The 112,506-nt window shown below is 63.2% G+C and carries 110 protein-coding genes (1 of these 110 only partly in view); 46 read left to right on the top strand and 64 right to left on the bottom strand.

Annotated elements, in window-relative coordinates:
• The 4 genes in view from QHC67_RS06220 to QHC67_RS06205 are tightly spaced (each overlapping or abutting the next) and all read right to left on the bottom strand, a layout consistent with a single transcriptional unit that may run on beyond the window.
• Positions 1–594, bottom strand: the start of a protein-coding gene (locus QHC67_RS06220) for an ABC transporter permease (RefSeq protein WP_319292524.1). Its footprint begins 615 nt before the window's first position; 594 of the gene's 1,209 nt are visible here — the first part of the coding sequence; the start codon lies at positions 592–594; its stop codon lies off the left edge, out of view.
• Positions 594–1,295, bottom strand: a complete 702-nt coding sequence (locus QHC67_RS06215) for an ABC transporter ATP-binding protein (RefSeq protein WP_319292463.1) — start codon at positions 1,293–1,295, stop codon at positions 594–596. Before QHC67_RS06215 ends, QHC67_RS06220 begins: the two co-directional genes overlap by 1 nt.
• The gene (locus tag QHC67_RS06210; protein WP_319292461.1) at positions 1,285–2,949 is read right to left on the bottom strand and encodes an efflux RND transporter periplasmic adaptor subunit; all 1,665 of its coding nucleotides are present in this window, start codon (positions 2,947–2,949) and stop codon (positions 1,285–1,287) included. The genes QHC67_RS06215 and QHC67_RS06210 overlap by 11 nt, the downstream gene beginning before the upstream one ends.
• On the bottom strand, positions 2,946–4,394 hold the full coding sequence (locus QHC67_RS06205; protein WP_319292459.1) for an efflux transporter outer membrane subunit: 1,449 nt from the start codon (positions 4,392–4,394) through the stop codon (positions 2,946–2,948). The genes QHC67_RS06210 and QHC67_RS06205 overlap by 4 nt, the downstream gene beginning before the upstream one ends.
• Positions 4,395–4,571: 177 nt before the next feature.
• Here QHC67_RS06205 and fabD point away from each other — a divergent pair, with 177 nt between their 5' ends.
• From fabD to mltG, 5 genes are all read left to right on the top strand, one after another.
• Positions 4,572–5,507, top strand: coding sequence for an ACP S-malonyltransferase (gene fabD, locus QHC67_RS06200; protein ID WP_319292457.1), 936 nt, complete (start codon positions 4,572–4,574; stop codon positions 5,505–5,507).
• Between the two features lie 20 nt (positions 5,508–5,527).
• Positions 5,528–6,268 (top strand): 3-oxoacyl-[acyl-carrier-protein] reductase, encoded by a 741-nt coding sequence (gene fabG / locus QHC67_RS06195; protein ID WP_319292455.1) that lies wholly within the window; start codon positions 5,528–5,530, stop codon positions 6,266–6,268.
• 141 nt (positions 6,269–6,409) lie between these two features.
• A complete protein-coding gene (locus tag QHC67_RS06190; protein WP_006950224.1) occupies positions 6,410–6,643 on the top strand; it encodes an acyl carrier protein in 234 nt (77 codons plus the stop codon).
• Positions 6,644–6,824: 181 nt separating this feature from the next.
• Positions 6,825–8,084: a beta-ketoacyl-ACP synthase II gene (fabF, locus tag QHC67_RS06185; protein WP_319292441.1), complete on the top strand. Its 1,260-nt coding sequence runs from the start codon at positions 6,825–6,827 to the stop codon at positions 8,082–8,084.
• Between the two features lie 9 nt (positions 8,085–8,093).
• Entirely contained in the window at positions 8,094–9,065 is a 972-nt protein-coding gene (gene mltG / locus QHC67_RS06180; protein WP_319292439.1) for an endolytic transglycosylase MltG, read from the top strand.
• Between the two features lie 469 nt (positions 9,066–9,534).
• Here mltG and QHC67_RS06175 read toward each other — a convergent pair whose 3' ends face one another.
• Positions 9,535–9,927 carry a YkvA family protein gene (locus QHC67_RS06175; RefSeq protein ID WP_413818497.1) on the bottom strand — a complete coding sequence of 131 codons (393 nt, stop codon included), beginning with the start codon at positions 9,925–9,927 and terminating at the stop codon, positions 9,535–9,537.
• Between the two features lie 205 nt (positions 9,928–10,132).
• Here QHC67_RS06175 and QHC67_RS06170 point away from each other — a divergent pair, with 205 nt between their 5' ends.
• Positions 10,133–10,681: a glutathione peroxidase gene (locus tag QHC67_RS06170; RefSeq protein ID WP_319292437.1), complete on the top strand. Its 549-nt coding sequence runs from the start codon at positions 10,133–10,135 to the stop codon at positions 10,679–10,681.
• A gap of 70 nt (positions 10,682–10,751) precedes the next feature.
• Positions 10,752–11,315, top strand: coding sequence for an ATP-dependent Clp protease proteolytic subunit (locus QHC67_RS06165; protein ID WP_319292435.1), 564 nt, complete (start codon positions 10,752–10,754; stop codon positions 11,313–11,315).
• Positions 11,316–11,329: 14 nt separating this feature from the next.
• Here the strand turns inward: QHC67_RS06165 and QHC67_RS06160 are convergent, their stop codons facing one another.
• Positions 11,330–12,199, bottom strand: coding sequence for a neutral zinc metallopeptidase (locus tag QHC67_RS06160; RefSeq protein WP_319292433.1), 870 nt, complete (start codon positions 12,197–12,199; stop codon positions 11,330–11,332).
• Between the two features lie 149 nt (positions 12,200–12,348).
• On the opposite strand from QHC67_RS06160, the gene QHC67_RS06155 reads away from it, so the two are divergent.
• Positions 12,349–13,539, top strand: coding sequence for a patatin-like phospholipase family protein (locus QHC67_RS06155; RefSeq protein WP_319292431.1), 1,191 nt, complete (start codon positions 12,349–12,351; stop codon positions 13,537–13,539).
• Positions 13,536–14,321 carry a 3-hydroxybutyrate dehydrogenase gene (locus tag QHC67_RS06150; protein ID WP_319292430.1) on the top strand — a complete coding sequence of 262 codons (786 nt, stop codon included), beginning with the start codon at positions 13,536–13,538 and terminating at the stop codon, positions 14,319–14,321. The genes QHC67_RS06155 and QHC67_RS06150 overlap by 4 nt, the downstream gene beginning before the upstream one ends.
• Positions 14,322–14,340: 19 nt before the next feature.
• Here QHC67_RS06150 and QHC67_RS06145 read toward each other — a convergent pair whose 3' ends face one another.
• Together QHC67_RS06145 and folE are read right to left on the bottom strand one after the other, a co-directional pair.
• Complete coding sequence (locus tag QHC67_RS06145; RefSeq protein ID WP_319292429.1) at positions 14,341–15,207, bottom strand: SDR family oxidoreductase; 867 nt, start codon at positions 15,205–15,207, stop codon at positions 14,341–14,343.
• Positions 15,204–15,791, bottom strand: a complete 588-nt coding sequence (folE, locus tag QHC67_RS06140) for a GTP cyclohydrolase I FolE (protein ID WP_319292522.1) — start codon at positions 15,789–15,791, stop codon at positions 15,204–15,206. The genes QHC67_RS06145 and folE overlap by 4 nt, the downstream gene beginning before the upstream one ends.
• A 149-nt stretch (positions 15,792–15,940) precedes the next feature.
• On the opposite strand from folE, the gene QHC67_RS06135 reads away from it, so the two are divergent.
• Positions 15,941–16,879, top strand: a complete 939-nt coding sequence (locus QHC67_RS06135) for an XdhC family protein (RefSeq protein WP_319292426.1) — start codon at positions 15,941–15,943, stop codon at positions 16,877–16,879.
• 4 nt (positions 16,880–16,883) lie between these two features.
• Positions 16,884–17,459, top strand: a complete 576-nt coding sequence (locus QHC67_RS06130) for a nucleotidyltransferase family protein (RefSeq protein WP_319292424.1) — start codon at positions 16,884–16,886, stop codon at positions 17,457–17,459.
• Here QHC67_RS06130 and QHC67_RS06125 read toward each other — a convergent pair.
• On the bottom strand, positions 17,456–18,691 hold the full coding sequence (locus QHC67_RS06125) for a cytochrome b/b6 domain-containing protein (RefSeq protein WP_319292422.1): 1,236 nt from the start codon (positions 18,689–18,691) through the stop codon (positions 17,456–17,458). The two genes, QHC67_RS06130 and QHC67_RS06125, sit on opposite strands and share 4 nt — an antisense overlap.
• A 265-nt stretch (positions 18,692–18,956) precedes the next feature.
• On the opposite strand from QHC67_RS06125, the gene QHC67_RS06120 reads away from it, so the two are divergent.
• The 3 genes from QHC67_RS06120 (at position 18,957) to galE (ending at position 23,446) form a co-directional block, all read left to right on the top strand.
• Positions 18,957–20,165 (top strand): acetyl-CoA C-acetyltransferase, encoded by a 1,209-nt coding sequence (locus QHC67_RS06120; RefSeq protein ID WP_319292420.1) that lies wholly within the window; start codon positions 18,957–18,959, stop codon positions 20,163–20,165.
• Positions 20,166–20,185: 20 nt separating this feature from the next.
• Positions 20,186–22,360 carry a 3-hydroxyacyl-CoA dehydrogenase NAD-binding domain-containing protein gene (locus tag QHC67_RS06115; RefSeq protein WP_319292418.1) on the top strand — a complete coding sequence of 725 codons (2,175 nt, stop codon included), beginning with the start codon at positions 20,186–20,188 and terminating at the stop codon, positions 22,358–22,360.
• Positions 22,361–22,441: 81 nt separating this feature from the next.
• Positions 22,442–23,446, top strand: coding sequence for a UDP-glucose 4-epimerase GalE (gene galE, locus QHC67_RS06110; protein WP_319292416.1), 1,005 nt, complete (start codon positions 22,442–22,444; stop codon positions 23,444–23,446).
• A gap of 16 nt (positions 23,447–23,462) precedes the next feature.
• Here the strand turns inward: galE and QHC67_RS06105 are convergent, their stop codons facing one another.
• The 7 genes from QHC67_RS06105 to petA all read right to left on the bottom strand — a co-directional run bounded on the left by QHC67_RS06105 (position 23,463) and on the right by petA (position 32,801).
• Positions 23,463–24,896 (bottom strand): efflux transporter outer membrane subunit, encoded by a 1,434-nt coding sequence (locus QHC67_RS06105; RefSeq protein ID WP_319292415.1) that lies wholly within the window; start codon positions 24,894–24,896, stop codon positions 23,463–23,465.
• A complete protein-coding gene (locus tag QHC67_RS06100) occupies positions 24,893–28,081 on the bottom strand; it encodes a multidrug efflux RND transporter permease subunit (RefSeq protein ID WP_319292413.1) in 3,189 nt (1,062 codons plus the stop codon). Before QHC67_RS06100 ends, QHC67_RS06105 begins: the two co-directional genes overlap by 4 nt.
• On the bottom strand, positions 28,081–29,307 hold the full coding sequence (locus tag QHC67_RS06095) for an efflux RND transporter periplasmic adaptor subunit (RefSeq protein ID WP_319292411.1): 1,227 nt from the start codon (positions 29,305–29,307) through the stop codon (positions 28,081–28,083). Before QHC67_RS06095 ends, QHC67_RS06100 begins: the two co-directional genes overlap by 1 nt.
• A gap of 104 nt (positions 29,308–29,411) precedes the next feature.
• Positions 29,412–29,948, bottom strand: coding sequence for an adenine phosphoribosyltransferase (locus tag QHC67_RS06090; protein ID WP_319292408.1), 537 nt, complete (start codon positions 29,946–29,948; stop codon positions 29,412–29,414).
• 100 nt (positions 29,949–30,048) lie between these two features.
• Entirely contained in the window at positions 30,049–30,891 is an 843-nt protein-coding gene (locus tag QHC67_RS06085; RefSeq protein WP_319292406.1) for a cytochrome c1, read from the bottom strand.
• Between the two features lie 15 nt (positions 30,892–30,906).
• A complete protein-coding gene (locus QHC67_RS06080; RefSeq protein WP_319292404.1) occupies positions 30,907–32,223 on the bottom strand; it encodes a cytochrome b/b6 in 1,317 nt (438 codons plus the stop codon).
• 11 nt (positions 32,224–32,234) lie between these two features.
• The gene (gene petA, locus QHC67_RS06075; protein WP_319292403.1) at positions 32,235–32,801 is read right to left on the bottom strand and encodes a ubiquinol-cytochrome c reductase iron-sulfur subunit; all 567 of its coding nucleotides are present in this window, start codon (positions 32,799–32,801) and stop codon (positions 32,235–32,237) included.
• A gap of 201 nt (positions 32,802–33,002) precedes the next feature.
• Here petA and QHC67_RS06070 point away from each other — a divergent pair, with 201 nt between their 5' ends.
• The 3 genes from QHC67_RS06070 to QHC67_RS06060 are packed head-to-tail and all read left to right on the top strand — an operon-like array spanning position 33,003 to position 34,907.
• Positions 33,003–33,461, top strand: a complete 459-nt coding sequence (locus QHC67_RS06070) for a tRNA (cytidine(34)-2'-O)-methyltransferase (protein WP_319292401.1) — start codon at positions 33,003–33,005, stop codon at positions 33,459–33,461.
• On the top strand, positions 33,458–34,321 hold the full coding sequence (hemF, locus tag QHC67_RS06065; RefSeq protein ID WP_319292398.1) for an oxygen-dependent coproporphyrinogen oxidase: 864 nt from the start codon (positions 33,458–33,460) through the stop codon (positions 34,319–34,321). Before QHC67_RS06070 ends, hemF begins: the two co-directional genes overlap by 4 nt.
• A 1-nt stretch (position 34,322) precedes the next feature.
• Positions 34,323–34,907 carry a GNAT family N-acetyltransferase gene (locus QHC67_RS06060; protein WP_319292397.1) on the top strand — a complete coding sequence of 195 codons (585 nt, stop codon included), beginning with the start codon at positions 34,323–34,325 and terminating at the stop codon, positions 34,905–34,907.
• Here QHC67_RS06060 and QHC67_RS06055 read toward each other — a convergent pair.
• Positions 34,904–35,707, bottom strand: coding sequence for a hypothetical protein (locus QHC67_RS06055; RefSeq protein WP_319292395.1), 804 nt, complete (start codon positions 35,705–35,707; stop codon positions 34,904–34,906). The genes QHC67_RS06060 and QHC67_RS06055 overlap by 4 nt on opposite strands.
• Before the next feature lie 91 nt (positions 35,708–35,798).
• Between QHC67_RS06055 and lipB the strand changes: the two genes are divergently transcribed.
• The 3 genes from lipB to QHC67_RS06040 all read left to right on the top strand — a co-directional run bounded on the left by lipB (position 35,799) and on the right by QHC67_RS06040 (position 37,629).
• Complete coding sequence (gene lipB, locus QHC67_RS06050; RefSeq protein ID WP_319292393.1) at positions 35,799–36,452, top strand: lipoyl(octanoyl) transferase LipB; 654 nt, start codon at positions 35,799–35,801, stop codon at positions 36,450–36,452.
• Positions 36,453–36,532: 80 nt separating this feature from the next.
• Positions 36,533–36,829 (top strand): hypothetical protein, encoded by a 297-nt coding sequence (locus tag QHC67_RS06045; RefSeq protein ID WP_319292391.1) that lies wholly within the window; start codon positions 36,533–36,535, stop codon positions 36,827–36,829.
• Positions 36,830–36,936: 107 nt separating this feature from the next.
• The gene (locus QHC67_RS06040; protein ID WP_319292520.1) at positions 36,937–37,629 is read left to right on the top strand and encodes a hypothetical protein; all 693 of its coding nucleotides are present in this window, start codon (positions 36,937–36,939) and stop codon (positions 37,627–37,629) included.
• 18 nt (positions 37,630–37,647) lie between these two features.
• Here QHC67_RS06040 and queE read toward each other — a convergent pair whose 3' ends face one another.
• From queE to QHC67_RS05915, 25 genes are all read right to left on the bottom strand, one after another.
• The gene (gene queE, locus QHC67_RS06035) at positions 37,648–38,280 is read right to left on the bottom strand and encodes a 7-carboxy-7-deazaguanine synthase (protein WP_319292390.1); all 633 of its coding nucleotides are present in this window, start codon (positions 38,278–38,280) and stop codon (positions 37,648–37,650) included.
• Positions 38,281–38,284: 4 nt separating this feature from the next.
• Complete coding sequence (gene queC, locus QHC67_RS06030) at positions 38,285–38,977, bottom strand: 7-cyano-7-deazaguanine synthase QueC (protein WP_319292388.1); 693 nt, start codon at positions 38,975–38,977, stop codon at positions 38,285–38,287.
• 57 nt (positions 38,978–39,034) lie between these two features.
• Positions 39,035–39,523 carry a hypothetical protein gene (locus QHC67_RS06025; protein WP_319292386.1) on the bottom strand — a complete coding sequence of 163 codons (489 nt, stop codon included), beginning with the start codon at positions 39,521–39,523 and terminating at the stop codon, positions 39,035–39,037.
• 57 nt (positions 39,524–39,580) lie between these two features.
• Positions 39,581–40,507: an Hsp33 family molecular chaperone HslO gene (locus tag QHC67_RS06020; protein WP_319292384.1), complete on the bottom strand. Its 927-nt coding sequence runs from the start codon at positions 40,505–40,507 to the stop codon at positions 39,581–39,583.
• Positions 40,508–40,576: 69 nt separating this feature from the next.
• Complete coding sequence (gene argF / locus QHC67_RS06015) at positions 40,577–41,503, bottom strand: ornithine carbamoyltransferase (protein WP_319292382.1); 927 nt, start codon at positions 41,501–41,503, stop codon at positions 40,577–40,579.
• Between the two features lie 145 nt (positions 41,504–41,648).
• Positions 41,649–42,845 (bottom strand): aspartate aminotransferase family protein, encoded by a 1,197-nt coding sequence (locus tag QHC67_RS06010; protein ID WP_319292380.1) that lies wholly within the window; start codon positions 42,843–42,845, stop codon positions 41,649–41,651.
• A gap of 204 nt (positions 42,846–43,049) precedes the next feature.
• Complete coding sequence (gene fliS / locus QHC67_RS06005) at positions 43,050–43,466, bottom strand: flagellar protein FliS (protein WP_319292378.1); 417 nt, start codon at positions 43,464–43,466, stop codon at positions 43,050–43,052.
• Between the two features lie 44 nt (positions 43,467–43,510).
• The gene (fliD, locus tag QHC67_RS06000; RefSeq protein ID WP_319292376.1) at positions 43,511–44,908 is read right to left on the bottom strand and encodes a flagellar filament capping protein FliD; all 1,398 of its coding nucleotides are present in this window, start codon (positions 44,906–44,908) and stop codon (positions 43,511–43,513) included.
• Between the two features lie 85 nt (positions 44,909–44,993).
• Entirely contained in the window at positions 44,994–45,464 is a 471-nt protein-coding gene (locus tag QHC67_RS05995; RefSeq protein ID WP_319292374.1) for a hypothetical protein, read from the bottom strand.
• A 61-nt stretch (positions 45,465–45,525) separates the two neighbouring features.
• A complete protein-coding gene (locus tag QHC67_RS05990) occupies positions 45,526–46,680 on the bottom strand; it encodes a flagellar type III secretion system protein FlhB (RefSeq protein WP_319292372.1) in 1,155 nt (384 codons plus the stop codon).
• A gap of 4 nt (positions 46,681–46,684) precedes the next feature.
• A complete protein-coding gene (gene fliR / locus QHC67_RS05985; RefSeq protein WP_319292370.1) occupies positions 46,685–47,467 on the bottom strand; it encodes a flagellar biosynthetic protein FliR in 783 nt (260 codons plus the stop codon).
• On the bottom strand, positions 47,464–47,736 hold the full coding sequence (gene fliQ, locus QHC67_RS05980) for a flagellar biosynthesis protein FliQ (protein ID WP_319292368.1): 273 nt from the start codon (positions 47,734–47,736) through the stop codon (positions 47,464–47,466). The genes fliR and fliQ overlap by 4 nt, the downstream gene beginning before the upstream one ends.
• 6 nt (positions 47,737–47,742) lie before the next feature.
• A complete protein-coding gene (gene fliP, locus QHC67_RS05975; RefSeq protein ID WP_413818502.1) occupies positions 47,743–48,519 on the bottom strand; it encodes a flagellar type III secretion system pore protein FliP in 777 nt (258 codons plus the stop codon).
• Between the two features lie 175 nt (positions 48,520–48,694).
• Positions 48,695–49,000: a flagellar biosynthetic protein FliO gene (locus QHC67_RS05970; protein ID WP_319292366.1), complete on the bottom strand. Its 306-nt coding sequence runs from the start codon at positions 48,998–49,000 to the stop codon at positions 48,695–48,697.
• A 37-nt stretch (positions 49,001–49,037) separates the two neighbouring features.
• Positions 49,038–49,376, bottom strand: coding sequence for a flagellar motor switch protein FliN (gene fliN, locus QHC67_RS05965; RefSeq protein ID WP_319292364.1), 339 nt, complete (start codon positions 49,374–49,376; stop codon positions 49,038–49,040).
• A 10-nt stretch (positions 49,377–49,386) separates the two neighbouring features.
• The gene (locus tag QHC67_RS05960) at positions 49,387–50,256 is read right to left on the bottom strand and encodes a flagellar motor switch protein FliM (protein WP_319292363.1); all 870 of its coding nucleotides are present in this window, start codon (positions 50,254–50,256) and stop codon (positions 49,387–49,389) included.
• 53 nt (positions 50,257–50,309) lie between these two features.
• Positions 50,310–50,972, bottom strand: coding sequence for a flagellar basal body-associated protein FliL (fliL, locus tag QHC67_RS05955; RefSeq protein ID WP_319292361.1), 663 nt, complete (start codon positions 50,970–50,972; stop codon positions 50,310–50,312).
• Positions 50,973–51,038: 66 nt separating this feature from the next.
• On the bottom strand, positions 51,039–52,682 hold the full coding sequence (locus QHC67_RS05950) for a flagellar hook-length control protein FliK (protein WP_319292359.1): 1,644 nt from the start codon (positions 52,680–52,682) through the stop codon (positions 51,039–51,041).
• Positions 52,679–53,101: a hypothetical protein gene (locus QHC67_RS05945; protein ID WP_319292357.1), complete on the bottom strand. Its 423-nt coding sequence runs from the start codon at positions 53,099–53,101 to the stop codon at positions 52,679–52,681. Before QHC67_RS05945 ends, QHC67_RS05950 begins: the two co-directional genes overlap by 4 nt.
• Positions 53,098–54,429, bottom strand: a complete 1,332-nt coding sequence (locus tag QHC67_RS05940; protein ID WP_319292355.1) for a FliI/YscN family ATPase — start codon at positions 54,427–54,429, stop codon at positions 53,098–53,100. The genes QHC67_RS05945 and QHC67_RS05940 overlap by 4 nt, the downstream gene beginning before the upstream one ends.
• Positions 54,426–55,082, bottom strand: a complete 657-nt coding sequence (locus tag QHC67_RS05935; RefSeq protein WP_319292353.1) for a FliH/SctL family protein — start codon at positions 55,080–55,082, stop codon at positions 54,426–54,428. The genes QHC67_RS05940 and QHC67_RS05935 overlap by 4 nt, the downstream gene beginning before the upstream one ends.
• The gene (gene fliG, locus QHC67_RS05930) at positions 55,075–56,088 is read right to left on the bottom strand and encodes a flagellar motor switch protein FliG (protein WP_319292351.1); all 1,014 of its coding nucleotides are present in this window, start codon (positions 56,086–56,088) and stop codon (positions 55,075–55,077) included. The genes QHC67_RS05935 and fliG overlap by 8 nt, the downstream gene beginning before the upstream one ends.
• Complete coding sequence (gene fliF, locus QHC67_RS05925; RefSeq protein ID WP_319292349.1) at positions 56,081–57,808, bottom strand: flagellar basal-body MS-ring/collar protein FliF; 1,728 nt, start codon at positions 57,806–57,808, stop codon at positions 56,081–56,083. Before fliF ends, fliG begins: the two co-directional genes overlap by 8 nt.
• A gap of 3 nt (positions 57,809–57,811) precedes the next feature.
• Positions 57,812–58,165, bottom strand: a complete 354-nt coding sequence (gene fliE / locus QHC67_RS05920; protein ID WP_319292347.1) for a flagellar hook-basal body complex protein FliE — start codon at positions 58,163–58,165, stop codon at positions 57,812–57,814.
• Positions 58,166–58,179: 14 nt separating this feature from the next.
• Positions 58,180–59,451 (bottom strand): sigma-54 dependent transcriptional regulator, encoded by a 1,272-nt coding sequence (locus QHC67_RS05915; protein ID WP_319292345.1) that lies wholly within the window; start codon positions 59,449–59,451, stop codon positions 58,180–58,182.
• A gap of 372 nt (positions 59,452–59,823) precedes the next feature.
• On the opposite strand from QHC67_RS05915, the gene QHC67_RS05910 reads away from it, so the two are divergent.
• The 4 genes from QHC67_RS05910 (at position 59,824) to mdoH (ending at position 65,635) form a co-directional block, all read left to right on the top strand.
• Positions 59,824–60,672: a flagellin gene (locus QHC67_RS05910; RefSeq protein ID WP_319292343.1), complete on the top strand. Its 849-nt coding sequence runs from the start codon at positions 59,824–59,826 to the stop codon at positions 60,670–60,672.
• Between the two features lie 325 nt (positions 60,673–60,997).
• A complete protein-coding gene (locus QHC67_RS05905) occupies positions 60,998–61,885 on the top strand; it encodes a flagellin (protein WP_319292341.1) in 888 nt (295 codons plus the stop codon).
• A gap of 226 nt (positions 61,886–62,111) precedes the next feature.
• Positions 62,112–63,605, top strand: a complete 1,494-nt coding sequence (locus tag QHC67_RS05900) for a glucan biosynthesis protein (protein WP_319292340.1) — start codon at positions 62,112–62,114, stop codon at positions 63,603–63,605.
• A gap of 119 nt (positions 63,606–63,724) precedes the next feature.
• Positions 63,725–65,635 carry a glucans biosynthesis glucosyltransferase MdoH gene (gene mdoH / locus QHC67_RS05895; protein WP_319292339.1) on the top strand — a complete coding sequence of 637 codons (1,911 nt, stop codon included), beginning with the start codon at positions 63,725–63,727 and terminating at the stop codon, positions 65,633–65,635.
• Positions 65,636–65,644: 9 nt separating this feature from the next.
• Here mdoH and QHC67_RS05890 read toward each other — a convergent pair whose 3' ends face one another.
• The 8 genes from QHC67_RS05890 to QHC67_RS05855 form a co-directional block, all read right to left on the bottom strand.
• Positions 65,645–66,379, bottom strand: coding sequence for a FliA/WhiG family RNA polymerase sigma factor (locus QHC67_RS05890; protein WP_319292337.1), 735 nt, complete (start codon positions 66,377–66,379; stop codon positions 65,645–65,647).
• A gap of 14 nt (positions 66,380–66,393) precedes the next feature.
• Positions 66,394–68,529 (bottom strand): flagellar biosynthesis protein FlhA, encoded by a 2,136-nt coding sequence (flhA, locus tag QHC67_RS05885; RefSeq protein WP_319292336.1) that lies wholly within the window; start codon positions 68,527–68,529, stop codon positions 66,394–66,396.
• Between the two features lie 9 nt (positions 68,530–68,538).
• Complete coding sequence (locus QHC67_RS05880; RefSeq protein WP_319292334.1) at positions 68,539–69,384, bottom strand: lytic transglycosylase domain-containing protein; 846 nt, start codon at positions 69,382–69,384, stop codon at positions 68,539–68,541.
• Positions 69,385–69,481: 97 nt separating this feature from the next.
• On the bottom strand, positions 69,482–69,784 hold the full coding sequence (locus QHC67_RS05875; protein WP_319292333.1) for a hypothetical protein: 303 nt from the start codon (positions 69,782–69,784) through the stop codon (positions 69,482–69,484).
• A gap of 7 nt (positions 69,785–69,791) precedes the next feature.
• Positions 69,792–70,067, bottom strand: coding sequence for a flagellar biosynthesis anti-sigma factor FlgM (gene flgM, locus QHC67_RS05870; RefSeq protein ID WP_319292331.1), 276 nt, complete (start codon positions 70,065–70,067; stop codon positions 69,792–69,794).
• A 72-nt stretch (positions 70,068–70,139) separates the two neighbouring features.
• Positions 70,140–70,706 (bottom strand): flagella basal body P-ring formation protein FlgA, encoded by a 567-nt coding sequence (locus QHC67_RS05865; RefSeq protein WP_413818501.1) that lies wholly within the window; start codon positions 70,704–70,706, stop codon positions 70,140–70,142.
• Between the two features lie 36 nt (positions 70,707–70,742).
• Positions 70,743–71,222 carry a flagellar motor protein MotB gene (locus QHC67_RS05860; protein WP_319292329.1) on the bottom strand — a complete coding sequence of 160 codons (480 nt, stop codon included), beginning with the start codon at positions 71,220–71,222 and terminating at the stop codon, positions 70,743–70,745.
• Positions 71,219–71,899, bottom strand: coding sequence for a motility protein A (locus QHC67_RS05855; RefSeq protein ID WP_319292328.1), 681 nt, complete (start codon positions 71,897–71,899; stop codon positions 71,219–71,221). Before QHC67_RS05855 ends, QHC67_RS05860 begins: the two co-directional genes overlap by 4 nt.
• A 263-nt stretch (positions 71,900–72,162) precedes the next feature.
• Here QHC67_RS05855 and flgB point away from each other — a divergent pair, with 263 nt between their 5' ends.
• From flgB to QHC67_RS05790, 13 genes are all read left to right on the top strand, one after another.
• Entirely contained in the window at positions 72,163–72,519 is a 357-nt protein-coding gene (gene flgB, locus QHC67_RS05850; RefSeq protein ID WP_319292327.1) for a flagellar basal body rod protein FlgB, read from the top strand.
• Positions 72,516–72,929 (top strand): flagellar basal body rod protein FlgC, encoded by a 414-nt coding sequence (gene flgC, locus QHC67_RS05845; RefSeq protein WP_413818496.1) that lies wholly within the window; start codon positions 72,516–72,518, stop codon positions 72,927–72,929. Before flgB ends, flgC begins: the two co-directional genes overlap by 4 nt.
• Positions 72,926–73,579: a flagellar hook assembly protein FlgD gene (locus QHC67_RS05840; protein WP_319292323.1), complete on the top strand. Its 654-nt coding sequence runs from the start codon at positions 72,926–72,928 to the stop codon at positions 73,577–73,579. The genes flgC and QHC67_RS05840 overlap by 4 nt, the downstream gene beginning before the upstream one ends.
• Positions 73,580–73,604: 25 nt before the next feature.
• Entirely contained in the window at positions 73,605–74,429 is an 825-nt protein-coding gene (locus tag QHC67_RS05835; protein WP_319292321.1) for a flagellar hook-basal body complex protein, read from the top strand.
• Positions 74,430–74,455: 26 nt separating this feature from the next.
• Positions 74,456–75,202: a flagellar basal body rod protein FlgF gene (locus QHC67_RS05830; RefSeq protein WP_319292320.1), complete on the top strand. Its 747-nt coding sequence runs from the start codon at positions 74,456–74,458 to the stop codon at positions 75,200–75,202.
• Positions 75,203–75,224: 22 nt separating this feature from the next.
• On the top strand, positions 75,225–76,013 hold the full coding sequence (gene flgG, locus QHC67_RS05825; protein WP_319292319.1) for a flagellar basal-body rod protein FlgG: 789 nt from the start codon (positions 75,225–75,227) through the stop codon (positions 76,011–76,013).
• A gap of 8 nt (positions 76,014–76,021) precedes the next feature.
• Positions 76,022–76,759 carry a flagellar basal body L-ring protein FlgH gene (locus tag QHC67_RS05820; protein ID WP_319292317.1) on the top strand — a complete coding sequence of 246 codons (738 nt, stop codon included), beginning with the start codon at positions 76,022–76,024 and terminating at the stop codon, positions 76,757–76,759.
• A gap of 16 nt (positions 76,760–76,775) precedes the next feature.
• Entirely contained in the window at positions 76,776–77,906 is a 1,131-nt protein-coding gene (locus QHC67_RS05815; RefSeq protein WP_319292315.1) for a flagellar basal body P-ring protein FlgI, read from the top strand.
• Between the two features lie 2 nt (positions 77,907–77,908).
• Positions 77,909–78,223 (top strand): rod-binding protein, encoded by a 315-nt coding sequence (locus tag QHC67_RS05810; RefSeq protein WP_413818500.1) that lies wholly within the window; start codon positions 77,909–77,911, stop codon positions 78,221–78,223.
• Positions 78,220–79,551 (top strand): flagellar hook-associated protein FlgK, encoded by a 1,332-nt coding sequence (gene flgK / locus QHC67_RS05805; RefSeq protein WP_319292311.1) that lies wholly within the window; start codon positions 78,220–78,222, stop codon positions 79,549–79,551. Before QHC67_RS05810 ends, flgK begins: the two co-directional genes overlap by 4 nt.
• A 16-nt stretch (positions 79,552–79,567) precedes the next feature.
• Positions 79,568–80,413 (top strand): flagellin, encoded by an 846-nt coding sequence (locus QHC67_RS05800; protein WP_319292307.1) that lies wholly within the window; start codon positions 79,568–79,570, stop codon positions 80,411–80,413.
• Between the two features lie 157 nt (positions 80,414–80,570).
• Positions 80,571–81,434 carry a flagellar motor stator protein MotA gene (motA, locus tag QHC67_RS05795; RefSeq protein ID WP_319292304.1) on the top strand — a complete coding sequence of 288 codons (864 nt, stop codon included), beginning with the start codon at positions 80,571–80,573 and terminating at the stop codon, positions 81,432–81,434.
• A 3-nt stretch (positions 81,435–81,437) separates the two neighbouring features.
• On the top strand, positions 81,438–82,499 hold the full coding sequence (locus QHC67_RS05790) for a flagellar motor protein MotB (protein ID WP_319292301.1): 1,062 nt from the start codon (positions 81,438–81,440) through the stop codon (positions 82,497–82,499).
• A 29-nt stretch (positions 82,500–82,528) separates the two neighbouring features.
• Here QHC67_RS05790 and QHC67_RS05785 read toward each other — a convergent pair whose 3' ends face one another.
• The 6 genes from QHC67_RS05785 to QHC67_RS05760 form a co-directional block, all read right to left on the bottom strand.
• Entirely contained in the window at positions 82,529–83,878 is a 1,350-nt protein-coding gene (locus QHC67_RS05785; RefSeq protein ID WP_319292297.1) for an ATP-binding protein, read from the bottom strand.
• Entirely contained in the window at positions 83,875–84,594 is a 720-nt protein-coding gene (locus QHC67_RS05780) for a response regulator (RefSeq protein WP_319292294.1), read from the bottom strand. Before QHC67_RS05780 ends, QHC67_RS05785 begins: the two co-directional genes overlap by 4 nt.
• A gap of 109 nt (positions 84,595–84,703) precedes the next feature.
• Positions 84,704–85,318, bottom strand: a complete 615-nt coding sequence (locus QHC67_RS05775) for an EF-hand domain-containing protein (protein ID WP_319292291.1) — start codon at positions 85,316–85,318, stop codon at positions 84,704–84,706.
• Positions 85,319–85,457: 139 nt separating this feature from the next.
• Entirely contained in the window at positions 85,458–86,291 is an 834-nt protein-coding gene (locus tag QHC67_RS05770) for a sulfite exporter TauE/SafE family protein (RefSeq protein WP_319292288.1), read from the bottom strand.
• 129 nt (positions 86,292–86,420) lie between these two features.
• Positions 86,421–86,939 (bottom strand): GNAT family N-acetyltransferase, encoded by a 519-nt coding sequence (locus tag QHC67_RS05765; RefSeq protein WP_319292286.1) that lies wholly within the window; start codon positions 86,937–86,939, stop codon positions 86,421–86,423.
• A gap of 134 nt (positions 86,940–87,073) precedes the next feature.
• Positions 87,074–89,746 carry a TonB-dependent receptor plug domain-containing protein gene (locus QHC67_RS05760; RefSeq protein ID WP_319292283.1) on the bottom strand — a complete coding sequence of 891 codons (2,673 nt, stop codon included), beginning with the start codon at positions 89,744–89,746 and terminating at the stop codon, positions 87,074–87,076.
• Between the two features lie 319 nt (positions 89,747–90,065).
• On the opposite strand from QHC67_RS05760, the gene QHC67_RS05755 reads away from it, so the two are divergent.
• Positions 90,066–90,410, top strand: coding sequence for a UrcA family protein (locus QHC67_RS05755; RefSeq protein WP_319292280.1), 345 nt, complete (start codon positions 90,066–90,068; stop codon positions 90,408–90,410).
• An 83-nt stretch (positions 90,411–90,493) separates the two neighbouring features.
• Here the strand turns inward: QHC67_RS05755 and QHC67_RS05750 are convergent, their stop codons facing one another.
• Positions 90,494–91,255 carry a competence/damage-inducible protein A gene (locus tag QHC67_RS05750; RefSeq protein ID WP_319292278.1) on the bottom strand — a complete coding sequence of 254 codons (762 nt, stop codon included), beginning with the start codon at positions 91,253–91,255 and terminating at the stop codon, positions 90,494–90,496.
• Between the two features lie 78 nt (positions 91,256–91,333).
• Between QHC67_RS05750 and map the strand changes: the two genes are divergently transcribed.
• From map to QHC67_RS05725, 5 genes are all read left to right on the top strand, one after another.
• On the top strand, positions 91,334–92,164 hold the full coding sequence (map, locus tag QHC67_RS05745) for a type I methionyl aminopeptidase (protein ID WP_319292275.1): 831 nt from the start codon (positions 91,334–91,336) through the stop codon (positions 92,162–92,164).
• Between the two features lie 252 nt (positions 92,165–92,416).
• Positions 92,417–92,755 carry a P-II family nitrogen regulator gene (locus QHC67_RS05740; protein WP_319292272.1) on the top strand — a complete coding sequence of 113 codons (339 nt, stop codon included), beginning with the start codon at positions 92,417–92,419 and terminating at the stop codon, positions 92,753–92,755.
• A 105-nt stretch (positions 92,756–92,860) separates the two neighbouring features.
• Positions 92,861–94,273, top strand: coding sequence for a type I glutamate--ammonia ligase (glnA, locus tag QHC67_RS05735; protein ID WP_319292270.1), 1,413 nt, complete (start codon positions 92,861–92,863; stop codon positions 94,271–94,273).
• Between the two features lie 767 nt (positions 94,274–95,040).
• Entirely contained in the window at positions 95,041–95,727 is a 687-nt protein-coding gene (locus tag QHC67_RS05730) for an HPP family protein (protein ID WP_319292267.1), read from the top strand.
• A gap of 119 nt (positions 95,728–95,846) precedes the next feature.
• Complete coding sequence (locus QHC67_RS05725; protein ID WP_319292264.1) at positions 95,847–96,317, top strand: hypothetical protein; 471 nt, start codon at positions 95,847–95,849, stop codon at positions 96,315–96,317.
• 205 nt (positions 96,318–96,522) lie between these two features.
• On the opposite strand, the gene QHC67_RS05720 is transcribed toward QHC67_RS05725, so the two are convergent.
• Both QHC67_RS05720 and QHC67_RS05715 read right to left on the bottom strand, forming a co-directional pair.
• Positions 96,523–98,400 (bottom strand): ABC-F family ATP-binding cassette domain-containing protein, encoded by a 1,878-nt coding sequence (locus QHC67_RS05720; RefSeq protein ID WP_319292261.1) that lies wholly within the window; start codon positions 98,398–98,400, stop codon positions 96,523–96,525.
• 49 nt (positions 98,401–98,449) lie between these two features.
• Positions 98,450–99,958 carry a phospholipase D-like domain-containing protein gene (locus QHC67_RS05715; RefSeq protein ID WP_319292257.1) on the bottom strand — a complete coding sequence of 503 codons (1,509 nt, stop codon included), beginning with the start codon at positions 99,956–99,958 and terminating at the stop codon, positions 98,450–98,452.
• A gap of 173 nt (positions 99,959–100,131) precedes the next feature.
• Between QHC67_RS05715 and QHC67_RS05710 the strand changes: the two genes are divergently transcribed.
• From QHC67_RS05710 to QHC67_RS05700, 3 genes are all read left to right on the top strand, one after another.
• Positions 100,132–102,618, top strand: a complete 2,487-nt coding sequence (locus tag QHC67_RS05710) for a zinc-dependent metalloprotease (protein WP_319292254.1) — start codon at positions 100,132–100,134, stop codon at positions 102,616–102,618.
• An 81-nt stretch (positions 102,619–102,699) separates the two neighbouring features.
• On the top strand, positions 102,700–105,039 hold the full coding sequence (locus QHC67_RS05705) for a hypothetical protein (protein ID WP_319292251.1): 2,340 nt from the start codon (positions 102,700–102,702) through the stop codon (positions 105,037–105,039).
• 3 nt (positions 105,040–105,042) lie between these two features.
• Positions 105,043–106,443, top strand: a complete 1,401-nt coding sequence (locus QHC67_RS05700; RefSeq protein ID WP_319292247.1) for an O-antigen ligase family protein — start codon at positions 105,043–105,045, stop codon at positions 106,441–106,443.
• Between the two features lie 3 nt (positions 106,444–106,446).
• On the opposite strand, the gene QHC67_RS05695 is transcribed toward QHC67_RS05700, so the two are convergent.
• From QHC67_RS05695 to QHC67_RS05675, 5 genes are all read right to left on the bottom strand, one after another.
• The gene (locus tag QHC67_RS05695) at positions 106,447–107,169 is read right to left on the bottom strand and encodes a hypothetical protein (RefSeq protein ID WP_319292244.1); all 723 of its coding nucleotides are present in this window, start codon (positions 107,167–107,169) and stop codon (positions 106,447–106,449) included.
• Between the two features lie 43 nt (positions 107,170–107,212).
• The gene (locus QHC67_RS05690) at positions 107,213–109,342 is read right to left on the bottom strand and encodes a GumC family protein (RefSeq protein WP_319292241.1); all 2,130 of its coding nucleotides are present in this window, start codon (positions 109,340–109,342) and stop codon (positions 107,213–107,215) included.
• A gap of 61 nt (positions 109,343–109,403) precedes the next feature.
• Positions 109,404–110,705 carry an outer membrane beta-barrel protein gene (locus tag QHC67_RS05685; protein WP_319292238.1) on the bottom strand — a complete coding sequence of 434 codons (1,302 nt, stop codon included), beginning with the start codon at positions 110,703–110,705 and terminating at the stop codon, positions 109,404–109,406.
• Positions 110,706–110,778: 73 nt separating this feature from the next.
• Entirely contained in the window at positions 110,779–111,297 is a 519-nt protein-coding gene (locus QHC67_RS05680) for a hypothetical protein (RefSeq protein WP_319292235.1), read from the bottom strand.
• Positions 111,298–111,335: 38 nt separating this feature from the next.
• A complete protein-coding gene (locus tag QHC67_RS05675; protein ID WP_319292231.1) occupies positions 111,336–111,920 on the bottom strand; it encodes a polysaccharide biosynthesis/export family protein in 585 nt (194 codons plus the stop codon).
• Positions 111,921–112,506 lie beyond the last annotated feature (586 nt).

Here is a 112,506-nt window from a genome sequence, read left to right as displayed (position 1 = left end):
CTGATCGTTGCCGAAGCCACCCTGCCCGCGTGTCGAAAGCAGGCCGATTATCTGGCAACTCACGCCCTTGATGCGGAAGCGCTTGCCGATCGGGTCTGCCTGCCGGAACAGGTTGGTGCGCAAGGTCGAGCCGATGATGCAGACGGGCTTTCCGGCCTCCTCCTCCTCCGGCATGAACAACCGGCCGCTCTCCAGCTTCCACTGCTGCGCCTCGAAATAGGCGGCGGTGGTGCCATTGACCGTGGTGTTCCAGTTCGACCCTTCGTAGATGGCGATGCCGCTGGTCGATGCCTGCGGAGCGACGGCGCGAACGCCGGTAAGCTGGTTGGCGATGGCGGTCACATCGTCCGGGTCGAAGTCGGGCGGACGGGGACCGCCGCCGCCGCGCCCGAACCCCTGTCCGGGACGTAGCTGGAGGATGTTCGCGCCAAGACTGCTGATCTGTTGCCGTACCGCCGCGGTCGCGCCATTGCCGAGCGTCGTCATCGTCACGACCGCTCCGACGCCGATGATGATGCCGAGCGTCGTCAGGAAGGAGCGCAGCTTGTGCCGCATGATTGCCCGGAAAGCGAGCGTGACTGTGGTGCCGACGATCATGCCGCCTTCCCCTTCTCGACGCGCTCCACCAATCCATCCTTGAAATGGACGATGGTGCGGGCGAATGCGGCCATGTCCGGCTCGTGCGTGACCATCAGGACGGTGATCCCGCTGTTGCGGTTGAGGTCCGTCAGCAGTTCCATGATTTCCACCGAGCGTTCCGAATCGAGGTTGCCCGTTGGCTCGTCCGCCAGCAGCACGTCCGGCGACGTGACGATGGCGCGGGCGATGGCGACGCGCTGCTGCTGGCCGCCGGACAATTCGGCGGGCGTGTGATCCCACCAGGGCTTGAGGCCCACCTTGTCTAGTGCGGCCATGCCGAGGTCGTAGCGCGTCTTCTTGTCCTCACCGCGGTAGAGCAGCGGCAGTTCGACATTTTCCAATGCCGTGGTGCGTGACAGCAGGTTGAACCCCTGAAACACGAAGCCGAGATAGCGGCGGCGCAACAGTGCGCGCTGGTCGCGGTCGAGTTGCTCAACATGATGGTTATGGAACAGAAATGTCCCCGCACTGGGCACATCCAGACATCCCAGAATGTTCATCGTCGTGGACTTGCCCGAACCCGATGGCCCCATCACCGCGACGAAATCGCCGCGCTCGATGTCGAGATCTATGCCCTTGAGCGCCTGGAACATGGTCGCGCCGCTGCCATAGGTCTTGGTGACGCCGAGCAGGCGGATGATTGGGTCACTCGCCATCGCTCTGTCCGGCTTCGCGCGCGGCGCGGCGCGCTTCGCGTCGGGCACGCATTTCCTCGCGCTGCTCGGGCGTCAGGCTTTCCATGAAGGCGCGGCGTTGTTCCGGCCTCATGTCCCGCATCCGCTGTCCTTCGGGACGCAAGCCAGGGGCAGCTGGCGCATCGCCCTCCGTGCGACGCTGAGGCGCAACCGGAGCCGCTGCGGCAGGCGCACTGCTGTTACCGGACGGCGAAGTGGATGCTGCCGGCGGTACGGCAGGCTGGCCGCCTTCGCGCTTGCGGCGCTGTCCGCTGCCATCGGCCATGTCGCGTTCGGGCGGCTGTTCCTGGCCGGCGGCGAGCTGGCCGGTGATGACGCGTGCGCCTTCCTTCAGGTCGCCGCTGCGGATGACGGTGCGCGTCCCGTCGCTTTCGCCGATCACCACGTTTATCGCCTGCGGCTTGCCGTCTTCGCCGACGACATAGGCGGTCTGGCTGCTCCCGACACCGAAGTTCACCTGCTGCGTCGCGCGATTGCCGCGACGGGGCCGGGCGACCAGCTGGCTGGTGATGCCGCCGCCGCTCTTGCCGCCCTGATCGGGCTTGAAGCGGAGCGCGGCGTTAGGGACAAGCAAGGCGTCCTGAAGCTGCTTGGTCACGATGTCGGCCGTGGCCGTCATGCCGGGGCGCAATGTCTCGTCATCGTTGTTGACGGACAGCACCGCAGTGTAGGCCACTACCGTGTTCGTGGCGGTCGTCGTCGTGGATGACGAGGACGACGTGCTGCTGGCATTGGAGCCGACATTCACGCGATTGACGCGGGCGGGGAAGCTGCGTCCAGGAAAAGCGTCGACGTTGAACGTGGCGGCCTGACCGTTGGCCACCTGCCCCACATCGGCTTCATCGACGGCAACTTCGACTTCCATTTGTTTGAGGTCTTCGGCGATCGTGAACAGGACGGGCGCGTTCAGCGATGCGGCGACAGTCTGTCCCGGCTCGATCGAGCGGGAGAGCACGACGCCGGTGACGGGCGAGACGATCTGCGCGATGTCGAGGTTCGTCTGGGCGCTGGACAATTGCGCGCGCGCTACCGACACTTGCGCCTGTGCCGAGCGGACCTGCGCCAATGCCTGCGAATAGTTGGCCCGGGCCGTGTCGAGTTCCGTCTTCGCGGGCACGCGGCCGCCTGAAAGCTGGAACACGTTCAACTGCCGGTCGAGCGTCGCCTTGGCCAGCGCAGCGGCGGCATTAGCCTGCGCCACGCCTGCGTCGGCGGCGGCGACCTGAGAGCGGTTCTGCGTCACGGCATCGTTCAGGCGGCGCGTATCGAGTTCTGCGAGACGCTGGCCCTTCGTCACGCGGTCGTTCACGTCCACGAAGACCTGCGTGATCTTGCCCGACTGTTCGGACCCGACATCGACCTGATTTATAGGCTTCAGGTTTCCCGTGGCGGAGACAGTGACGGTCAAGTCGCCTTTGCGCACCGCGCGCGTCGAGTAATTGGGCTGATCGGCATTCCCGTAGCAACGCGACAGCAGCAGGAGCAGCAGCAACAGCGCGGCGCCCAGGACACCCCACTTGATCCACTTCCGCCACGGCTTCTCCGGCTGAACGCCAAGGAAGTCGTCCAGATCGTCCGGCTTGGCTGTGGAGGGAGGAGTCACGTCTTGGGTCATTCGGGTCGTCCGTTCATGGTTTGCCATCCGCCGCCAAGGGCGCTGTAAAGCTGGGCCACGGCCTGCACCTGATCCGCGCGGGCGCTCGCCAGACCGTCGCGCGCGGAGAGCAGCGACTGTTCGGAGTTGAGCAGCGTCTGGAAATCGGTGAGGCCAGCCTGATACTGGCTGCGCGCGAGGATCGCGCTGTTGCTCGCGGCGTCGACGGCGATGGCAAGTTGCGTCACGCGCAGCCGGGCATTGCCATCGGCGACCAATGCGTTCTCCACATCTTCCAGCGCGATCAGCACCGTGGATTTGTAGGCGGAAAATGCACCCCGCGCGGCGGCTTCCTGTGCGCGGACGCGTGACGCCGTTGCGCCGCCGTCGAAGATCAATTGCGCGAGGCTGCCGAACAGGCTGCCGGTGATTACGTCGCCGAGGCGGCCCAGCGACAGCGCCGTCGTGCCCACATTGCCGGAGATGCTGAGTTGGGGATACAGCGCGGACTCTGCGACCCCGATCCGCGCGGTTGCGGCGGCAAGTGCCCGCTCTGCCTGCCGCACATCGGGCCGCTGGCGCAGCGTATCGGCGGGAATGCCCGTCGCTATGTCCGTAGGCGCAGTGGGTAGCGGTGCGACGGCCTCCAGCGCGCGTGTCGCCTCGCCCGGCGCCTGCCCCGTCAACACGGCAATGCGATTGAAGGCGTTAGCGAGGCTCGTCTCGATCTGCGGGATCGCGGCAGTCTGTTGCGCGAGTTGCGCACGCGCCTGTTCCTGGTCGAGGGAGGAGACAAGACCCGCTTCCACGCGCCAGCGGGCAATGTCGAAATTGTCCTGCGCAGTCGCGAGTTGCTCGCGGGCGATGCGCAACCGCTCCTGCGCCAGCCTGGCGGTGATGTAGTTGCTGACCGTCTCCGCGATGATCGCCGTGCGCACGTTGGCTAGGCTGTAGCCCGAAGCTTGCAAGTCCGCGCGGGTCGCCTCCACCGTGCGGCCGATGCGTCCGAACAGGTCGATCTCCCAGCTCGCGCGAAGGCTGCCGGAGAATTGATTGGAACTGCCCCCGCCCGACGATCCGCCGATGATGTTGCCATTGGCATCGACGATGGAGCCTGTCGTGCCCTCCCGGAAATTGCGTCCGCCGCTCCCCGATGCACTGACGGAAGGGAGGTAGCTTGCCCCGGCCTGGCGAAGCGCCTCGCGCGCCTGATCCAGCCGGGCGACGCCCTGCGCGATGTCGAGATTATTGGCCACCGCCTGCTCGATCAGGCCATCGAGCACCGGATCGTTGAAGCTGCGCCACCAGTCCGCCAGCGCCTCGTCGCTGAGCGGCGCACCCTGAGCCGCCGTATAGGCGGCAGGCACCCCCAGCGATGCCGATGCAGGCGCTTTATAATCGGGACCGGCGGCGCAGGCCGAAAGCGACAGCGCCGTGCCAGTCAGGATAACCAAAGTATAACGCACGGGTTTCCTTCGTGAAGGCCGGGAAAATGGCAACGCCGCCAGCCAATGCTTGCGCCGGGATGATTGCGTATCTAGTTCCTGCCGAATTCGGCACGGAGCCTCAATGGCTTTTGTGTCACAAAGTGTATCATGCGCGAAATGGCTCCGAGCAGCCGGGCGCAGTGTGTGGAGGATCGGGTGCGGGCATTTATCTTTCCGGGACAGGGCAGCCAGTCGGTCGGCATGGGCAAGGCTCTGTCCGACGCCAGCCCTGCGGCGCGCGAGTTGTTTCAGGAAGTGGACGATGCGCTGTCGCAGCGCCTGTTCCGCATCATGTGCGAGGGGCCGGAGAGCGACCTCACCCTGACCGAGAATGCACAACCCGCGATCATGGCGAATGCGCTCGCGACCCTTCGGGTGATGGAGAAGGAAGGCGGGCTGCGGCTGGCGGAGAAGGCAGATTTCGTCGCGGGCCACAGCCTTGGCGAATATACGGCCCTGTGTGCGGCGGGCGCGTTCGACGTGGCGACGACGGCGCGGCTGCTGAAGCTGCGCGGACAGGCGATGCAGGCGGCGGTGCCGGTGGGCGAAGGCGCTATGGCGGCTCTGCTGGGCGCGGATATCGAGAAGGCGCAGGCGCTGGCGGACGCCGCCGCGGAGGGTGAAGTCTGCACCGTCGCCAATGACAATGATCCTTCGCAGGTCGTGATCTCCGGCCATCGCGGCGCGATCGAGCGGGCGATAGCGCTGGTGAAGGAGCATGGCATCAAGCGCGGCGTGCTTCTGCCGGTGTCCGCGCCATTCCATTGCCCGCTGATGCAGCCCGCCGCAGATGCGATGGAAGCCGCGCTTGCGGACGCGGCGCTGCGGGCGCCGGTCGTGCCGGTATATGCCAATGTGCTGGCCGCGCCGATCGCAGCGCCCGACGACATTCGTGCGCGGTTGGTCGAACAGGTGACGGGCCGCGTTCGCTGGCGCGAATCCGTCAGCGCGATGTGGGACGCGGGCGTTACCGACTTCGTGGAATTGGGCGGCAAGGTGCTCGGGCCGATGGTCAAGCGCATAGCGCCCGACGCCACCGTCACCAGCATCGTGACTATGGACGACATCGAGAAGGCGCTGACGGCGCTCTGAAGTTCAAGGGAGTTTAGACTATGTTCGACCTCAGAGGCATGACGGCGCTCGTTACCGGCGCATCGGGTGGCATCGGCTCGGCTATCGCGAAGGCGCTGGTGGCTCAGGGTGCGCGCGTAGCATTCTCGGGCTCCAACGCGGCAAAGCTGACCGACTTTGCAGGACAGTTTGCGGGCGATCACGTCGCCCTGCCCTGCAACCTGTCGGATAGCGCCGCCGTCGATGCGCTGGTGCCGCAAGCCGTGGAAGCGTTGGGCGGAAAACTCGACATATTGGTGAACAATGCAGGCGTAACGCGCGACAACCTCGCCATGCGGATGAAGGATGAGGAGTGGGATCAGGTGATCCGCGTCAATCTGGAAGCGGCATTCCGACTCTGCCGCGCCGCTGCGAAGCCGATGATGAAGGCGCGTTTCGGCCGGATCGTCTCCATCACCTCGGTCGTAGGCGTGACGGGCAACCCGGGACAAGCGAACTATGCCGCGTCCAAGGCGGGCCTGATCGGCATGTCCAAGGCCTTGGGGCAGGAACTGGCAACGCGCGGCATCACCGTGAACTGCGTCGCGCCGGGCTTCATTCGCTCGGCCATGACGGATGCGCTGAATGACACGCAGAAGGATGCCATCACCGGCAAGATCCCGGCGGGGAAGCTGGGCGAAGGCGAGGACATCGGTGCGGCGGTCGTCTATCTCGCCAGCCGCGAAGCCGGTTATGTCACGGGGCAGACGCTGCATGTGAATGGCGGGATGGCTATGATCTGAAACCCCGAACGGATAATCCGGCCTTACGCAAAGCACGCGTGGCGGCGCATTCGTTGCCTCTTGCCTAGCGCTTCCCTTGCCACTAGGGCGGGCTGAACAGATATTCATGTCCCACGCACTACCCAGAAAGAAGGACCACTCATGAGTGAGACCGCGGATCGCGTTAAGAAAATCGTCGTCGAGCATCTGGGCGTCGAAGCCGAGAAGGTGACCGAAGACGCAAGCTTCATCGACGATCTTGGCGCAGACAGCCTCGACATCGTTGAGCTGGTCATGGCATTCGAAGAAGAATTCGGCGTCGAAATCCCTGATGATGCCGCCGAAAAGATCGGCACCGTCAAGGATGCCATCGATTATATCGACAGCAAGCAGTAAGGACGGAAGTCGGTCGCAGCGGCGCGGAAACGCCTCGCTGCGGCACGAGCCGACCCAAGGTTGAGCGGCTCTCCGTCCCGGGTATCCCGTGGAAGGAGGGCCGTTTCCTTTTACTTTCCTATTTACGCCGGCCGGTATTTGCCAGACTGGCGACAAGAGTGAATTTGACGGAGCGGATGGTATGCGTCGTGTTGTCGTAACGGGTCTGGGCATGGTCACGCCGCTGGGCGCTGAGGTCGAGAAGGTCTGGAAGAACATTCTCGCGTCCAAGTCCGGCGCAGCGCGGATCGAGCGTTTCGATCCCACCGACTATGCGTGCCGTATCGCCTGCGAAGTAAAGCCGGCCGACCATGAGTTCGGCTTCGATCCCGGCCTTCGCGTCGACCACAAGGTTCAGCGGCAGGTCGATCCGTTCATCGTCTATGGCATCGATGCCGCCGGGCAGGCGCTGGAAGACGCCGGCCTGACCGATGCGTCCGAGGAAGAGCGCTATCGCATGGGCGTCTCCATCGGGTCGGGCATTGGCGGATTGCCCGGCATCGAGAGCGAATCGCTGGTGCTGCACGAGAAAGGCCCGCGCCGCGTGTCGCCGCATTTCGTGCATGGGCGGTTGATCAACCTGATTTCCGGGCAGGTGTCGATCAAGTACGGGCTGATGGGTCCGAATCACGCCGTCGTCACGGCCTGCTCGACGGGCGCGCATTCTATCGGCGACGCAGCGCGGATGATCGCGATGGACGATGCCGACGTGATGCTGGCGGGCGGCGCGGAGAGCGCGATCTGCCCGATCGGCATCGCCGGTTTCGCGCAGGCGCGCGCGCTGTCGACCAACTTCAACGACACGCCGGAAAAGGCGTCGCGGCCCTATGACAAGGACCGGGACGGCTTCGTCATGGGCGAAGGCGCGGGCGTCGTGTGCCTCGAAGAATATGAACATGCTAAGGCGCGCGGCGCGAAGATCTATGCCGAGGTGATCGGCTATGGCCTGTCGGGCGACGCCTATCATGTGACCGCGCCGCATCCCGAAGGGTCGGGCGCGTTCCGGTCGATGGAGATGGCGCTGCGCAAGTCGGGACTCGCGCTGTCGGACATCGACTATATCAACGCGCATGGCACCTCGACGCCCATGGGTGACGAGCTGGAGCTGGGCGCGGTGCGGCGGTTGTTCGGCGATGACATGGCCACGCTGTCGATGTCGTCCACCAAGTCCGCCATCGGCCATCTGCTGGGCGGCGCGGGCGCGGTGGAGAGCATCTTCTGCATCCTGGCGATGCGCGACCAGATCGTGCCGCCGACGCTGAACCTCGACAATCCCTCGGACAGCTGCATGGGCGTGGACCTGGTGCCGCATGTCGCCAAGGAGCGGAAGGTGAAGGCCGTGCTGAACAACAGCTTCGGCTTTGGCGGCACCAATGCCAGCCTCATCATGAAAGCGATCTAGGCTTTCCGCATGCGCCGCATCGGTTATGTGATCCTTGCGGTCTGCATTGCGGCGCTGGTGTTCGTGGCGTTCCAGTTCGTGCACGGCTGGAAGGCGGAGGGGCCATCGAAGGCCGATCGCACTATCGTCATTGCCGAGGGCGCGACGCTGACCAGCGCGGCGGTTCAGCTGAAGCGCGAGGGGCTGATCCGCTCCGCCGACGCTTTCCTGACGCGGGCGAAGGTGTTCGGCGCGGGCAAGCCGATCAAGGCGGGCGAATATGAGATCTCCAAGGGCGCCAGCAACCGGGAGATCCTGCGCATCCTTCAAGGCGGCATCGCGGTAGCGCGGCTGGTGACGATCCCCGAAGGCATGCCCTCGATCCTGGTCCATGAGCGGCTGATGGCGCAGGAGGAACTGACCGGCGACATCCCCGTGCCGCCGGAGGGCAGCGTCCTGCCCGACACTTATGCCTTCGAGAAGGGCGAGCCACGCCGGGCGGTGCTGACGCGCATGCAGGCCGCGATGACCAAGGCGCTCGCCGAGCTGTGGGCGGACCGCAGCAAGGACACGGTGGTCAAGTCGCCCCGCGAAGCCATCATCCTCGCCAGCATCGTCGAGAAGGAGACGGCGGTGGCGGCGGAGCGGCCGATGGTCGCGGGCGTCTACGGCAACCGCCTGCGCACCGGCATGATGCTGCAGGCGGACCCGACGATCATCTACCCGATCACCAAGGGAAAGCCGCTGGGCCGCCGCATCCGCAAGTCGGAAATCGCGGCGGTGAACGACTACAACACCTATGCGATGACGGGAATGCCCAAGGGTCCGATCGCCAATCCGGGGCGGCTGTCGATCGTCGCGGTGCTGAACCCCGCCCCGACCAAGGCGCTGTATTTCGTCGCCGATGGCAAGGGCGGGCACATCTTCGCCGACACCCTGCAGCAGCATAACGAGAATGTGCGGCGCTGGTTCGAGATACGGCGGGCACGCGGCGAGCTATAGCGTCTTTGGGGCTGGCTAGGCGCGGGATTTGAGCGCCGTGTTGGGCCGGAAGGTGACAAAGGTGACACTACGTCACCCCCCACTTGGCCCCCTCTCCGCTGTTTGGGCGAGCTTGGCCGAGGGGCTGAAGGTCGCCCGTCGCAGCGGATGAAGTGCGCTTTTCGTTGCGTCCGGCATTGTTCGCTTACCTTTCTTCCGTTCGATCCGTGACAGCCGCGTGATCTCGGCAGCTGAAGGCTCCCCGCCCGAACTGTTGCGCGCAGCAACCCGGCGCGGCGAACCGCCAGGCCCACGGCGCGTTCGCCCGGACACAGGCGCAAGGCGATCTACCCTCCGGCTGTCCCACCCCGCTGCCTTTAGGGGCGCGGCGGAGTGGATGCGGCATGGTCTTGCATGCAGGGCGGTCAGCTTGAGGCACGCGGTCGGCGTAGCGTGGATGGGGGCGTGTAGGACAGGGAATTTGGGGGGCTTACGGTCGTGGGAGACGAGGCCAGAGTAAGTGAACAGCAAGCAAAGTCACTGCCAGCCAAATCATCGCAACGATAATAACCCCCGCCTTGGAAGTAGGCTTGCGTTGTGCGACTGCCTTTATGCGAAGGTCAGCCATGATATTCCCAGGAATAAGCTTGACCGCAGCCATGATCCCCAGCGGCACAATCAGCACGTCATCCAGATAGCCGAGGATCGGGATAAAGTCGGGTATCAGGTCGATCGGGGACAGCGCGTAGGCAGCTACGACCGCCGCAAGGACCTTGGCATACCACGGCACTCGCTGATCTTGCGCAGCCAGCCAGAGGGCGATCACATCGCGTTTGATGCCCAGTGCCCATTCCTTGAGCCGTTCTGTCCATGTCTTATCCATCGGCGCAACATGGGCGGATGCGGCGATCTCCGCTAGTGGTCGCTTCCCGTCATTCCTCAGCAGGCAGGGACAGCGGGAGGGGTGACGCTGTCATGGGATTGCTTCGTTGGTGGGTAGCCAAGGTCCGCACCGAAAGTGCGGTCTCCCCGCTTGCGCCCCTGCTCTCGCCTCTCTAGCGTCCGGGCGAAACAACAGGAGTCTCCCCATGGCCACCGCAATTCAGGAAATCCCGCTCAAGACCATCCGCAATGACGATGCCAGCCTTGCCGATTATGCGGGGAACGTCGTGCTGGTGGTCAATGTCGCGTCGAAATGCGGGCTGACGCCGCAATATGAGGGGCTGGAAAAGCTCTATGCGACCTACAAGGACAGGGGACTGGTCGTCACCGGCTTCCCGGCCAACGATTTCGGCGCGCAGGAGCCGGGCACGAACGAGGAAATCGCGACTTTCTGCACCACCAACTTCGCCGTCGATTTCCCGATGTTCGCGAAGCTTTCGACCGTTGGCCCTGACAAGCATCCGCTCTATGCCGCTCTGACTTCGGCAGCGCCCACGGCGCAGGGCGATGCGGAAGCTTTTCGCGAGAAGCTGCGCGGTTATGGCATGACGCCCAATCCGGAACCGGAAGTGCTGTGGAATTTCGAGAAGTTCCTGATCGGCCGCGACGGCAATGTGGTGGCGCGCTTTGCGCCGACGACTGCGCCGGACGATCCGGCCCTGATCGCCGCGATCGAAGCGGAACTCGCCAAGTAGCGATACAGCAATCGCGCTTGCATTTGTTGCAGGCGTGGAACGCCCTGCACTGTGAGCCGTTACGCGGCGCATGGCAAATCCCAGACTATACCCGCTGCTGGCGAGCCCGAATATCGGACTCGCCGGCCCCGTCGATTACAACATGTATGGCTTCTTCCGACAGGCGCTGATCAACGCGCCCAAGGAAGGGCCGATCGTGATCTCGCTCACCACCATGGGGGGCGATCCGGAAGTGGCGCGCGCGATGGGCGACGATGTGCGCATCCTGCAGGAGCTTGAGGGGCGCGAATTGCTGTTCCTGGGACAGGCCGCAGTCTATTCGGCGGGCGCGACGTTCATGAGCTATTTCGCGCGGGACAAGCGGTTCCTCACGCGTGGCACCCGCCTCATGATCCACGAGCGGCAGATCACCAAGACGATCAACCTGTCAGGCCCGCTGCGGATGTGCGTAGCGACTCTGAAAGCGACGCTCAACGAGATCGAGCACAGCATCAATATCGAGGAGGAAGGCTTTCGCGCACTGATCGAGGGAAGCAGCATCAGCTTCGATGAAGTGCATCACAAGGCGCCGGAGAACTGGTATATCGACGCCGAGGATGCCCGCGACATGGGGCTGGTGCTGGACGTGATCTGAGAAGGCGCGCGCCCTCACACGCCCTTGAACGTATCGCATTGCGCCGGATCGCCGGTGCTGAGGCCCTTGCGCAGCCATTCCATCCGTTGCGCCGCGGTGCCGTGCGTGAAGCTCTCCGGCACCGGGCGGCGGCCTGCGGCTTTCTGCAGCGTGTCGTCGCCGATGGCCTGAGCGGCGCGGAGGCCCTCTTCCATGTCGCCCGCTTCCATCAGGTTCTTGTCGCGGTTGGCCCATACGCCCGCATAGCAGTCCGCCTGCAGCTCCATCGCGACTTGAAGGGCATTGCCCTGTGCTTCGGATGCGGACTTCTGGCCGGCGCGGACCTTGTCGGAAATGCCGGTGACGGTCTGGATGTGATGGCCGACTTCATGGGCGATGATGTAGCCGATCGGGAAATCGCCCGGCGCATTGAAGCGCGTTTCCATTTCGTTGAAGAAATCGGTGTCGAGGTAGATCTTCCGGTCGCTCGGGCAATAGAAGGGCCCCATCGCCGATTGCGCCGCGCCGCAGCCGGACATGCCGTTCTGGCTGTAGAAGACGAGCGTGGGGGGCGCATATTGCTGACCATTGGCGGCGAAGATCTCGCTCCAGCGGCGCTCGGTCGAGCCAAGCACCTGCAGCGAGGTACGTTGCACCGGGGTCAATTCCTGGACGTTGGGCTGTTCGGTCTGCACCTGTCCGCCGCCACCCCCGCCGCCCAGCAGGCTCAGCGGATTGACGCCCATGATCAGCGCGCCGACGACGAGGATCGCGATACCGAAGATGCCGAAGCGGCTGCCCAGCAACATGCCGATTAGCCCCAAGCCACCGCCGCCAAAGCCGCCGCCCCCGCCGCCCCGTTGGACTTCGAAGTTGCTGCTTTCTCTCTCGTCGTCCAGCCGCATGGCCTACCCCTTTGATGTGGTGCACGCCTTGCTACGGCAAAACGGTCTTGAGCGAAACGACCTAGTGACCGCAGGGGTCCATCGTGACGAAATCTTTGTCGTGATCGACCGATGTAATTTACGACGAACTTCATATATTGCGTTGCAACATGAAACAGATTCCCTCGACTCACGCCCGCCGGTCGGCTCCGCCGCTGCCGCTCCCCGATCATGTGGCGCTGCTGCTGCAAGGCGGCGGAGCGCTTGGATCATTCCAGGCAGGCGTGTACGAAAAGCTGGATGACCTGGCGATCGAAGTGGACTGGGTCGCGGGCATTTCCATCGGTGCAGTCAATGCCGCCATCATCGCGGGCAATCCGCCGGCGCGCCGGATGGAAAGGCTGCGCGCTTTCTGGTATCAGGTAAGTGGCGGCATGCCCAATTTCTGGCTCCCGGAAAACGACCATATCCGTGAGGCGGCGCATCTGGCGGCGGCGGGAGCCGTGGCCATGTTCGGCGTGCCGGGCTTCTTCCGGCCGCACCTGATCCCCTCCGCCTTCCTGCCCAAGGGCACGGCCGGGGCGATCAGCTATTATGATACCACGCCGCTGGTGGCGACCCTGGACGGCCTGATCGACTGGGATCTGCTGAACGATGGGCCGGTTCGCATCTCAGTGGGTGCGGTGGATGTCGAGAGCGGGAACTTCGCCTATTGGGACAATCGCGGGTCGGACGGCTTGAGCCGGTCCAATACGCGGATAGATGCGCGGCATGTGATGGCGTCGGGCGCGCTGCCGCCGGGGCTTCCCCCCGTCGAGATCGACGGGCGATTCTACTGGGACGGCGGTCTGGTTTCAAATACGCCCCTCAGCCATGTTCTGGATCAGCAATGTGGCAATATGCTGGTGTTTCAGGTCGACTTGTTCCCCGCCGAGGGACCCATGCCGCAGCAAATGACCGACGTCTGGTCGCGGCAGAAAGACATTCAGTATTCCAGCCGCACCCGGCAGGTGACGGACCAGTATCTGCGCCTGCGCCGTGAGCACAAGGCGATCCGCGCCGTGCTCAATCACCTGCCCGCGGACATGTGCGGCGATCCCGAAGTGCAGCGCGTCCGCGCCTTGCTGGATGACGGGTCGGTCAACATCGTCCACCTGATCTATCGAAGCCGCGCCTGGGAAAGCGGCGCGCGCGATTTCGAGTTCTCACGCGCCACCATGGTCGATCACTGGCAGCAGGGCCGCGAGGCCGTGGAAAGCGCGATGCACCAGGGCGACCTCATCGCCCGCAACATCCTCGACGGCTCCAGCGCCGCTTTCGATCTCGATAAACCGGATCATCTCAAGGAGAAATCGGCATGACTCTCAAAGGCAAGACAGCGCTCATCACTGGCTCCACGTCCGGCATCGGCCTTGCCTATGCCAAGGTGCTGGCGGCCGAGGGGGCGAACGTCGTCATCAACGGTTTCGGTGACAAGGACGCCATCGAGAAGGAACGCCTCGCCCTCGAGGCGGCAAGCGGAGCCAAGGCGCTCTACAGCAGTCACGACCTCACGAAAGTCGATCAGATCGAGGCGATGATGGCGGAGGCCGCGCAGGCTTTCGGCGGCGTCGACATATTGATCAACAATGCAGGCGTGCAGCATGTCGCGCCGGTGGAGGAATTCCCGCTGGACAAGTGGGACCTGATCATCGCGCTGAACCTGAATGCGGCGTTCCACACCACACGCCTCGCCCTTCCCTATATGAAGGGCAAGAAGTGGGGGCGCATCATCCAGACCGCATCGGCGCATTCGCTGACTGCCTCTCCGTTCAAATCCGCCTATGTGACGGCAAAGCATGGACTGGCGGGCTTTACCAAGACGGTGGCGCTCGAAGTCGCGACCCTTGGCGTGACGGCGAATTGCATCAGTCCGGGCTATGTCTGGACGCCCTTGGCCGAGAACCAGATCCCGGACACGATGAAGGCGCGGAACCTGACGCGCGAGCAGGTCATCAACGACGTGCTGCTGGCGGGTCAGCCCACCAAGCAATTCGTGACTGCCGAGCAGGTCGCGGCGATGGCGCTGTTCCTGTGCAGCGATGCTGCGAGCCAGATCACTGGCGCGAACCTTTCCGTGGATGGCGGCTGGACGGCGCAATAGAGCCTAGTGCGGACCCCCGCTACAGGTGCATGAAGTCCCGGCGGTAGCCCTGCATATGGGCGCCCGCATCGACATACAGCACCTGTCCGGTGGTGGCCGTGGCGCCCGCCAGATACATGACGGCTTCGGCGATCTGGCTGGGCTGTGAAAGCCGCTCCAGAGGCATGACGCCGCTCAACTTGTCCATCTGATCGTCGCTGTAGTCCGCGGTCGCTATCGTCAGGCCCGGCGCTACGGCATTCACGCGCACGCGGGGCGCGAGTTCGCGCGCGGTCAGTTGCGTGAAGCCCGCCAGCGCCATCTTCGAAAGCGTGTAGGCAAGCTGATCGCCATGCGGATGGTCGATCCGCTGATCCAGAATGTTGACGATGCAGCGGTCGGTGACGCCCGCCGGAACCATCGCGAACGCCTTGCTGAGTAGGACCGGCGCAGCGCAATTGACGGCATAGTGGCGCATCAGGTCGCTGGAGGTGACGTTGTCCAGCCGGTCCTGTCCGAAGATGGCGGCGCTGTTCACCAGCAGATCGGGCGGACGACCGAACTTGACTGCCACGTCGGCAACCAGTTCCTCTGCCGCCTCCGGGTCCGTGAAGTCGGCGACGAAGCCTTCCCATTCGGTGCCGCTCGATTCGAGAGTCAGGGCCAGTGCGGAGTCGAGCCGCACGTCATGGCTGCCGTGGATGGCGAGCGCGTAGCCCGCCCGCGCCAACGCTCCGCTGATTTCTGCGCCCAGCCTGCGATGCCCGCCCGTCACCAGCGCGAGGCGCTTGGCCGAGAGCGGCAACGGGCCGCTCGCATCGCGAACTGTGGCATCGTCGGCAGGGCGGGACAGCGTGCGAAAGCCGACAGCTTCCGGGCCGTTGGCATCCTCGGTCGTTTCGCTCATACGCCCATCAGGTTGAGAACTTCCTTGCGGCTTTTCTCGTCGTCGCGGAACACACCCATCATGCGGCTGGTCGTCATCGAGACGCCGTGCGTGCGAACGCCGCGACCGGACATGCACCCATGCGTACCCTCGATCACCACGGCGACGCCAAGCGGCTTCAGATTTTCCCAGATGCAGTCGGCGATCTCCGCAGTCATTCGCTCCTGAACCTGCAAGCGGCGTGAGAACGCATTGAGAACGCGGGCAAGTTTGGAGATGCCGACCACCCATTGATCCGGGAGATACGCGATATGCGCCTTGCCGACGATGGGAGCCATATGGTGTTCGCAGTGCGACTGGAACGGGATATCCTTCAACAACACGATCTCGTCATAGCCGCCGACTTCGTGGAAGATGCGGCTCAGATGATAGGCGGGATCGTCGTGATAGCCTTCGCAATATTCGCGCCAGGCGCGCGCAACGCGCTGCGGCGTCTCGATAAGTCCTTCCCGCTCCGGATCGTCGCCGGACCAGCGGATCAGCGTGCGGATGGCATCCTGAACGTCCTGGGGCACGTCCATCTTCTTCGGACGCACCCGTTCCATGCCCGTGTCGTCATGATCCGTACTCACGCAAGTCCCCCTTGATTCACTATGATGGTGAATATGGCTATCGCGACGAAAATTGCCAGTGCCTGCGCAGAGCGCGGGTGGGCGGGTAGACAGTCCTGCCCGGCAGTGGCAGTGGGGATTGCGTGGACGATATTAGCAACCTGATAACCAAGGCGCAGAGCTGGGCGCCCGCGCGCATGGCGATCGCGACAGTCGTGCAGACGTGGGGATCGGCGCCGCGACCGCGCGGATCGCACATGCTGGTGAACGAGGACGGCCGGTTCGAGGGATCGGTCTCCGGCGGCTGCGTGGAAAACGCCATATTGGCAAGCGCGGAGAGCGTGATTGCCTCGGGCGAGTCCGTGCTGCATCGCTTTGGCGTCAGCGACGGCGATGCCTGGGAAGCGGGGCTTCCCTGCGGCGGCGAAATCGCGGTGCTGGTGCAGCCGGTGACCGACGCAGGCTTCGCGCCCGCCCTGCTGGATCAGGTGCGCGAAGCGCGGGCGCGTGGCGAGACGCTGGCGGTCTCCACCGACGTCGAGAGCGGGCTGAGCGTTGCCGGCGAGCGGCCCGGCCAGTTCGTCAATCGCTATCGCCCGCCTCGTCGACTGATCATCACCGGCGCGGTGCAGATCGCGCAGGGCCTTGCCGGGCTGGCGCGGGAACTGGGGATCGCAACGACCATCGTCGATCCGCGCGGGCGGTTCCTGACGCGCGAACGCTTTCCGGACGCGATGCTGGACGACCGCTGGCCCGACGAAGCCGTGGTTGCGCTCCGCCCGAATCTTGCGACGGCCGTGGTCACGCTGAGCCATGATCCCAAGATCGACGATCCCGCGCTGATCGAGGCGCTGCGCGCGCCAACCGGCTATGTCGCGGCGCTAGGATCGCGCAAGAGCCACGCGGCGCGGCGCGAGCGGCTGGCGGCTGCCGGGATTTCGCCTGCCGATCTGGACCGCATCGACGGGCCTGCGGGAATCGACATCGGTGCCCTCGGTCCCGGCGAGATCGCGCTGTCGATCGCCGCGGGGATGATCCAGGCGTTCAACCGAGTGGACGCGCGCATGACGGAAGCTGCCTGACCCTATGCGTCCAGAACAGGTTGCCGCCGTATTGCTCGCCGCCGGAAATTCCACGCGCTTTGGCGAAGAAGACAAGCTGATGGCCGATCATGGGGGCAAGCCGCTGATCGTCCATGCGCTGGAGGCGATCGCGTCGCTGCCGTTCAAATATCTGATCGCGGTGGTGCGGCCGCACGATCTGGCGCCGATCATCCATCGCAAGCTGGACCGGCGCGGCTATACGCTGATCGTCAACGACAATCCCGAAGGCGGCCTGTCGAGCAGCATCGTGATGGCGGCGCAGCATGTGTCGGAACTTCGCTGCAACGGGCTGCTGATGTGCCTGGCCGACATGCCCAACGTGCCGCAGAGCCATTATATGCGCCTGTGCCTGGCGGCGGAGGATATCCGGTCCGTGGTGGCGAGCACCGATGGCTTCACCCCCTGCCCGCCTGCCTTCTTCGGACGGCGACATTTCGATGAGCTGCAGGCGCTGAAGGGCGATCAGGGCGCGCGGGCGCTGATCAGCCAGGGCTTGTTGCTGGAAACCAGCGGCGCTGTGCTGCACGACATCGATACGCCGGACGACTTGCGCCGTTAGGGCTGCTTGCCGACTGCATCGAAGGTGAACGTTACCGCGACACTGGAATCAATGCCGGTGCTGCTCTCGCCATTGCCGACACCGAAGGTCTTCCGGGCAATGGCGGCGGTGCCGGTGACGTTGCGCTTCAGCCCCGAGCCTTTCAGCGTGAAGCGGATGCTCTGCGGGGCGGTGACGCCCTTGAGCGTCAGCCTGCCGCGCGCGGTGTAGCTGTTCGGCCCGGTCGCTTTCGGGCTTTTTGCCGTAAAGATCGCGCGGGGGTGCGCGGCGACGCCGAAGAACTCGTCGCCCGGCAGCATCTCGTTCTGCGTCGGATCGCTGACGCTGGCGCTGGAAACGTCGATTTCCACGCGAATGTCGGCAGTTTCGGGATGATCGGGGTCCATGACGATGTTTGCCGTCCAGCGCGAAAAGCCGCCTGTGACCGCATAGCCGCCGTTATCCACGGAGAAGCCGATCCTGCCGCCCGGCTGCACCGTCCAGACGGGGGGCGGGCCGACCGGTTCCACGACTTCGACGACATTTTCGACAGCCGTGGCGTTCTCGGCTGCCGGGACCACTGCATTGGCGACCGCGACATTCTCGGGCGGAGCCGGTTCGGCAGCCTCGGGAGTCTTGGCAGGCGCGGCGGAGCTCATTGCCTGCCGCGCGAGCAGGCCGCCCGCCACGAACCCGGTCGGCACCAGCACGATCAGCGCGATCATCACCGCCCTGGAGCGACCGGGGACCATGCGCCACACGAGGCCGTCCCGCAGCAGCAGATGATGCCTCACCGCGCCCGCCACGTGCAGCACGAACAGAGCTAGGCCGATCCAGGCGAGCAGCCCGTGGCTGCCATCGAAGAACGCGTTGGCCCCCTGCGGCAGCGGCAGATGCGGCAGCGGTATGGCCCCGAACAGCAACGTCGGGATCTTGATCTTGTCGGTCGACACCATGGCCCAGCCGGTCAGCGGCGCGAGCAGCATGAAGCCGTAGAGCCCGGCATGCACAGCCTTGGCCAGAGCCCCTTCCCAACCGCCCTCCGACGCCAGCGGGCGCGGCTTGTAGATCCGCGTGAGGACCCGAAGCAACGTCAGGGTCAGGATCAGGATGCCGACCGATTTATGCAACTGGTAAAGCGCGAAGCCTTTCGCGCCCAGGCTTTCGAGCGACCAGCCGACCGCAAGCTGAAAAGCCAGTGCAATCGCAATCGTCCAATGCAGGAACATGGCGGTACGGCTGTAGGTCTGCATGGGCGGCTCCGGCTGTGCATCTGTCTAGGCGGCAAAGGATATCTGCACCATTTCCAAGAGTGAAACGATCCGTTGCGCAAATGACATAGAAAATTTTCCAGAGGCCCGGTCGGTCCTTGACCCTACGGCACGCGGTTCCCGTGACAAGGTAGCGGCCGTACCTGCTTTACGCGAACGTAAACTTCTCTTGCACTTATCCGCGGCATCGTCACATTAAATGGCAAGTCGCCTGTGCCAAGGGCGAGTCCATGAGAGAGGACCTATTATGGAAGCCTATATTTACGACGCCGTTCGCACCCCGCGCGGGCGCGGCAAGGCGGACGGATCGCTGCACGAGATCACGCCGATCCAGCTTGCCACGCAGACGCTGCAGGCGGTGCGCGACCGTACGGGGATCGACACGCGGGATGTCGATGACGTCATCCTCGGCTGCGTCACGCCCGTCGGGGAGCAAGGTGCGGACATTGCGCGCGTCGCGGTCCTGAACGCCGACTATGCGCAGACGACGGCCGGGGTCCAGATCAACCGCTTCTGCGCGTCCGGCCTGGAAGCCGTGAACATGGCCGCTGCCAAGGTCGCGACCGGCGAAGCCGACTTCGCCATCGGTGGTGGCGTCGAGCATATGAGCCGCGTGCCGATGAGTTCAGATGGCGGCGCATGGGCCTTCGACCCGGCGGTCGCCTGGCACACCTATTTCGCGCCGCAGGGCATCGGGGCGGACCTCATCGCGACGAAGTTCGGGTTCTCGCGCACGGACGTCGATGCCTATGCAGTGGAGAGCCAGAAGCGCGCCGCCAACGCTTGGGCAGAGGGCCGCTTCGCGAGGAGCATCGTGCCGGTTCGCGACGTGATCGGGGAAGTCGTTCTCGACCATGACGAGCATATGCGGCCGCAGGCTGACATGCAGTCGCTGGGATCGCTCAAACCCAGTTTTCAGGGTCTGGGCGAGGAAATGCCGGGGTTCGATGCCGTGGCCCTGCTCAAATATCCGGAACTGGAGAAGATCGACCATGTCCACCATGCCGGCAACAGCTCCGGCATTTGCGACGGCGCGGCGGCGGTGCTGATCGGCAGCAAGGCGATAGGCGAGAAATACGGCCTGAAGCCGCGAGCGCGGATCAGGACGGCTGCCTCCATTGGCTCCGAGCCTACGATCATGCTCACAGGCCCGGAATATATCGCGGACAAGCTGCTGAAAAAAGCGGGAATGTCCAAGGACGACATTGACCTGTGGGAACTGAATGAGGCCTTCGCCAGCGTCGTGCTGCGATACATGCAGGCACTCGATCTCGACCATGCCAAGGTGAACCCGAATGGGGGCGCGATCGCCTTCGGGCACCCGCTCGGCGCGACTGGTGCGATGGTGCTGGGGATCGCCCTCGACGAGCTGGAACGCACCGGCAAGGGCACTGCGCTCGTCAACCTGTGCATCGGCGCAGGCATGGGCACCGGCACGATCATCGAGCGCCTGTAAGAGCGCGGGAGGACATCGACATGACGACAATCACATTCGACATCGACGCCGACGGCATCGCGACTCTCACCATCGACGTTCCGGGACAGTCGATGAACGTCATCGGCCCTGACTTCATCACCGACCTTTCCGCCGCCATCGACCGCATCAGGGATGAGGAGGCCGTGAAGGGCGCAGTTATCTGTTCCGGCAAGGCCAGCGGCTTCATGGGCGGCATGGACCTCAAAAACATGGAGTCGATGCTGGCTGCTGCGGACGGCGATTCACAGAACATGGCAGAGTTGTTCGACAAGGTATTCGTGCTGAACGCTTTGTTCCGCCGGCTGGAGACCTGTGGAAAGCCAGTCGTCTGCGCCATCGAGGGGACCTGCGTCGGCGGCGGCTTCGAACTGGCGCTAGCCTGCCATCGCCGGATCGTGGCGGACGATCCCAAGGTGCAGCTCGGCCTGCCCGAGATCCTCGTCGGCCTGTTCCCCGGTGGCGGCGGCAGCCAACGCCTGCCCCGCATCACGGGTGTGCAGACTGCGCTGATGTACATGCTCCAGGGCAAATTATTCCGCCCGCAGGAGGCGCTTGGTCTCAAGGTAGTGGACGAACTCGTTCCCTCTGGTAATACGGTTGCGGCCGCCAGAAACTGGTTGAAGGCCAATCCCGCCGCCAGCGTTCAGCCATGGGATCAGAAAGGTTACCGTTTTCCCGGGGGCGCTGGCGGCTTCAATCCCAATTTCGTGCAGACCTTCATCGGCGCTACGGCGATGACGATGAAGCAGACGCAGCGCAATCTGAACGGGCCGATCGCCTTGCTGTCGGCGGTGTATGAGGGCTCCACGCTGCCGATGGATCGCGCGATCCGCATCGAGAGCAAATATTTCGCCAAGGTGATCGCCTACCCGCAGGCGCGCAACATGGTTCGTACCCTGTTCGTGAACAAGCAGGCGGCGGAGCGCGGTGCGCGGCGGCCCAAGGATGTTGCCAAAGCGCCGACCAGGAAGCTGGCGATGCTGGGTGCGGGGATGATGGGCGCGGGCGTGGCCACGGTTTCCGCTCAGGCGGGCATCGACGTGGTGCTGCTGGATCGCGATCAGGCCTATGCGGAGAAGGGCAAGGAGCATGCCCGCGCGGTGCTGACCAAGCGGCTGGGCAAGGGCATGACGCCTGAGAAGCTGGAAGCGACTCTCGCCCGCATCACGCCGACGACGGACTTCGCGCAACTGGAAGGCTGCGATTTCGTGATCGAGGCGGTGTTCGAGGATACCGCGATCAAGGCGGAGGTGACGAAGAAGGTGGAGGCGGTGCTGGGCGCGGACACGATCTTCGGGTCGAACACGTCGACATTGCCGATCACCGGGCTGGCGAAAGCGTGGAGCAAGCCGGAGAACTTCATCGGCGTCCATTTCTTCTCGCCTGTCGAGAAGATGCCGCTGGTGGAGATCATCGTCGGTGAGAAGACTGGCCCTGAAGCCATTGCAAAGGCGCTGGATTATGTCGCGCAGATCAAGAAGACGCCGATCGTCGTCAATGATTCGCGCGGCTTCTATACGTCGCGCTGCTTTGGCACCTATGTACAGGAAGGCGCGGAGTTGCTTGCCGAGGGCGTCGGCGCGCCGCTGATCGAGAATGTCGGCAAGCAATTGGGCATGCCGGTAGGACCGCTGGCAGTATCGGACGAAGTGTCCATCGAACTGGGTTACAAGGTGCTGTCGGTCGCGAAGAAGGAACTGGGCGACGCCTATGTCCATAATGCGGCGGACGACGTCATGACGAAGATGGTCGAGATGGACCGGCTGGGCCGGAAGAACGGCAAGGGCTATTATGACTATCCCGAAGGCGGCAAGAAGGCGTTGTGGCCGGGCCTGGCGGAGACTTTCCCGCTTGCCGCCGTGCAGCCTGCACCCGAGGATGTGCGTACGCGATTGCTGTATCGGCAACTGATCGAATGCGCGCGCTGTTTCGAGGAAGGCGTGCTGGAAACGCCCGAGGATGGCGATATCGGCGCGATCTTCGGCTGGGGCTTTGCGCCGTATACCGGCGGGCCGTTCAGTCATATGGACACGGTCGGCATCGCCCGGATCGTCGAGACGCTGGACGCGCTGACGGCGGCGCACGGGCCCCGCTTTGCGCCCACTGCGCAGTTGCGCGAAATGGCGGCGAGCGGCGCGACCTTCTACGGCAAGGCCGCTCAAAAAGCCGCGTAACTAACTTGCGTAACTAAAGCATGAGACTTGCCATGCCATGTCCTGCTGCCATAGGCGACGGACATGGCATGGAGAGTGTGAATGACGGATAGACCCACGGTTCTGGTTACTGGCGGCGCGGGATATATCGGCAGTCATGCGGTGCTGGCGCTGCGCGATGCGGGTTGGCCGGTCGCGGTCATCGACAATCTCGTGACCGGGTTCCGCTGGGCCGTGCCCGAGGACGTGCATTTCACGCAGGGCGATATAGAGGATCAGCCGCTGGTCGAGGCGCTGCTCCGAGAGCAGAATATCGGGGCGATCATGCATTTTGCCGGTTCGGTGGTGGTGCCGGAATCCGTCTCCAACCCTCTGAAATACTATCACAACAACACGGTGAAAAGCCGCGCCCTGATCGAAAGCGCCGTACGCGCGGGCGTGCCGCACTTCATCTTCTCCTCCACTGCGGCGACCTATGGCACGCCGGAGGAGAGCCCGGTGCGAGAAGATGCGCCGCAGCGGCCGATCAATCCCTATGGCATGTCGAAGCTGATGACCGAAGCGATGCTGGCGGACGTGGCTGCCGCGCATCCGATGAATTATTGCGCGCTACGCTACTTCAACGTCGCAGGAGCCGATCCACGTGCGCGGACGGGCCAATCGACCGAAGGCGCGACCCATCTGATCAAGGTTGCGGTCGAGGCAGCACTCGGCAAGCGCGCCCATGTCGGCGTGTTCGGCACGGACTTCGATACCCCGGACGGAACCGGCGTGCGCGACTATATCCATGTGTCGGACCTTGCCGCGGCCCATGTGCTGGCGCTGGAGGCGTTGCTTGCCGACCCCCAGACCAGCCACCGCCTCAATTGCGGCTATGGTCGCGGCTTCTCCGTTCTGGAGGTGCTCGACGCCGTCGATCGCGTGACGAACCTGAAGATCGATCGCAAGCTGGAAGGCCGCCGTCCAGGCGATCCGGCGGCGCTGATCTCCGACAATCGTGCGATCATGAGCCGCTTTCCGTGGACGCCGCAATATGCCGATCTCGACCAGATCGTCACGCACGCACTCGCCTGGGAACGCAAGCTGACCGAGAGGCAGGGCAGCTAAACGCCGCCCTGCTCCGTTACTGCGTCGGTTCCGCTAAGCGCACTGGCTCTGGAGCCCCTTCCCAGCCGCCACCCAGCGCCTTGAACAAGGCGACTTGCGCACTTGCCCGGTCGCTCTGCGCCGAAGCCAGAGCAGCCCGCGTCGCTGCGCGATCACGTTGCGCGTCGAGCAACTGGAGGAAGCTGTCCGCCCCTGCGGCGAAGCGCCTTTCGGCAATGGAGGCGGCGCTGTTGCTTGCGGCAAGGCCCCGCGTGAGCGCAGCCTCCCGATCCAGCGCGCCTTTCAGCCGGGCAAGCGCCTGCTCGGTCTCTTGCAACGCGGTTAGCACAGCCTGATCGAAGCGCGCGAGCGATCCTTCGGCGATGGCCCTGTTCTCCCGCACCCGAGCGCGCGCGGCGCCCAGGAACGGGAAGTTCCAGCTAATCAACGGGCCCACGGAGAAGCCGAAGGAGCGGCTGGTGCCCAGGTCTCCCGGCCGGATGGCGCTGGATGTCGCGCTGCCCAGCAGGCTGATGGAGGGATAGAGCGCCGCCGTGGCCACCCCGATGCGCGCCGTATCCGCCGCCAGCTGGCGCTCGGCCTGGCGGACGTCGGGACGGCGGGCCAGCAGAGTCTGCCCATCGCCGACAGGAATCGACTGAGCCACAGTAGGCAGCGTCGTGCAGGCGAACAGCGACTGGTCGGCATTGGCGGGCGGCTGCCCGGTCAGCACGGCCAGAGCGTAGACCGCCGCCCGCTGTTCGGCCTCTGCCGTCGCGAGCTGCGCCCGTGCCTGCTCGACCAGCAGGATAGCCTGATCGACGTCCCGCTGCGTATTGCCTCCGCCCGAGAGCAGGCGCTGCGTGAGGTCGAGCGTGCGGCTTTGCAGCGTAACGGTCTCCCGCGCCGCCGCCGCCTGCGCACCGAAGCCGCAGACATCGGCATAAGTGCGCGCCGTTTCCGCCGCGATCGACACGCGGGCTACATCCAGCCCCGCCTGTGCGGCCGCCGCGTCGGCATTGCCCGCTTCTATCGAACGCGACACGCGCCCGAACAGGTCGATCTCGTAAGACGCATCATATCCCAGGCGATAGAATTCCCCCTCGAAAGCCTGGGGCACGGCGCCGACGGGAGCGGTTCGCTGTTTGACGGCCTGTGCGCTCGCTGTGCCGGTCGGCAGGCGATCGGCACGCGCCTGGCTCAGCAGCGCCCGCGCCCGACGCAGGTTGGAGGAAGCGACGCGCACGTCGGTATTGTGCGCCAGCGCCTGCTCGACGAGTCCGTCGAGACGAGGATCGTTGAACAGCCTCCACCACTTTTCCGGCAAGGCTTCAGCAGGCAGAACGGCGCTGCCGCTTGCCTCCCGCAGCGCAGTTTGGGCCGGCGGCAGCGGTGCCGGCGTACGATAGTTGGGCCCTACCGCACAGGCCGTGAGCGCCATCAGGCTCACAAGGGAGAGCGCGCGCTTCATGCCGGTGTCTCCCCAGTCTGCGCCTGTCTCAAATGCGATCTCTGACGCCGCTGGGCTGTCCAGCTAGACACCTTGTCACCAAGCATGCGGCTGATCACGTAGAAGGCCGGCGTGAAGATCAGGCCGAAGATCGTTACGCCGATCATTCCGAAGAACACCGCGATGCCCAGTGCCTGACGCATTTCGAACCCAGGGCCAGTGGAGATGACGAGCGGCAGAACGCCCAGGATGAACGCAATCGAGGTCATCAGAATGGGACGCAGGCGCTGATGCCCTGCCCGCTCAGCCGCAGCCCGCGGGTCCAGCCCTTCATCTTCCCCCTGCCGTGCGAATTCCACGATCAGGATGGCGTTCTTCGCTGCAAGGCCGATCAGCACGACCAATCCGATCTGAGTGAGGATATTATTGTCCCCGCCCATGAGGTTGACGCCAAGGATCGCGGCAAGCAGGCACAGCGGCACGATCAGAATAACGGCGAGCGGAAGCACGACGCTTTCATATTGGGCGGCCAGCAACAGGAAGACGAATACAACCGCCAGGCCGAAGATCAGGATGCCAGTATTCCCTGCCTGCTTCTGCTCGAAGGCTATTTCGGTCCATTCGAACGCAAATCCGGCAGGCAGTACCTTCGCGGCCAGTTCCTCCATGCTGGCCAGTGACTGACCGGAGGAAAAGCCGCGGACGGTGGCGCCCTGCAATTCGGCTGCGGGATAGAGGTTGTACCGGACCACCCGATAAGGGCCGCTGTCGTTCTGAAGCGTCATCACCGCCGCAAGCGGCACCATTGCACCATTGGCCGAACGGGTTTTCAGCCGTCCTACGTCCTCCGCATCATCGCGATAGGGTGCATCGGCCTGCGCGGTCACGCGGAACGTGCGCCCCAGATAGTTGAAGTCGTTGATATAGGACGAACCGAGATAGGTGCCGAGCGTGGCAAAGATATTCTCCACGGGGACGCCCATCTGCTCGGCCCTCGGGCGATCGATGTCTGCATAGAGGCGCGGCGTTCGGGTATTGAACGTCGTGAACACCGACGTGAGGCCCTCGGTCTGGTTTGCGCCGCCCATCATCGCGAACGCCGCACCCTCCAGAGCCTTGTAACCGGCGCCTAAGCGGTCCTCGATCATCATCTTGAAGCCGCCGCCGGTGCCAAGTCCGCGGATGGGCGGTGGCGCGATGAAGAACACGCTGCCTGCGGTGATGCTGGACGACGACGCCATCAACTCCTTCGTGATTTCATCTGCCGTCTTGCGCTCACTCTGCGGTTTCAAGCGTACGAACATGGTGCCCGCGCTGGGTGAAACTGTGAAAGTCGCGCCGTCGAAGCCCGACAAGGAGACAGTCCCCGATACCGCGGGATTTTTCGATGCGATCTTGATGAGTTCTCGCGTCGTTTCATCGGTGCGTTGCAGCGCCGTGCCAGGAGGCATCTGCACCACGCCAATGAGCACGCCTTGATCTTGCGAAGGAATGAAGCCGGCAGGTGTATCTGCAAAGCGCCAGGCGGCCAGCGCCAGCAACAAGGCATAGGCTATGCCGACGATCGCCAGCATCCGCAGCAGCCTGGCGGTGATGCGGCCATATCCGTGACTCAACCGGTCGAACCCGTGATTGAATTTCTCTGCAAAACGGCCGGGCAATCCCCGCCAACCGGCCGCGGCTGCATGATCGCGCTTCGGCTTCAGGATCAACGCGCCAAGGGCTGGCGAAAGCGTCAGCGAGACAATCGCCGAAATCATTGTTGCACCGACGATGGTCAGGGCGAACTGTTTGTAGAAGACCCCGGAGATGCCGGGAATGAACGCGGTCGGGATGAAGACGCCCGACAGCACAAGCGCAATCGCGATCAAGGCGCCGGACACTTCGTCCATCGTCTTGTGCGCTGCGTCCAGAGGCGAAATCCCCTCCTCGTGCATCAATCGCTCGATGTTCTCGACCACTACGATGGCGTCGTCGACGACGATGCCGATGGCAAGCACCAGGCCGAACAACGACAGGTTGTTGAGGGAAAATCCGAAGGCCGCCATTACCGCAAAACTGCCGATGAGCGAAACCGGGATGGCGAGGATCGGGATGATCGCCGCGCGCCAGCTCTGCAGGAACAGGAGGACGACGAGGCTCACCAGAACAAGCGCCTCGATCAGCGTATGCTCAACCGCTTCGATGGATGCAGTGATATACTCCGTCGGATTATAGGGAATCGAATAGACAAGTCCTGGCGGAAAGCTTTTCGCCAGCGAGTTCATTTCGGCACGTATGGCATCTGCCGTTTCAAGGGCGTTCGAGCCGGGCAGCTGCGTTATGCCCATCGCGACTGACGACTTGCCGTCGATGTAACCCTCCGTGCCATAGTCGAGCGCGCCCAGTTCGACGCGCGCGACGTCAGCCAGGCGCGTCAGCCGCCCCTGCTCGTCCCGCTTGATGATGATCTGGCCGAACTGCTCAGGCGAAGAGAGGCGGCCCTGCGTCTGGATATTGAGCTGAAAGGCCGTTCCACCCTGATTGAAGGGCGGCTCGCCGACTGACCCGGCGGCGACTTGCGCATTCTGACCGCGAATAGCGGCAGTGATCTCATCCACGGTGAGGTTTCGAACCGAAGCGCGTTCCGGATCGATCCAGATCCGCATATTGTAATCACGCGAGCCGAAAGCCTGAATACCGCCAACGCCGGGAATACGGGCGAGCCTATCCTTGATCTGCAACGTGGCATAATTCGACATATACTGACTGGACAGCGATCCGTCAGGCGACGTGAGCGCCAGCACCAGCAAGAGGTCCGGAGAGTTCTTGCGGACAGTCACGCCGATCTGGCGCACCTGTTCGGGCAGTCGCGGTTCAGCGGACGAAACCCGGTTTTGCACCAGAACCTGGGCCTGATCGACGTTCGTACCTTGTTTGAAGGTAACTGTCACAGCGACCTGCCCGGAAGCCGTGGAGGAGGAGGACATGTAGATCATGTCTTCCACGCCGTTGATCGACTCCTCCAATGGCGCAGCCACGGTCTCAGCGAGCGTCTCGGCGGAAGCGCCGGGATAGCTCGCATTCACGACGACCGTGGGCGGGGCGATCTCCGGGTACTGACCAACGGGCAGAGCCGGATACGCCACAAGCCCCATGATGATGATGAGGATCGAGACGACCGCCGCGAAGATCGGGCGATCGATGAAGAAGTGGGGAAGACGCATCAGTTTGACGTCCCGGCTGCGGGAGCCTTTCTCGATGCCCCGGAAGGCTGGGCGACGCTTACCTCGGGGGGCGTCGCAGGCCGCGATTGCTGCGCTGCCGAACGCGGGGAGATCTTGCCCGGCCGCGTCTTTACCGCAGTGCCCGGCTGCAGACGCGCCAGCCCGTCGATCACGATTTTCTCGCCGCCCTTAAGGCCCGCGCGGACGACGCGAAGCCCTTCCACGAGCGGCCCCGTCTCCACGGGACGGGGGACTGTCTTGCCGTCCCGCCCCACCAGATATACGAGCTTGCGGGTCTGGTCGGTCTGGATGGCTTCGTCGGGCACAAGGAGGGCGCGATAGGTGCCCGAGCCAAGCAGGCGCGCGCGTCCAAACATGCCAGGCACCAGAAAACCATCCGGATTGGCGATCTCAGCATGCGCACGGATCGTGCCGGAGTTGGTGTCGATCGCATTGTCAACGAAGGTCATTCGTCCGCGCCAGCGATAGCCGCTCTCATCGGCAAGCTGCACTTCCACCGGATTTGCCGCATAGCGCGAGGAGGCCCGCTCACCCTTCTCCGCCTGCCGGATGTATTTGAGATACAGGCTTTCCGCGCCTTCGAAGCTGAACCATATCGGGTTGGTGGTCACGACGGTCGTCAGCAGCGTCTGGTTCGCCGAGACGTTATCGCCCATCGACACGCGCTTGTCCGACACCCGGCCGGAAATCGGCGAGCGAACGGAGGTGAATTCCACGTCAAGCGCCCTTGCCCGCACCGCAGCCTGCGCAGCGGCCAGGTCTGCGTCGGCCGCACGCAGGGTCGCCACTCGCGTTTCGAGCTCCTGCTGGCTCACGGCCTGATATTTGCGCAGCTCCTCCGCCCGTCGCAGTTCCGTGCGGGCGTTGGTCACCGCTGCCTGCGCACGGGCCACTTGCGCCCGCGCCTGCTCCAGCTGTGCACGATAAGGGCGTGGGTCGATCTGGAACAGCAATTGCCCCTTGCCTACTTCCACACCGGGGCGGAAGCCGACCTGCGTGATCTGGCCGGAAACGCGAGGAAGCACCTGCACGTCCTGAATGGCTTCGAATCGACCGACATATTCGTCCCAGTCCATCACGTCGCGCGCCAGCGGCTCGGCGATCGTGACCGTCGGCAAAGGCGGTGCAGGTGGAGGCGGTGTTCCACACGCTGCAAGCAAAGCGGCCAGGGGAACCAGGGGCGAATTAAGGAGGATGAAACGCATCGCCGCTATTTGCTGCAGTGCAAGATTGATTTCAAGTCGCAACTCAATGAGCGGCGCAAATTTAATTTCGATCAAGCCTCTTGAATTTCAAGAAAAGCTCTAGGTCAGTGGCCATCGAACTGCATCAAAGCTCTTGCCGTTATCCCGCGTTGTGCGAGTGCGCGCATACCACCCAGATCGGGAAGGTCGATGGCGAAAAGCGCGAGGGCCACGTGGGCGCCTTGCTGTTGTAGAAGTTGTGCTGCAGCCAGAACTGTGCCGCCCGTCGCGATCAGATCGTCGATCAACAGGACGTGTGCCCCGTAAGGCAACTGCCCTTCATGCAGTTCCAGACGATCGGATCCATATTCCAGCGCATAATCGATCCCGACAGTGCGGCCGGGCAGTTTGCCGGGCTTGCGCGCCATGATGAAGCCCTTGCCCAGCGCCGCAGCCAAGGCCGCGCCGAGGATAAACCCCCGCGCCTCGATTCCCACTACGCAGTCGATGTGAAGCGGGCGCGCTTCTTCGAGCATGGCGTCGATCAGGCAGCGGAAGCCTTCCGCATCGGCCAGCAAGCTACTGATATCGCGAAACGCGATCCCGGCCTTCGGGAAGTCGGGGATCGTCCGCACCAGATCGCGCAGGTCCTCTTTGTTCACGCGGCGGCTCCCCTACGCAAAACAGGACGGCACGACTCGCTGGGAGCCGTGCCGTTCGGTAGTGCGGATGATCCGCCGACATCGCTGCCGGCGATCACGATCAATGCTTCTTGTCGGCCCAGATATTCTGATAGGCCATGTAGGCAAGACCCGTCGCGATCAGCAGGAAGAACACCACGGCGAGACCCGCGCTCCGGCGATTTTCCAGCTTGGGCTCTGCCGTCCAGGTCAGGAACGCAGCCACGTCCTTGGCCATCTGGTCGACGGTCGGCTTGGTGCCATCGGCGTAGCTGACCTGACCTTCGGTGGTCAGCGGCGGCGCCATGGCAAGGTTGAGGTTCGCGAAATAGGGATTGTAGTGCAGCCCCTGCGGCGTCCTGGCGTCCGGGAACGCCTTGAGAAGTTCGGCGGGCTGAGCCTGATAACCCGTGAGCAGCGAGTAAACATAGGTGCTGCCTTCATGGCGAGCCTTCGTCATCAGAGACAAGTCCGGCGGGATCGCATTGTTGTTGGCGGCAGCGGCCGCGACATTGTTGGCGAAGGGCTTCGGGAACCGGTCGGCGGGTACCGGGTCGCGAGTCGCGGCTTCACCTGTGGCGGGATCCACGTCGGGAGTCTTGATCGCCCACTGCTTGGCAATGGCCTTCACTTCGGCTTCGCTGTAGCCAATCTGCTGCAGGTCGCGGAAAGCCACGAACTTCAGGCTGTGACAGGCCGAACAGACTTCCTTGAACACCTGAAAGCCGCGCTGGAGCTGCTGGCGGTCATAATGGCCAAGCGGTCCGTTAAAGGAGAAATCCACTTCCTTGGGGTGCTTGTGGAATTCATGCTCGGCCGTCGCGGCAGGCGGATCGCCGATATAAGCGACCGCGCCCGAAGCGAAGGAATAGAGCAGCATCAGCGTGAAGAACGCACCGATGGCAATGAGGGCTGGGCGAAGCATGGTCTGATATTCCCCTTATTCAGCCGGCTGCGGATCTGCGCCCATGCCGGGCACCGCGCGCTGTTCGCCTTCGATGGCGTGACGGTTGAGCACCGATTCCGTAATCGAATTCGGCAGCGGCAACGGCTTTTCGAAATAAGCCACCGCAGGCAGAATGATGAGGAAGTGGGCGAAGTAATAGGCGGCGGCCAACTGGCTGATCATCACATAAGGCTCTTCCGCCGGAGCACCGCCGCAATAGCCAAGGATGAGAACGCAGGGAAGCAGGCCGAAGAAGAAGAACTTCTTGAAGACCGGGCGGTAATTACCCGAACGAACGGGCGACGTGTCCAGCCAGGGCAGGAAGAATAGGATCAGGATCGACGCGAACATCGCGATCACGCCGAGCAGCTTGGCAGGCACGAAGAAGAAGTCGAAAGTGAAGGCGCGCAGGATCGCGTAGAACGGCCAGAAATACCATTCCGGAACGATGTGCGCAGGCGTCGAGAGCGGGTTCGCTTCGATATAGTTGTCAGGATGGCCCAGGTAATTCGGCGCAAAGAACATCAGCGCAGCGAACAGGACCATGAACACGCCAAGTCCGAACCCGTCCTTGGCCGTGTAATAGGGATGGAAAGGCACGGTGTCCTGCGGGCCCTTCACTTCGACGCCGGTGGGATTGCTGGAACCTGGAATATGTAGCGCCCAGATGTGCAGGATGATGACGCCCGCAATGACGAACGGCAGCAGATAGTGCAGCGAGAAGAAGCGGTTCAGCGACGCATTGCCCGGAGCAAAACCACCCAGCAGCCAGGTCTGGATCGGCTCGCCGACGACGGGAATGGCGCCGAACAGGCCGGTGATGACCTTCGCGCCCCAATAGCTCATCTGGCCCCAGGGCAGAACGTATCCCATGAACGCGGTGGCCATCATCAGCAGGAAGATGACGAGACCGAGCAGCCACACCATTTCGCGCGGAGCCTTGTACGATCCGTAAAAGAGCCCGCGGAAGATGTGGAGATAGACGACGATGAAGAAGAAACTCGCGCCGTTTGCATGCGCATAGCGGATCATCCAGCCGGCATTCACGTCGCGCATGATGTGCTCGACCGACCCGAACGCCACCAGCTCATTGGCCGCAAAGTGCATGCCAAGAATGATGCCCGAAACGATCTGGATCACGAGCGCGACGCCCGCCAGAACACCGAAGTTCCAGAAGTAGTTGAGGTTGCGCGGTACAGGATAGCCCGCACCGATCGCACCGTGGACGAGGCGCGGGAGCGGCAGGCGCTCGTCGATCCACTTCATCAGCGGCGCCTTGGGGGTGTAATGTTCTGCCCAGGGGAAACTCATGGATCTTTACCTCAGCCTACGAGAATGGCGGTGTCGGACGTATAGCTATACTCCGGGACCTGAAGATTGAGCGGGGCGGGGCCTTTGCGGATGCGGCCGGCCGTGTCGTAGCTGGAGCCGTGACAGGGGCAGAAGTAGCCGCCGAACTCACCCTTGTTCTCGCCCTCGCCCGCGCCGAGCGGAACGCAACCCAGATGGGTACACACGCCCATGGTCACGAGCCATTGCTTCTTGCCGTCCACAACGCGGTCTTCCAGCGTCTGGGGATCGCGCAGGCTCCCCGCATCGACCGCATCGGCCTTCGCGATTTCCGCAGGTGTCAGGTGGCGCACGAACAGCGGCTGCGCACGGAACGTCGTCTTGATCGCCTGCCCCGGTTGAATGCCCGAAAGGTCTACCTCAGTAGATGCCAGCGCCAGCACGTCCGCGCTTGGGTTCATCTGGTTGATGAGCGGCAGCACCACGGCGACGGCGCCTACGCCCGCAAAGCTGACAGCGGCGATATTGATGAAGTCGCGGCGACGCACACCCTCACCCGCCTGCGGCGTCTCTGTTTCAATGTGCTCAACCGTTGCCATGCACCATACCCTTGCAAATGTGGCCCCTTGTCCACGCTCTGCTCCGGATCACTTTGGGCAATCAAGATAAACGGGGGGCGCACAAGCGCCGGCCCGCATTCCGGCGTGGTTCGCGGGCCTGATAGCGTCGAACCATCGCATTTGCCAACAGCAATTTGATTGCGGTTGTCACATTGTTCCGCACTGCAGTATCGGGCGCTCATGCGTGTAGCTCTTTACCAACCCGAGATCGCCGGAAACGTCGGCGCAATCCTTCGCCTGTCGGCCTGCTTTGCCGTTCCCGTCGACATCATCATGCCGTGCGGCTTTGCCTTTTCCGACGCCAGGCTGAAACGTGCGGCAATGGATTACGGGCAGGCCGCAGACGTCACGCGGCATGCCAGCTTCGCTGATTTTGCAGGCGTTTGCAGGCAAGCAGGCCGCCGCATCATGCTGATGTCCAGCCATGCCGCAACGCGTCTGCCGCAGGTCAGGTTCGAGGCCAGCGACGTGCTGCTGATGGGATCGGAGAGCGCCGGCGTGCCTGACGAGGTCCGCGACAGCGTGGACGCGCGAATCCGGATTCCGATGGCGCCGGGATTTCGATCCTTGAATATTGCCGTCTCGACGGGCATCGCGCTCAGCGAAGCATTGCGGCAGACGGGGCAATATCCGGAATGATCGATACGAACGCGTTGATGCTGGACGCCGAGCAACGGCAGGCCCGCGACTGGTTCGAGTCCCTGCGAGACCGGATCTGCGCGGAATTCGAGGCCATCGAGAGGGAAGCCGGCAGCGACGCCGCTTTCGAATACACGCCCTGGCAGCGCGAAGCAGAGGGACTTGCGCCGGGCGAAGGCGGCGGCGGCGTGCGCGGCGTGATGAAGGGCAAGGTGTTCGAGAAAGTCGGCGTCAATGTCTCGACCGTGGGCGGGGCGTTCTCGCCCGAGTTCGCCAAGTCGATCCTCGGCGCGGCCGAGGACCCGACATTCTTTGCGACCGGGATCAGCCTGGTCGCCCATATGGCCAATCCGCATGTGCCAGCGGTTCACATGAATACGCGATTCCTGGCAACCACGAAACGCTGGTTCGGCGGTGGCGCGGACCTCAATCCTCCGATTCCCTATGCCGAGGATACGGCGGACTTCCACGCGGCTTTCAAGGCCGCCTGCGACACGCACGATCCGGCGCTCTATCCTGCGCTCAAGACGTGGGCGGACGACTATTTCTATATCCCCCATCGCGGCGTGCATCGGGGCGTCGGGGGCATCTTCTACGATCATCGCGACGGCGATTTCGATCTGAACTTCGCGCTCACGCGGTCGGTCGGCGAGGCGTTTCTGGCAGCCTACCCGCCCATCGTGCGCAGGCGTATGGACACGCCATTCACGCAAGCCGAGGAGACGCAGATGCTGGAATGGCGCGGGCGCTATGCCGAGTTCAACCTCGTGCACGACCGGGGCACATTGTTCGGGTTGAAGACGGGCGGCAACATCGATGCGATCCTGATGAGCCTGCCCCCGCGCGCCAACTGGAGCTGACATGGCGCTGGTTGACGTAGATCCGAGGCAGGTGGCGACGATCGTCACGCATCTGGAGATGCGGACGAAACCGAAGCCCGCGCCCTTGCCTCCGTCTTCCCTGCGGCTGGTGCGGTGGAAGACGCCGACGCTGGAGAAGTACCGCATCCTGTTCCGCCGCGTGGGGGAGCCGTGGCTGTGGTTCTCCCGGCTGGTGCAACCGGATGCGCATGTCAAAGCGGTCATTCACGACCCGGCCGTCGAGATCTACGCCATATGCAATCCGCAGGGCATCGAGATCGGGCTGCTGGAACTGGATTTCCGGTCGCTGCCGGACTGCGAACTCGCGTTTCTCGGGCTGGTGCCGCAATTAACCGGACAAGGAAATGGACGCTGGCTGATGGCGCAGGCCAAAATGCTGGCGTGGCGCAAGGGCGTGGAGCGCTTCTGGGTCCATACCTGCACGCTGGACCACCCTTCGGCACTCGATTTCTATGTCAAGTCGGGGTTCGTGCCGTTCGGGCGGGCAATCGAAACGTTCGATGATCCCCGCGCGTTCGGAATTTTGTCGCGCGAGGCGGCGCCGCACGTGCCGATGCTGGCTTAGCCCGCGCCTTCAAGTTGGCGGTAGATGCGCGCCGTCATCACCATGAAGTACACCTGCACGACAGCGGAGATCGCCGCAGTCGCAAGGCCGCCCGCCAGCAACGCCAGCTCCGCGCCGCCGACCAGCCCGCCGATCACGCCAAATACCGACTGCACCGCCGTCTGAACGATAAGCGTCAGGAAGATCACTACGGCGAGGAAGGCGAGCAACCGCCAGAACTGCCCCCGCGTCAGCGCCCAGCTCTGGCGGATGGCGTCCACAGGACCCACCGGGCGATCGATGGCAAGCGCGTTCATCAACAGCAACCGCACCGCAGCGAACAGCATCGCGATTACGACGCTCATGGTCACGAGGGCGGTGACGGCCGCGGCCCCGCCTACAAGGCTGAACACCGCAGCGAGCACCGCCAACGCCAGCACGGCAAGCCCGCCAGCGGCCGCCACCAGCAAGCCCGCGCCGAGGAGCACGGGAAGACGCTGCAAGCCGAGCTTCATTGCTTCCCCCACGCTGATCCCCGGCCTCAGCGCGAGGGCGTAGACGGTAAGCGCGCCTACGAGGCCGACGATCATCATCAGCGCGAAACCCAGCCAGAAGCCTGCGGGTACGGCAGGCAGCGCCGCCTGCCCCCTGCCCGCTTCCGCCTTCATGATGTTGGCCATCAACTCGGGCGGAACCATCTGCTGAAACAGCACGATCGGCAGCGCCAGGAACAGGAGAGCGACCGGGAACAGCAAGGACCCTTCGCGCTTGACGAACGCAACGGTTTCTTCCCACGCCCTGCTGATAGAAAGTGGCTTCATGATCCTGTTGTATCCCCGCAATGTCGCCGCAACCCTTGATCCGGCAGCGATGGCAAGTCAAGGAAGCGGGATGGCTCCTGATTCAACTCCAATGCAAGCGATCGAATGGCGGCGTAGCGATGCTCCAGTGCCGTATCCCGAAGCGCTGGCCGACATGGAGGCACGCGCCGCCGCCGTTTCGGCAGGTAACGCGGCCGAGCGCGTCTGGTTGCTGGAGCATCCGCCGCTCTACACCGCAGGGACCAGCGCGGACGCGGCGGAACTGCTGGACGACCGCTTTCCCGTCTACGACGCCGGGCGCGGCGGGCGGTATACATATCATGGGCCGGGCCAGCGTGTCGGCTATCTGACGCTGGATCTCGGCAAGCGCGGCAGGGACATCCGCAACTTCGTCCACAATCTGGAAGGCTGGGTGATCGACACGCTGAGCGACTTCGGCGTGGCGGCACGGCGGGCGGAGGGACGCATCGGCATCTGGACGGACGACCTTAATGGCCATGAAGCGAAGATCGGCGCGATCGGCGTGCGCGTGCGGCGGTGGGTGACGCTGCATGGCTTCTCGGTCAATGTCTCCCCCGACCTGTCGCACTTTGGCGGTATCGTGCCGTGCGGCATCGCCGAGTTTCCCGTGACCAGCCTGGCCGCCCTGAACCGGGACGTGACGCTGGAGGCGTTCGACGCGGCGTTGCAGGCACGGTCCGACGCGTTCCTGGCGCGGCTCGGGCGATGCGCGCGGTCAAGCTAAGCTGTCCGTAAAGCCGCAAACTTGACGAAGCTTACCGGCCCGTTAAGGTCGCGCGCTACTGTTGCTTCCGGGAGCCAAGGATGCCGTCATTGCCGTTTGCCTATCGCGTCATCTTGTTTGCCGCCCTTGCCCTGCCGCTCGCATCCTGCGGAAAGGGCGACAGCCAGAACAGCAGCGCCGTCGCCATGAACAATCTGGAAGTCGTCGATGGCACCGCGAGCGATGCGATGACTGACCTCGATGGCGTCAAGTCGGAAGGCACACCACTCGCCGCGAACGCGACGGACGCGCCCGGCAATAACGCGTCGCGGGCCTCGGCCAAGAACGCGGACCCGGCCGAAAATGCCGCCGATACCGAAGTCATTGCGGACCAATAAGGCTATTTCGCTTAATTTATCACTTTCACGCAAATGGGACTGACACGCCCCGAGCGTTGGGTTAGTGAGCAGTATAAGTTGCCTGGATTCAAGGATTAGTGAGAGTGATGCGTCAGCCCGTCCGCCCTGCCCTGCTGGCCGCAGCCCTGTGCGCGGCGTTCGCCGCACAGCCTGCTCCGGCACAGTTTTTCTGGTCGCCGCCCGATCTTTCGACGCCGCCGGTGACAGGCGCGGAACCCAGCCTGGGCCTGAACCTGCCGGGCGCGACACCCGAAGAGTTGAACGCCGGTCTGGTGTGGAACCTGCGTGCCGCGCTGAACGTGGCGGCGCTGCAATGCGATTTCGAGCCGACGCTTTTGACGGTCTCCAACTACAACGCCACGATCGCGCATCATAGCAAGGAACTGCAGCAGTCGTTCGACACGCTGGGCAAATATTTCCAGCGCACCGTCGGGAAAGGCAAGCCGGGGCAGCAGGCGCTCGATCAATATGGCACGCGGATCTATTCGGGCTATTCGACCGTGCAGGCGCAGCGGAATTTCTGCCAGACGGCAGGCTCGATTGGTCGCGATGCGATCTTCACCGAACGCGGCAAGCTTTTCGAAGTCGCGCGCAAGCGGATGGGCGAACTCAAGAAGTCGCTCGTGCTGACGGGCGAGCGCTATTTCGGATCGCCGGGATATGACTACACGGCCGCCATCCCGCCGCTGAACGCCGAATGCTGGAAGAAGGGCAAGCTGCTCACAAGCTGCAAGGCGCAGTGGGATGCGCAGGCGGCGAAGAAACCGGCGGGCGGCTAGAGCGTCTTTCGGTTTCCGCTACCGCAGGCCGAGCGCCTTGTGCGTCTGAAGCGATAGCCGCCATTTCGGGCGCTCCATGACGAAGGCGATTGCGGCCTCTATGTTTTGCGCCGCCTGCGGGTCGTCCAAGGGCTGGATCAGCCAATGGTCGAAGCGCCAGCTTTCCATCGCCTGATAATCGCTGCCTGCCTGTGGCCACACCAGCTTCAGTTCATTGCCGCAGGTCTGTACGACTTCGCTACCGGCCTTGGGACTGATGCACACCCAATCGATGCCGGGGTGAACCGGCAAGGTGCCGTTGCTCTCGATCGCAATTTCGAACCCTGCATCGTGCAGCCCATCGACCAAGGCATCATCCACCTGAAGCATCGGTTCTCCGCCCGTCAGCACGATATAGCGCCCCGCCGCGCCCGCGGCCCAAAAGTTGACGGCCGCCTGCACCAAATCGTCGGCGTCCGCGAATTTGCCACCGCCCGCACCGTCCGTGCCGACGAAATCGGTGTCGCAAAAGCGGCAGACGGCGGTCGCCCGATCGACTTCGCGCCCGGACCAGAGATTGCATCCGGCAAAACGCAGGAACACCGCACGGCGGCCCGCCTGCATCCCTTCGCCCTGCAGCGTCAGGAACATCTCCTTGACGGCGTAGCTCATCGGTTCAGGGCTTTACCGCGTAGCGCGTGGGATCGGGCAACCCGGCTTCCTCGAAGCCCTTGGACCGCAACCGGCAGCTATCGCACATCCCGCAGTGCAGGCCATCGGGCGTCGGATCGTAGCAGGACCAGCTCATGCCCGCATCCAGCCCCAGCCGGTCCGCCTCCCGCACGATGTCGGCCTTGCTCATATGCTGAAGCGGCGCGTTGATCCGCAATGGCCTGCCTTCGACGCCCGCCTTGGTCGCGAGCGCGGCCATTTTCTGGAACGCGTCGATGAATTCAGGGCGGCAGTCGGGATAGCCGGAATAATCGAGTGCGTTCACCCCGATATAGATGTCGGTGGCCCCCGTAACCTCGGCAAAGCCCAGGGTCAGCGACAGGAAGATCGTGTTCCGCGCAGGCACATAGGTAACGGGTATCTCGCTGCCAACACCATGCTTTGGCACGGCAATATCGGCAGTGAGCGCCGAGCCGCCGAAAGCCGTGAGGTCCAGCGGCAAGGTGATATGCGACATCACGTTCAGCGCCTTTGCGACGCGCGCGGCAGCCTGGAGTTCGACGCGATGCCGCTGATTATAGTCGATCGTCAGCGCAAACAGGCGATGGCCAGCCTCGCGCGCGAGGCCACCTGCGACCATCGAATCGAGACCGCCAGACAGCAATATGACGGCGAAACTGTTGGAAGGACTTGCCATTGCGGTGCGCTACTCTCGCGCGGCACTGCGCGCAAGGCCATGAATTATGCGCCTTCCCTACTGGCAGGCGCGGACCCGCCGCCCCTCGATCGCCATGGAGAAGGGCGCGCCACGTTCGATCCCCTGGGACTGGAGCTGAATGAGCCGGGGCGTTTCTATGCGGATATCGGTGCGTTCGTTACCCGCCGCTGCACAGTCGTTGGTGACAGAGACCTGACGCTCGGCATCCGTGACCACGAAGCGGGAGCATTGGATATGATGATGCCTCAGTTGCAGGAGCTGGCGTTTGTCGCCCAGGCAGATTTTCCGGACGACGCCGCCGGTATCACGATCCGTCAGCGACCATTCGCCGGGCTCCAGAGCAGCGAGTTCCCTTGGCACCTGCGATGATACCGGACCACGCGCGCCGCCCAAAGCGACGAAAAGGCACACGCCCGCGATTCCAACGCGCAATACCGACCGAACCATCACCGTCTGTTCCCCATGCGCGCCGATCAGGATAGCCTCGGCGCGTTCCGCAACCCCTTGCGGTTTTTCCCTTGGCATAGAATTGCGGCGACAAAATAACCGCGGCTTCACGATCCTGCCGCAATCGTAACGTTTCTAGTTGTCGAAGCTCACCAGCGCGATCGGGAAGACCCGCGAGCAGAAGGCGCAATCGACCTTGATCTGCCCCGTCTCGTCCGCCATCTGCGCGCGCTCGTCGGCAGGGAAACGAGAGATCACGTCGCGGATATGATCGAAATTGCAGCGGCATCCCTTGGCGATGCTCGCCGGATCGGTGACGCGCACTTCGTCTTCCTCATGGAACAAGCGCCAGATGATATCCGACAGCGGCAGCGTGTCGTCCGTAAGTTCTTCATCCTTCAGCGTCGCAGCCAGCGCCTGCACATGCTCCCATTCCGGATGGTCGTGGCGGACATGCAGGCGTTCGCGGCCGACTTCGCCTTCGGGCATGTGCTGCAACAGCACGCCTGCGGCCAAGCACCGGCCATCGGCATCATGACGGGTACCGATCTGCACGAAGCTCGGGATCTGCTCCGACTGCGAGAAGTAATGTTCCGCCGCCTTGCCGAGCGATTCGCCTTCCAGCGGTACGATCCCCTGATAGCGGGCCGCGCCGCCGTCGTCGGCAGGCGCCGCTTGATCGAAGGTGATGGCGAGATAGCCCTTGCCGAAGAGACCGAACAACGTGGGGTCAGTACCAAGTTCAACCAGCCGTTCGGCATCGAACTGCACATAACCGCGCACTGCGCCGCCCTTGTAGTCGGCGACCAGCAGGTCGACGACGCCATTCTCCGTCTGAGCCTGCAACGTCAATTGCCCGTCCACATGCTTGAGGGTCGATCCGAGCAGCGCCGCCATCACCAGCGCCTGCGCCAGCAGCCGCTCGATCGGCGGCGGATAGGCGTGGGCGGCCAGCACTTCGTTCAGCACAGGCCCCAGCCGCACCAGCCGGCCGCGGACGTGGCGCGAGGGGATGTTGAAGCCGATGGCCTGATCGAGGTCGATGGAGACGGGAGAGGTCAAGACGCGATTCCTTCATCCCCTCGCCGCAACAAGACCGGCGGCAAGGGGAAGCGAGGATATAGGAACGCCCTACAGCTTTCCAAGCGCCCAGAGCAGGACCGACTTCTGCGCGTGCAGCCGGTTCTCCGCCTCGTCCCAGATCAGCGACTGCGGTCCGTCGATCACGTCCTCGGTCACTTCCTCGCCGCGATGAGCGGGCAGGCAATGCAGGAACTTCGCACCCGGCTTGGCCTGCGCCATCAGCGCGGCATCGACCTGATAGGGCATCATCGCGGCCAGCTTCTCCTGCGCATGCTCCTGCCCCATCGAGATCCAGGTGTCGGTGACGATCACGTCCGCCCCCTGCGCGACTTGCGCGGCATCGCGGGACAAGGTGATCTTCGCGCCCCGCGCTGTCGCTTCCTCGGCGAAGCGCGGATCGGGTTCATAGCCCTGCGGCACGCCGATGCGGACGTTGAACTTCATCAGCCCTGCCGCCTCGATGATCGAGTGCAGGACGTTGTTGCCATCGCCCAGCCACGCCCATTCGCTGCCCGGCAGCGCGAGGCCGTGCTCGATCACCGTCAGCAGGTCCGCCATGATCTGGCAGGGATGCGACAGATCCGTGAGGCCGTTGATGACGGGCACGGTGGCATGCCGGGCCATTTCCTCGATCTTGGCATGATCGTCGGTGCGGATCATGATGGCGTCGCACATGCGGGAGAGGACGCGTGCGGTATCCGCAACATTCTCGCCGCGCCCCAACTGCATCGAGCCGCCGTCCATGACGATGCTGGTGCCGCCAAGCTGGCGGATCGCCATGTCGAAGGAGACGCGTGTGCGAGTCGAGTTCTTCTCGAAGATCATCGCCAGCGTGTGGCCTGCGAGCGGCGCATCCGCATCCACCTTGCCCTTGGGCCAGCCGACGCGCGCGGCCTTGCGGTCGATGGCGTCGTTGATCATCGCGGCAACGGCATCGCCGCCTGCATCGGACAGGTTCAGGAAGTGTCTGGTCATCGGAAGTAGTCCTCCTCATCACCGTTCGTCCTGAATAGCCACTGAGCAAAGCCGAAATGGCGTATCGAAGGATCTTGCACGGATACTTCGATACGGTCTTCGACTGCGCGCAGCCTTTACTCAGCACGAACGGTGGCTAGATATTTCAAGCCGCTACCGGCACCTCGAAGCTCCGTGCGCCTGCGGACAGGCGCTCGACGCATTCGCTGATGTGGCTTTCGTCGATCACCAGCGGCGGCAGGATGCGGACCACGTTCTGTCCCGCAGAGACCGTCAGCAGCCCATGATTGTCGCGCAGATGGGCGACGAAGCTGCGGGCTTCGGCCGTGTCTTTCAGCTTCAGGCCGAGCATCAGCCCCACCCCGCGCACGCTGTCGAACAGCGCGTCGTGATTGGGGATCATCTGCTCCAGAGCCGAGCGCAGGCGATTGCCCATCGTCTGGACATGCTCCAGGAAACCGGGTTCCAGCACCACGTCCATCACCGCGCTGCCCGCCGCCATGGCGAGTGGATTGCCGCCATAGGTGGAGCCATGTGTGCCGGGCACCATACCCTTCGCCGCTTCCTCGGTCGCAAGGCATGCGCCCAGCGGGAAGCCGCCGCCAATACCCTTCGCCACCGCCATGATGTCCGGCGTCAGACCATATTGCTCATGCGCGAAGAAGGTGCCGGTACGGCCATAGCCGCATTGCACTTCATCGAGGATCAGCAATAGGCCATGCTCGTCGCACAACGCACGCAGGCCGGAGAGGAACTCCGGCGTAGCCGCAGTAACGCCGCCCTCGCCCTGGATCGGCTCCAGCAGGAAACCGGCGGTGTTATCATCGATCTGCGCCTTTGCGGCTTCCAGATCGTTGAACGGCACCACGGTAAAGCCGGGCAACAAAGGCTCGAACCCGTCACGCATCTTGGGCTGGCTGGTGGCGCTGATCGTGCCCAAAGTCCGCCCGTGAAACGCATTGTCGAAGCTGATGATCTTGTGCCGGTGCGCATTGCCATTGGCATAATGATAGCGGCGCGCGGTCTTGATCGCGCACTCCACCGCTTCCGCACCCGAGTTGGTGAAGAACACCGTGTCGGCGAAGGTCGTGTCCACCAGCCGGTGCGCGAATGCTTCACCCTGCGGGCTGCCATAAAGGTTCGACACATGCATCAGCGTCGCGGCCTGATCGGCGATCGCCTTGGTCAGCACCGGATGCGCATGGCCCAGCAGGTTCACCGCGATACCGCTTGCAAAGTCCAGATACCGCTCACCGCGCTCGCCAATCAGATAGCAGCCTTCCCCTCGGACCGGCCGTACATCGCACCGGGGGTATACGGGCATGAGCGGCGTAATCGACATGAGCGTCCCTTTCAGTCTACGATGCGGGGGAGTGGAAGATCGGCAGAAGCGCCTGAAAGCAAAAAGGCGGCCCCCGCCGGGCCGCCCTGTTGCGAAAACAGCCTATACAGTTACCCAAAGCAGAGCGTCAACACCGGGCGCATATATCTGAAAGACGGCAAGCCACAGCCCGTGAGCAAATCCGCGTCTCGGAGTACGCCTGACTTAGCCGATCTGTTCCCATGCGCCCGCGATCTCCGCGATGATGGCGCGTGCCTGCTCGACGGGTTCGACCTTATGCTCGCGGACGCCTTCGATCATTAGACGGCGCGACGCGCGATACACCTGTGCCAGCGACACCGCGACATCCCCGCCGCGCTCAAAATCCAGGCTCGATTCCAGCGCATGCAGGATCGACACGGCGCGGGCCTGCTTGTCGGCCGCCTTGACGCTGTCCTCCTGCTTTTCCGCGACGATCGCCGCGTCCATTGCATAGAGCAGTTCGTCGAACAGGATCTTCACCAGGCTGTGCGGCGTAGCGCCTTCGATGCGGCTGCCTGCGTGAACGGCGGCATAGGCCCGGCTGGCGCTGTTCGCCCGCGCCGTTGCGCCGATGCCTGCATATCCCTGGCTGTAGAACATGATCTTGGTCCTTTTGTCTTGATAGTGTCGGAGGGCAGTCGAACTTAGCTGTTGCTGTTCGTCCAGACCTTCACCTGCTGTTCGATGTAGCTTTGCGTGGCCTTCAGTGCGGCCAGCCTGTTATCCATGGCGGAGAAGACGGCGGCAGTCCGCGCCTCATAATTTTCCATGTCCTTGTTCAGCTTATCCAGTTGCTCCGTATAAGCCTTCTTCAGCGCGTCATATTTCGCGGTGGAGCTTTTGAGGGCGCCGGTGTCGCCGAGAAGATCGTCGCTGACTTTCTTCACCGCACCGGCAAGGCCGGGATTGGCGGCGCTGGCAACAGTCGGGTTCAGCATCTGCGTCACGGCCTGCGGGTCGGCGGCGATGGCGGCGTCGAGCTGCGCGGTGTCGAGCTTGAGCGTACCGTCGCGGTTGGTGCCTACGCCAAGGTCGCTGAGCGTGCGATAGGGGCCAGAGGACGCGAGCGGCGTCGATGTCAGCCGCGAAAGCTGCTTCACCATCTCCCGCACGCCCGAATCGCCGATCAGCGCGCCGGAGTTGGCCGGATCGGTCGCCGCTGCGGTGGCGCTGTTGAGGGCCGTGCGCAGCGTGTTGTAAGCGGAGACAAACTCCTTCACCAGATCGCGCATCGTGGTCGTCGGCTCGGTGCTGGCGAGCGTCACCTTGGTGCCTGGCGCCGCCTTGTTGAGGTCGATGCGGACATAGGGAATGGCGGTGTCGACGGTGTTCGTCTTGTTCCGCATTTCGATGCCATCGATCAGGATGACGCTGTCGGCAGCGGCAGTCTTCTGGACGAGGGCGCCCACTGCGCCGCTGGTGGCGAAGCGCTGCAGATCGGCGTCGGCGGTGTCCGACGTGATCGTAAAGCCGCTCGCCTCACCCGTCGCACCCTTGAGCACGAGGCGCGCGCCGCGATTGTCGGTGACGACCGAAGCAGTGACGCCCGAGGCCTGCGCATCGAACGCCGCGGCGAGCCCTTCCAGCGTGTTGTTCGCGGACGTCACTTCGATGGTGTAATCCTGGCCACCCGTGGTGAGCTTGAGCTTGCCGAGGCCGACGGTCGAGGTCTTGTCAGTCAGCATCGCCGATTCCATCGTCTGGCCCGATGCAAGCTGCTGCACTTCAATCTGTGCGGGCAGGCCGGTCGGAACGCCGCCCTGAAGCAGGCTGACATTGACTATCGTCGGATCGTTGGAGGCAGGCTGCCCCGAAAAGCCGGTGCCGGCGAGCAGGTCGGTCAGCCCCTTGGAAAAGCTGGTCAGCGAACTTGTGGCCGAAGCGAGGCCGGAAATGCGGGCATTGTTGAGATTGATCTTGCTGCTGAGCGCCTTTTCCTTGGGCTCACGCACTGCCGCCGTCAGGTCGGCCACGATCTGGGAGGAATTGACTCCCGATCCGACCCCTAGGGAATTGGCGATGCTGTTGCTGATCGAACTCATGGACATGCGATCCTTTCATGGAGAAAGAACGGCGAACGGCGCGCGATGTTTAGTAGATTTTTGGTAGGCCCCACGCGGGCGGAGATCAGGCGACTTGCGACAGGATCTGGTCCACGGTGCCGGGCTTCACATGCGCTTGCGCGGCATGGGCGAGTGCCGCATCCGCCATCAGCCGTTGCGCGACGCGGGCAGCCTGCTCGACCATAGCCTTACTGGCTGGCGGCATGGGCACGATGACGAATGGCATCGGCGTCATGGCGGTGATGGCGCCGTCGATGTCGACGATCGTCTGCGATCCACTGCCGGAAGCGCGGATCGAGGACAATATGCTGGCGACTTCGGCATGGATGCGCGCATATTCGGCTGCGCTGGCGAGTTGCCCTTCGCTTTCGGCGGCGATGTTCGCGCCGTCTTCGATGTTTTCTATTCGGATGGGCTGCCTGTCCGCTTCCGCCCCGGCGTTATCGGCGGCGCGCACGGACGTGACCGGCAAGATCGGGCGCGGTGCGACCCGGTCGACTGGCGATATCTCGTTGCGCGGCAGATAGTCGTTCATAACGCATCATCCTAATGCGTCCCCATGAAGATAGTACGGATGAACGAGGCTAAGCTTTAATTTACCCTGCGGCGCCGCCGGAAAGCTTGCCCTCGGCATCGAAGCGCAGGGCATCGGGCACGTTGATGAATGGCCGGTCCATCTCACTCGCCATGCGGTTCTCCACCCGGAAGACGAAGGCGAGGACGGTCGCCACCGCCATGTACAGCGCCTCGTCCACCACCTGCCCGGCCCGCGAGGTGAAGTAGATCGCGCGGGCCAGTTCGGGATATTGCAGCACCGGCACCTTGTTCGCGTCAGCCAGTTCGCGGATCGAGGCCGCGATAGCGTCGCGGCCACGCGCAACCACCACCGGCGCGGCATCCTTGCCCGGATGATAACGCAGCGCCACGGCAAAGTGCGTCGGGTTGGTGATGATCACATTGGCTTCGGCCACGGCCTTGCGCGCCGATCCGCTCATCATCTCGAACTGCTTCTGGCGGATGTGGCCCTTCAGTTCGGGCGAGCCTTCGCTTTCCTTATGCTCGTCCTTCACTTCCTGCTTGGTCATGGCGAGCCGCTTGCCGCGCTGGAATATCTGCGCGGGCACGTCGATCCCGGCGACCACGAACAGCGCGCCCGCCATCGCAATGCAGGCGAAGATGAAAATGCGGCCGAGTTCCATCAGCGCTGGCTCCAGCCCCGCCGTGCCCATGCCGACAATGGCCTCCATCCGGTCCCAGATCAGCCAGAAGCCGACCGCGCCCATGAGCGCCACCTTGGCGATGGATTTCAGCAGTTCCGTCAAACCCTGCGGCCCGAAGATGCGCTTGAGGCCGCTCATCGGATTGAGCTTGGATGCCTTGGGCGCGAAGGCTTCCGCCCGGAAGCCCAGAGACCCGAGGATGGCAGGCGCGGCGATGGCCGCTACGACCGTCGCCAGCAGGATCGCGGCCACGGGGAAGGCAATACTCTGCAACAGGGCATAGCCGCGCTCGGCGGGCGAAAAATCCATGACATCGGCCCGGTCGAAGCGCAGGCCCCGGCGCAGCATGTCGCCCATGGCCGCAAACAGCATCGGACCAGTGACCGCCATGCAGCCGACACCCGCCATCACCACCATCGCCGTGCCAAGTTCGCGCGACTGGAGGATGTCGCCCTTCTTGACCGCGTCGGCGAGTTTCTTCGGGGTTGGTTTCTCGGTCTTTTCGCCGCCGCCGGTGGGGTTCTGCGACATGGCCCTAGCGTCTCGTCGCTATGGCTTCGGCCTGTTCAAGGCCTGCGCGCAGGGATGCCGAAATCCCCTGCCCCATGATCGGCGCGGCCATCGCCATCAAGATGAGGCCGAACAGCAATGTGACGGGCAGGCCGACCGAGAACAGGTTCAGCGAAGGCGCGGACCGCGCCAACATTCCCATCACCAACTGCACCAGTACCAGCGCGAAGCCCACTGGCAGCGCGACGGTCAGCCCCGCCCCCAGCAATGTGCCGCCGAACATGACGAGGTTATACGCCGCATCCCCCGACAGCATCGGACCACCCGGAGGCAGCGCCTGATAGCTTTGCACGACGTAGCTGATGAGCATCAGATGCCCGTCCATCGACAGCAGGATGAAGGTAGCGAGGATGGAGAGATATTGCCCGATCGCCTGCGTCGACTGCCCCGACTGCGGATCGACCATCGCGGCGAAGCCTAGCCCCATGGTGTTGCCGATCGTCTCGCCCGCGACGAACGCCGCCGCATAGCCGATCTGCAGAGCGAACCCCATGGCGAGGCCAGCCAGCACTTCACCGACGACCATCGACATTCCGCCGAAACTCGCAATGCCGCCCGGAGGCAGCGTGATCGTCACCGTATTAAGCGCGGCGATGCCGAGCGCGAGGCTCAGGATCAGGCGCAATTGAACCGGCACCGAATTGGCGCCGAAGATGGGCGCGGCCAGAAACGCCGCACCGGGCCGGATCATCGCGATCAGCCACAGCCATAGCTGCGCCTCGACGCCGACGAAGCCCGGCGCAATCACCGCAGCACGTCCGGGATGCGCTCGAAAATCTCGCGCGTGAAGTCCGCGATCAGCAGCAGGATCGAACCGCCGAACAGCGCCAGCGTCGCCATGACGATGATGAGCTTGGGCACGAAGCTGACCGTCTGCTCGTTGATCGAGGTCGCCGCCTGGATCATGCCGATGATGACGCCGCCGATCAGCGCAGGCAGCAAAATGGGACCAGCGGCCAAAGCCGTGATCCAGAGCGCCTGCTGCGCCAGCCCCATGAAGAAATCCGCGTTATCCATGGCACGTCACGTCGCGAAGGACCCCGCCAGCGACCCCATCGTCAGCGCCCAGCCGTCCACCAGCACGAACAGCAGCAGCTTGAAGGGCATGGAGATGATTGTCGGCGACAGCATCATCATGCCGAGCGCCATCAATGTCGAGGCGACCACGAGGTCGATGATGAGGAACGGCAGGAAGATCATGAAGCCGATCTGGAACGCCGTCTTCAACTCGCTGGTGACGAAGGCCGGGAGCAGGATCGTGAACGGCACATCCGCCACCGTGCGATACTGCGGCGCTTCGGCGAGGCCGGAGAAGAGCTTCAGGTCGCTCTCGCGCGTCTGCTTAGCCATGAAATTGTGCAGCACCTTGCCGCCGCGGCCCACCGCCTCCTCGATGGAAATCTGGCCGCTGCCATAGGGGCTGTAGGCCTGCGCGTTGATCTGGTCGATGGCGGGGCGCATCACGAACAGCGAGAGGAAGAGCGCGAGGCCGACCAGCACCTGGTTGGGCGGCGTCTGCTGCAGGCCCAGAGCCTGCCGCAGCAGCGACAGCACGATGATGATGCGCGTGAAGCTGGTCATCATCAGCACCAGCGACGGCAGCACCGTCAGCAGGCTCATGAGGATCAGGATTTGCAGCGACAGCGAGAGAGGGCGGCCATCGCCCGACACTTGGCTCATCGCGCGGGAGAGAGCGCCGGATGCGGCGGCAGGGCCTGCGGGTGCGGCTGGGGCGCTTTGAGCGAAAGCAGGGTCGATGAGGAGGAAGGTTAAAAGTAGCGACAGCAGGAGAAGCACCACCCCTCGCGACAGGGCTCCCGTTCCAGTTCCGTTCGGGCTGAGCCTGTCGAAGCCATCCACTGAACGAAGTGAAGTGTGCTTCGCCTGCGGCTCAGCTTGCCCCCCTTCGACTGCCCGCCTGCGGCAGGCGCTCAGGACAGGCTTCGACAAGCTCAGGGCGAATGGGTAGAGGTTCTTAACGAACACGCCCAACACTCCCGGCCGCGCCCGCACCCGATAGACTCGCAGGCACGGCCTTGCCCTCAGCCAGCTTCTCGATCCGCCCGCGCGTGATTGCGATCAGCAACCGCTGTCCGTCGAACTCGACAATGGCGAGCTTGCCGAAGGTGCCCATCGGCAAGGCTTCCACGATCTTCAAGGCGCGTTCGCCCGATCCGCCGATCATGCCCGGCTGATATTTCTTCCAGAGCCACAATGCGCCGAACGCCATGCCGCCGACGAGCGGCACCATGATCAGCAGCCTGACGATATAATCAAACATCTATTCCCGCGCCCCCGATCAACCGACCGATCAGCGGTCAGCCGCGTCGTTCGACGCCGGCCATCCGCGTTTCGGTGTTGGCGACTTCGACGATCCGGATGCCATAACGCCCATTGACCGTCACCACTTCGCCCTTGGCGATCAGCGCACCATTAACCATAATGTCAAGCAATTCATCGGCCTGACGGTCCAGTTCGACGATGCTGCCTTCGGCAAGGTCCATGACTTCGGCCAGTTTCAGTGAAGTGGAGCCCACCTCCACCGACAGGCGCACGGGAATGTCGGCCAGCAGCCGGAACTGACGGTTATCGGCATAGCGCGCGCCAAAGGCCGCGACGGCGTTATCGATCCGGGGGGCTTCGCTCATGTCACTCATCTGTTGGTCCTCAATTCATCTTTTCGATCATGAACGCCGCACGCCCGTCCTGCTCGCCTATGGAGCCCTGGGCAATGATGCGGTCGCCCACGATCAAGGGCAGGTTGCGGTTGATATGCACGGGAATGACGTCGCCGGGCTGAAGCTGCACCAGCTCCGTCAGCGACAGGCTCGGGCGCGCCAGCACGGTGCGGGCGGGCAAGCGGATGTTCGCCATCTGGCGCTCCATGCGGGACTGCCATATGGCGTCGGTGACGACATGATCGTCATGCACCTTCGATCCCGTGAGCGCGTCCACGGCGCGCAGGGCGGCCAGCGGAAACACGATGTCGATCGGCCATTCCTCGTTGCGGATCAGGCAGATGGTGAAGCGCTGCACGACCATCTGCTCCGTCGCGGGAAAGGCGCAAGCGAAACCCACGCCGACTTCGCGCGTGGCAAGAGCGATATCGAGCGGCAGCACATCCTGCCAGCATGCCGCCAGTTGTTCGGTGATCGCCTGAGAGAGGCGCGCGATCAGGCGATCTTCGGTGGGGGTGAACTCCGCGCGGGCAGGCATCGTGCGATTGCTGACGCCGCCATAAAAGCAGTCCACTAGCGTCGATATCATGCCGGCGTCCAGGCGCATCAGCATGTTGCCCTTCAACGGCAGCGCGCGGTAGATGCTCATGCTGGAGGAGCGGGGCACGTCCTGCGCCCAGTTGCTGAAGTCCGTGACCGCGACCGGCTGCACCTCGACGTCAGGGCGTGATCCGACAAGGGGCTCCAGCACGCCGCGCAATCGCCGACCGAGCTTTTCGCCCAGCCGGTCGAGGCCCGACAGCATCACGGGCGCCTGGGCATCGCCCTTGCCGAATGCGAAAGATTGAACGTCGTCCATTATGCGTCAGTCCCCTGGCCGACACCAAGGGAACTGACCCGGTATCGACAGCCCTATTGAATAACGAAATTGGTAAAATAAACGTTATCAATGCCGCCATAGCCGGTTTTCTGTTTCAGCACATCGTTGATAATGCTCTTTAATTTCTTCTGAAGCATTTCCTTACCCTGCGGCGTTTCCAGCGCCATCTGGTCCTGCTGCGCCAGCATGAGGAGCACTGCCGAACGGATCGCCATCTCATGAGTCGTCATCGCCTGGATGACCCGCGCATCGTAATAGGTACTGACTGCAAGGCCGATCTGGGCGAAGCTGTCGCTGTCCGCCATGTTGGACGTGAAGGGTGCCTGTACCTGGAAATAGGTCGCCTGATATTTCGAAGGATCGGCAGGCGTCGGCAAGTCTATGCCCTTGTCCGCCACTGACCCATGGCCCTTGCCGGGCGCCGAATGTCCTGCCGAAGCGGCGACGCTGTCCTCGCCGCCATGCTCGCCCTCAGGCGCGGCATGAGCTGCGGCGATGTCTTCGGGGTTTTCGCCCTTCAGCACCAGCACCGGCTTGTTGGGATCGATCTTGGGGCCAGTTTCCTCATGCGAGAAGAAACCCGCGGCGTAGAGCCCTCCGGCCGTGCCGCCAGCGCCCAGCAACGCGACCACGCCGAGCAGGATGAACAACTTTCCCTTGCCCTTCGCCTTTTTCGGCTTGGCGTCGTCACTCATTGGTCAGTCCCCTTGTTCGTCGCAATCATGTGCATTTCTGGTCCCTGTCCGCCTGCGCGTGGGCGATCAGGCGTAGCGCGCGCGGCGGCTGGAGTCGGGCATATCGCCGCTCCCCGCATCGCGTGGCTCCGCCTGACTAGATACGGCGGGGTCGGCAGAAACTTTACGGTTACCGCCGTGATTGCCATTTTGCTGTGACTGCCCCTGCGAAAGAGCGGCATTGCCGGGATTCTGCCCGGATTGGCCTTGCGAAGAGGTCTGCGTCTGAGACTGTGGCTGCCCTCCGGTGCCCTGGCCTGTGGCGGTGTCGGACGGGGAAGGCTCATGCACGTGCGGGACCCGTTCCACGGTCACGTCGCCGATCTTCACCGCGGCAAGCTGCGCATCGGCCTTCAGGATGTTGCGGTCCTGCATCAGCATCGTTTCGGCTGCTTTCGTTTCGACCGTCAGCGTGACGTTGGAGCCTTGCTCTCCGGGCCGGATATCGACGCGCATGGGGCCAAGATGCTCGGGCGACAGGCGGAAGCTGCCATGCCCCTCACCCTTGCTGAGCGCCGCGATCTCGCGGGCGAGCCCGTCGATCCATTGCCCGCCAGAGCCCATGTCGATGACCTGCTGGCCGAGCGAGGCGGAGAGATCGGCGGCGGGCGTGCCGAGCAAAACGTGAGTTTGCGTAGCAGTCGCTGCAGGTTGCACCTGTGGCGCGGCGGCGGACAGATTGTCAGGCGCAACATCCGCAGCCTTCGCCCTTTCGGGCAGAGGCGCTGCCATGGATATCTGCGCGCGAGTATCCGGCACCTTCGCGTCGGGGATGACTGCCGAAGCCGATTGCTTCAGTCGAGACATGGCGTCGGAGAGTGCCATGCTCTCCTGCTTCTGGCGGCGAACTGCCCCGATGTGGAAAGCCTCTACTTCCGGCGAAGGGCTAGCGGCTGTATCGCCCGTCATGTTCGGCTGGCGTGGGCGCTCGGTTACGAAGGCAATTGCCGCTTCGATCTGACGGGCCATGGGCGGCGTTTCACCGGGACCCGTAGCCGCCATGTTGGACACTGAATTTGCGGATGGGCGTGGCACCATGACTGGACGGGATGCGGAGATTGGGGGCGCGCCCTTCATCTCACGGGTCGCGCTTTGCCCGATAGCGTCAGCTTTCGCCGGCATCACATCCGCAATGCCCTGTGTCGCGAGAATAGGCGCGCTTTCCATAGGTTGAGGGGCTGGTGAAGAGGCAACTTCACTCTCCACATCATCCAACGCTTTTCGCTTGGGGGGCGAGGCCGCGGCCACACTATCTTCCTCCGGTGCAGCGTCAGGCTTGGCTGCGACACTTGCCGCCTCTGCTATTTTTGCCGGCTTAACGGCCACGATACGCGGCACAACCTTCACGGGTGACGCGGCAGCAGGCACTTGCGGCGAAGGCATTTCGGCGGATGCCTCAGCTTCGGGCACATTTTCGGCTTTCGGAACCGTCTTTTCCAGCAGTTCGGCCAGCGTCACACCGTCTGCCGGGCTCGGGTTGCGCGTCGTGTCGGCGCGCGACACCGCTACGGATTTACCCTCAACTTCGCCCGCCATTTGCGATAGCAAAGCAGCGAACGGAAGCACCGCGTCACCCGCTATCGCCGCAGTTTCCCCCGGCTTCGCGATAGCGGCGGACGAGGCCAGCAATTGCATCACGCCGCTGTTGAGCTTCCCCATGATCGGGTTCATCCTTCCGCCCTCTGAACCTTGCGATAGCGGGGCAGCGCGGCGAGGCGCGCCTCCAGCCGTTCCGCCATCAATGCGCGGGCCTGATCCTTCAGGCGCACGGCAATTTCCTTCTCACGCGTCGCTTCAACGCGCTTGCCTTGCTTTTCCTCGACCTTGCGATTGGCGTCGTAGAGCGCGCCATCCAGTTGCCGCCCTGCCCGCTCCAGCCGCTCCGCAAGTTCGCGATAGGCGGCGAAGGACGCACCGCTGGATTGCGGATCAGCCTCGAACAATTGCTCGCGTACACGCGTGACGCGTTCGGCATTGCGGGCGATGCTGTTGGCTTCGTCCTGCGCGCGAACGGTCTCCGCCACGGCCAGCGCGTGTTGGACATGGCGGGCGCGCAATACGCGATGGCGGCGGGCAAGCAGGCCCTTCATGCGCCGAACTCTGCGACCAGCGCGGCGGCGCTGCTATCCAGGTCGATGCGGCTCTTCACGTCCTGCCGCAGGAAATCGAGCACTTCCTGCCGCCGGGCGACGGCCTCGTCGATGATCGGATCGTTGCCGGGGCGATAGGCACCCATGAGGATAAGGTCGCGATTTTCCTCATAAGCCGCCCACAACCTCCGATAGGCAGCCGCCGCCGCCAGATGTTCGTCATCCACCACATCGGCCATGACGCGCGAGAGCGACTTGCCGATGTCGATGGCCGGGAAGATCGCCTGTTCGGAGAGGTGCCGCGACAGCACGAAATGTCCGTCCACGATGGCGCGCGCGGCGTCCACGATGGGATCGTCGGTGTCGTCGCCATCGGCCAGCACGGTATAGAGTGCCGTGATCGAGCCGCCCGTGCGAACGTCCACCCCGGCCCGCTCGACCAGCTTCGGGATCAGCGCGAGGGCCGAAGGCGGATAGCCCTTCATCGCGGGCGGTTCGCCCAGCGCCAGCCCGATCTCGCGCTGCGCATGGGCACAGCGCGTCAGGCTGTCGATCAGGAGCAGCACTTTCTTGCCGCGCGCCCGGAAATATTCGGCGATCGCCGTCGCCCGCGCCGCCGCTCGCAGGCGCAGCACCGGAGGATGATCGGCGGGAACGGCGACGACGACGCTTTTGCGCATCATGCCGCCGGAGAGTTTGGTTTCTAGGAAGTCGGCGACTTCGCGGCCACGCTCGCCGATCAGGCCTGCGACAACGATGTCGGCTTCCGCGCCTGCGATCATCTGCCCCATCAGCACGGATTTACCGACGCCGGAGCCTGCGATGATGGCGATCCGCTGCCCGCGCCCGGCCGTCAGCAGCGCGTTGACGGCACGCACGCCCAGGTCGAATGGCTCGGTGACGCGGCCACGGTCCAGCACGTTGCCGCGCACGCCGTTCAGCGGCCAGATGCCGCCTGCGATGATCGGCCCCTTGCGGTCGAGCGGCTGACCCATCGCGTCGATCACGCGCCCGATCAGCCCTTCGCCGACCTGAACCATGTTCGCCGCGCTGTCAGGTTCCACCCGTGCGCCGTTTTCCAGCGGCGCATCGCTTTCCAGCGGCACCAGCAATGTCTTGTTCCCGCGAAACCCCACCACTTCGGCCCGCGCCGTGGTGCCATCACTCGCCGTCAGCCGCGCGCCTGCGCCAATGGGGCGGCGGAAGCCTGTGACTTCCAGCATGCCCGCATCATGGCTCACCAGCCGCCCCACATGGCGCGGCGCCTTGTTCTGCACCTGCAGATGTTCGAACAGCGTTTCCGCCTGACGCAATGCAGCCTGAATCACAATTTGCCTTCCATATCGTCCAGCATGGCTTTCAGCCGCGAGAGGCGCACGTCCGGGCCATCCTCGATCCAGCCATCCGCCGTATCCAGCCGCACCGATCCGCGCCGCAATCCTGTGTCGGCCACCAGCGGCACACCGATGTCGGAGCCTTCGATCAGCGCGAGGTCTTCGGGATGCACATGCAACGCCTGCCGCGTGTCGCTCTCCTCGATGAAGCCCGCGACTGTCTGACACCGCTCTAGCAACAGTGCCGTATCGACCTCCACTTCACCGACAATCTGCCCTACCAGCCGGATCACGGCGGCGGAGAGGATGGTCGAAAGCGTCCCGCTCGATGCAGGAGCAAGCTGCTCCAGTGCATCGGCAAGGCGCTGGCAGGCGTCCTGATCGATGGTAATGGCTTCCTGCGTGACGCGGCAGCCTTCCTCATAGCCCATTGTGAAGGCTTCGATGCGGGCCTGCTCCAGCGGGTCTTCCTGCGGCTCGCGATCCGATGCCCGGCGTGCGGGGTGAATGCCACGAGGCTGGGCGTCCTGCCGGTCGCTGTAGTAGGCGCGAAAGCCTCCGCGGGGTTGCGCAATGACGCCGCCAATGTCGCCGATCCCCACTGAAACCGCGTCGGAGCCGATTTCGCCTCGCCAGAAACTAGACAAAATCGTTCCCCTTGCCGGTCAGCATGATGGTGCCCGCGTCCGCCATCCGGCGCGCCGTGGCGATGATCAGCTTCTGCGCCTCGATCACATCGGCCAGGCGCATCGGGCCGCGTTCCGCCAGTTCGTCCGCGATGGACGAGGCCGCGCGTGCCGACATGCAGCCGAAGATACGGCCGCGCAGCATGTCGTTCGCGCCCTTCAGCGCCACGACCAGCACGTCGTTGTCGATGGTCCGCATCAGCGCGCCCAGGTTCTTGTCGTCCATGTCGATCAGGTTGTCGAAGACGAACATCTCCTCCTCGATCGACTGCGCGACCATCTTGTCGCGCTTGGCGAGCGCCTTGATGATGCGTACTTCGTTGTCCTTGCGGACGTTGTTCATGATCGCCGCCGCTTCGAGCGTGCCGCCACGCTGCGAGCTGTTGCCCGGCTTGTTCGAAGGCGATCCGCGCATCAGCAACTGCTCCAGATCGTCCAGCGCTTCGATGCTGACGGGGCCGAGAGTCGCCACGCGATAAATGACTTCCTCCTGGAATTCGGCGGGCAGCAACTGAAGGACGTCTGCGGCGACGCTGTGCTCCAGATGGGCGAGCACGATGGCCATGATCTGCGGATGCTCCGCTTCGATCAATGCGGCGATTTCCTTCGCCTCCAGCCATTTCAGCATGGCAAGCTTGGTCGAGCGCGTCGGCGGGGTGATCCGCGCAAGCATGTTGTCGGCACGCTCCGGCCCCAGAGCCTTGGTCATTGCGCCGCGGATATGCTGGCTCGCACCATAGCCGACGGTGGTGCGCTTCTTCGCCTTGTTGACGAAATGGTCGAGTGCCTCGTTCACTTCGTCGATCTCGACATCCGCGACGTCATACATGGCGTAGCCAAGCTGGCGCACTTCTTCGGGTTCGAGGCGCGAGAGGATCTGCGCGGCTTCGTCTTCGTCGAACAGCATCAGCAATACGGCTGCCGCTGCGCTCCCTTTCAGGCGCGTTTCAGTGAGGGCGTCAGGCATTTTCCTTCTTCCCTTCCTTCAGCAGGTCACGGACGACCAGCGCGGCGCGATCCGGGTCCTGCTTGACGAAATTCTTGATGAGGCTGGCGCGCTGGGCGTAGTCCGGCGTGGATGAGATCATGTCGAGCGTGATCGGACGGGCCGGATCGACTTGTGCGGTGCGCGTCAGTTCGCTGGCGATTTCCTTGCCGAGCTTCTGGCCAGCCACGGCGTTCTGGGCGACGGCCTCTTCCTTCGCAGCGGCGCGGCGCTTCATCAGCGGACGGCCGATGCCCAGGATCAGGACCAGCACCACGGCCAGCGCGGAAAGATTGCGCGTGAGCATCGAGACCCAGCTTGCGTCGTACCAGGGCGCTTCCTCGACGGTTTCCTTGACGAAGCCGCGTGAGGACAGTGCCACGGTGTCGCCGCGTGTCTGATCGAAGCCGACTGCGCCCTTCACCAGTGCTTCAAGGGCGGCGATTTCTTCCTTGGAACGCGGCTTGCCCTTGGCGTCGGTGTCCAGCGCAACGGCGACGGAGACGCGCTTCACGGTGCCTACAGCGTCGCGGGTCACGGAGACTTCGCGGCCAAGCTCAAAGCTGCGGTTGAAGGTCTCGGCGGTCTTCATGGCCGGATCGGCTGGCGTTCCGGGCGTTGTGGCCGCAGTGCCAGCCGCAGCCGGGCCGACAGTCGGCGTCGGCGTCGCGGTGGCAGGCGGCAGCGCCTGATCGGACAGGGCGCCGGGGATACCGGTCGCTTCGCCGGTCTTGCCATCCTTGTCTGCCTGCCAGCTTCCCTGTTCGGTGCGGAGGCGTGCTTCATCCTGCGGATAGGTTTCGCGGGTCGCCTGACGCTCTGAGAAATTGACGTCGGCATGGACTTCGGCGGAGAATTTGTCCGCTCCGAGGATCGGCGTCAGCAGGGCGACGACTGCCTGGCGATAGCGTTCCTCGATCTTCGTCTGGACTTCGATCTGCTTGTCGGAGGAACCGTCGCCGCCATTGTCGGACATCAGGCGGCCATTCTGGTCCACGACGGAAATGTCGTCGGGTGAAAGCTGCGGCACGGACGAGGCGACCAGATGCACGATGGCCTGCACCTGCCCGTCACTCAGGCGACGACCATTGGCGAGGCGCAGCATCACCGATGCAGCGGGTTTCACGCGGTCACGCAGGAAGATGCTGGGCGGTTCGACCGCGAGATGCACGCGCGCGCTCTGCACGGAGTCAATCGCTTCGATCGTGCGCGCCAGATCCATTTCGCGGGCAGAGCGTAACTTCTCGCCTTCGACAGCGCGGCTTGCGCCCATGGGCAGGCCGTCGATCATGCTGTTGCCATCGGGCGCGCTCTTCGGCAACCCTTCGGACGCAAGCATCATCTTCGCCTTGAAGTAGTCGTCTTCGCCGACTGTCAGCGCGCCGCTGCTGTCGAAGTCATAGGAGATGGCGTTCTTGTCGAGCACTTCGCTGATCGCCGCCTTGTCGCTGTCGGGGAGGCCCCGGAACAGGTCGCGCTGCGGCGGCTCGCGCAATGCAAGCCATGCGGCCCCTGCGATCGCCATCACCAGCAACAGCCCGAGCATCGGCAGACTGCGTTGTATCGCCGCCTGTCCCATGAAGCCGGAGAAGCGGGCACGGACTGCGTCCAGCCCGCCACCTGCAATACCCCCGCCGGACAAAGCCGGGAGGCCGGAAGACGCGCCTGATGCGCGTTCGAGTGTGAGGTTTGCGTCGCTCATGGTTTATACCGGCATGCTCATGATGTCCTTATAGGCGGACAGGAGTTTGTTGCGGACCTGAAGCGTCGCTTCAAAGCCAATGGAGGCCTGCTGCTTGGCCAGCATGACCGCAGCGATATCGGTGGTCTGGCCGCTTTCGAACGCAGAGGCGGCCTCGCCAGCTTTGTTCTGGAGCCCGTCGACCTGTTGCAGCGCGGATTTCAGCGCATCGGTAAAGTCGCCGGGCTTCGTGCCACCCGCGCCACCAATGCCACCTGCACCGCCGGTCTGCGGAGCCGTGACATCGCGCAGTGCCGTGTTCTTCTGGAGGATGGCGTTGCGTATCGCCATCACGCCGTCAGTGGATATGCCGCTCATCGCTCAGCCTCCCCTTATGCCGCGGCCAGCTCGCGCATCTCGGCGAGCCGATAGCGCAGCGTGCGTTCGGAGATGCCGAGCTTGCGCGCGGCCATTGCGCGATGCCCGTCAGTTTCGCGCAGGGCTACCCGGATCGCGTCGATCTTCGACATGCGCGCGACTTCCTGAAGGCGGACCGGCGAAGTGGTTTCGGCGCGGGCCTTCAGCGTTTCCTGCGAGACTGCGCCAGTGATGTGGAGGTCATCGGCTTCGATCCGCTCACCTTCGCGCAGCACCATGGCGCGCTGGAGTACATTGCCGAGTTCGCGAGCATTGCCCGGCCAGCTATGCGCCTTCAGCTTGTCGACTGCCTGCGGCGTGGGCCAGGGGAAAGCATCGGTCGCGCCAAGCTGCGCCATCTGCTTGTGCTGGCGCAGCAACAGAGCGGCAGCGATGGCGGTGATGTCGTTGCGGCGGACCGACAGCGGCTGCAATTCCAGCGGCATGACGTTCAAGCGCCAGTAGAGATCGTTCCGGAAGCGGCCCATCTCGCACTCGGCGGCAAGGTCGCGGTTGCAGGCGGCAATCACGCGGACGTTGACGGGCACCGGATGCGTCGCGCCGACCGGGAGTATCTCGCCTTCCTGCAATGCCCGAAGCAGCTTTGCCTGCAACGCCAACGGCAGTTCGGCGATCTCGTCGAGGAAGAGCGTGCCGCCATCGGCCGCGAGGAACAGACCGTCCGAAGCGGCGGCGGCGCCGGTGAAGCTGCCCTTGCGGTGCCCGAACAGCATCGCTTCCATCATGGTTTCGGGAAGCGCGGCGCAATTGACGGCAATGAAGTCCTTGTCGGCGCGGGCGCTGTGTGCGTGGAGGAAGCGCGCCATGCCTTCCTTGCCGGTTCCGGTGTCGCCCTGCACCAAGACGGTCGCGTCGCTGCGGGCCATGCGGGTGGCGAGGCGCATCAGCTTGGCGCTGCCGACATCGCCGACGGCAGGCATCCCGGTGGGGCGGGCCAGTTCGGCGATCAGCGCCATGGCAAGGCCCATGTCTTCAAGAGCAAAGCCGATGCGAGCAGGCATGCCGGAAGCGGCAGGCTGATATAGCGGCGCGCCGTCACGTACATCGATCAATATGTCGCGGTGCGTGGCATGGGCGATTTCGCTCGACAGCAGTATGCGGCCTGCACCCTTTTCGCGGGGAGATGCGGCGTCCACCTGCGTGACGGTATAAAAGGCGTTGTCGAGCCAGACCGGTAATCCCGGAAGAAGCGTGCAAACGCCAAGGCTCATGTCCAGTGCCGACATGCAATAAGGTCCCCATGTGCGATGGCTTGGCACCCCCGTGCCGCACCATCTCTTTCGATGAGCCCAATTTGCCTTCCAGACCTTATGATATGGTTAACAAGCGGAAAGGTTTGCCGGAAAGCGGCAAGAATCTTCCGGGTTGCGGCAAAGAGGCGCCTCTCAAGCAACTCCTAAGCGGTCAGATAACGGAAGACCGGCAATAAACTGCCGGGAAAACGGCCAGACTTCCCACTATTTACAGCACTTTATAGAGAAGCGGAATTTTATTGCCGCCATTCCTAAAGGCCGTTTGCCGCCTGCCGTTATACCATTTCGAGGCCGCAACCGACATTGGGCAGGCGACCTGAGTAATTCGGGAAAAGGGAAGTTATCATGACCGTTATCGGAACCAACGTATCGGCACTGCGCGCTGCAAATGCAGCTTCGAAGGCTGATGCCGGCCTGCAGCAGGCTCTGGAGCGCCTGTCGACCGGCAAGCGCATCAACAGCGCCAAGGACGACGCAGCTGGCCTTGCCATCTCGTCCAAAATGACCGCAGACATTCGCGGCTTGGCTCAAGCTTCGCGCAATGCTCAGGACGGCATTTCGCTGACGCAGACGGCTGAAGGCGCCCTCGGCGAAATCGCCAACATCGTTCAGCGTATCCGCGAACTGGCCGTGCAGAGCGCCAACGGCACCATCAGCAACGCCAACCGCACCGGCATCAAAGCTGAATCCGACGCGCTGACCGCACAGATCACCAACATCGCCACCACCACCAAATTCAACGGCAACACGCTGAGCGGCGGCAGCTTCCAGCTGCAGACCGGCACCGGCGCTACGGATACCGTATCCTTTACGGTCGGCGACATGAGCCTTGCTGGCCTGAACCTTGGCGCACTCGACCTTTCGACGGCCGCTGGTGCAACCGCAGCGCTTACGCTGATCGACGGCACGGACCCGACGGGCGCCACCAACACGCCTGCCGGCCTTGGTTCGCTGGCAGTGGTTTCCAAGGCACGTGCCAACCTTGGTGGTGTGCAGAACCGTCTGGAAGCGACGATCTCCAACCTGGACTCGACGGTCACCAACCTGACCGAAGCTCGCTCGCGGATCGAAGACGCCGACTTCTCGGCCGAAACCACCGCCCTCGCAAAGCAGCAGATCCTGTCGCAGGCATCGACTGCAATGCTCGCCCAGGCCAACCAGGCACAGCAGAACGTCCTCAGCCTGATCCGTTAATCGGACCAAGCACTCTGAATTGAGCGACGCGGTCTTGGTCCACCGCGTCGGTCGATAGGCCCCCGGCATTTAACGGTCCCCACCAAGCCGGGGGTCCAACTTTCGATCAAGGATCATCCGAAACCCTCGTCCCCCCGGACGAGGGTTTCCTCGTTCCAGCAGGGCCTGGAGCGATCTATCTGTTTAATTTCCTGCGTGATCAGAGGATTAACCAGAAAGTCGAAAAAAACGACATGTCCGCATAAAGGTCCAGACAACCCCGCCGTTATAGCTTTCGAGGCCGCGACCGTCATCGGCAGGCGACCTGATTGAAAGGGAACTTATCATGACCGTTATCGGAACCAACGTCGCAGCGCTTCGCGCCGCCAATGCTTCTTCTAAGGCTGATGCCGGCCTGCAGCAGGCCCTGGAGCGCCTCTCCACCGGCAAGCGCATCAACAGCGCCAAGGACGACGCAGCCGGCCTCGCAATCTCCTCCAAGATGACCGCCGACATTCGCGGTCTGGCTCAGGCTTCTCGCAATGCCCAGGACGGCATTTCGCTGACGCAGACCGCAGAAGGCGCCCTCGGCGAAATCGCCAACATCGTTCAGCGTATCCGTGAACTGGCCGTGCAGAGCGCCAACGGCACCATCAGCAACGCCAACCGCACCGGCATCAAGGCTGAAACCGACGCCCTGACCGCGCAGATCACCAACATCGGCGCCACCACCAAGTTCAACGGCAACACGCTGAGCAGCGGCAGCTTCCAGCTGCAGACCGGCACTGGCGCAACCGACACGGTTTCGTTCAAGGTCGCTGACATGAGCCTGGTTGGCCTCAACCTTTCGACGCTTGACCTCTCGACTGCGGCCAATGCGACACTCGCACTGGGCCTGATCGATGGAACGGGCGCAGCGGTCGCGGCTTATGCCAACCCTCTCGCTCCGACGGCACCGGAACTTGCCGCTACCGCCGCGTCCAAGGGCGCGCTGGCCATGATCTCCGAAGGTCGTGCCAACCTTGGTGGTGTTCAGAACCGTCTGGAAGCGACGATTTCCAACCTGGACTCGACGGTCGCCAACCTGACCGAAGCGCGTTCGCGGATCGAAGACGCCGACTTCTCGGCCGAAACCACCGCGCTTGCCAAGCAGCAGATCCTCTCGCAGGCATCGACTGCTATGCTCGCCCAGGCGAACCAGGCACAGCAGAACGTCCTCAGCCTGATCCGCTGATTGGACCAAGCACCCTGAATTGAGCGGCGCGGTCCTGGTCCATCGCGCCGGTCAATAGGCCCCCGGCGTCTAACGGTCCCCACCAGGCCGGGGGTCCAACTTTCGATCAAGGATCACCCGAAACCCTCGTCCCCCCGGGCGAGGGTTTCCTCGTTATTGCGGCGCTTCATCTTGTCGGCCGGTTGTTTCGCTTGATAATCGAGCATCGTCGCCCATGTAGCGTAGGATGACACATTGGAACCGACGTGAAGTAGTGGCGGCCTCCGGCGCGGCACTGTTGATGGCAGGCAGCGCGAAAGGCCAGCACCCCGCGAACATTTCGGAGCGCTTCGACTGGCAGACACTCGTCACTCGCGCCAAGGCTCTGGCCCGCACGCCCTACAGGGAAGTCTCGCCGCATCCCGGCGCGAAAGCCGTCAACTATGACGCTTTGCACAAGGTCCAGTTTCGCGACGAGCGCACGATCTGGAACGACAGGAATGACTCGACGGGCGTGCGTCTCTTTCCTCTCAGCCAATTCTCCAACCAGCCGGTGTTCCTCCATCTCGTGGAAAATGGTCGAGCATCGCCACTCGCCTACGACACCGCTTTCTTCGACATGCCCGCCGACAGCCCGGTAAGGGCGCTCGGCCCGGACGCAGGATTTGCCGGGTTCCGTGTGATGACGAAAGCCCGCGATGCCGACTGGCTCGTGTTCATGGGCGCGAGCTACTTTCGCGCCTCGGGAGCGCGCAAGCAATATGGCCTGTCCGCGCGCGCGATCACGATCGACACCAGTTCGGGCAAGGAGGAATTCCCCCGCTTCACGCATTTCTGGCTGCAGCATGACGGGCCGGATGCGCTGACCGTATACGCACTGCTCGATGGGCCGGGCATCACCGGAGCCTATCGGCTGCGCAACAGCATCGACGCGAAAGGCGTGCATCAGGACATCGACGCGGCGCTCTTTCCCCGTCGTGCCATTGCAGAACTCGGGACGATGCCGATGACCAGCATGTTCTGGTACGATCAGGCGCACCGCAAATTGGCGACCGACTGGCGTCCTGAGATCCACGACTCCGATACGCTGCTCGTGCGTTCCGCCAATGGTGAAGGGCAGGCGCGGCCGCTCATCAACCCGGAGGCACCGCACATAAGCAGTTTCACGGAGCCGAATGCCCGTGGCTTCGGCCTGCTCCAGCGCGACCGGGATTTCGATCACTATCAGGACGACGGCGTGTTCTATGAGCGACGCCCTACCCTCTTCGCCACCCCACGCCAGCCATTGGGCAAAGGCGTCGTACGACTTTACGAGTTCCCGACCGACAGCGAATATACCGACAATGTCGCGGCTTATTGGGTCCCCGCCACATCCGTAACGCCGGGCAAGCGAATGGATTTGTCCTATCGACTTGACTGGCAGGATGACGCACCCCCCAGCGCCTCGACTTTATCGACGCTGACCAACGTCTTTCGCGGCGCCCTTGAAGGAGGAGGCATCCGCCTGGTCCTCGATTTTTCCGGCGGCCCGGCAGACAAGGCCGGAGTCGAGATCCAAGCCGAACCAACACGCGCGCGCATCATCAAAACCGCGGCTTACCCGATTCTGGGCCAGCCCGGACGCTGGCGAGCAGTGCTGGACCTTGTTCCTGAAGCTGGCCTCGGCGCAGAAATCCGCGCGCAATTACGGCGTGGCGACACGCCCCTCTCCGAAATGGTGCATTATCCATTGAATGCGTAACGGAACTTCCCTGTACATCCCTCATTTATGTTGAAGATGGTAAACATAAGGCATGGACGGGGAGAGCGACCGGCACGTCAGGAACGGCAAAAGGGATTGATCGCACGATGGACAATGTCATGGACGGCGCAAGCCGCGCGTTCGACAAGCGCCTGCGCGCCTCTGCCGCGGTTGCGCGCGCCGCTGATTTGTCTGTAGCCAGTCTGCCTCCGGAAAGTCCGCTCGCCATGCCCGAGCAGAACTTCTCGGTAGCCCCGCCCCACTCCCAACCTGCACCGCCGATCGCGCCGGGTATCTCCCGCGTGCTCGTGCTTCTGGTGCTCTCCATTGCGACGTCGCTGCTCGGTGTGGGCATGATGACCGACGCCCTGCAGCCGCGCGGATTTTCGGCTTGGGAAGTTGCCTATCTCGCGCTCGCCATTCCCCTGTTCGCCTGGATCGCTTTCGGTTTCGCCAACAGCGCCATTGGTTTTGCCCTGATCTGGTGGCGTGACGTGCATAACAGCCGCGGCTACCAGCGATCGACGACTCGCGTGCCGGAAGGCCGCGCCGCTATCCTGCTGCCCGTATGCAATGAGGATTTCCTCACGATCATCGGCCGCCTGTCGATCATGGAGCGGTCGCTCGAAACGCTGCCCGGCTGCAACCAGTTCGATTTCTTCATCCTCTCCGATTCCAACGCCGAGAATGGCAAGGCGGAGGAAGATGCCTATTCCGCTGTGCGGGACGCTTTCGTGCGTCCTGTCTACTATCGGCGCCGTACGCAGAATATCGGCCGCAAGCCAGGTAATGTCGCGGAATGGGTGCGGCGCTTCGGCGGCGCCTATGAATATATGATCGTCCTCGACGCGGACAGCGTGATGAGCGGCAAGACGATGAGCCAGCTTGCCGCACAGATGGACCGCGAACCCAATGTCGCGCTCGTCCAGACGATTCCCGCCGTGGTCGGTGCGCAGACTCTGTTCGCCAGGTGGCAGCAGTTCGCGAGCCGCCTCTATGGTCCGATGTCCGCGATCGGCGCGATCTGGTGGTCGGACCGGCAGGCGACGTTCTGGGGCCATAACGCGATCATTCGCGTCAAGGCATTCGCCGAGAGCTGCGGTCTGCCGGAGCTTAAGGGCCCCGCCCCCTTTGGCGGTCACATCATGAGCCATGACATGGTCGAGGCCGCACTACTGCGCCGCCGCGGCTGGGCTGTGCGGATGGTGATGGCGGATGACAGTTTCGAGGAATTCCCGCCGTCGCTGCCCGATCTTGCGATCCGCGACCGGCGCTGGTGCCAGGGTAATATTCAGCATATCCCGCTGATCCCGAAGATCGCGGGCCTCCACATTGTCAGCCGCTTCCAGTTGCTTGTCGGGGCTTCGGCCTATGTCACATCGCCGATGTGGCTGGCGCTGATACTGACAGTGATCGGCGGAGAGTTCGCCGGTGCATGGCGCGCGAACATGGTGCTGCCGTCGGGGGGGCTACTCGCCCTCACCCTTGTCCTGCTGTTCGGGCCGAAGCTCATGGCGATTGCGCTCACTCTGCGGGACGAGGAGCGCCGCTTGGCATTTGGCGGGTCCCTGCGCCTATGGATCGGAGCTATCATCGAGACGGCGTTGTCGATCCTTGCCGCGCCCATTCAGATGCTGACGCACAGCATCAACCTCATCAGCATCCTGTCCGGCCGCAAGAGCGCCTGGAACGGCCAGACGCGGGATTGCGACGGCATTCCGATGGCCGATGCGTTCCGCACCTTCCGCTATCATGTGGCGCTCGGTGTGATCATCCTGATCGGCGGGCTGTTCTCCGGAATCACGATGATGTGGCTGATGCCGATCGTTCTCGGCCTGTTGCTCGCGCCCGTGCTTGCTGCTCTGACGGCGCGCAAGGATCTCGGACGCATGCTGGAGGATCGCGGCTTGCTCGCCGTGCCCAAGGCGTGGTGGCAGCTCAGCAGCTATCGTCCGCTGCGTACCCGTCTGTCGGTGGGCCGTTCCACATCGGTCTGGACCACGCCGCTCAGCGTGGCGAACGACGCTTAACGGGCGTGCTCAGTCCCAGTCGCTGAGCATGTCCCGCAGCTTGTCGAGCGCGGCCTTCTTGATCTGGCATACGCGCGCCGCGCCGATGTCCAGCGTCAGCCCGATTTCCTCAAGGTTCATCTCCTCGACGAAATAGAGCTGGAGCACCATTGCCTCGCGCTGCGGCAGCTTGCCGATGCCCGCCGCGATGGCTCTCTTCAGGCTCTCGCGTTCCAGTACCTCGTCAGCGCGATCCTCGACATCCGCGAACCACATCGACTGATCCGAATAAGCCTCGTCCATGCTGGTATGCTGCACCATCTCGGCGCTGTCGGCGGCGACGCGGTAGTCGGCGGGCGCCATCTCCAGATGCACGGACATTTCCGCCTCGGTAGGCACACGGCCCAGCTTCTGCTCCAGCTCGCCGCGCGCCTTGCCCAGCTTCTTGCGCGTCGCCATGGCGGAGCGGCACAAGGTCGCATGCCGCCGCAGATGGTCGATCATCGCCCCACGCACCCGCATCTGCGCATAGGTCGCAAAGCCGTGGCCGCGATCCTCGAAACCGTTCGCCGCCTCGACCAGCGCCAGCATGCCGATCTGCAACAGGTCCTCGATCTCGATGGCGCTCGATACCCGGCCATGTACGTGCCAGGCGATCTTGCGCACCAGCGGCATATACTGCCTGGAAAGCTGCGCCGCGCCCATGGGTCCCGCATTGCGGCCGTAGGTATTGGCATCGGCCGCCGTAATCTTCTTCATATACATCGACGCGCCGCTCCTTAGGCGATTCGTTCGCGGGTCGGCGTCGTTCCCGACACCGGATCATGACGCGGAATGGCCCGCTGCTGCTCACCGCCCACCACGGCCACCACTTCCACAGGCTTCCCGTCGGGAATCTCGAGGAAGGACAGCACCGGCGTTTCTGGCAGATGAGGCTTAAAAAGTCGTGCAAGCGCCCGGCGCGCCGTTGGCGATGTGACGATCGCGAAGTTCCGCGCCTGCCCCATGATCGGCCGGGCAGCGGACGTCACCGCTTCGATGATGCGGTTGGCGAGCGCGGGTTCGATTGGATGCCTGGCGTCGCCCGCAAGGCGCACCGCCTGCGCCAGCAGCGCTTCCAGATCGCCGTCCAGCGTAATCACCGGCAGCGGCATCTTCACCGGAACCAGCCCCTGAATGATCAGCGACCCGATCCGCTGGCGCACCGCCTCCACCAGTTGTTCATGGCTATAATCGGGCCTTGCAGCGTCGATCATCGCTTCGCAGATCCGGCGGAAGTCCTTCAGCGCAATCCCTTCGATCAGCAGCGAACGGCACACGGCGGAGATTTGCGCGAGGCTCATCAGCGCGGGCGTCAGGCCGTCGACGAGTTGCGGCGCATTTTCCTTCAGCGCGTCAAGCAGCTTGCGGGCTTCATCGAGGCCGAACATTTCCGCAGCGTTCATCGCGATCAGCTGATTGAGATGTGTCGCGACCACAGTCGCCGGATCGACCACCGTATAGCCACACACAACCGCTTCGCTGCGCTTGTCCTGAGCGATCCATACTGCGTCGAGGCCGAAAGTCGGGTCTTTGCACGCACGGCCGGCGACTTCGCCTTCCAGCGCACCGCTGTCGAGCGCCAGCAGATCGTCCGGCCAGATTTCGTCCTCGCCCACCACGACACCGGCAATGGTGATGCGATAGGCATTGGGTTCCAGCGCAAGGTTGTCCTTCACGCGCACCATCGGCACGACGAAGCCCAATTCGCGCGAAAGCTGGCGGCGGATGCCGGTGATGCGCGCCATCAACGGCGCGCCCTTGCGTTCATCGACCATGCCGATCAGGCCATAGCCGATCTCCAGGCCCAGCACCGCACCGTCGGAAACGTCGTCCCACTCGATGTTGGCGGGGTTGGGCGCTTCCTCGACGGGCGCGGGTGCGTTCGCCTTGGTCTTCGCGGCCTTGTTGAGCTTCCATGCCAGAAACCCGCACAACGCAGCGGCAGGCAGGATGATCATGTGCGGCATTCCGGGCAATATGCCGAGGAAGGCGAGGATGGCCGCGACCGGCACCCATGCCTTGCCCGCGCCGAACTGGCTGGCGATCTGGCCCGACAGGTCCATTTCCGACTTGACGCGCGTCACGATGGACGCGGCCGCGATGGAGAGCAGCAGCGCGGGAACCTGCGCCACCAGAGCGTCGCCGATGGCGAGGATGATGTAGGTCGAAGCCGCCTCGCTCAGCGACAATCCGTGACTGACCGTGCCCAGCACGATGCCGCCGATAATGTTGATGACGAGGATCAGGATGCCCGCGACCGCGTCCCCCTTCACAAACTTGGACGCACCGTCCATCGATCCGTAGAAGTCTGCCTCGGTGGCGATTTCGGCGCGGCGCAGCTTCGCTTCTTCCGGCGTCATCAGACCGGCGTTGAGATCGGCGTCGATCGCCATCTGCTTGCCCGGCATGGCGTCAAGCGTGAAGCGAGCGGACACTTCCGACACGCGACCCGCGCCCTTGGTGATGACGACGAGGTTGATGATCATCAGGATCGCGAAGACGAAGATGCCGACGACATAATCGCCGCCGATCAGCAGGTGCCCAAACGCCTCGATCACATGACCCGCCGCATCCGATCCGGTATGCCCCGATACCAGCACCACGCGCGTTGACGCCACGTTCAGCGCCAGACGCAGCAATGTCGCGAACAGGAGCACCGTCGGAAAGCTGGAGAAGTCGAGCGGCTTGGCGGCGTTCAGCGCGACCATCAGCACCGCAAGGCTGATCATGATGTTGGTGATGAAACCGATGTCCAGCATCAGCGCCGGCACCGGCACCATCATGAAAAGGACCACCATCAATGTCGCCAGCGGAAGCAAGGCTCCCTTGGCGGCGCTCATCCACACTTTTCCGTTGGCCTGACTGCGTGTCATAATGCGGACTTACCTTCCGAACGTCGCAAGCATGAGATAGGCGAGCCGCGCCGTTTCAGGCTGCGGCTTATGGGTATCGGCGGCGCTGACCTGAGTGGCGAGGCGCTGCGTTTCGATGCGGACATAGTCGGCGGGCTGCACCGCCCTGGAACCTGCAGGCAGCGACCAGCCGGATGGAATAGGAACATCGGCATACTGAACGCTCGCACCTTGCGCGCTCTTGTCGAGCTTGGCGGCGAAATTCGCGCGGATGTCGGCAAAGCTGCGAGCATTCCCCTGGCGGTCGAAGAAGATCGAGCGATTGGCGCGCGCGGCTGCGGGAAACAGCGATGCCGCGGAAGCGTTCGGCGCGCTGTCATGCGCGGCGAGGAATTTCGCGGCCCCACCTACGCCAAGGAAGTGCGCCATATAAAGGTCGGCAGGTTGCGCTTCGCGGCCCAAGCGCTTTTCGAGATAGGCTTTGTTGTCGGAGGCATGTTCCGCCGCCATCACCGACGCGGTTTCGGGATGATTGCGCAGGTCCATGATCTGCTTGCGCAGTGCCGGGTCCGCCACAAAATAGCGGCCATTGCTGCCCTTGCCGATCGCGTCGGCGGCCCAGTCGAGCCCATATTCCGCGCCATGGTCGTTAACCACCGCAAGCCAGCTCTGATCGACGAACTGATAGAGCCCGGTTGCCGATGAAGTGGAGGCGCGCGCGGTCGGGTTGAGGCCGCTTTCGATCTTCGCCTGGCCCAGAAGATAGCCGAAGTCTACGCCCGTGCGACGGCTGGCCATGGCGATCGCGTTGGTCACGCGCCCGCTGCGGCTGGAGCCGTTCGTAGCTGCAATGTTCATGTCGGCAAAGGCTGACACTTGATAACCCCCATATGATGCAGGGCTATTTAAGCAAATGTCGTGCCAGTTTCCGGTGGGTCGTTAATGCGCAAAGTATCGCGCGATTAAAGGGCCTTTAGCGACCGTATGTCAGCGGCACTTGCGTGGTGCCGTGACTGGCCAGCAGGTTCATGCGCTGGCGGGCATTGTCGTTCAGGACATTGGTGCGAATACGCGCCGCCTCGATCAGCGGCATCAGGCCATTCAGCCGATCGCGCACCGCCGGTTCGTCGCGCCATGCGCCCGCTTCACGAACGCGCGTCGTGGCATCGCGGACGCGCGCTGTCGCAGCGTCCACCAAAGCGATATCTTCGCCATCCAGCGCGTCGCGCAGGTCAGCGAAAGCGCTGCGCAAGTCATCAAGAGCGGAAATCGGCACTGTCTGATCAGCCCCGTGGCAAATCGAGGTCGAGCATCTTCTGCGCGATGGCTTCGGCATCCACCGGATAATTGCCCGATGCGATGGCGGCCTTGATCGCGCCGATCTTGTCCATGTCGATGGGCGCACCCTGCGCCGCCATGCGGGCTGCAGGGCTGGCGGAAACATCCGCCTTCTGCGCCACGAAGCCCTCGACGCTGCTCACGCCCTTGCCCTTGCCGGTTTCCCGCAGCTTGGAACTCTCGATGGCGGCGGTGAGGCCCGATCCAACGGAATTAATCATGGGTCACGTCCTTCTCGTGTGCGGCCCGCCAAGGGCCGAAAATTGATGCTCAACACCTATATACGGCAGCAATCAATTTTCCTTAAATCCAGGAATTTGCACCATGCCCATTTCTACCACCTGAGCCAGTACCGGCGAGGCTTTTTTGTCTTCGCCCCGCACGCGGATCATCGTGCCGATCGCGCCATCTTCGTCCGCAACCATCAGGCGCGAGACACTGAACGCCGCGCCCCCAGCGACCAATTGCACCGGATCGCCTTTCTTCACGACCATTTCACGCGACGGTACGGGCCGGGCAGCCGCAGCGCGTTGCGTCGGCATCGTCACGTTCGCCTGAACGCCGCCCGCCACCAAGGGAACACGAATGCGCCAGCCAATGGCATCGCATTTCACGATCGCCGCGCCGAAAGTCGGCCCGGTGACGTTGGGCGTGGACGGACAAGCCGCCAGTTTCAGCCGCCGGTCGATGGGCGTGACCGGACCGCCGGGTTCGCCAAGATTGGCGCCAACGGTCATCGCGACCAAGCCGTCCAGCCGGTCGAGATTCTCGAATTTCTGCTGTGCCGCAGCTGGACTCGCCACTGCCAAAGCCACCATCAAAACCGAAAAAACGCGCAAAGCCTGTCTCCTGACATTCATTGCGCAAATATAAGCAAAGGTCATGCCAGTCCGTATTCAGCCCGATTTTGCTGGGCCGGGCGCGAGGCGAATCACCTGCCCGCCACTGGATCCCGCCCGTTGATCCAGCCCACGAATTATCAGCCGGTCCTCGCCAATTCCTGCCGCCTTCAGTGCCCGCGCCACTGCGCCCAGGCGCGCCGCTGCGAGATCCCAGCTATCGAAGCGTTCCGTTCCCCGGTCCTGCCCCGCCGAAGCCAGCTCCACGGTGCCGCCACGCGTCAGTGCCCGCCCCGCCGAGGCCCGGATTTCCGCCATTCCCGCTTCGGTCAGCATGGCTTCGCCCGGCACGAACAGGACGTCGGCGCGCCACTCATCCACCTTCGCCATGGCCTTTGCGCCGAATTGCGCGCCGACGCCCGACAGCACCTGCGCGCTGCGATTGCCGCTGGCCTGCAAAAGCACGAAAAATCCCAGCAACAGCAGCGCCAGATCGGCAAAGCTGATTCCCCAGCGCGCGTTCCTTGCGCGCATCATGCGACTTCCCGGATCGCGGCGCGGCGCACCGGCGCATTTTCCCGCCGCGCTACTGCCAGCATCCGGTCGCACAGCGCCTTCTGCCACGCCAGTTCCCGCGTTGACAGATCGACAAGCCGCCCTGCAACCGGCGCGGCGATCAGGTTGGCGATGACTACGCCGTACAGCGTCGTCAGCAGCGCCAGCGCCATGGAAGGACCGATCGCCGCCGGATCGTCCATCGCCCCGAACATGCCGATCAGGCCGATGATCGTGCCCGCCATACCCAGAGCGGGCGCGGCATCCGCCATCGCATACCACAGGCCATGCACGGCCCGGTGCCGCTCTGCGCGGTCGGCAAGCTGTTGCTCCACCCAGATTTCGAACTGATCCATCCGATCGCAATGCGACAGTTTGCGCACCGCCTCACCCAGAAACGGATGCGCCGTCAGCACTTTGCCGGTGCATACGCGATCGGTGCAGGCAAGGCCGCGCAGTTGCGCAAGATGATCGACCTGCATCATCGCCGCTCGCGCCGCGTCGCGATCCTGATCCGGTTTTGCCGTGAACAGCGGCCCCAGCGCCCGCATTCCACTCGCAAACGCGCTCGGTCCGTTCTGCAACAGCGCAAGCCCCAGCACACCAGCAATCATCAGCGCCAGCGTCAGCGGATCGAGAATATGCGCGAGAAATTCCATCGTTGCCGTCCCCCTCGTCCAGCCGCGCCAGACGCACGGCTGCACAGCGGCAAAAGCCTGCCTCCGACCGGCAAGAAATTGCCGCCCTTGCCGCCCTGCCCTGCAAAACCCGCAGAAATGCTGGACTTTGCCTCAACAGACGGTGCCGGCCAGTAAATTGGCACGGCCTTTGCAGATATGGGACGGGATAGGCCCGCACTCATGGTCCACAGGGACAAGAACGGCAGCCTGCCCACGAACTTTAGTAAGGACGAACGGAAAAGATGAGCCTGGAAGACAGCCTGTTTGGAGTGCACGGAAAAGCGCTCGCGCTGCGCTCGCAGCGTTTGTCCCTGCTCGCCTCCAACATCGCCAACGCATCGACGCCCAATTACAAGGCGCGCGACATCGACTTCGAAGCGGCTCTGAAGACCGCCACAGAATCCAGTGCCAGCACGTCCAGCGCCGCACAGGGCGCGATGGGATATCGCGTGCCGCTTCAGCCCAGCATGGACGGCAACACCGTCGAACTGTCCACCGAACAGACGCTCTTCGCGGAAAATGCCGTGAAGTACCGCACGACGCTCTCCTTCCTCGAAGGACGCATCAACACCATCAACCGCGCGCTTCGGGGAGAATGACGATGGCGGGTGAACCCATGAACGTCTTCGACATCGCCGGTCGCGCCATGTCGGCCCAGCTCGTCCGGCTGAACGCCACTGCGTCCAACATGGCGAATGCGGGCAATGTAACCGGCAGCGAGAAGACTGCCTATCGCGCGATCCGCCCTGTGTTCCAGTCCGTGACCGAAAAGCCCGGCATCTCCACGGTGAAAGTCGATCAGGTCGTCACCACCGACGCCAAGCCTGTGAAACGCCACGACCCCAACCATCCGCTGGCCGACGCCAATGGCGACGTGTTCGAAGCTGCCGTCGATAGCAGCGCGGAGCTGGTGGACATGCTCGAGTCCGCCCGGATGTACCAGAACAACGTGCAGGTCCTCCAGACCGCCAAATCCCTGATGCTCGAAACCATAAGGATCGGCAAATGACGACAGCCGTAGTTGATAAAGCCGGCATTACGCTCCAGCAGCCCGCCACGCCGAAGGAGACCGGCAAGCAGGCCATGGGCCAGGCCGACTTCCTCCGCCTGCTGACGACGCAGATGCAGACGCAGGACCCCTTCGAACCAATGGATAACAGCCAGATGGTCGCGCAGATGGCGACGATCACAAATTCCAGCGGCATCGCGGAAATGAACGTCACGCTGAGCGACATCAAGAACCAGCTCGCCGGAACGCGCCTAGGCGACGCGGCCAGCTGGATCGGCCGCTCGATGCTAGTCAAGAGCAACATCGCGGCGCCCGACATCGCAGGGCAATATGCCGGACAGGTCACGATCCCTGCCGCCAGCGAAGGCCTTAGCGTCGACTTGGTCGATGGCAGCGGCGCCGTGGTGAAAACCATCGACCTTGGCGCACAGCAGGCCGGCGACGTGTCCTTCTATTGGGATGGCAAGGATGCGGACGGCAAGAATGTCGGCACGCAGGCCCTGCAGGTGAAGGTCCGCGGCGCAACGACACCAGTGGTCGCCACCTGGGCCAGCATCGCCGCTGTCCAGTCGCCCGCCGATGGCACCGCATCGAAACTCATAACCCCCCTCGGCACCTACAATCCTTCCGACGCCATCCGGCTCAGCTGAACTATTGCACTAAGGAGTACCGCACATGTCCTTCTACACTTCGCTTTCGGGCCTCAAGGCCGCTCAGTCCGACCTTTCGGCGATTTCCAACAACGTCGCCAACGTCAACACGACATCGTTCAAGAAGAGCAAGACCAGCTTCGGCGATATCTTCGCTTCGGCACCGACGCAGAACACGCGCCAGGTTGCGGGCCAGGGCGTCCGCGTGATCGGCATCAACCAGCAGTTCGTGCAGGGCACCATCGAAACCACCGACAAGACGCTGGACCTCGCCGTCACTGGCGAAGGTTTCTTCACCGTCAAGACGACGGGCACGAGCGGCACCACCTCCTACACGCGCAACGGCGCATTCAGCATGGACAAGAGCCGCTTCGTCGTCGACACGACGGGCGCACGCCTTCAGGTCCTGCCCGTCGACGCCACGACCGGCGCAATCACTGGCACGACGCTCAGTGATCTTCAGATTCCCGCAAACAACGGCGCGACGCCTCCGGTTGAACTCGCCAGCATCTCCGTCTCCGACAAAGGCGTCGTCGCCGCGACTTATGCTGATGGCACCACCTCGGCAATCGGCTCGGTAGCCATGGCCAACTTCGCCAGCCAGGACGGCTTGCGCCAGAAGGGCGACGCCCATTGGGAAGCCTCGATCAACAGCGGCAACGCCATTTACGGCGGCGCGGGTCAGGGCATGTTCGGCTCGGTTCGCTCGGGCGCGCTGGAACGCTCCAACGTCGACATCACCGAGGAACTGGTCGGGCTCATCTCCGCCCAGCGCAACTTCCAGGCGAACGCAAAAGCGATCGAGACCGCGACCGCGATCACGCAGACCATCGTCAACCTGCGTACCTGATACGCACCGCTAACTGAGGATCGATCATGGATCGCCTGGTTCACACTTCGCTTACGGCAATGCGCGGCGCAATGGCGCGGCAGACGGCCATCGCCAATAATCTGGCGAATGCCAACACTGTCGGCTTTCGGGCCGAGATCGCCAATGCGTCGACCCAATATATCGACGGCCAGACCTTCAAGACCCGCGCACAGCAGGCCGAGCAGGTTCTCGCCGCCGATATGGACGAGGGCGCCGTGACCGAAACGGGCAATCCGCTCGACGTCGCCCTGAACGGCGATGCCCTGCTCGCGGTACAGGCACCGGACGGCAGCGAAGCCTATACGCGCCGGGGCGACCTGAAGCTTAGCGAGAGTGGACTGCTCACGACCGGCAATGGCGATCCCGTGCTGGGCGAAGGCGGCCCGATCACGCTGCCCGCAGCCGACAGCATCTCCATCGCGAAAGACGGCAGCATCTGGATCGTGCCGCAGGGTGGCGAGGCCAGCCAGCCGCAGCGCGTCGATGCGCTGAAGCTCGCCAGCGCCAAGGGCTCCAGCATCAAGAAGGGCGTCGATGGCCTGTTTCGCGAAGTGAACGGCGGCGGCGCTCTGCCGCAGGACCCGCTCGCCAGCGTCACCGCCGGATCGGTCGAGGGATCGAACGTCAATGCGACCTCCGCTCTGGTGCAAATGATCGAGGCCAGCCGCGCCTGGGAAACCCAGATCAAGATGATCAATACCGCCAAGGACATAGATGACGGCGGCGCATCCCTGATGCGTCTCGACAGCTGATAGATCTACGAAGGACTGAACGATGAGCAACGCTGCACTCCACGTCGCCCGCACCGGGCTCGACGCACAGAACACCAAGATGCGTGTCATCGCGAACAACCTCGCGAACGTGAATACCACCGGGTTCAAGCGCGACCGCGCCGATTTCGAGACGCTTGCCTATCAGCAGATGATCGCGGCAGGCTCCGCCTCGGACAGCGAGAATAAGTACGCGACGGGCCTGTCCCTGGGATCGGGCGTGGCGCTGACCGGCACCAGCAAGATCGATACGCAGGGCACTTTGAACACGACCGGCAACGGGCTCGACGTCGCGATCGAGGGCGCTGGTTACTTCCAGCTTCAGAAGCCCGACGGCACCATCGCCTACAGCCGCGCGGGCAACTTCAGCCTGACCGCGGAAGGCACGATCGTCAGCGCGGAGGGCCTGCCCCTGATCCCGCAGATCCAGATCCCCGAAGGCGCGACTGGCGTGACCATCGGCAATGACGGGACCGTGTCGGCATCGCTCCAGGGCGAGTCCGCTGCAACGGAACTCGGCAAGATCGAGACGGCGCGCTTCGCCAATCCGGCGGGCCTGCAATCCATCGGCGCGAACCTGCTCGTTGAGACGGCCGCATCCGGCACGCCGCAGGTCGGCGTTCCCGGCCTTGAAGGACGCGGTTCGGTCCGCTCCGGCTCGCTGGAAGGGTCCAACGTCAATGTGGTGGAGGAATTGGTTGAGATGATCGAGACCCAGCGCGCCTATGAAGTCAATTCCAAGATGATCAAGGCCACGGACGAAATGCTGCAATATGTGAACCAGCAGCTGTGATAGGCTCGATGCTTCATAAAACTCCGTTCGCCCTGAGCTTGTCGAAGGGTTCCGCCGAGCGTAGTCGAGGTGCCGCCGGATTGGTCTGCGACACCGTAGTAATTTTGGCGGTTCTTGGCCTCACGACGCAGCCTGCCCTCGCCAAGCGCAAGGCGGAGAAAGTCGTCTATGCGCCAACCTATTCGGAACCCGCGCCTGTCCCGGCAGCGCCCAATGGCTCGATCTTCCAGATCGCCTCAGGCTATTCACCGCTCACCAGCGGCGCGCGTGCGGCGATGGTCGGCGACATCATCACCATCGCGCTGGTCGAACGTACGCAGGCGTCCAAGAGCACCAGCGCCAATACCGCGCGCGACGGCTCTATCGGCCTGACCCCGCCGACGACCGGCCCGTTCAACCTGTTCCAGCCGAGCGATATCGGCGCGAGCGGCACCAACAGCTTCAAGGGCACGGGCACGGCGGCGCAGTCCAACGCGCTCTCCGGCGAGATCACTGTGACCATCGCCAGGGTCTACCCGAACGGCACCATGCTGGTACGCGGCGAGAAAGCCCTGACGCTCAATCGCGGCGACGAATTCATCCAGATTTCCGGCCTCGTCCGTCAGGCCGATGTGGGGCCCGACAACCGCGTACCATCGACGCGGGTGGCCGACGCCAAGATTATCTACACCGGCAAGGGAGAAATCGCCCGCGCCAGCCGACAGGGCTGGCTGCAGAGATTCTTCACTGCAATCAGCCCCTTGTGAGCGGAATCCAACAGCCATGACCCACCGGGCCCTCCTCTCATTCGGGCGTTTGATCGTCCACTTCGCATTCTGGATCGCCGCCGCAACAGCCTTCGTGCCCGCCGCGCATGCGGAACGGATCAAGGACCTCGGCACCTTCCAGGGCGTCCGTCCCAACCAGCTGACGGGTTACGGCATCGTCGTAGGTCTGGCAGGCACCGGCGACGACAGCCTGAACTATTCGACGGAGGGCGTGAAAGGCATCGCCGCCCGCTTCGGCCTCAACCTGCCGCAGGGCGTGAACCCCGCGCTGAAGAACGCAGCTGCCGTGCTGATCACCGCCGACCTCCCGGCTTTCGCCAAGCCCGGCCAGCGCCTCGACGTCACCGTATCCGCCATGGGCAAGGCCAAGTCGCTGCGTGGCGGCACACTTATCCTCTCGCCCCTGCGCGGTGCGGATGGCCAGATCTATGCGATGGCGCAAGGCAACCTCGCGGTCGGCGGTCTAGGCGTATCCGGTGCGGATGGCAGCCAGGTCTCGGTCAACGTCCCCTCCGCCGGCCGCATTCCCGGCGGGGCGACCATCGAACAGGCGGTTGCGACTGGCTTCGACACGGCCCCAACTCTAACCTTCAATCTCGCCGAAGCCGATCTCACGACGGCCTTGCGCGTTGCGGACGGCATCAACCGCGCATTCGGCGACCGTCGCGCCCGCGCCATGGACGCCGTATCGGTGATGATCGATGCCAAGCCAGGCGCCGAAGATCGCATCCTGATGATGGGCATGATCGAGAACATCGAAGTCAAGCCCGCCGAAGCGCCTGCCAAGGTCATCGTCAACGCTCGCACCGGCACAGTCGTCATCAACGGCGCGGTACGTATCGCTCCCGCCGCCGTTGCGCATGGCAAATTGACCGTCAGCATCAAGGAATCGCCGACCGTGGTTCAGCCTGCGCCCTTCTCTCAAGGACAGACCGCGATGGAGCCTTCCAGCGCCATCACCGTCGAGGAAGAGAAGCGCCCAGTAATAGATTTTAAAGGTGGCGCGTCTTTAGCCGATATAATCAAAGCCGTGAATGCGATCGGCGCTTCTCCGTCGGACCTCGTCGAGATCCTGGAAGCGCTCAAGCAGGCCGGTGCCATGAAAGCGGAACTGGTGGTGTTGTGATGATGCAAGTTGCTACGACGACGGCCACTGCCGGGGCGGCACAGGCCAGCCCTCAATCGAAGGCGGAGCTGGAAAAGACCGCCAAGGCCTTCGAAGCGATCTTCCTGCGCCAGATGATCGCGACCATGCGATCGTCCAGCCTGGGAGACGGACTGACGGACAATGATGCCACGGGGCAGTTCCGCGATATGTCCGATGCGCGCACCGCCGACAATATGGCGGAGACGGGCCGCTTCGGCATTGCCGATCTTCTGGTGCGCCAGCTTGGCGCCAAGGTGAACATCACTCCGCCTGCGGTTAGCGATCCTGTGGCATGAGCGGCGATCTCTTCATCATCGGCGCGTCCGGCACGAAAGCATATCGCGCCGCCATGGGAGCGATTTCCGAGAACATTACCAACGCCAACACTCCAAACTTCAACCGTCGTTCGGTGAGCACCCGCGAGTCGCTCGCTTCCGCTTCGACGATGCTGCTCTACGCGCCGCAGACGAGCTTCGGGGGCGTCGACATCGCCCGCGTCAATCGCGCCAACGACCCTTATCTCGACGCAACAGCGCGCCTCACCGGCACCGCGCTCGGCAGCGTCACCTCCCGCCTGCGCTGGCAGAGCGACATCGAAACGGCTCTGGATGATTCGGACACCGGCGTTGGCCATCTTCTGTCGGACATGTTCGGGGGCGTCGAGAAGCTTGCCGCCAATCCTGCGGACCCGTCGCTGCGCACGACGCTGGTCTACAACATGCAAAGGGTCGTGGATGCCTTTCATCAGTCCGCGGACGGCATCAAGCAAAGTCAGACCGGGATCGCCACAGACGCGGGCAACGACGTTCAGACGATCAATAATGCTCTTGCGGAACTGAGCCGGATCAACACCAATCTGTTGCGGTCGCAGGACGGCTCAGCCAATCAGGCGCAACTTCTGGATAGTCGCGATGCCGCGTTGTCGCAGATCACCCAGCGCATGGACGTAACCATTGCGTTCGGCGCCAGGGGATCGGTTGAGCTTAGCTATGCGGGAACGACGATCCTGAGCGGCGGTGTACCGTCGACATTTTCGGTCAATCAGAATGCCGACAAGACCCTGTCGCTTAGCCATGAAGGAACAGCTATCGCTGCTCCAGGTACAGGATCGCTCGGTGGTTTGTTCCAGAGCGCAACGGTCGCTAGAGATCGGTTGGCATCGCTGGATTCCCTGGCGCAGAAGTTCGTCACTGACCTTAACACCTGGCACGGCCAGGGCACGATCGACGGGACTGTACCCGGCGGTGCGCTGTTCTCGGGCACGACTGCGACGAACATCGCGCTCGTAATCACCGATGGCAAGGATATCGCGACCCGCTCGTCAGACGGGCGCCTGAACGGCAATCTGCTCAACATCTCGTCAGTTCGCGGCACGGCTGGTGTGGAACAGGGATGGACCGCGATCATCGCCGCTCATGCCAATTTGCTGAACGCCACGTCATCCGAGTTCACGGCCACCCAGAAGCGGGACGAGCAGGCGCGCGGCGCACGGGAAAATGTCAGCGGCATCGATCTCGACGCGGAAGCGGCGGACTTGCTCCGCGTGCAGCAGGCTTACTCGGGCTGCGCCAAGATCATTCAGGTAGCACGGGAAACCGTCGACGCCATTCTCCAGATAATGTGACGAGGACAATCGCGCCATGGTAGCCATCACCGCTCAGACGCTGGCTGACGAAATCCGTCGGCAGAAAGCCTTGTCGCAAAGCATTGCCGCCGATCAGGCAGCGGTCTCGAGCGGAAAGCGCATAACCAAGGCTTCGCAGGATCCCCTTGCATGGGTGCAGGTCTCCGACCTTGCACGGCAGCAGGCTCAGCAAGCCGCATGGACGAGCAATGTCGGCTACGCCCAATCGCGCGCGGGCAAGGCGGAATCGAATCTTCTGGAGCTCAATAATGTTTTTGTGCGTGCGCAGGAGTTGATGGTCAAGGCCACTACGGCATCGACAAGCGCGTCCGACCTCAGCGCCATTGCCGCAGAATTGCGCAATATTCGCACGGTGGCGAACGAACTCATCAACGAAACCGATTTTCAGGGAACGCCCGTGTTCGACAATGGCACCAGCACGGCCGTTCCGGTTTCACGGGGCATAAACCTGCAGGTTGTCGGCACGATCGCCCAGGTTTCGCAAGGAATCAACGTGGGAGGCACGCCACAGTCCCTCGATAATATGCTGTCTGCGGCAATTGCTTCCGTCACGACGGGCTCCGCTACCGACCGCACCGCGGCTCTCGGCGCGATTGGCAACGGGCTGGACCACATCATCAATCAGCGGGCGGAACAAGGCATCCGGGGCGACAGACTGAAAACCGCTAAGGAGCGGCTTGTAGACGTAGATCTGACGCTGGTGGAGCGCCGATCGGATCTGGAGGGCACGAACGTCCCCGAGACTTTGGCGAACATCCAGTCGAAGCTTACCACATTGGAGGCGGCGCAAGCCGTGTTCGCGCGGATCAACCAGCAGAACCTGTTCGACTTGCTGAGGTAAGGTGCGTCCAGCGGGCAACTGCTTGGAAAAAACTTCATAAACCATGATTTCGTGCCGCTAAATTCAACATCCTAAACTCCGCGGTAACTAAACCGTCCTTACAAGGGAATGGTACCGCAGTGCGCAGCCACTGCATCAGTTTCACGCGGGGAACAGCATGTTCGCAATCATTGGCATTGTCGTCCTGATCGTCATGGTCTTCGGGGGATTCGCGTTTACCGGCGGCGACCTCGGGCCTGTCTTGCACGCCCTACCCCACGAAATGCTGATCATCGGTGGCGCGGCCGTCGGTTCGCTCATCATCGGCAACAGCGGCGCAGACCTGAAGGCGCTTGGCGGCGGCTTCGGCAAGGTTTTCAAGGGCGCAAAGTACAAGAAGCAGGATTTCCTCGACTGCATCTTCCTCGTCAGCAAGCTGATGAAGATGCTGCGCGTCGAGGGGCCGGTAGCGCTGGAACCCCATATTGAAGATCCGGCATCTTCCGCCGTCTTCAGCGAATATCCGCGACTGGTCAAAGACAAGACTCTCATCCACCTCATCAGCGACACCCTGCGGCTGGTGGTCGTGTCGTCCGGTACGCTCGATCCTCATGCGGTCGAGGAAGTGATGGATAACACGCTCAAGACGCATCATCACGAAGCGATCAAGCCTGCCGAAAACCTTCAGGGCCTGGCCGATGCGCTACCGGCGCTGGGCATCGTTGCAGCGGTTCTGGGCGTGGTGAAGACGATGGGCTCCATCGATAAACCACCGGAAATTCTGGGCGCGATGATCGGCTCGGCGCTTGTCGGCACGTTCCTCGGCATTTTGCTGGCTTATGGTCTGGTCGGCCCCTTCGCGACGCGTTGCAAATCGGTGATCGAGGCCGATGGATCGATCTATCATGTCGTCAAGCAGATCATCATTGCATCGCTGCATGGACATCCGCAGCCGCTTGTGATCGAAGCCGCGCGTTCCAGCCTTAGCCATGCCAACCAGCCCGCTTTTGCCGAAGTCTTCGACGGCATGCGGGGCAAATAAGTCATGGCGGGGGACAGCAAGAAGCGGGGCGGCAATGAGCCCGAACCGCGGCCAATCATCGTCAAGAAGATCATCGTGGAGGCCCATGCCGGCCACCATGGCGGCGCCTGGAAAGTCGCTTATGCCGACTTCGTGACGGCGATGATGGCGTTCTTCCTGTTGATGTGGCTACTTGGCGCTACGACGGAAAAGCAGCGCAAGGCGCTTGCGGACTATTTCACGCCGACGATGGTCGTGCTGAAATCGGGCAGCGCGGGAGCGACCGGCCTGCTCGGGGGCGACAGCATCACCGGCAAGGAAAACTACCCCACGACCGGCGGCCAGGGCAATATGGCCATCACCATCCCTCGCGATGCTTCGGGCACCAAGGATGAAGGCGGCCGTATGAAGAAGGCAGCCGATCGCCAGAAATTCGAGAAGATCAAGCAGCAGATCGAAGCCCGCATCGCCTCGAACAAGGCGATGACCAAGCTGAAGAAGAACATCCGGTTCACCGAAACTCGCGAGGGGCTGCGCATCGACCTGATCGACGAGGCGGACTTTGCCATGTTCGCCATGGCCACTGATCGGCTGTTGCCGCAGGCACGCGGGCTGATCGCAGAAGTCGCCAAGGTTCTGCAGGGCATGCCGAACGACGTGATCGTGCGCGGGCATACCGATGGCCTGCCCTATGCGGCGGGCCGGACGATGAACAATTGGCTGCTCTCCTCCGCCCGTGCCGAAGCGACGCGCAAGGCGCTGGCGGATACGGGACTAAGCAACAACCGCTTTGCAAAGATCGAGGGAGTCGCCGACCGGGAGCCTTATATTGCCGGTGACATCTATGATCCGCGCAATCGCCGCATGTCGATCGTGCTGGCATGGTCGCAAGAGGGCCAAGGAAGCGATAATAGCGCAAATCTCGATGCTGAGACTCAAGCTGCCATTCGCGAGCGGGACGATCCGATCCGCAAGTCCCGCGCAGAGGCCAAGGCCCTGGACATGGGTGGAACCGGCCTGCCCGCAGGCGCAGTACTCTTCAATCCGGGAGCCAAGTCCGAACCGAAGAAGCCGGGCAAGCATTGACCTGAGAGGTAAGCATTGACCTGAGAGGTCTAGCCGGGAATAACGAGGCTGGCCTCCAGACCTCCTTCCGGCCGGTTGGTCAGCCGCAACGACCCGCCATGTTCGGCTATGATAGCGCGCACAAGGGCCAGCCCAAGGCCTGCCCCGCCAGTCTCCCGATTGCGCGATCCTTCCAGGCGCGTGAAGGGCTCCATCATTTCCTCCATGCGGTCTTCTGCGATGCCCGGCCCCTCGTCGCTGACGCATATGCGGATCGAGCCGCTGTCATGGATCACCGACACCTGCGCTCGATGCCCATAAACCACGGCATTCTCGATCAGGTTGCGCAAAGCCCGGCGGATGAGCTGCGGACGTACCGGAGCAACAGCGCGGTCGCTTTCGATCATCTCGACAGGTGAACCCAGTTCGATGAAATCCTCAACCACTGCGTCAGCGAGAGCAGAGAGGTCGACCTTGACGAGCGGCTCCATGCTGCGTCCCGCGCGCGCGAGCGAGAGGATGTCGTCCAGCATCCGGCTCATTTCCTTGATCGTTTCGGACATTCGCGCCCGCTCCGCCTCGTCCTCGACGGACTCGGTGCGCACGCGCAGAGAGGCCAGCGGCGTGCGCAGATCATGACCGATAGCGCCCAGCATTCGGTCCTTCTCGTCCAGCATCGCAAGCAAGCGAGCGCGCATTGCGTTGAAGGCCATCGTCATGTCCCGGACGTCGCCGGGTCCTCGCTCCTTCACCGGATCGGAGGACCCGCTCAACGCGAACTGCCGGGCAGCGGCCGTGAGGTCCTTGAGCGGACGCGCCAACCTTCGACCGACCCAGAGTAGCGGCAGCAACACGATAACGTAGAGGATCAGGGTCTGCCCTACCAACCAGCCGTTGAGACGCGGCAGCCCGGTGCCCATACGGCTTTGGGCCGTGACCCACAGCCCCGGCGCATATTCGACCGCCAGCGTCAGGCGATGCGTCATACGCGGCCTGTGCGGGTCGAGACGATTTCTCATCCTGGAGCGGCGATCGAAACGCGGCTCCTCGATATCCTCGAAAGCCAATAGCGTTCGCGGGGATATGCCGACATCTTGCAGCATATCCGCCGCGCGCCTCTCCGCATCGCTCCGTCGCGTGCCGGATAAGCCAGGGCGGGACCGGAAGAACGCGACGCGGTTTGGCCCCTGCATACGAAAGCCGATACCTTCGCGTCTTTCCAACGCATCGACAATGCGCGCCACGGAAGGAGCTGTCGCGGTCGTCAACAACATGCGATTGCGTTCGCGTAACAGGAGGGCAAAGTTGATGACCTGAGCGACGAACAGCGCCAGCGCGACGATCAGGATGACTTGGCCGACCAAGCTCTTCGGCAGAATCCGCTGCCATAACTTCGTCACAGCTTTCGCACTTCCGCGGCAAGCGTGTAGCCGCCGCCCCACACCGTTTTGATGAGATTAGGGTTCTTCGGATCTTCCTCGATCTTCTTGCGCAACCGGCTGATCTGATTGTCGATGGCGCGATCGAAGGCATTTGCTTCCCGGCCTTGGGTGATGTCGAGCAGCTGGTCACGACTGAGGACGTGATTGGGCCGCGTGACGAAGGCGATCATCAGATTATACTCGGCCGTGGACAAGGGAAGCGACACACCTTCGCTATCCACCAGCGTCCGCTCCTGCGACTTCAGCACCCAGCCTGCAAAGGCATAGCTTGCGCCATCGGCGCCAGCGACACGCTGCCCTCCTGTAGCGACGCGCCGGAATATCACCTTGATGCGGGCCACGAGTTCGCGGGGGGAAAAGGGCTTCAGAACATAGTCGTCCGCACCCATTTCAAGGCCGACGATCCGATCCGTCTCTTCGGATTTCGCGGTGAGCAGGATGACCGGTGTGTCGCTGGTCTCGCGGATATGGCGGCATAGGCTGAGTCCGTCTTCACCTGGCATCATGATGTCCAGTATGACGAGATCTATGGCATTGGCGGCCAGCCGCAGCCGCGCCTCTGCCGCGCTGTCCACCGCCGTCACACGGAAGCCATTCCGCTGCAGATATTGCGCCAGAGGCTCCCGAATGGAGCGCTCGTCGTCGACGAGGAGAAGGTGAGGCCGGTCTGTCATGCTGACGTCTTCTCATGACGTTGCGAAATAAGGAAGGGCGAAGGACGCGCTCCGGAACGTAATTCGCCCTTCCCCGACATGGCATCTGCTCGTTATCCGAGGCAGGGGATCATTGGTTCTGCGGCTGTGGCGGCACATGCCGCCCCTTGCCGTGACCGCCACGAGCTGGATGCGCCGCTTTCAACTCCTCAGGGGTTACCGTCCCATCCTTGTTGGCATCGGCCCGGTCGAACATGGCAATGGGGCGCGCCATGAACTCTGCCCGGGTGATGGTGCCGTCCTTGTCGGCATCTACTCCCCACATACCGCCGCGCATCTGGCCGCCGCGACGGCTTGGCCCACGTCCTGCCGGACCGCTGTCGCCGCTGCGCCACTCAGCGACCTTCGCCTGACGTGCGTCTCGCCGCGCCTGAAACTCTGCCTTACTGATCTGGCCGTTGCCATCGGTGTCCATCTTGGCAAAACGTTCATCAAAGCGCTTCTGGTGGAGCGCCTCGCGCTCTTCCTTCGTGACCTTGCCGTCACCGTTCGCATCCATCTTCGCGAACATCTGCTCCGCCGCGGCAGTCGCCTCTGCCTTGGTGAGCTTCCCATCCTTGTTTACGTCGGCATGCATGGGGCCACGCACGAATTGGCCGGCCGCAGGTGCGTTGCTTTGCGCCACTGCAACGCCGCCCACTATGAGCATCGTGCCGATGGCCGTTGAAACCAGTATCTTTTTCACAGGGTTGTCCTTTGCATTCATCTGTCCTGCCATCCCTAATGAGGCTCATTTGTCCTCAGGATGTGTCACGAAGAGAATGCAATTGTCGCAATTTGTCGCACCGGCATGACGTGCAGCGACAAGCCTAACCCGCGAGCATCTAGATCTTGGTCGCGTTCCGGAACATCACGATAGCTATCACGATCAGGTAGACACCGAACACTTTCTTCAATGGAGCAGCAGGCAAGCTGTGCGCCGCTGCTACGCCCAGAGGCGCGGTCAGCACCGACATGCAAGCTACCGCAATGGTCGCAGGAATGTTCACATAGCCTAGCGACCCCCAAGGCAGATCTTTCGCGCCAAGACCTATGATCGCAAAACCGATGGCACTTGGAATGGCAATCAACGTGCCGATCCCCGATGCGGTGGCAATAGCCTTGTGGATGGAGCGCCCGCACAATGTCATCACCATGATCGCAATGGTTCCGCCGCCAATCCCCAACAAGGCGGAAAAGGTTCCCAAGCCACCGGCAATACCGACGCGCATCATTCCTGAAGGCATGTTCTGGCTGACGACCTTGTTGCCGACCTTGGGCAGCAGGAAGTTTAGCGACATGAGGAAAACGCCTATCGCGAAGATCATCGTCAGCACATGGCCATCGACACGCCCTGCCAATATGACCCCCACGCCATCTCCCAAGATGATCCAGGGCGCCCATGTACGAAGAATTTCGAACTCCACTGCGCCACGTTTCGCGTGCGCAAGCAGGGATCGTATCGACGTCACGATTATCGTGGCGGCGGACGTCCCGATGGCGACATGGGCAATCGCCTCAGGCGTACCACCCAGAAGGGGGAGCACGATGAACAATGCGGGGACGACGACGAATCCACCGCCGATGCCGAAGATGCCTGCTGCAAAGCCCGCGAACAAACCGGCTGCGAGTAACGAGAGAAGCGGGATGCCGAAGCTGGCCAAGCTGGAGAACTCCATCAGGACAATCCTGCGCAACGGGAAGCTGGAGCAGACATGGCTCTCTGGCACCTCAAAAAGTGCGCTGCCGATTTGCCTTTGGCAGGAGCAATGCCCGCGCCGCCGATATGATACATAGGATGAGCCCTGCTACTGAATATTTTTTTGCATGGTGACGAGTGGTACGCCACTATCCTGAAAACGAGCGACGTCTCGAAACCCGTAAGCACGGTAGAGAGGCTCGCCTGCCAAAGTGGAAGAAAGTTCCAGCTGCAGAAAACCCTCGTTCCGTGCCGCTGCTTCACATAAAGCCAGAATAAGCCTTCCGACACCTTTTCGAACATGATCGGGATGCGTGTACATCGCTCGTATGCGAGCAGGTTCGCTGGCCGGGTTCAGCAAACGATCGCTGCGCCCCGGAGTGCTATCGTGCCCATAGGAGGTTTCGCGACGGCTCCACCCCCCGCATCCGGCCAGAGCGCCGTTCCGCTCGATTACGAAGTAAGTTCCGTCATCGATCAGACGCGTGTCCAGCCCCATGAAGCCGTGGCTCCTGGCGATCTGTTCCGATGTGAGAAAAGGTGCCTGAAGCTGATCGATGCAGAGCGTGACCAGACGACTAAGTGCAGGCTGATCGGCAGCCATCGCAAGGCGGTGAGTCAAGGACATGATTAGCGCGCTTTAGGATTGCTATCCATCGAAGGCCGACTCTTCGTCGAAGCGGGGAGATGGCGAAAGCCCTTGCAGATCGCCATCTCTCGTGGATAGACAGGCCGACGCGGAGATCGGCCTGTCTCAGTATGTCAGAACGTGACGTTGATACGCGCGTAATAATACCCACCGTTGATACCGTAAGGCGAGAACAGAGGATATTTGCTGGTCGAATAGCCGCGCTGGCGGTTTTCCAACTCGAAGTTGCGGATGAACTCCTTCGAACGTTCCGTCGGGTACTTATTGAACAGATTATTGGCGCCGATCGATAGCTTGATCGGCCCTGCAATCTGGTATCCGGCTTCCAGATCCGTCAGGAACGAAGCTTTCACCGGCACCTTGATAAGCGTTCCGGCATTGGGACCTTCATTGGCGTTCTCGAAAGCGTAGACTTCCGAATAATAGCTTTCACGAAGGTTCAAGCTGAAATTGCCCCAGTTCCAGAATGCATTGAAGGTCCCGCGGAACCGCGGGGTGCTATGCTCCAGTTCGACCTGGGTATCCGTGCCGATCAGCGCTGTAAGCCCAGGATTGATAGTGCTGGAATAGAGCGCCGAAGGTAGCCCGTTTATGCTCAGGACCTTATTCACATTGTAATTGCCAGTTAAAGTAAGGTCCAGCCTGCCCATTTCACCCAGGTCGGTGTTGTAGTTGGCCACAACATCAACACCGCGCGTGCGCATCTTGACGCCGTTGACGAAGCTTTGCACCGAAACGCTGCCATCCACGTTCCGCGTAGTCCCGTCAGGGAGATAAAAGACATAGCTCGGTATCGCCGCGGCATCTGCCAAGGATGTCACGTTGCCGGTTCCGCCAAGCGCAGCGTTAACGGCGCCCAGGACCGCCAGCTGGTTGTTGATGGCATATCGATCAGCATCGTAAGGCAAGCATCCTGCAAGGGTAACGCCTTGCGGGCACCTTTCGCCCGTGAAGCCATTGAACGTCGACGAGGTCATGATGCGGTTGCGAATGGTGATCTGATAGGCGTCGAGCGTAACGGTAAAGTTCGGCGCGGGATTGAACACGAAGCCCGCGCTGAAGTTGGTCGATTTTTCAGGTTTGAGACCGCCGAAACCGAGTGCAGCCGCAGCCGCTGAAGCCGGTGGCAGCACACCGCCAACCGAGCTTGGCCCCACGTTGATGCCCGAATAGCCGCCTTCGGCCAGCGTCGGAGCGCGGAAACCCGTGCTGACCGTGCCGCGCAAGGCAAACGAGTCAGTGAAGTCATAGCGCGTCGTCAGCTTGAAAACCGTAGTGTCGCCAAAGTCGCTATAATGCTCATGGCGGACAGCGCCGTCGACGAGCCAGTTTTCGACGGGCTTCAAGCTAATGTCGAGATATTGCGAGAAGTTGCTGCGCTTGTACTTGCCAGCATCGTTCGGGCTGTAGCCGAAGAACGATTGCGCGCCGCCGCCGTAATAGGACGCAGGATCGCCAGCCTTGATCCCAAATGTTTCCTTGCGATATTCGAGACCCGCGGCAACGTTAACAGGTTCGCTAAGCCCCATCTCGAAAGCATGCGTAAGATCGAGCGTGTTGGTCCACTGCGTATTGAAGAAATCGCCGTTGTGGAATTCGGTCGGAGTGAAGCCGGTATCGCGGTAGAGCTGAGCGTTGCCCGACTGCAGGACGTAAACGCCGATCTCGTCCCTGCCGTAGGTTGAAGCAATATCAAAAGAGGTATCGCCGATCGTGCCTTTGAAACCGCCAGTGAACGCATAGTCGGTTTCGTTGATATGCTCCTGCGGCTGGAAACCGCCCGGATAGAAGGGCACGCCCGCGATACCACCAGCAGCGATCGTGCCCGGTCCGCTCACGATCGTCAGCGGGAAGCGCGTGTTTTCGTAAGCAGTCGCTTTCTTTTTACCATAGCTGCCGAAGCTGTAGACTTCGTAGTCGCCAAATTCATAGCCGGCATTGTACATCACGACCGTCTGCTGGATTTTCGGATCGCCGATGATGCGATTGGTATAAGGGTAGCCAGGCAGATCAGCGACTGCCGGGAAAGCGCGGGTCGCCGATCCTGTGCCGGTGGCGTAATCCTGCGACTGCGGATTGATGTCGCCGCGGAAGCTGAAGCCCTTTCGCTTTTTCTGGGCGGAAACGTTGAGGTACATGCCTTCGATCGGTGCGATGCCGATATTGCCGCCGACGGAATAGGTCTTGCCGCCCTGGTCGTAATATTCGCCTGCGGTGGCGTTGATCGATCCGCCGTGATCCGCTTTTTTCTGGATGAAGTTGATCACGCCTGCGATCGCGTCCGTGCCGTATTGCGCCGCCGCACCGTCCTGCAGCACTTCGACATGATCGATCGATTCCGGGATGATGAAGCTGATGTCCGGCGCAGCGCTGCCGCCATAGGGGCCACCCGCGACAGAGACGTTGGCAGTGCCGTGACGGCGCTTGCCGTTGACGAGGATCAGGGTGTGGTTGGGACTAAGACCGCGCAGCTTCATTTGCAGCGTGTGTGCCTGAAGATCGCTGCCGAAGCTCTGCGCCTGCACTGAGGGCAGCTGTTGCGCCAGGCTCTGGAGCAGATCCGGCGAGCCGGTACGCTGTAAGGCGTCCGAGCCAATCAGCTGGATCGGCGCCGGGCTGTCGGCTGCCTTCATGCCCGTCGTGCGGGTTCCGGTGACGATGATCGTGGAATTGTCGGCTTCTTCCGCGGCTGCCTGCGGTGCCGTATCCTGCGCCCATGCCGATGATGCGCTAATCGCCAGCGCCGCAACCAGCGCGCCTCGCGATACCAAACCCATTTTCTTCATTATCTATGGCCCCCTTGCTTCGTATTCGAATTAGTTGGCCTCTCCTTTTGGGTGTTCCTTGTCATTGCTGCGGCCGCCATTGGCTTGGCCGGTTCCTGTGTCACCACGATCATCAACGAAGCCGCGACGGCGATCCGCCATGCACAGATGCAATTCACGAGAAAATGATCGCAGAGGAGAGCAGATCGACGCGGTGAGCGCCTAATTCGGCGGCTTGCACTTGAAAAAGGCACGGCGCAGGCCCATTGCAAAAGAGCGCTTCAACTTTGATGCGTGAAAGGAGGATCGATTAAAGATCGACCTCGCCAGGAGGATGCCAATGTTCAAATTTCCCGAATTCGGGCGAGCCTTCGCTGTGATCGCTGTTCCTGCTTTGGCGATGGCCAGTCCCGCTGCCATGGCCGAGCCTGACATCAATGTCAGCTATGCGCCCAACAGCCGCGCTGTAACCCAGACGACCGCAGTAGATATATCCGACCTTCAGCTGAACAGCGCCAAAGGCCGCCATACTGCAGAGCGGCGCATCGTTTCGGCTGTGAAGACCGTATGTAGCGAGAACAGGATTTTCTCGACCGATGGCAAGCGCGACTATGCGCGTTGCTTTGCTGAATCGCGGGCGAAGGCGATGGCTGATGCGGGACTCGTGCGCACCGCATCGCGCTAACTACTCAATAAACAGGATATCACGTCAAAGGGCTGGATGCGGCTGGACCGCTCCGGCTCTTTACGTGTGTCCCCGGTCTGCGGCTATATGCCTCCCTCGATGACTGCATGCTCGTGCTTCTCAAGGGCAGCCTTCAAATCGGCGATACAGGAATCCACGGCGTCGGCATCGGTCGAGCGCACCACGAAGTTCGCGCCTACCCGACCTTCGCGGAAAAAGGGGTAGCTTCCAATCTGACAGGCATCATGCGCCTTTTCCGTGGCGCGCAGGATGTCAGCCACTTCGCTTTCCGCAACCCAGCAGCCGACCTGGCGCGACAGGAGCGGCAGGCCGCCCTCCAGCTTGCCGGTAAGGCTCTCCAGCATGCCTGCGGTGATGTGCGGAACACCCGCCATGATGAAGATGTTGCCATGCCGGATTCCCGGCGCGCCCGACATGCGGTTCTCGATAAGCTCCGACCCTTCAGGCACGCGCGCCATGCGAAGCCGTGCCTCGGTCAATCCGCCACGGCTTTCATAATAGCCCTCAAGCGCCATCTTCGCGCGAGGATGAACCACCACGTCGACGCCCAGCGCCACGGCAATGGCATCCACTGTGATGTCGTCGTGGGTCGGACCGATGCCGCCTGTGGTGAAAAGATAATCGTTGCGCGCTCGCAGCAGGTTCACGGCTTCCACGATCGCGTCCTGATCGTCCGCAACGACGCGTACTTCCTTCAGGCGGATGCCCTGCACGTTCAGCCAGCTGGCGATCTGCGCGATGTTCTTGTCCTGCGTACGCCCTGACAGAATCTCGTCACCGATTATGACAAGAGCGGCAGTCCATATGCGAGCGGGCGTGTCCATGACATCGCCATAGCGCGGTGAGGCTATCGCGCAAAGCACCCTCTCGCAAAAGCCTCCGCTTGATCCTATAACGGGCGCATGACCGAATATATGACGATGACCGCGGACGCGCCTGCCTCCCGCTCCAGTGCTATCAAGCTCCACGACGAAGCCGGGTTTGCGGGCATGCGCAAGGCGGGCCGGCTGGCCGCGGAGGTCCTGGATGCCCTGGTGCCCTATGTGGTGCCCGGCGTCACGACCGGAGAGCTGGACGACATCGTCCGGCGGATGACGATCGAGGGTGGCGGCGTACCCGCGACGCTGGGCTATCGCGGCTATACGCACAGCTGCTGCACATCGATCAACAACGTCATCTGCCACGGCATACCGGGCGAGAAAGAGTTGAAGGAAGGCGATATTGTCAACATAGACGTGACGCCGATCATTGACGGGTGGCACGGCGACAGCAGCCGCATGTATATCGCTGGTGAGGCTCCCATTAAAGCCAAGCGCCTCGTGGAAGTGACGTACGAATGCCTGATGCTGGGCATCGAGCAGGCCAGGCCCGGCAATTTCCTGGGCGACATCGGGCACGCGATCCAGCGGCACGCGGAAAAGCATCGCTATGGCATCGTCCGCGATTTCTGCGGCCATGGCGTAGGCCGGGTGTTCCACGACAGCCCCGAAGTCGTGCATCTCGGACGGCCCGGAACCGGCCCGGAGCTGAAGCCGGGGATGTTCTTCACCATCGAGCCCATGATCAACATCGGCAAGGCAGGCGTCAAGATGCTCGAAGATGGCTGGACGGCAGTAACGCGCGACAGGTCGCTGTCCGCGCAATTCGAGCATTCCATCGGGATCACGGAAACGGGCTGCGAGATCTTCACCAAGAGTCCTGCGGGACTGGACGCCCCTCCATATTTGCGCTGAGAGACGCGTTTCACCGGCCTGCCTAAAATTTAGGCGCGACATCTGATAAATGCCCGAAAACCGGGCGCGATGGACAAATTTTGCTGCATCGCCGAAGCTGTTCTGGCGATTCGCTAATTGGCACGGTAATTGTTTGTTTACGGATGCGACATGCGCGTGGGGGCGCGTCTGATTACGTTCGTAGGCAGCTTGCAAATGCGATGCTGCATAGTCTGAAGCGCCTGTCGCCGAGAGGGGTTGTAAAAAAGTCTGATGAAGAAAATCGAAGCCATCATCAAACCGTTCAAGCTGGACGAGGTGAAAGAGGCGCTGCACGAAGTCGGCGTGTCCGGCATCACCGTCACCGAAGCCAAGGGTTTCGGTCGCCAGAAGGGTCATACGGAACTGTATCGCGGCGCGGAATATGTCGTCGATTTCCTGCCGAAGGTGAAGCTGGAAGTGATCGTCGAGGACAGCCTTGCCCAGCGCGTGGTCGAGGCAATCGCGGCGGCCGCGCAGACGGGCCGCATCGGCGACGGCAAGATCTTCGTCTACGCCGTCGAATCGGCCCTGCGTATCCGCACCGGAGAACGCGACGACGACGCAATCTGACTCCTTCCCCGTTCCTGCCGGGCGATCCGGCATGGTACGGGATCCACAATTTTCCACTGCTAACGACCACTGCCCGCGGGGGCACACACAGAAGGGTAAGCTACGATGGCGAATACGCCGAAAGACATTCTGAAGATGATCGAGGAAAAGGAGATCGAGTGGGTCGATGTCCGTTTCACCGATCCCAAGGGCACCTGGCATCACCTGACCATGGTCGCTGGCGTCATCGGCGAAGATGAACTGACCGACGGCCTGATGTTCGACGGTTCGTCCATCGACGGCTGGAAGGCGATCAACGAATCCGACATGATCCTGAAGCCGGACCTGGACGCTGTGTACTTCGACCCGTTCAGCGCGACGCCGATGATGATCCTGTTCTGCAACATCGTCGAACCCAACACCGGCGAACTGTATGCCCGCGATCCGCGCTCGACCGCCGTGCGCGCCGAAGCCTATGTGAAGGCCGCCGGGTTCGGCGACACCGTCTACATCGGCCCGGAAGCCGAGTTCTTCATGTTCGACGACGTGACGTTCGGCACCGACTATGCCGGCAGCTTCTTCAAGATCGACGATACCGAACTGCCGACCAACACCGGCCGCACCTATGAAGGCGGCAACCTGGGCCATCGTCCCCGCGCCAAGGGCGGCTACTTCCCCGTCGCGCCGGTCGATCCCTGTGTCGATATCCGCGCCGAGATGGTGTCCACCATGCTCGAAATGGGCCTGCCCTGCGATAAGCATCACCATGAAGTCGCCGCGGCCCAGCATGAACTCGGCCTCACCTTCGGCACGCTGACGCAGACGGCCGACCGGATGCAGATCTACAAGTATGTCGTGAAGATGGTGGCGCAGGCCTATGGCAAGTCCGCGACCTTCATGCCCAAGCCGATCAAGGAAGATAACGGCTCGGGGATGCACACCCACATCTCCATCTGGGACAAGAGCAAGCCGCTGTTCGCGGGCGACGGCTATGCGGGCCTGTCCGACATGTGCCTGTACTTCATCGGCGGCGTCATCAAGCATGCTAAGGCGCTGAATGCCTTCACCAACCCCTCGACCAACAGCTACAAGCGCCTGGTTCCCGGCTACGAAGCGCCCGTGCTGCTCGCCTATTCGGCGCGCAACCGCTCGGCTTCCTGCCGTATTCCGTACGGCGCGGGCACCAAGGCGAAGCGCGTCGAGTTCCGCTTCCCCGATGCGCTCGCCAATCCCTATCTCTGCTATTCGGCACTGCTGATGGCGGGGCTCGACGGGATCGAGAACAAGATCCATCCGGGTGAGGCGATGGACAAGAACCTCTACGACCTGCCGCCCGAGGAACTGGCCGAAGTGCCCACCGTCTGCGCATCGCTGCGTGAGGCGCTGGACAGCCTGGAGGCCGATCACGAGTTCCTGCTGAAGGGCGACGTGTTCACCAAGGATCAGATCGACGCCTATGTCGAACTGAAGTGGCCCGAAGTCGCGCGTTGGGAAATGACGCCTTCGCCGGTCGAATACGACATGTACTATAGCGGTTAAGACTGCGGAAACCGCGATGCGGTTCGTTTAGACTACAGGGGGCTGTTTCCTTTCCGGCCTGCTGAAACGGAGACCCGGCTGTGCGAGGCAGCCGGGTCTTTCTTGTGTGCGGCGGGCGGTGTGTCGGAGCGCGGCAAGACGCCGGAAGGTGACAAAGGTGACACTACGTCACCCCCCACCCGGCCTCCTTGCGCGCGATGACCTGTTGGAGAGCGGGCGGGCTCCGTAGGCGCGGAAGGTCACGAAAGTGGTGCTACGTGGCCCCCGATGGCGCTCCGGCACGTTGGGAGACATTTCCGGCAGGAGGGATAACCGCCGAAACGCGTCCAGCATGATGGACGCGGTCGGGCACGATCCTATGCACATCATCATTCTTCCCCTTCCCACCCGTTGTCCGGGCCAGCCGAAAACTTCCTGCCCGGATTCGCGCAGTTTCCGGCGATGCGAGCCCCCACGCTCCCCCGGTCGCCAATGCGTCGATGCCGTCCGATGGGCGGTCGCCTGTCCGATCTTCCTGCGCGACTAGTGCGAGGAACATCGCAGCGAATATCCGGCCGGGACTGCCCGCACAGGGCGTCTGGTTGAGCGTGGATCGCGGTATAGTCCACGTGCAGACGTGTAGGACAGACGGAAGTACGACTTCGCCCGCCGCAGCCGGAGCGTCATATGCTCGCTATGGCGCTGCCTCGATTTTCTTTCTTCCTGAAGCTGAGCAGGCGCATTAGCTGAGCCCCCCGGCCTTTCCCCCGCCAGAGTATCATCGTCCGATGCGAAATTTGACCATAAGGCTGTTCAGGCCCCTGCTGGCGGGCGGAAACCTGCGCGACCGGATTGTCGCCTGCCTTGGCGCCTTCATCGGGATCGCATTGGCGGGTCTGACCTATGCGGAGATATCGCCCTTTCACCACCCAGCGCTGGTGGCGCCGATCGGAGCGTCCGCCGTCCTGTTGTTCGCGGTGCCATCCAGCCCCCTCGCCCAGCCCTGGTCGATCATCGGCGGCAATAGCGTCTCGATACTGGTCGGCATTGGCATCGCCCATCTTCCGATTGCGCCGCTGGCTGCGGCGGGCCTTGCCGTGGCCGCCGCGATCCTTGCCATGTCGCTGCTGCGCTGCCTGCATCCGCCAGGTGGGGCCGTCGCGCTGAGCGCCGTGCTTGCGGTCCCCGGCGCGGTCTCGTCCCATGCGCTGCTCGCCGCTCCCGTGGTTCTGGATTCCCTGATCTTGGTCGTGATCGGCTGGTTCTTCCATCGCTATTCCGGCCATTCCTATCCGCACAGGCCGGTGCCGGTGATGTGGCGCAGCGTGCCTCCGGAAGCCAAGCCGTCCGTGTCGCTGGAGGATGTGGACAAGGCGCTTGCGGACCTTGGCGAAACCTTCGACGTCAGCCGGGAGGATCTGGCGTTGTTGTTCACGTTAGCGGAAGCGCACGCCCTAGAGCGTCAAAAGGCCTGATATTGCCTAGAATGCTGATTTGCAAAAATATCAGCATATGCGAAAACGCAAACAATTCCTTTACCCTTGCCCGACATATTGGCTGCCGAGTGGGGCCGCCATTGGGTAGGAAGAACGACATGGAACGTGTGGAGGATCTTCACAGGCAAAGCCTGTATGAAGGTAATCGGACAGTGGGGGAAATCGAACACGCTGCGGTCACCGCCAAGCTGCAGGCCCGAAAGAAGAAAATCGCTGCGGCCGTTTCTGCTCCGGTCGAGGCACCTGCGCCGCCTGCATTCCATCCCGACGCGTTCAAGCCCGCGCCCAAAGCCGCAGATGCCCTGGTTCTGCGCACGGCTGCGCTTGGCATTGCCGGGGGCCTCGTCTTTGCCGCGTATAGCAGCCTCCCCCCTTCGCAAGCCGCCGCGCGGTCCGCAACGGTGGCGATGGACGGACTCACCTGCTGGACGGAGCCGGGCGTGAATGCCGGGCTGGTCGAGGAAATTCCGGAAGGCGAAGTCGTCCGGGTCGCGGAAAGCCGCAACGGCTGGACGCAGGTGCTGGACAAGGGCTGCTGGGCCAAGGAAAGCAAACTCATCTTCAGTTGAGTGTGCGTTATGGCCGAGGTGCCCTAAACAGCCCGATGACTTCACAGAACCGTTCGTCCTGAGTAGCCATTGAAGTCCTGAGCTTGTCGAAGGTCGAAATGGCGTATCGAAGGATCAGGCACCGCATGATGCTTCGATACGAGACTTCGACTTCGCTCAGTCTCTACTCAGCACGAACGGGTGTTGGGATGCCAAAGCCAGCACTCTAGACGTTCACCGCCTCCAGCGCTTCGCTGGCGGCGAGCCATTCCGCTTCGGCGGCTTCCATCTGCTTTTCGATGTCGCCGCGTCTGCGCATCAGCTCGCCCATGGTGAGCTTGGCTTCCTCCGGGCCGGCGGTGGCGGGATCGAACATCGCGCGTTCGATGCGGGCGCGGTGGGCCGTGAGCGCGGCCAGCGCCTTTTCGGCCTTAGTGACGGCTTCGCGCAGGGCCTTGCCCTGTTCGCGGGCTTGCGCCTGCTGCTGCTTCAGCGCCTTGCGGTCGCCCTTCGACATCTTCTCACCGCCGTCGGACACGCCGCCGCTCTTGCCGAGGATGAAGTCAGTATAGTCCTCCAGCGTGCCGCCATATTCCTTCGCGGTGCCGCCATCGACCAGCACGAGGCGGTCGGCGACCAGTTCGATCATGTGGCGGTCATGGCTGACGACGACGACCGCGCCCTGATATTCGTTCAGCGCCTGCACCAGCGCCTCGCGGGAATCGACGTCCAAGTGGTTCGTCGGTTCGTCGAGGATCAGCATGTTCGGGGCTTCGCGGGTGATGAGCGCGAGGGCGAGGCGGGCGCGCTCGCCACCCGAGAGGCTGCCGACCTTCTGGATGGCGCGGTCGCCGGAGAAACCGAAGCGGCCTAGTTGGGCACGGACAGCACCGGGCGTCGCTCCCTTCATCTGGCGGGCCATATGCTCCAGCGGGGTGTCGGTCGTGTCGAGTTCCTCCACCTGATATTGGGTGAAATAGCCGACCTTCATCTTGTTGGAGCTGTTCATCTCCCCTTCCATCGCGGGGAGTTGCGCGGCGATCAGGCGGGCAAGCGTGGTCTTGCCGTTGCCGTTGCGGCCGAGCAGCGCGATGCGATCGTCCGGGTCGATGCGCAGGTTCACGCGGCGTAGGATCGGCGTGCCGTCATAGCCGACCGATGCCATGTCCAGCGTGACCAGCGGCGGGCGCAGTTCGGGCGGGCTTGGGAAGGCGAAGGAGAGGCTCGGGTCCTCCAGCGCGGCGGCGATGGGCTGCATCTTCGCGAGCGCCTTTTGCCGGGACTGCGCCTGCTTGGCGGTGCTGGCGCGGGCGCTGTTGCGGGCGACGTAATCCTGAAGCTTGGCGCGCTGGGCGTCCTGCTTCTCGCGGGCGGCCTGAAGCTGGGCGAGGCGTTCGGCGCGCTGCCGCTCGAACGCGTCGTAGCCGCCGGGGTAGAGCGTGATCTTGCCGCCTTCGAGGTGCAGGATGTGGTCGACCACATTGTTCAGCAAATCGCGTTCATGGCTGATGACGATAATCGTCGCGGGATAGCTTTTGAGGAAATTCTCCAGCCAGAGCGTCGCTTCGAGATCGAGATGGTTCGAGGGCTCGTCGAGCAGCAGCAGGTCGGGTTGCGAGAAGAGCAACGCGGCGAGGGCAACGCGCATCTTCCAGCCGCCCGAGAAACTGTCGAGCGGGCGGCCCTGCATTTCCTCGTCGAAACCGAGGCCGACGAGGATGCGGGCGGCGCGGGCGGGCGCGGTGTAGGCGTCGATGGCGTTCAGCCGCTCGTAGAGTTCGCCGAGGCGGTCGGGGTCTTCGCAGGTCTCGCTTTCGGTGAGCAGCGCGTCGCGTTCCACGTCTGCGGCGAGCACGGTCTCGAACGGCGTTTCCGTGCCACTCGGCGCGTCCTGCCGAAGATAGCCGACGCGGGTGCCGCGCGGGCTGTCGATTTCGCCTTCATCGGGGTCGATCTGACCGATCATAGCCTTCATCAACGTGGACTTGCCCGCGCCGTTGCGGCCGATCAGGCCGACGCGGCTGCGCGGCGGCAACATCGCGGTCGCTCGATCAAGGATGACGCGCCCACCCAGGCGCACCGTGACGTTGTTCACATTCAGCATGGGCGGGCCCCTAGCACATATTGCGGTGCAGCGTGAGGGGGTGGCGAAATTAAGCCGCAGTACGGCTCCGGCGACGGAAGCGCATTTTCCGCACCATGTGCCAGCCGCGGAAGAGGCCGCGCTTGGCGCGACTGTCGCCAGTGAAGGATTCGAAGATCGCTTCGGGGCCCTCGGGGTCCAGCACTTCATTGTCGGCCAGCCATTTTTCGACGCCGTTGAGGTCGGGAATCTCGTAAGGAACCAGCGTGCGCCCTTCCCCGCGCAGATTCTCGATCACCGCGATCATCGATCCGGCGGCGGCATATTCATCCGTCACGATCTGCGGATCGACGCCCAGATGCTCGGCGATCAGGTTGTCGCGCAGTCCCGCTACCGTGCCCGTCTGCTCATCGCTCTCGACACGGACGGCGACATCGCACTCCGTATCCAGCCGCAGCGAGCGATTGTTGAAGTTGGAGGACCCGACGCGGAGCACATGGTCGTCGATCACCGTGACCTTGGCATGGACGTAGATCGGATTGCCGTTCGCCGTCTGCGGATGATAGATGCGCAGGCGGTCGTGGGTGTCCATTCGCTGCAACGCGGCCACCAGACGGGCACGAGCGGTGTCCATTGCGACAGGCTCAAGCCAGCCATCGGCCGTCAGCGGATTGATGATCACGATTTCGGGACCGTCCGGCTCCTGAAGCCGCTTGCCAATCGCGATGGCGATGCGGCGCGACGCGAAATACTGGCTCTCCGCATAGATCAGCGTCTTGGCGTCGGCGATCAGCGTTTCGTAAAGCCGCTCGATCTCCACGATGGCAGGGCGATGCTTCATTTCGGGATAGCTGCGCGCGATCGCGACATCCACTTCCTCCAGCATCGGGCTGAGCGAAGGCGGCCATTGCGGCGCGCTTTCATTCAGCGGTTCGAGCTTTTGGCCGACAGCCGCTTCCCAGCGGTCGCGCGTCAGTTCGCCGATGGCGGCGGCTGCCCTGCCGTCGAACAGGCTGGTCGCATCGTGCCATGGCTTATAGGGCCTGGTGGTGCCCGGAAGCACACGATCCTCGTTATCGTCGGCGTGATCGCGCGTGTCCCAGCGCTCGCTGGTCATGTCGATCCCGCCGCAAAAGGCAATGCTGTCGTCGATCGACACGATCTTCTGATGATGGGAGGCGGCGAAGGGATGGACGCTGTCCATGCGCGCCGTGATCCGCTCATGCGCTTTCCAGCGCAGCAGCGTGAACAGCGTATTACCGCGGAATATGGCCTTCACCATGCCAACGTCCCAGCGGAGAATGTAGATTTCCAGTTCGGGATTGCGCTCCACCAGCCAGATCAGAAAGTCGTCGAGCTTCTTCGGCCCCTCGTCCTTGTGTCCTGGATGGCAGAGCGAAATGCGGGCATCGAAATCCCAGCCGATCAGCATGATGCGCCGCTTGGCCGCCATCATCGCTTCACGGGCGGCGGCGAAATAGTCGTCCGCATCGACGATCAGGGAAAAGCGTTTGGCATGTTCGATGCGCCAGCAATTGTCGTTCGGGCGCAACAATGCGTCCGTGCTGCCGCTTTCCATTCCATCAAACTCCCCGCGCCCGGCGATCGGGCCCGTATGCGAACCGACGTTATCCTATGTTCCTTCCGGTGAACAGAAGCTGTCGGCAGTGTCACGCCCTCCGCCACGATGGCGGATTACGCACCGCCGCCCGTTCCTTCCAACATCTGTAGACAGGCAAGAGGTGAGACGCGATGGGCGGATTTGACGGGCTGCGAGGCGCACGATCGGCATCGCTCGCGGTCGCTTCTTCGCTGATGGCCCTGGCCTGGACTGCGGGCGGGATCGGAACCGCGACCGCCGCGCCGCCCGCTGCCGTTTCGGGCGCGGCGCGGATGGACGGGTTCATCCCGTTCACCTTCGATGCGGCGCGCGGCAAGGTGCTGATGGAGATCGGGGCTTTCGATACCGACGTGCTCTATTATGTCTCCGCGGCGAGTGGCGGCGGATCGGTGGAACTGCCGTTCGACCGGGGCATATTGCTGAGCGCCGTCGTCCATTTCCAGCGTGTCGGCGGGCGCGTTCTGGTGGTCCAGCAGAACACGGATTATCGCTCGATCAAGGGCGATGCGGCGCATGCGGGGGGCGTCGATGACTCGTTCCCGACTTCGGTGCTGGCGATATTGCCAGTCGAGTCCGAGAGCGGCGGGCGTGTCGTGGTCGACGCAACGCCGCTGTTCATGCGCGATGCGGCCAATGTCGAGGGCAGTCTGCGCCGCACCAATCAGGGCAGTTTCAAGTTCGATGCCGCGCGGAGCAGCTTCTATCCTAAGCGGATGAAGGCGTTTCCGGACAATACAGAGATCGAGACGATAGCGACCTTCACTGCGGACAATCCCGGCGCGCTCATCCGCAATGTCACGCCCGATCCGCGCGAATTAACGATGCGCATCCATCACAGCTTCCTGAAGGCGCCGACCGGCTATGTGCCGCGCGAAGGCGATCCCCGCATCGGCGTCAGCACGCTGAAGTTCCATGACTTCTCCAAGCCGCTGAACGAAGGGCCGGAGGAAGACTGGGTGACGCGCTGGCGGCTGGAAAAGAAGGACCCTTCGGCGGCGATGAGCGAGCCGGTCAAGCCCATCGTCTTCTACTTCGATCCGGCGATCCCCGAACCTGTGCGCAATGCAATGAAGGCCGGGACCTTGTGGTGGAACAAGGCCTATGAGGCGGCGGGTTTCAGGAACGCGATACAGGCGCTGGACGCGCCCGCCGACATGGACCCGATGGATATCCGCTATGCCTATGTGCTGTGGATCAACCGGGACGAGCGCGGCTTTTCGAGCGGCGGCACCTATCGCGATCCGCGCACCGGAGAGATATTGGGCTCCAAGACGCGGATGGATACGCATCGTGTCCGCAGCATCGGCAACTATTGGGATGCCTATAGCGGCGGACTGCCCGCGGACGGGTCCGGCGTGACGGTGGCCGATCCAAGCCTGCTGACGCCCGGCGCGATGGCGAACATGCCCGCGGGGCAGCGCGACATGATCCTGCTGCGGCAGGCGCTGCTGACGGCGCATGAGCTGGGGCATGCATTGGGTTTCGGGCATAATTTCGCGTCCAGCCTCAACGATCGCGCTTCGGTGATGGAATATCCGACGCCGCGCGTGAAGGTGACGAACGGCAAGCTGGACCTGTCGGAATCGTTCATGACGTCGATTGGCGCATATGACACCTTCATGGCGCGCTATGGCTCCACGGTGTTTCCGGCAGGGCAGGAGAAGGCCGGGCTGGACGCGATCATAGCCGAGATGCGGGCGCAGAACATCCTGTACGTGCCGGACACGGACCCGCGCTGGACATGGTATGACGACCGCGCGACGCCGATGGAGAACCTGCGCGAATCCTATTCAGCGCGCGAGATCATGATCGCGAACTACGGGCAAAATATGCTGGCGGCCGACGAGCCGGTGGGATCGTTGCGCAATATCCGGCTGTGGATGGCGTATCTGCACCATCGTTATGCCATCGAGTCGGGCGCGAAATATGTGGGCGGCATGTTCACCAACATCGTGGTGAGAGGCGAGACGATGCCGCCGACCGAGTTCATCCCCGGCGCTGCGCAACGCGAGGTTCTGGGGCTGTTGCTGGATGCCATCGAACCGAAGAACATGGCGCTGCCCGAAACGCTGCTGGCGCAATTGACGCCCGATCCGGGGAATAATCTGGAGGATCTGTCCACCGACGCGGTGTTCGACCAGCTGAAGGCGGCGCGGATATTGGCGTCGCTGGTGCTGGAGCCGCTGTTCGCGCCGGACAAGGCGGCGCGGATGGTGGCGCTGTCGGTGCGGCAGCCGGACGCAGTGGGGCTGCCCGAAATGGTGGATGCGGTGATGGCGCGCACCTGGGGGGCGCGCGATGGCGATGCGGGTTCGCGCGCGTTGCGGCGGGTGACGCAGCGCGGGGCGCTGGACGCGATGATGATGCTGGGCGGCAGCACGGAGACTGCGCCGGAAGCGCGCGCCTATATCCTCGACCGGCTGGCGACGCTGGCGGATTCGCTGAAGGGGCGGAAGGATGCCGATCCGCTGACGACTGCGCATTACCGGCAGTCGGCGCGGGACATCGCCCATTATCTGGAGGACCCTACTGCCAACGCGCCCAAATCCGCGTCCTCCCCGTGGGGCGGGACGCCGCGGTCGCGCTATCCGATGCCGCCGGGGCCGCCATTGGGATGAGACTCGGCGTTCCCTAAGCTGCCTGTATGATGTACCGGACGGCTGGATGATGCCGCCGTTCCCTCACGATGTCCGCTGCGCATGAAGACGGGATTTGTCGTTCCGGTGGCGGCCTCCGCACTGGCGGTGTCGTTCATGGCATTGTCGACGCTCCCGGCGCAGGGTGATGGGCAATCCGCAGCGAAGCCCGCCAATCATGCGGACGCACCTGTGGAGGGGGAGCGCTATCGCTGGCGTCCCGTGGCAGTCGGCGGCGGGGGGTTCATCACCGGGCTGTCGAGCGACGCGCGCGGCGAGATGCGCGTGATCCGCACCGATGTTTACGGGGCCTATCGCTGGGATGCAGCGGCGGACCGATGGGTGCAGCTCGTCACGGCCGATGCCATGCCGGCGATCGCGCGCGTGCAGGATGGCATGGCCGAGGGCGTGTACGAGATCGCCGTCGCACCCTCCGATTCGCAGCGGCTATATATGGCGATCAGGGGCGCGGTCTATCGCTCCGGGGACGGCGGCAGGCACTGGCAGGGGCCGGATGCAGGCGCGCCCGTCTTCCGCTTCGATCCCAATTCCGAATTCCGCTTCCATGGCCCGTTCATCAGCGTGGACCCTGCCGATCCGGACCATCTATTCTTCGGCACGCCCGAGCAAGGGCTGTGGCAGTCGCGCGACGCGGGCAGGACATGGCAGCGCGTCGCTTCGGTGCCGAACGCGAGGGACTTGCGCCCTGCCCCCAGCCAGCAGGCTCCGGGGGTGACGATCTGGTTCGAGGCGAAGACGGCGCGCATCTGGGCGGCTTCGGCGGGGCATGGCGTGTTCATGTCGGACGATGGCGGAGGCATGTTCAAGCCCCTTCCCAACCGTCAAGGCGTCGGGCCTGCAACCCTGACGCAAGGCAGTTTTGCGCAGGACGGCAGCTTCATCGGCACCGAGTATGAAGCGCAGGCAGTCTGGCGATATGCGAATGGCGGCTGGACGAACCTGAACGTCGCGGGCGCCATTGCCAAGGCTCCGTTCATCGGCGTGGCGACCAGCCCGCAGGATGGCCGCGTCGTTGTGATGAGCCAGGCGGGACAAAGCTGGTGCTCGGTCGACGAGGGCCGCCGCTGGCGCGCGATGGGGCGCAGCGTTGCCGCTGGAAAAGGCGATGTACCCTGGCTCCGCGTCGCCAATCAGAACTTCTTCGCCTCTGGGCCGATCCGCTTCGATGCGGCGAGGCCGGGGCGCTTGTGGCTGGCGCAGGGACAGGGGCCGTTCTTTGCCGATCTCGGCAAGGGGTGCGCGCAGGCCGACTGGCAATCGCAGGCGCGCGGCGTCGAGGAGATCGTCACGACCGACATCGTCCATGCCCCGGGGCAGGCTCCGCTGTTCGCGGGCTATGACTTCGGCATTCATGTAAAGCCCGACCTCGATGCGTTTTCGACGACCTATGGCCCCAAGGAGCGCGTCATCATCGCCGCGCCGCAAGTGGCGTGGACCCCTGCCCGGCCCGGCTTCTATGTCACCAACGCGTCCGACACGCGCGATTGCTGTTCCGAGGACGGCGACGCGGTGCTGGCCGGGTACAGCATGGACGGCGGCAAAAGCTGGACCAAATTCGCCAGCCTGCCGCAGCCGCCGGGCACGCGCGCCGACGATCCGTGGCGCATGTCCTTCGGCACCATTGCGGTCGCCGCGGACAGCATCGACAACATCGTCTGGGAACCCGCCTTCAATCGCGCGCCTTTCTATACGCTGGACCGGGGCAGGACGTGGCGGCGCGTTGTCCTGCCCGGCGAGACGGGGCAACTGACGGGATCGGTCGCGCAGAAATGGACGCAGCGCAAGACGCTGGCCGCGGACCGGGTGCTGCCGCGTACATTCTACCTGGTGCACAGCGGCGACGGCAGCAGCCCGGCGTCCGCTGGCTTGTGGCGGACCAGCGACGGAGGAAAGAGCTGGGTGCGCAGGTTCAGGGGAGAGATTGCGCCCGCCAGCCGCTATGCCGCGAAACTTCGGGCGGTGCCGGGGCATGCCGGGCATCTTTTCTTCACCAGCGGCGTAAATGGAGAGGGCGACACTGCCCTGCGCCGATCGACGGACGGCGGCGCAAGCTGGCAGGCGTTACGGCATATTAACAGGGTGGACGATATAGCCTTCGGGAAAGCCGCCAGCGGGTCGCGCTATCCGGCCATCTATATCTCGGGCCGTGTCGACGGCGAGTACGGGATCTGGCGGTCGGTGGACAATGCCGCGCACTGGCAGCGCCTGGTCGGCTTTCCTCTGGGGCGTCTGGACCAGGTGACGGTCGTGGAGGCAGACAAGGACGTGTTCGGGCGAGTCTATGTGGGGTACAAGGGATCAGGCTGGATTTACGGTGAGCCCGCGCGCTGCAAGGCGGGAGCGGCAGCCGTTGGCGACGACGCCTGCAATCCTGTCGGCTGACGCGTGAGACGATCCGCCGCCTGGGCGCGGCACGATCAGGCAGGCACCGGAGCCGGAAGCCGCCTTCCGGGCTACTCTGGCGCATTGCCTCCTTCTGACGGGACTGCGACCAAGCCCTTTTGGGACCAGCCTTTTCTGCGATCGTCGCTGGCGATCGTCATTCCTGTCGCCCTCACATCGGGAATGCTGTTTCGCGGTTTCGACGGGGCGCAGGGAGCCGCCGCCTGCTGCGTGATCAATGGGCTGGTGCTGATGGCGGTGCTGGTGTTGCAACCGCCTTCGCGCGCGTTCTGGTTGAGAGCGACGCCTTTGCTGATGCTGGCGGGCGTTGCTGCGCTCTGGTTGATGATCGTCGCGGCGGACATTTCCCTCATTCCCTTCGTAGACAGGCCGGTGGCGTTCGCGCCCGATCTATTCGCGCCGCAGTTCGGGGGATGGATGGCCGGGCTTTACGCGTTTCTCCTCGGCGCGATCGTGGCCGCGAACCGCACTGACGAGCACAACCTGATGAACACGCTGCTGTTCGCCAATTGCGGGGTGTTGCTGATCGGCCTTCTCGTCCGGAGCCTGGGCGGGCAGGATGCGCTCGATTACTGGTCGCTCTCGCGCCAAGGGCGGTTCGCCGGGACCATCGGCAATGCCAATGTCACGGCCGTCGTAGCGGGCATGATGGCGCTGCTGGCGACCGGGCGGCTGTTGCGGCTGGCGCAGGACCTCTCGCAGGGCCTGAGAGAACGCCGCACGATCGCGAGCGTCGTGTGCCATATCGCAGCGTGGCTGGTCGCCGTCACAGCGCTGGTCGCAACTGCTTCCCGAGCGCCGATCATCATCACGGCGCTACTGATGGGCGCGCTTACGCTGCGCAATTTCGGGCTCGGGCGGATCGGCAGGCGGCGAGCGCTATATGCGGTGCCTGCCGTCGTGCTGATCATCGCGATCGCGCAGGCGGACCTGCTGCAGCACCGGCTCGGCACGACCGGCAGCGAGTGGGACGCGCGGCTGGCGTTATGGGCGCACTATTGGGACGTGGCGATGATGTCCCCGGTCTATGGCTATGGCCTCGGCGGCTTTTCCAGCATCAACCTGTTCACCATGCCCACGGTCGAGTTCGCGCAAGGGGCGTGGATCGTCAATTCGGCGCACGGCATCCTGCTCCAGCTGCTTCTGGTAGGCGGTGTGCCCTATCTGCTGCTGATGGCGGCATTGCTGTGGCGCGTGGCGCGGGACATCGGGCGGGCTCGAGCGCTCCATCCATGGTCTACGCGCAACTGGGCGATGGCCGCCGCGGTTGTGTTGGCGCTGGCCTGCGGGATGGTCGACATCGTGCTGGACGTGACGTCCACCATCGTCCTGATGCTGTTTCTGGCGGGGCTGTTGTGGGGCCGCATGAGTCCCGCGCGCTAGGGCCTATCTCGGGTCGAGCCGGGCCACGGGGGGAGCCAGGTAGTTGCCGTCGTGAAGGCGCATTTCGCGCCAGCGGAGAACGAGTGGCTTATAGGCCTGGCTGGTGCGGGCGGAAGCGAAGACGGACTTGCGCATGGTGGCGTCCACGCGTGCCAGCCACACGGCTTCCTCGATCGCCCAGCCGCGGACGAAGGCGTCGAGTTCATCCCAATGCAGGAAGGCGAACCTGACGCGCCATCCGGCCGCATCGCGCAGGAACGGCGCGTCCGAGTAGGACCGGGAGAGTGCGACCAGCGAGAGGTGCCGGTGATCGGAGCCAGTCTGGAGCGCCTCGACATAGGCTTTGACCACCCATGCCTGCCCCCAGTGCGGGCGCGCATCGATGGCGAGATCAACCTGATGCGACAGGGCGGCGAGGTCGCTGTCGCGGCTGGGCGATCCGGAGACCTGCAGGGCGCGGGCACGGTAGATGGCGTCGCTCAGCAACAGCCGTGGCGGAGAGGATGCGTCCACACGGGCGACCGACGGCTCCGCGGAAGCGTCGCTCGGGGAATTATTCCGGGAAAGCGCGAGTTCCTGCGTCCGGATCTGCGCGTCGGATGCAGTGATGGCCTGCTCCCTCACCCACAGGCCGCCTGCAAGCACCGTTCCGACGCTGATCAGTGCGATGGCGATAGCTACCAGACGCCGGGCCGAATCGGGGGAAGCGTCTGGCGGGCGCGGCATAGGCGGCGTCTATGGCCGCCCGGTTGCCCGGACGGCCATCGGCTCAGCTCGCCTGCTGGTAGTAAGCGGAGTATTTCTTCGAATAATAGAGCCCGCCAATGGCCTCCGCCGAGGAGTCGACCATCGTGTAGATCGCCCCGACCGGGTTGGCGCCATCGGACTTCAGCCAGCCCAGTGCGGACACGGCGGCCGCTGCGGGCGTGCCGTTCCAGCGCACGATCAGCACCGTCGCATCGGCGAGCACCGACAGGAAGCGGCCGTCGGCAAGACCCACCAGCGGCGGCAAATCGAGGACGATGTGGTCATAGCGCGTGCGCAACTGGTCGAGCAGGTTCCGCATCGCGTCCGCACCGAACAGGTCTTCCGAACTGAAGTAGGGCGCACGGACCAGCAGGTGATCGAGACCCGGAACGTCGCCCGGAACGATCGCCTGTTCCGCCGTCGCTTCGCCATGAAGGATCTCGACGATGCCGGGGCCTGCGGGCGGGTTGGACACGAGCGCCCGCATCGCCGCACGCCGCACGTCGCATTCCAGGAGCAACGTCCGGGAATTGTTCGACGCCAGGGTACGGGCGAAGGAGAGCGACGTGGTAGTCTTGCCTTCGCTGGGTAGCGCGGAGGTGAACGCGATCACCTTGGGCGGCGTGCTGGTACGGACGCCCAAGATACCGGCGCGGGCGATGCGCAGGGACTCGGCGAATAACGAGGTAGGCTTCTCCAACAGCAGGTCCGCGGGATTGACGGACTTGGGCACCTTCGGGATCGCGGCGAGAACCGGGATACCGAGCTGATTCTCCAGTTCCTCGACAGTCTGCATTCCCGTGACCAGCATTTCCTGCACGGCGATCGTACCGGAACCCGCCGCCAGCGCCGCAACGAGCGCCAGAGCGAGGATCAAAGGCTTGTTGGGAGATGTCGGCTTCGTCGGCGGCTGTGCCCGGTCGACGATGACTGCCTGCGAGATGCGATTCTCGGCCGCCTGCGTGCTTTCGAGCGCCAGTTGCGAGGCGCGATCGAAGGCGGCACGCTTGGCGACGGCTTCCCGCTCCAGGCTTTCGGCCATCACCGACGCCTGCGTGTTGACGGCGCGTTCGCTTTCAAGGCGGCCCATCGATGCGCGCAGGCTGGCGGCGCGCGCATCGGCGGCCGTAGCGTTGGCGCGCAGCGAGCCGATGACGCGTTCGGCCTCATCCTTGATCTGCTGATCGATGGACGAAAGCTGATCGCGGACGCGCACATATTCGGGATGCTTTTCGCCGTAACGGGCCTGTACTTCGCCCACCGCGCGAAGGACCTCCGCCCGCTGGCGACGCAATTCAGCGACGACGTTGGAGCTGCGGACTTCGGACACGGAGTCGAGGCCGCCGCGGGCGATCTGGCCCTGCGCAGCCGCAAGGCTGGCGCGGGCTGCGGCTGCATCCGATTCGGCGGTGGCGAGCTGATTGGACAAGGGCGCGACCTGCTGGTCGACGATCGTGCCACCGTTGCTTCCGCCGTCCGTGCTGACGGTCAGTCCTGCGCGGGCGCGATAGGACGCCACGGCGGCATCTGCTGCCCGCACTTCCGCGCCAAGCTGCGCGGCCTGACGCTTCAGCTGCTCGGACTGCTTGGCTGCAGCACCGGCATTGTTGCCGACGCGCGTATCGAGATAGGCTTCGGCAAAGCTATTCGCGACCTGCGCCGACTTGACCGGATCGCGCGAAGTGAAGCTGACAGCGATCAGATAAGTGAGCTTGTCGCGCTCGACCGACAGATTGCCGAGCAGCGCCTGCGCCACCATCGTGTCGCGATCGTCCCGGCTCAAGCTCGCCGCATCGGGGCGGTTCGCCAATGCGGCGCTGAATTCGGGGTCGTTCGAGAGCTTCAGGCGACGAACCACATTGCGCGCGAGATCGAGCGAGTTGAGCACTGCGACTTCGGTCTCGATCGCTTCTGGATTGAGCGCCGTAGCGCCGCCACTATTCTGCGCCACGCTCTGCGCCGGATCGACGCGAATGCGGGCCGTGGTCGCATATTTGGGTGTCATCATGAACATGAGGACGATCCCGAGCCCCAGCACCGCCGCCGCCACCAGCGCCAGCGTTAGCCAGCGCCGACGAACGACATCACGAACGGTCTGGAGCAAGTCCGATAACTGTCCGTCATAGTCAGTCATCTGCTTCGAAATTTCCATGATGTAATCCGCTTTTCATTAGAAAGACGCTCCGTCTCCGGAACGTTGGGAAGGGCTCTGCCTAGCGCTGGGCGACCAGCGTCAGTTGCCCACGGAATTCGTTGAATTGCTGGCCCAGGTTATCCCCGGTCGTATCTCTCTTGATGTAGGAGAGCTGCAGTTGCAGCCCGAGCAGCCGGTTGATGAAATAGCGCGCACCGGCAGAACCCCGATAGAAGGTGGTCTTGCGCGTGCTCGATATGAAATCCTGCTGCGCATATTCAGCGATGGCGTTGAGGATCAGGTTGCGCAGCAACTCGTGATCGACGCGGGCCGTCGCGCGATTGTCGAAATAGGCGTTGGTGTCGCCGATGTTCGAATCCTCGATCACGCGGCGCAGGCCAAGGCCGAAAGTCGTCAGTTCGGTCGGGAAATATTCGACCTTGGCTTCTACGGACAGGCCGCTGACGTCCTTGTACAGCGCGCTGTCATAGTTGCGCCGGGCATAGCCTGCACCGATCGTGCCGCGCACCAGAGCCGACAAGTCGAAATTCGACCCCACGATGAAGCGGTAGCTATCCGAATCGCGATTGGCGATGCCGGGCGAGAGCTGCGTGTCGTAATTGGTATCGCCATAATTGGCCTGACCGTAGAAGGAGACGCTGGGCGTCAGCGCATATTCGGCCTGCGCCGTTACGCGGCTCAAGGTCCGGTCGCGATTTTCCTGGTCGATCACCGTGCCGGTCGGCAGGCGAATGGGATCAAAGGCGAAGTGGCTGCGATCCACGGCCAGGATCAGCCGTCCCTGGCCGACGCCATACTGGGCGCGCAGGGACAGGAAGTCGCGCTCGTACTGCGACAGCACGGCCAGGCTGGAATCGACGTCGCCGGTGATGGGCGTCTCGAACTGCTGCGTATATTGGGCCTCGCCCGTGACCGCTAGCGCGTCGCCGATGTCGAGCCGCCCGAGAGCGCCCAGGTTGAAGGCATCCTCGTTGCGGATCGAATTGTCGAAAAAGCGGCGGAAAGCGCCGGACGCATTCAACTGGACCTGATGGCGATCCCACTCCGAACGCGCCCGTACGGAGGGATTGAACACGGCAAATCCGTCGCTCTCTTCATTGCCGTTGGTGAGGAAGACGTTGCTGGTAAGGCCGACGCCCGTTTCCACCTTCGGGAACAGCATGAAGCTTCCCAGATTGACGCCGAGTGGATCATAATCCGGCCGGGGGCGCTCGGTCACGCTGACATTGCGGCCCTTGTCGAAGCCGTCTGGCAGGGTCGCCGGGATCAGCGGACTGGCTTCGATCTGCGCATGGGCGATGGTGGGCAGCGCAGTAGCGGCGGCGCAGCCCATCAGCAGACCGCGAATGAAGTGCTTCATGGAGTTTCTTTTACCTGGAACGATGACATTGGAGAGGCTGGCGAACAAAGGGCGCCGCGGCGCGGCCGACGCGTCAGCTCCCATAATTCGCGCCCCCGCCACCGATGTTGATGACCGGCGCGGAAAAGCCGCTGCCGCCCAGGCCATCGCCGCCACCACCGGGAATTGCCGCCGTACCCCGGCGGAACCTGCGCCGGAGCGCGAGGCGGACATTGGCGATCGCTTCCTTCAGGTTTGGCGTGACGTTCGGACCGGCTGAGACGATATCGAGCGCCGCCTCCATGGTTTCGAGCGAATATTCCCCCTGGCTGAGCACGAAGAGCATCGCGGCTTCCATGTCCTCGACGCTCGCCGTGGTGGCCAGCTTCGAGAGGTCGGACTGCATTGCGGCCGCGATCTTCCCGGCCTGCTCGATGTCCGGCGCGGCCACCTCGCCCTGAACTTCGGTGTCCTGCGTATCCTGTACAGAGAGAGCGTACGCACTGCTTGTCACCACGAGCAACGCAAGCAGCGGCCCTGCATAGGCAAAGCCTATGCGGGATCGCGCAGCCCCCATGACGGCGCCGTGCGCACTGGATCCATCCCTGATCATACTAATGTCCCTGCCCTGCTCTTTTTATCGCTCATCGATCAGAAATAGCGCTCGCCCACTCTGATCGTATCGCCCGGACGGATGATGAGGTCCGGGGTCAACCGATATGTTTCCTCCGCAGTCGCACCCGACCGGCGAATATAAACGACCTTGCGGCTGGCCCGGGGCGTGAAGCCCTGCGCCGTGGCGACGGCGTTCAGCACGGTGAGGCCGCTTGCATAAGGATACTGGCCCGGCGCTTTGACTTCGCCCAGGATGAAGAACGGCCGGTAGGCCGTGACTTCGATGCTGACCTTGGGATCACGAATATAGCCGTCCGCGAGGCGCTTCTGCACCAGTGACGCGATTTCGGCGGGCGCCTTTCCGACTGCCTGGACATCACCCAGAAGCGGTAGGGAAAGCGCGCCATCGGCGCTCACGGAAAACTCGCCCGAAAGCGTCGGTTCGTTGAAAACCGTCATCCGGACCTTGTCGCCAGCCCCGAGCTTGTAGTCCTCCACTGAGGAGGCCGCGTCGGACTGGGCCATGTAGCGTTCGCCATTCTGGACCACCGGCGCGGCAGACGTGGCGCAGCCGTACAGGAATATGCTCGCAAAGAGACAAAGTAGAAACCTTAGATTCACGCGCAAAACCCCGACATCAAATAAGCAGATGAGTTTCTAGACTAATCGTCTTTCGCGGTCGCAGCAAGAGCGGTAACGATTTAGCGCAATGTGCTTCAGAGTGACACACTGATCCCGCCATCTATACTATAACAGGTGTAGTTTATGTTTGCATGGTTTGTTATTACGCAAATTTCAACTCGGTATTAGTCTAAACATCATCGCGTAAGGGCTTACACCTAGGCATATTCCGCATAGAACGCGGCTTGCAGCAGCTTGTCTGATTTTGCTATTTCGCAAACAGCGAGCCTGAATGGCTTTCGTGGACGGCCAGTCAGCATCATGAGCCAACTGGCGCCCTCAGCCGCCGCCTCGCCTTTCACGCCGCAAAAGGTGCAGCTAAAGCAAAATCACGCGATTAAGTTCCCTGCTGCAGCGGCGAATGACATTTATTTTGCGGCCAGCCGTGACGCGCTTCTGAGGCAATTCGCGGCAGCAGCCAAGATATGGTTAAGGTAGTTTTTCGATCTGGGCACCTCTATCAACCTCGCGTTCTGACGCCTGTTTGGCAGCGGAGGGCTGATGAAGCGCTGCCTTTGCCAGTTTG

Source organism: Sphingobium sp. (assembly GCF_033795625.1).
Taxonomy (GTDB): domain Bacteria; phylum Pseudomonadota; class Alphaproteobacteria; order Sphingomonadales; family Sphingomonadaceae; genus Sphingobium.
This window is presented reverse-complemented; position numbering and strand designations above follow the sequence as displayed.

What these genes read in the sequence shown, in the direction of transcription:
- QHC67_RS05715 (WP_319292257.1), bottom strand. Translation starts at nt 99,958, where the DNA reads ATGGAAAGCGGCAGCACGGACGCATTGTTGCGCCCGAACGACAATTGC.
- QHC67_RS05765 (WP_319292286.1), bottom strand. Translation starts at nt 86,939, where the DNA reads ATGTCCTTGACTCACCGCCTTGCGATGGCTGCCGATCAGCCTGCACTT.
- fliN (WP_319292364.1), bottom strand. Translation starts at nt 49,376, where the DNA reads ATGAGTGACATGAGCGAAGCCCCCCGGATCGATAACGCCGTCGCGGCC.
- QHC67_RS05680 (WP_319292235.1), bottom strand. Translation starts at nt 111,297, where the DNA reads ATGATCAGGGATGGATCCAGTGCGCACGGCGCCGTCATGGGGGCTGCG.
- QHC67_RS06190 (WP_006950224.1), top strand. Translation starts at nt 6,410, where the DNA reads ATGAGTGAGACCGCGGATCGCGTTAAGAAAATCGTCGTCGAGCATCTG.
- QHC67_RS05800 (WP_319292307.1), top strand. Translation starts at nt 79,568, where the DNA reads ATGGTAGCCATCACCGCTCAGACGCTGGCTGACGAAATCCGTCGGCAG.
- QHC67_RS05950 (WP_319292359.1), bottom strand. Translation starts at nt 52,682, where the DNA reads ATGAACCCGATCATGGGGAAGCTCAACAGCGGCGTGATGCAATTGCTG.
- mltG (WP_319292439.1), top strand. Translation starts at nt 8,094, where the DNA reads ATGCGCCGCATCGGTTATGTGATCCTTGCGGTCTGCATTGCGGCGCTG.
- QHC67_RS05910 (WP_319292343.1), top strand. Translation starts at nt 59,824, where the DNA reads ATGACCGTTATCGGAACCAACGTATCGGCACTGCGCGCTGCAAATGCA.
- QHC67_RS05740 (WP_319292272.1), top strand. Translation starts at nt 92,417, where the DNA reads ATGAAGAAAATCGAAGCCATCATCAAACCGTTCAAGCTGGACGAGGTG.
- QHC67_RS05970 (WP_319292366.1), bottom strand. Translation starts at nt 49,000, where the DNA reads ATGTTTGATTATATCGTCAGGCTGCTGATCATGGTGCCGCTCGTCGGC.
- fliD (WP_319292376.1), bottom strand. Translation starts at nt 44,908, where the DNA reads ATGAGTTCGATCAGCAACAGCATCGCCAATTCCCTAGGGGTCGGATCG.
- QHC67_RS05905 (WP_319292341.1), top strand. Translation starts at nt 60,998, where the DNA reads ATGACCGTTATCGGAACCAACGTCGCAGCGCTTCGCGCCGCCAATGCT.
- fliE (WP_319292347.1), bottom strand. Translation starts at nt 58,165, where the DNA reads ATGAGCGGCATATCCACTGACGGCGTGATGGCGATACGCAACGCCATC.
- flgB (WP_319292327.1), top strand. Translation starts at nt 72,163, where the DNA reads ATGAGCCTGGAAGACAGCCTGTTTGGAGTGCACGGAAAAGCGCTCGCG.
- QHC67_RS05815 (WP_319292315.1), top strand. Translation starts at nt 76,776, where the DNA reads ATGACCCACCGGGCCCTCCTCTCATTCGGGCGTTTGATCGTCCACTTC.
- QHC67_RS06080 (WP_319292404.1), bottom strand. Translation starts at nt 32,223, where the DNA reads ATGAGTTTCCCCTGGGCAGAACATTACACCCCCAAGGCGCCGCTGATG.
- QHC67_RS05705 (WP_319292251.1), top strand. Translation starts at nt 102,700, where the DNA reads ATGAAGACGGGATTTGTCGTTCCGGTGGCGGCCTCCGCACTGGCGGTG.
- fliG (WP_319292351.1), bottom strand. Translation starts at nt 56,088, where the DNA reads ATGCCTGACGCCCTCACTGAAACGCGCCTGAAAGGGAGCGCAGCGGCA.
- QHC67_RS06115 (WP_319292418.1), top strand. Translation starts at nt 20,186, where the DNA reads ATGACGACAATCACATTCGACATCGACGCCGACGGCATCGCGACTCTC.
- QHC67_RS05685 (WP_319292238.1), bottom strand. Translation starts at nt 110,705, where the DNA reads ATGAAGCACTTCATTCGCGGTCTGCTGATGGGCTGCGCCGCCGCTACT.
- fliQ (WP_319292368.1), bottom strand. Translation starts at nt 47,736, where the DNA reads ATGGATAACGCGGATTTCTTCATGGGGCTGGCGCAGCAGGCGCTCTGG.
- flgM (WP_319292331.1), bottom strand. Translation starts at nt 70,067, where the DNA reads ATGATTAATTCCGTTGGATCGGGCCTCACCGCCGCCATCGAGAGTTCC.
- QHC67_RS05725 (WP_319292264.1), top strand. Translation starts at nt 95,847, where the DNA reads ATGGAACGTGTGGAGGATCTTCACAGGCAAAGCCTGTATGAAGGTAAT.
- motA (WP_319292304.1), top strand. Translation starts at nt 80,571, where the DNA reads ATGTTCGCAATCATTGGCATTGTCGTCCTGATCGTCATGGTCTTCGGG.
- QHC67_RS06045 (WP_319292391.1), top strand. Translation starts at nt 36,533, where the DNA reads ATGCCGTCATTGCCGTTTGCCTATCGCGTCATCTTGTTTGCCGCCCTT.
- QHC67_RS06060 (WP_319292397.1), top strand. Translation starts at nt 34,323, where the DNA reads ATGGCGCTGGTTGACGTAGATCCGAGGCAGGTGGCGACGATCGTCACG.
- QHC67_RS05900 (WP_319292340.1), top strand. Translation starts at nt 62,112, where the DNA reads ATGACACATTGGAACCGACGTGAAGTAGTGGCGGCCTCCGGCGCGGCA.
- fabG (WP_319292455.1), top strand. Translation starts at nt 5,528, where the DNA reads ATGTTCGACCTCAGAGGCATGACGGCGCTCGTTACCGGCGCATCGGGT.
- galE (WP_319292416.1), top strand. Translation starts at nt 22,442, where the DNA reads ATGACGGATAGACCCACGGTTCTGGTTACTGGCGGCGCGGGATATATC.
- QHC67_RS05695 (WP_319292244.1), bottom strand. Translation starts at nt 107,169, where the DNA reads ATGCCGCGCCCGCCAGACGCTTCCCCCGATTCGGCCCGGCGTCTGGTA.
- QHC67_RS06165 (WP_319292435.1), top strand. Translation starts at nt 10,752, where the DNA reads ATGGCAAATCCCAGACTATACCCGCTGCTGGCGAGCCCGAATATCGGA.
- fliS (WP_319292378.1), bottom strand. Translation starts at nt 43,466, where the DNA reads ATGTTCTACAGCCAGGGATATGCAGGCATCGGCGCAACGGCGCGGGCG.
- QHC67_RS05915 (WP_319292345.1), bottom strand. Translation starts at nt 59,451, where the DNA reads ATGTCGGCACTGGACATGAGCCTTGGCGTTTGCACGCTTCTTCCGGGA.
- QHC67_RS06085 (WP_319292406.1), bottom strand. Translation starts at nt 30,891, where the DNA reads ATGCTTCGCCCAGCCCTCATTGCCATCGGTGCGTTCTTCACGCTGATG.
- QHC67_RS05690 (WP_319292241.1), bottom strand. Translation starts at nt 109,342, where the DNA reads ATGGAAATTTCGAAGCAGATGACTGACTATGACGGACAGTTATCGGAC.
- flgC (WP_413818496.1), top strand. Translation starts at nt 72,516, where the DNA reads ATGACGATGGCGGGTGAACCCATGAACGTCTTCGACATCGCCGGTCGC.
- queC (WP_319292388.1), bottom strand. Translation starts at nt 38,977, where the DNA reads ATGGCAAGTCCTTCCAACAGTTTCGCCGTCATATTGCTGTCTGGCGGT.
- petA (WP_319292403.1), bottom strand. Translation starts at nt 32,801, where the DNA reads ATGGCAACGGTTGAGCACATTGAAACAGAGACGCCGCAGGCGGGTGAG.
- QHC67_RS06105 (WP_319292415.1), bottom strand. Translation starts at nt 24,896, where the DNA reads ATGAAGCGCGCGCTCTCCCTTGTGAGCCTGATGGCGCTCACGGCCTGT.
- fliF (WP_319292349.1), bottom strand. Translation starts at nt 57,808, where the DNA reads ATGAGCGACGCAAACCTCACACTCGAACGCGCATCAGGCGCGTCTTCC.
- queE (WP_319292390.1), bottom strand. Translation starts at nt 38,280, where the DNA reads ATGAGCTACGCCGTCAAGGAGATGTTCCTGACGCTGCAGGGCGAAGGG.
- QHC67_RS05990 (WP_319292372.1), bottom strand. Translation starts at nt 46,680, where the DNA reads ATGTCGCAGAACCCCACCGGCGGCGGCGAAAAGACCGAGAAACCAACC.
- QHC67_RS06095 (WP_319292411.1), bottom strand. Translation starts at nt 29,307, where the DNA reads ATGCGTTTCATCCTCCTTAATTCGCCCCTGGTTCCCCTGGCCGCTTTG.
- hemF (WP_319292398.1), top strand. Translation starts at nt 33,458, where the DNA reads ATGATCGATACGAACGCGTTGATGCTGGACGCCGAGCAACGGCAGGCC.
- QHC67_RS05755 (WP_319292280.1), top strand. Translation starts at nt 90,066, where the DNA reads ATGTTCAAATTTCCCGAATTCGGGCGAGCCTTCGCTGTGATCGCTGTT.
- QHC67_RS06130 (WP_319292424.1), top strand. Translation starts at nt 16,884, where the DNA reads ATGCGTCCAGAACAGGTTGCCGCCGTATTGCTCGCCGCCGGAAATTCC.
- QHC67_RS05760 (WP_319292283.1), bottom strand. Translation starts at nt 89,746, where the DNA reads ATGAAGAAAATGGGTTTGGTATCGCGAGGCGCGCTGGTTGCGGCGCTG.
- fabF (WP_319292441.1), top strand. Translation starts at nt 6,825, where the DNA reads ATGCGTCGTGTTGTCGTAACGGGTCTGGGCATGGTCACGCCGCTGGGC.
- QHC67_RS06145 (WP_319292429.1), bottom strand. Translation starts at nt 15,207, where the DNA reads ATGAGCGAAACGACCGAGGATGCCAACGGCCCGGAAGCTGTCGGCTTT.
- QHC67_RS06160 (WP_319292433.1), bottom strand. Translation starts at nt 12,199, where the DNA reads ATGCGGCTGGACGACGAGAGAGAAAGCAGCAACTTCGAAGTCCAACGG.
- flgG (WP_319292319.1), top strand. Translation starts at nt 75,225, where the DNA reads ATGAGCAACGCTGCACTCCACGTCGCCCGCACCGGGCTCGACGCACAG.
- QHC67_RS05710 (WP_319292254.1), top strand. Translation starts at nt 100,132, where the DNA reads ATGGGCGGATTTGACGGGCTGCGAGGCGCACGATCGGCATCGCTCGCG.
- argF (WP_319292382.1), bottom strand. Translation starts at nt 41,503, where the DNA reads ATGACCAGACACTTCCTGAACCTGTCCGATGCAGGCGGCGATGCCGTT.
- flgK (WP_319292311.1), top strand. Translation starts at nt 78,220, where the DNA reads ATGAGCGGCGATCTCTTCATCATCGGCGCGTCCGGCACGAAAGCATAT.
- QHC67_RS05860 (WP_319292329.1), bottom strand. Translation starts at nt 71,222, where the DNA reads ATGATGCGCGCAAGGAACGCGCGCTGGGGAATCAGCTTTGCCGATCTG.
- QHC67_RS06040 (WP_319292520.1), top strand. Translation starts at nt 36,937, where the DNA reads ATGCGTCAGCCCGTCCGCCCTGCCCTGCTGGCCGCAGCCCTGTGCGCG.
- QHC67_RS05890 (WP_319292337.1), bottom strand. Translation starts at nt 66,379, where the DNA reads ATGTATATGAAGAAGATTACGGCGGCCGATGCCAATACCTACGGCCGC.
- QHC67_RS06055 (WP_319292395.1), bottom strand. Translation starts at nt 35,707, where the DNA reads ATGAAGCCACTTTCTATCAGCAGGGCGTGGGAAGAAACCGTTGCGTTC.
- QHC67_RS06170 (WP_319292437.1), top strand. Translation starts at nt 10,133, where the DNA reads ATGGCCACCGCAATTCAGGAAATCCCGCTCAAGACCATCCGCAATGAC.
- flhA (WP_319292336.1), bottom strand. Translation starts at nt 68,529, where the DNA reads ATGACACGCAGTCAGGCCAACGGAAAAGTGTGGATGAGCGCCGCCAAG.
- glnA (WP_319292270.1), top strand. Translation starts at nt 92,861, where the DNA reads ATGGCGAATACGCCGAAAGACATTCTGAAGATGATCGAGGAAAAGGAG.
- lipB (WP_319292393.1), top strand. Translation starts at nt 35,799, where the DNA reads ATGCAAGCGATCGAATGGCGGCGTAGCGATGCTCCAGTGCCGTATCCC.
- folE (WP_319292522.1), bottom strand. Translation starts at nt 15,791, where the DNA reads ATGGAACGGGTGCGTCCGAAGAAGATGGACGTGCCCCAGGACGTTCAG.
- QHC67_RS05865 (WP_413818501.1), bottom strand. Translation starts at nt 70,706, where the DNA reads ATGAATGTCAGGAGACAGGCTTTGCGCGTTTTTTCGGTTTTGATGGTG.
- QHC67_RS05945 (WP_319292357.1), bottom strand. Translation starts at nt 53,101, where the DNA reads ATGAAGGGCCTGCTTGCCCGCCGCCATCGCGTATTGCGCGCCCGCCAT.
- fliL (WP_319292361.1), bottom strand. Translation starts at nt 50,972, where the DNA reads ATGAGTGACGACGCCAAGCCGAAAAAGGCGAAGGGCAAGGGAAAGTTG.
- QHC67_RS06125 (WP_319292422.1), bottom strand. Translation starts at nt 18,691, where the DNA reads ATGCAGACCTACAGCCGTACCGCCATGTTCCTGCATTGGACGATTGCG.
- QHC67_RS05960 (WP_319292363.1), bottom strand. Translation starts at nt 50,256, where the DNA reads ATGGACGACGTTCAATCTTTCGCATTCGGCAAGGGCGATGCCCAGGCG.
- QHC67_RS05780 (WP_319292294.1), bottom strand. Translation starts at nt 84,594, where the DNA reads ATGACAGACCGGCCTCACCTTCTCCTCGTCGACGACGAGCGCTCCATT.
- QHC67_RS06210 (WP_319292461.1), bottom strand. Translation starts at nt 2,949, where the DNA reads ATGACCCAAGACGTGACTCCTCCCTCCACAGCCAAGCCGGACGATCTG.
- QHC67_RS05750 (WP_319292278.1), bottom strand. Translation starts at nt 91,255, where the DNA reads ATGGACACGCCCGCTCGCATATGGACTGCCGCTCTTGTCATAATCGGT.
- QHC67_RS05820 (WP_319292317.1), top strand. Translation starts at nt 76,022, where the DNA reads ATGCTTCATAAAACTCCGTTCGCCCTGAGCTTGTCGAAGGGTTCCGCC.
- mdoH (WP_319292339.1), top strand. Translation starts at nt 63,725, where the DNA reads ATGGACGGCGCAAGCCGCGCGTTCGACAAGCGCCTGCGCGCCTCTGCC.
- QHC67_RS05995 (WP_319292374.1), bottom strand. Translation starts at nt 45,464, where the DNA reads ATGAACGACTATCTGCCGCGCAACGAGATATCGCCAGTCGACCGGGTC.
- QHC67_RS06025 (WP_319292386.1), bottom strand. Translation starts at nt 39,523, where the DNA reads ATGCCAAGGGAAAAACCGCAAGGGGTTGCGGAACGCGCCGAGGCTATC.
- QHC67_RS05770 (WP_319292288.1), bottom strand. Translation starts at nt 86,291, where the DNA reads ATGGAGTTCTCCAGCTTGGCCAGCTTCGGCATCCCGCTTCTCTCGTTA.
- QHC67_RS06070 (WP_319292401.1), top strand. Translation starts at nt 33,003, where the DNA reads ATGCGTGTAGCTCTTTACCAACCCGAGATCGCCGGAAACGTCGGCGCA.
- QHC67_RS06100 (WP_319292413.1), bottom strand. Translation starts at nt 28,081, where the DNA reads ATGCGTCTTCCCCACTTCTTCATCGATCGCCCGATCTTCGCGGCGGTC.
- map (WP_319292275.1), top strand. Translation starts at nt 91,334, where the DNA reads ATGACCGAATATATGACGATGACCGCGGACGCGCCTGCCTCCCGCTCC.
- QHC67_RS06215 (WP_319292463.1), bottom strand. Translation starts at nt 1,295, where the DNA reads ATGGCGAGTGACCCAATCATCCGCCTGCTCGGCGTCACCAAGACCTAT.
- QHC67_RS05835 (WP_319292321.1), top strand. Translation starts at nt 73,605, where the DNA reads ATGTCCTTCTACACTTCGCTTTCGGGCCTCAAGGCCGCTCAGTCCGAC.
- QHC67_RS06150 (WP_319292430.1), top strand. Translation starts at nt 13,536, where the DNA reads ATGACTCTCAAAGGCAAGACAGCGCTCATCACTGGCTCCACGTCCGGC.
- QHC67_RS05790 (WP_319292301.1), top strand. Translation starts at nt 81,438, where the DNA reads ATGGCGGGGGACAGCAAGAAGCGGGGCGGCAATGAGCCCGAACCGCGG.
- QHC67_RS05730 (WP_319292267.1), top strand. Translation starts at nt 95,041, where the DNA reads ATGCGAAATTTGACCATAAGGCTGTTCAGGCCCCTGCTGGCGGGCGGA.
- QHC67_RS06155 (WP_319292431.1), top strand. Translation starts at nt 12,349, where the DNA reads ATGAAACAGATTCCCTCGACTCACGCCCGCCGGTCGGCTCCGCCGCTG.
- QHC67_RS06120 (WP_319292420.1), top strand. Translation starts at nt 18,957, where the DNA reads ATGGAAGCCTATATTTACGACGCCGTTCGCACCCCGCGCGGGCGCGGC.
- QHC67_RS05720 (WP_319292261.1), bottom strand. Translation starts at nt 98,400, where the DNA reads ATGCTGAATGTGAACAACGTCACGGTGCGCCTGGGTGGGCGCGTCATC.
- QHC67_RS05830 (WP_319292320.1), top strand. Translation starts at nt 74,456, where the DNA reads ATGGATCGCCTGGTTCACACTTCGCTTACGGCAATGCGCGGCGCAATG.
- QHC67_RS05810 (WP_413818500.1), top strand. Translation starts at nt 77,909, where the DNA reads ATGCAAGTTGCTACGACGACGGCCACTGCCGGGGCGGCACAGGCCAGC.
- QHC67_RS05840 (WP_319292323.1), top strand. Translation starts at nt 72,926, where the DNA reads ATGACGACAGCCGTAGTTGATAAAGCCGGCATTACGCTCCAGCAGCCC.
- QHC67_RS05855 (WP_319292328.1), bottom strand. Translation starts at nt 71,899, where the DNA reads ATGGAATTTCTCGCGCATATTCTCGATCCGCTGACGCTGGCGCTGATG.
- QHC67_RS06175 (WP_413818497.1), bottom strand. Translation starts at nt 9,927, where the DNA reads ATGGATAAGACATGGACAGAACGGCTCAAGGAATGGGCACTGGGCATC.
- QHC67_RS06010 (WP_319292380.1), bottom strand. Translation starts at nt 42,845, where the DNA reads ATGTCGATTACGCCGCTCATGCCCGTATACCCCCGGTGCGATGTACGG.